Below are 107,669 nucleotides of genomic sequence, written 5' to 3'. Positions count from 1 at the left end.
ACTATAGACGCTAACTTCCTATCGTGCGTCGCCATGTATTCAAGGATGCTGACTGTCGCCCGCGCCCAGCGCGCGCTGCATGAGGTGGGTGTCGCGCCATTCCCCCAGTTTGAACCCCACGGCCTTTAACGTCCCGACGCTGGTAAAGCCGAGCGACTGGTGCAGCGCCAGCGAACCGCGGTTGGCGGCGGAATCGCCGACGATCGCCAGCATCTGGCGCCAGGGGCCTTGCTCGCAGCGGGCGATAAGCTTGCTCAGCAGCGCCTTGCCGACGCCTTTACCCTGTTGCCCCTCGGCGATATACACCGAGTCTTCCACGGTAAAACGATAGGCCGGCCGGGGCCGATACGGCGTGGCGTAGCAGTAGCCCACAATATGGCCTTCGCTTTTCGCCACCAGCCAGGGCAGCCCGGCTTCTTGCACCTTGCTCAGCCGCAGCTGCATTTCCGCCAGGGGCGGCGGCTGTTCTTCAAACGAGGCTGCACCGTACAGCACGTGGTGAGTGTAAATTTGCAGCACGGCGGCCATATCGTCCGGCGTGGCATCGAGGAGGCTGAGTACGGGAGCGGAGAGCGTCATGGTAATGCCTGTTTACCTTGGAAATCAGCGGATAAACGCCATTATGCGCGCCGCTCGCCGCCGGGGTAAATCGGGTTTTCTTATGGTGAGATAAGAAAAGGCGATGATGATGTGGCAGGGGCTCTTTGGGGAGAGCCCCTGTGGCGCTGTGCCTGGAATTACCAGCCTTTCACCGCGCCGCCGTTGAAGATTTTCTCGGCGGCCTTGGCCACTTCGTCCGACTCATAGGCCTTGATGAAGTTCTGCACGTTCGGCGCGTCCTTGTTGTCTTCGCGGGCGACGATGATGTTGGTGTACGGCGAGTCTTTATCCTCGATGAAGATGCCGTCTTTGGTCGGCGACAGGCCGGTCTGATTGATGTAGGTGGTGCTGATGACGGCGACGGTGACCTTTGGATCGTCCAGCACGTGCGGCAGCTGCGCGCCTTCCAGCTCCATGATTTGGTAACGGTGCGGGTTGGCGCTGATGTCCAGGGCGGTGGGCAACAACCCCTTGCCTTGTTTCAGCGTAATCAATCCGGTTTTTTCCAGCAGCAGCAGGGCGCGCCCCAGGTTGGTCGGATCGAGCGGGATGGCGATCACCGCGCCGTCCGGCAGCTCTTTGAGCGATTTTATCTTTTTGGAGTAGCCGGCCATCGGGAAGACAAAGGTATTGCCGACCGCCACCAGCTTATAGCCGTGATCTTTGTTTTGCTGTTCGAGGAACGGGCGGTGCTGGAACACGTTGGCGTCCAGTTCGCCCTTGTCGGTGGCGTCGTTCGGCAGCAGCGAACCGCTGAAGCCGACCAGCTCGACGTCCAGCCCGTATTTCTCTTTCGCCACTTGCCTGGCGACTTCCGCCACGTCCTGTTCCGCGCCGTTGATGACGCCGACCTTGATATGGTTCCGATCGGTTTTTTGATCGCAGCCCTGAAGTGCCAAAACGGCGGCAAAGGCCGCCGCCAGAGGGGTGATACGCCAGCGTAAGGTCATCGAGGTCTCCCTGAAAAGAACAATAAAATCAGTTGGTTTTTGTTCTTACAGCTAAGCTTGAACCGCCGATGAAGTCAAACGCTCGCTCAGCATAAACGGCTATAGCTTATAGCCGTTATGCGGCGGGGGATTATCGGCTGAGCGAACGCAGCACCACGATGCCCGGCGTGGCCATCACGTAATCCATAAAGGGCGAATCGACCACCCGCATGTTGGCCTTGCGCGATGAGGCGTTGCGCAGCACCGGGCCGTTGTCGGTCATCACGAAGATGCCGGTGTGGGTCACGTCCAGCCCGTCCAGGTTGGTGTAAATGCCGATGTAATCGCCGGTGCGCAGCTGGGCCAGCACCTTGTCGTCGATGCGGTCGCTGGGGATATAGGTCACGCTGCGTTGTACGTCGGGCAAGCCGGGCAGGTAGCTGCCGCCATCCGCTTTGCGGTTGAGGGTTTTCACGAGGGTGACGGCGTGCGGGCTGAGCCGCGCGGTGATGTCTTCAGCCACTTTTTTCGGCCGCTGCGCCCAATCGGTGAAGAAGTGTTTGCGCTGCGGGAAGGCGATTTTGCCGTCGACGTAGCGAATGTCTACCAGACGCTGTACGAACTCGCCCTCGCTGCGGGCGGTGCTGAGCGCTTCCACATAATCGATGTAGGTGAAGCAATCCAGCCCGCGGAAGTCGATCACCAGCTGCTTGGGCGTGCTCTGCGAACCGATCAGGCGGTTGGCGAGATAGGGCGTGCCGAGAAACTCGCGCGAAATCAAATCGACGGTGCGGCCATGCGGCTGCGTGGCGGGCCAACCGGCGCGCAGCGCGAGGATCTCATGCAGCTTGCTGCGGGTGCTGGCGTCCATCTGCGGTTGCACAGCCGGCGGCGAAACGGTGACGTCGGTCGGCGGCGTTGCGGGGGAGACGGCGGTGGGGCGCTCGGCGCATCCGCTCATGGCGATAGCTAACATCAGTAAAACAACCTTGTTCTGGTTCATACGGCCCTCCCTGGGTGTCGCTGGCTTATCAGAGTCAGTGATAACAGTTCTCATCCGATGGTAGGGGTTAAAAAGTAAACATAGCCTCAATGGCGGCCGATAAATCAGTAACCGATTTCGCTATTGAACGGCAAATACCAGAACAGCGCGATTTCGTGATCGGCGATCTCCGGCTCGGCGCGGTACAGCAAACGGTCGATGCCGCCGAGAATAAACCCGTAATGCTGGTAGCAGCGACAGGCGGCCAGATTGTTGTTCTGCGTTTCGAGCATCATACCCGAGGTTTCCTGCTGCCGCGCCCACTGTTTGGCGCAGTCCAGCAGCGCCCCGGCGATGCCCTGACGGCGCGCGTGAGCGCTGACCGCGATCTCGTCGATCAGGGTGTAACCGTTCCAGTTTTTGCTCAGCGTGATGTGGCCAACGGCTTGGTCCTGGCGATACGCCAGGAAAGTTGCGCTGTCTTCGTTGGCGAACGGCGCCAGGGGATACTGTTTGCGAAACGGCGCCACCGGGCGGGTTGGCCAGCTGTCGACCGGGGTGTCGAACTGCGGCAGGGCGTAACAGCGGATGGTAAAGCCGAAATCGCAGCGCGTCAGGTAATCATCGGGCAGCGCCTCAATGGCCGCAATGCGGATGGCTGCGGTCATTACGGTAGCTCTCGCAGCAGGCGCGCCGGGTTGCCGGCATAAATCCCCTTGCGGGTGATGTCGCGGGTCACGACCGCCCCGGCGCCGATCACCGCGTCGCTGCAGATCTCCACCGCCAGGATGGTGGCGCCGGAGCCGATGGACACCCGATCGCCGACGCGCGTGCGCCCCCAGCTGGCTGGATCTGCATTGGGCGCGCCGTCTTTGAACAGATCGTTGGCGAAGGTGACGCCGTGGCCGACAAAGCACGCTTCGCCGAGGGTAACGTATTCGCAGATAAAGCTGTGCGACTGAATTTTACTGCGTGCGCCGATGCTGACGTGGCGCTGGATCTCCACGAACGGGCCGACGAAGACATCGTCGCCGAGCCGGCAGCCGTACAGATTGCAGGGCTCGACAACGGTGACGTTGCGCCCGGCGTCGACGATCCCCGCCTGGCGGGTGGTGATAACGGATGACATGACCTTCCTCGCAGCCTGGTTTTTATGGTGGGAGTATAAGACAAAGCGCCGCAGCGTTGCGCTTTCCGCACGTTTTTTCGCCGAAAGACTATAATGAGTACAGGGGAGAGAGCCCCGTGGCCGCAATCCTCGCACGGGTAGCAGTCCGTCGGAGGTGTGAAATTCGTTCGCCGATCGCGGCCTACGGCGAGATAGGAGGTGTCTCATGGTCAGTCATGTTTGGGGACTTCTGGCGCATCCCAGCGCCGAGTTCGAACAGATCAAAAACGAGAATGAAAGCGTCTCGCACCTATACACCCATCACGTGTTGCTCTTGGCAGCAATCCCGGTGGTCTGCGCTTTTATCGGCACCACCCAGCTGGGCTGGCTCTCCGGCGAGGGACATGCCATCAGGCTCGACATGTTTACCGCGCTTTATACCGCCGTGGCGTTTTACCTGCTGATGCTGGCGGGCGTAGCGGCCATGGGGAAAGTCATTCACTGGATGGCGCGGCGCTATGAATCGCGCCCCAGCCTGCACCGCTGCATGGTGTTCGCCGGCTACGTGGCGACCCCGATGTTCCTCAGCGGGATTGTGGCGCTCTATCCGGTCGTCTGGCTGTGTCTGTTTGTCGGCATTATCGGCCTGTGCTATTCCGGCTATCTGCTGAATCTGGGGATCCCGCACTTCCTGAATATCGACAGTAAGGAAGGGTTCATCTTCTCCAGCTCGACCTTCGCCATCGGCATTCTGTTGCTCGAGCTGCTGCTTGGGGTGACGGTGCTGCTGTGGGGGTACGGTTCCTGGTTATTCTGAGTTAACGGCTGTTGTTGTCGCCCCCGCGCCGGTGGAACGGCGCGGGGGCTTTTGCTTTTATGCGCGGCGGAAAACCAGCATCACGCCGAGCACGATGCCCGCCATGCCCAGCAGGCTCAGCGCCGCCAGCGCGTGGCCGAGCAGCAGGTAGTCCAGCAGGGCGGTGACCGCCGGGATCAGATAGAACAGGCTGGTGACCTGCACCAGGTTGCCGCGCTGGATCAGGCGATACAGCAAGAAGGTCGCCAGCACCGAGATCACCACCGCCATCCACAGCAGCGGCAGCACGAACGCCGGCCGCCATTCGACCCGCAGCGGCTCAAACGGCAGCGCCAGCGTACACATCAGCAACCCGACGGCATACTGCAGCGGCAAGACCGCCAGCGGCGGCTGCGTCATGCCTTTTTGCAGCAGGGTGCCGGCGGTCATGCAGCTCAGCGCGATAAAGGCGAACAGCATGCCGCTCAGCGAGAAGTGGGCCACCATCAGGCTTTGGTACACCACCAGCGTCAGCCCGGCCATCGCCAGCGCCAGGCCGAGCGCCCGCAGCCCAGTGCAGCGCCGTTCAGTGATGAACTGGGTGAGGATCGGCTGTACGCCGAGCAACGTGGCCAGCACGCCGGGCGTAATACCCTGTTCCAACGCCAGCAGATAGCAGATTTGATAGCTGCCGATCATCAGCACGCCAATCAGCGCGACGCGCCGGCGGGTGCCGGGGGCGGGCAGGCACTGGCGCTGCCACAGGCCGATGGCCAACAGCACCGCCAGCGCGATGGCGCAGCGGAAGAACAGGAAAGCGAAGGCGGAGGCGTGCTCCAGCCCCCAGCGGGAGAAGATCGCGCCGCTGCTCCAAAGCAGGACGAACAGCGTAGCCAGGCCGGCATTGGCCCAGAGAGAAGGTAATCGCATGTCAATTTCACCTGTCGTGAAAATTACAGGCTCCGGCGTGCGTAGCGGTCTACGCCTGAACGCAACAGATCAATAAGCCGGAGGTAAAAAGTCGGTTTGGCTTAGCGCACGACCACAATGCGTGGCGGGTAAGCGGCAACCGCTGAAACGACAGAGGAAACGGCGGGTGGAGCGGAAGAAGCACACAGCAAAACGGCGGCCGGAACGGTCGCGTTTGTCGGATCTGTGCTGTGCGCCAGGTAGGCCATGTGAGTTCCTGAAAACCGGGAATGAAACTAATCGCTCAAACATAACTAAGTTCAGCGGGGCGTGCAATCGGAAATCGCAGTGATTTAAATGATAATGAAAATCATTATCATTTATTGAGAGGTATGTTATGTTGCTTTGGCCGCGCAGTTTTGACGCAGAGGGCGCGGCTTGCTCTTGCCTCGGTTCACGCAATGCGTGCGACGAAAGACGCTGCGATTCGCTTTTGCAGAAGGCGCGTAATCGTGGTAAAAATATTGATATGTTATAATATAACAATTTACGCATAATGAATTCAGTTCACGACATCCTCCACGTTGATGGGATTAGCCTGACCGCCCACGGCGGGGCATTGATACTCGACAACATCCATTTCGCGCTGCGCGCCGGTGAGAAGCTGGCGGTGATCGGCCCTAACGGCAGCGGCAAGTCCAGCCTGTTGCGTGCCCTGATCGGTGAAACGCGGCCGGACAGCGGCGGCATTTACTGGCGAGGGCGCGCCTTGTCCGCGTGGCCGGCGGCGGAGCGCGCCAGAAGCATCGCCTTTCTGGCGCAAAACGATTCGCCGGATTTGCGGCTGTTGGTTGAGGACTACGTGGCGTTGGGCCGTTTGCCGCATGGCGCATGTTCTGCGACGGGAAAGCGCATCGTTGATGAAGCCATCGGGGAAACCGGGTTGGTGCCGCTCAGGCGCCATCCGTTGGGGCGGCTCTCGGGCGGCCAGCGCCAGCGTGCCGCGCTGGCTCGGGCGTTGGCGCAGTCTCCCGATCTGCTGTTGCTGGATGAACCGACCAATCACCTCGATCCGCCCGGGCGCTCGGCGCTGCTGTCGTTAGTGAAAAATAAAGACATCGCCGTGATTGCGGTCTTGCACGATCTGCCCGTGGCAGAGGCGTTTGCCGATCGGATCCTGGTGCTCAACGAAAGCCGTCAGGTGGCCTGTGGTACGCCCGAGGCGGTGTTGCAAACTCCGGTGATTTTGCCGGTGTTCGGCATGAACAGTTTCAAGGTGGCGCATCCCGTCAGCGGGAAAACGCTGCGCATTTTTGACGTTCCCCATTGCGCTTGATCAACCAGAGAGAAACATGAACGCACGCGTATTCATTCTGCTTCTGCTGCTGGCCGCCAGGTCGGCGGCGGCCGAACATTTTCCCGTCACCGTAGAAAGCTGCGGTGTGCCGGTCACCTTCAACCAGGCGCCGCAGCGCGCCGTCATCAACGACATCAACATGGCCGAGATGGCCTTTGCACTGCATCTGCAGGATCGCATTGTCGGGCTGACCGGCATCACCGGCTGGTACAAACTGACGCCCGAATTCAAGGCCGCGATGGGCACCATTCCCGAGCTGGCGCCGAAATATCCCGCTTTGGAAACGCTGCTGGCGGCACAGCCGGATTTCTTCTTCGCCGGCTGGAATTACGGCATGAAGATCGGCGGCGACGTCACGCCGGAGAAGCTCGCCCCGTTCGGCATCAAAACGCTGGTGCTGAGCGAGAGCTGCGTACAGGCCGGCGGGCGGCCGCAGAAGGCCGATATGAACCTGCTGTATGACGATGAGCTGAAGCTCGGCAAGATTTTCGGCAAGCAGCAAGAGGCCACCGCGCTGGTTGAGGGCTGGCAGCGCCGGTTGGCTACGCTTCCCGCCAGGCCGGCGGGCCAGCCGCCGCTCAAGGTGTTCGTCTATGACTCGGGGGAGGAGAAGCCTTTCACCAGCGGCAAATACGCGATGCCGACGGCGATCATCGAAGCGGCGGGCGGCCGCAACGTGATGGACGGTTTGCCGGCGAGCTGGACGACGGCGTCCTGGGAGGCGGTAGCGGCGGCCGAGCCCGACTTCATTATTCTGCTGGATTACCAGACCGGTTCGGGCGCCGATGCGCTGCGGCGCTTCCTCGAGTCTCACCCGTTGATGAAATTGACGCCTGCCGTACGGCACCACCGCTATCTGAAACTGCAGTATGCGGAGCTGACGCCGGGGCCGGCCAACATCGGCGCAGTGGAAAAGCTGGCGCGGGCGCTGTACGCGCCGGAGGCTGAATGAACTCGCCGACTCGGCGCTTTATGCTGCTCGCACCGCTGGCGCTGTCGGTATTGTGCGGGCTAATGATCTGGAGCCTGCAGCTGGGGAGCGTCGCGCTGTCATGGCGGCAGGCGTTTGCGGCGTTAGGGCTCGGTTCGGCGCCGCTTTCCGGCATGCTGGACACCATCGTCGTGCAGCTGCGGGTGCCCAGGGCTTTGTTGGCGGCGTTAACCGGCGCCGGACTGGCGATGACCGGCGCGCTGCTGCAGACCACCACCCGCAATGAGCTGGCCGATCCTTTTTTGTTTGGGCTCTCTTCCGGTGCCTCCGCCGGCGCGGTGCTGGTCATCACGCGCTTCGGCGATGCGCTGGGCGTACTGACGTTGCCGCTGTCCGCTTTCGTCGGCGGCGTTTTGTCCGCATTGGCGGTGATGATCCTGTTTCGCGTCAGCCGGGTCAGGCGCGCCGAGCAGCTGATCGTCTGTGGCCTGGCGGTCTCATTTTTGTTTAGCGCGCTCACCAGCTACCTGGTGTTTTCCGGCGATCAGCGGGCGGCCGGTTCGGTGTTGTTCTGGTCGCTCGGTGGGCTGGGGCTGGCGCGTTGGGATAATCTGTTCATTCCGCTGGTGAGTTTCGTGCTGCTGGCCGGGTTTACGGCGCTGCGTTGGAGGGCGCTGGACGCGCTGCTGGCGGGCGAGCAAACCGCCCATTCGATGGGGGTCAACGTGGCGCGGCTGCGCACCGAGACCTTTCTGTGCTGCGCACTGTCCACGGCGTTTCTCGTTTCGCTGACGGGCGTGATCGGCTTTGTCGGGCTGATGGTGCCTTATCTGGCCCGGCGCCTGGTGGGCGTGCGCCACCGATTGTCCGTGCCGATGTGCGGCATGCTGGGGGCGATGCTGCTGACCGGCGGCGACATGCTCAGCCGCAGCCTGATCCCCAATCAGGAACTGCCCATCGGCATCATTACGGCGGGGCTGGGGGGCGCGTTCATCGTGTCCTTGCTGCTGCGCGCGGAGCGGTGAACGCCGCCCTGTCTCAATAGAGCTCCAGATGCAGGCGCTGCTGCTCAATCAGCGTCTGCCACAGGTTTTCCGCCCCGCAGGCTTGCTCCAGCGCCGTCGCCACGGCATGTTCCAGATACTGACGATTGCCGCACAGGTAGACATGCGCGCCCCGCCGCAGCAGGCCGCTGACGACACCGGCGTGATCGTCGATGGCGTGTTGCACGTAATACTTGTCGGCGGTGTCGCGCGAGAAGGCGGTGATGAGCCGCGTGAGTACGCCCGCCGCGTTCAGCGTGACCAACTCCTCGCCATACAGGAAGTCTTCATCGCGCCTTTTCTCACCGAAGATCAGCACGGTTTCACGCCGTTCGCCCTGGGCGGCCATTTCGCGCAGTAAGCCAATCAACGGTGCGATGCCGGTACCGGTGCCGATAAGCAGCACCGGTACGGTGGTATCGCGCGGCAGGTAAAAGCCGGGGTTGGCGCGGCAGAAGAGGCGGAAAGGGCCGGGTTGGCTGAGCAGCCAGCCGGTCGCCGTGCCGCGCCGGGTGCGGCCGTCGCGTTCATATCGTACGTCGCGCACGCACAGGTCGAGGCTCTCTACCCGCGTTACTGAAGCGATGGAGTAGGCGCGCGGCAGGCAAACGGGCAGCAGCGCCAACAGGTTCTCCAGCGTGACCGTCTGCGGCGGGCAAAAATCGTGCAGCACGTCCAGCAGATCGGCGCCGTACAGATAGCTCTCCAGGGCTTTGCGCTGGCGGATCTTGAGCAAGCCTTTGAGCTCTTCGCTGTCGGCCAACTGCGCCAGTTCGCGCAGCGTCGTTTTGCTGAGCTGGCGCAGTTCCCGGCGGCGCAGCGCGTCAGCGGCCTCCGGCCTGCCGAGCCAGTCAGCCAGCCGGGTCAATAATCCTTCGTCGTTCTCCGGCAACAGATAGACGGTATCCCCAGCCCGGTAAACGATGCCGCTGCCGGCGATATTCAACCGCAGGTGCCAGGCCTGCGGCGTGCGTGCGCTGAGCGGCCGCCGTTCCAGGAGGGCGGCGCTGAACGCATGGTCTTCGCCGTAGGCGGTCACGCGCAGATGCAAATCGCGGCCGGCCTGGGCATCACCGGCCAGCACCTTCTCCAGCGTCGTCAGCCAGGTTGCGAAGAACGGTTCGAAGTTAACGTCAGCGTCGACGCGATTGATGATGGCGCGGGCGCCGTATTGCGTCAGACGTGCATCCAGCGCCTGCGTGAAGCCGCAGAAATGCGGGTACGCGGTGTCGCCGAGACCGAAGATGGCGTAGCGCAACCGGTGGCGATCCGGCCATTGCGCCAGCGCGTCGGAAAAACGCTCGGCGTTGGCGGGCGGTTCGCCGTCGCCAAATGAGCTGGAGACGATCAGCAGGGCGTCACGTTCGCCCACATCGGCGGGCTGGATGGCGTTGAGTTCTTTCACGACGGGGCGGTAGGGTTGCAGGCTGCTTTGTTCACCCAGGCGCATCGCCAGCGCCCGGGCGTTGCCCGACTCCGAACCGTAACCAATCAGGATGCGTTCGATAAGGTCGGCCATGGCGGTTACTTGTCGTAGTGGTTGTCGAACTGTTCTTTGGCGAATTCCACCGATTCGAAGTCGGTCATCAGATCGTTGATCACGCGGCGGATGCTGATATAGGCCGCGATATTGCCCTGGGCGTCATACAGCGGTTGCACTGTGGTGTCGACCACGTACAGCACGCCGCCTTTGCCGACGTTCGGAATGATGCCGGTCCAGATGCCGCCCGCCTTGATGGTGTCCCACATCGCTTTGTAAACCGCTTTCGGCACGGAAGGGTGGCGCACGATGCTATGGGGCTGGCCCACCAGCTCTTCCCGGGAAAAGCCGGTCAGTTGGCAAAACAGATCGTTGACGTAGGTGATGGTGCCCTGCAGATCGGTGGTGGAGATCACCATCACTTTATCGAGCGCGGCTAACAGCTGGGCGGAATCGAGGGTCTGACTCATGGTAGGTTCCTTCTCATTAACAACTTCGCGGTGATTGCCACGGCGGATGCCATGTATCCGTCATGACAGTTTTGTAATTGATTCTCATTTGCGATGAATGGTAATCGGGAAATTTATAAGTTGCAATAAAAATGCATCTTTAAGGGCGCAGAAAGATCACGATGAGGCAGGCAGGGGAGAGTAGGCCCGCGCCGGGTGCGGCGGCGGGCCAATCGGGCGGTCTTAGCGGGGGCCTTCGGCCCAGCCTTTGCGTTTACTGGTTTTGCCGATGCCGGGGTTGAAGCTGTTGGTCGGATCGGCGGCGCGGTAGAACGCCTGCAGATCCGGTTTGGCGTGATACAGGTGGCCGACGTTATGCTCCGCCGGGTACTCGGCGCCGCGCCGGTTGAGGATCTCGAGCATCTTTTCTTTCAGCGCGTGGCTGTCGACGCCTTTTTTCACCACGTAGTCCTGATGGAAGACGTGGCACATAAAGTGGCCGTAATACAGCTTATGCACCAGCTGGCTGTCGATTTCCGGCGGCAGCGTTTCAAACCAGTCGGTGTCGTTGCGGCGCAGGGCGATATCCAGCGCCAGAATATCCTCCACCTTGTCGGCGTGCACCGCATGGTAGCGCACGGCGGCGCCGGCGGCGGCGAAGCGGTGCAGGAAGGCCTTTTTGCCTTCGTCAGGTGTGCAGGCGAAGAAAGCGCCTTCGGCCTGGGCGAAGTACTCGGTCAGGTAGCGCTGCGCTTCGTCTACGCCGGGGCCGGCCATCTTCAGCAGCAGGTGATGTTCGAAACGTTCGCGGTAGTCCTTCATGCGCTTCGGCAGGTGGCTCGGCGCCAGATGGCTCAGGCCCTGCATCAGCCGGTCGGTCAGGTTGTGCGGCAGCAGCGGCAGCTTGTTGAGGCTGGCGTCCATACGGCCTTTCAGGGTGAAGAAGCGCGGCATCTGATCGGTGCCGAGCTTGTCGATCATCATGAAGGTGTCTTTGCCGTAGACCTCGGCGATGTCGAAGATATCGCGGTGCATGTACTCACCGGCCACCGGCAGATTGTCGAACTGGCTCAGCATGTGGCGGCGCAGCTCGGTCAGCACCGCTGTGTCGTTGGTGCCGATATAGAATACCTGCTCTTTGCCTTCTTTCTCGAAGGTGTCGAGCCGCACCGCGAACACCGCCAGCTTGCCGGCGCAGCCGGAGGCCTCGAACAGGCGGCGTTTGTCGGCGTTAAAGCGGGAAGGGGTATCGGCATCGACGTCGCGCACCCGGCTGGCGTACTCGTTATCCGAGGCGCGCAGCTCGCCGTATTCGACGTCGGTCGGGCGATAGTCGCCTTTTTCCAGCCGGGTGAGGATCTCTTCCGGCGTGTCGCCGAGGCGGATGCCCAGATGGTTCACCAGGCGCAGCTGGCCGTCTTCCCCTAGCTGGGCGTACAGCGCCATTTCGGTATAGGCCGGGCCGCGTTTCACCAGCGAGCCGCCGGAGTTGTTGCACACGCCGCCGATCACCGAGGCGCCGATACAGGAGGAACCGATCACCGAATGCGGTTCGCGGCCGTAGGGTTTGAGCAATTTCTCGAGGTGGTGCAGGGTGCTGCCGGGGAAGCCGACCACCTGCTTGCCGTTGTCCAGCACCTGAATATGGTCGAGGCGCAGGGTGCTGACGATGACGATGTCGCGATCATAGTCGTTGCCGCTGGGGGTCGATCCTTCGGTCAGGCCGGTATTGGCGGCCTGCATGATGACGATTTTGTCGGCGGCCACGCAGGCCTGCAAAATGCGCCACAGCTGCAACAGGCTGGTGGGAAACACCACCGCCAGCGCCTGGCCTTCGCCGGAGCGGAACCCCTTGCGATACCGCTCGGTGTTGCGATCGCCGGTCAACAGCTGCGGGCCGCCGACGATGTCCTTGAGCTGATTGATAAACGCCTGATTGCCTGACTGCATGCTGTCTGTCTCCCTGTCATCCCCGTCACTTTAACCGCGGCGCCGGAGTGCCGCATATAAGCTAAGAGGTTATCAATTAAATAACTTATTAAGCTATCAGCTTGCCAGGCTAATGGCTTGCGGGTTTAGTACCGCTCGGCGTAGCCGGCCCGGCGCTCTTCGTCGCGCAGCGTCAGGATCTCCACGCCGTCGGCGGTGACCGCCACGGTGTGTTCCCACTGCGCCGACAGTTTTTTGTCGCGCGTCACCACCGTCCAGCCGTCTTTCTTCTGCTTGATACGGCGGTCGCCCTGGTTGATCATCGGCTCGATGGTGAACACCATGCCTTCCTGCAGCACCAGACCGCTGCCGGGTTGGCCGTAGTGCAGCACCGCCGGTTCTTCATGCATATCGCGGCCGATGCCGTGGCCGCAATACTCCCGCACGATGCTGTAGCCGGCCTGCTCGGCGTGCCGCTGGACGGCATGGCCGATATCGCCGAGGGTGGCGCCCGGTTTCACCGCGCGAATGCCCTGCCACATCGATTCATAGACGTTGTTCACCAGCCGTTTGGCCAGCGGCGTCACCTGGCCGATGCAGTACATTTTGCTGGAGTCGGCGATGTAGCCGCCGTTTTCCAGCGTGATGTCCACGTTGACGATCATGCCGGAACGCAGGATTTTGCTGGCCGACGGCACCCCGTGGCACACCACGTCGTCGATTGAGGTGTTGAGCACATAAGGGAAATCATACTGCCCCTTGCTGGCCGGGCGCGACTTCAGCTCTTCGACGATAAACGCCTCGGCGCGGTCGTTGATCTCCATGGTGGAGATGCCTTCGACGATGACCTCATCGAGCATAGCAAACACTTTCGCCAGCAGGGCGCCGGAATGGCGCATTTTGGCAATCTCTTCCGGCGTTTTAATCACAATCTGTTTCACCCGACAATCTCCTTCAGCGTCAGCGCGTTATCTTTCATCATTTTTTTTACCAGCTGCGGGTAGGTCAGTTCCGGATGGAACTCCGCCAGCATGCCGATCTTGATCCAGTACTCGGCCTGCGCGTTGATCGAACGCGTCATGGTCAGGCTGGCGAGGCGCAGATCGTCATGCAGCGCGTCTGAAATTTTTACGATGCCCATCGGCGTCTCCCTAAGTGAACGATATACGAAGTGTATACGTTTAGGATGGTCGCGATGTGGCATTCTGTGGCGTAAGAAGATTCTGGCAACAACGATTGCCGCCGCCAGGCAATGCGTTTATTGTGATAAACGACTTTTTTGCCATGATTTTTCAGAAGGATTTAAGGCGTGACTAAACTACGTGTTGGGGTGATTTTTGGCGGTAAATCGGCGGAGCATGAGGTGTCGCTGCAGTCGGCCAAAAACATTGTGGATGCAATCGACAAAGAGAAGTTTGACGTCACGCTGCTGGGGATCGACAAACAGGGGCAGTGGCACATCAACGACGCCTCCAACTACCTGCTCAACGCCGAGAACCCGGCGCTGATCGCGCTGAACCGCTCGAACAAGAACGTGGCGCTGATCCCGGGCCAGGAAAAACAGCAGCTGATCGAAGCGGGCAGCGCCAGCGCGTTGGGCCAACTCGACGTCATCTTCCCGATCGTGCACGGCACGCTGGGGGAGGACGGCTCGCTGCAGGGGCTGCTGCGCATGGCCAATATGCCGTTCGTCGGCGCCGGCGTGCTCGGCTCGGCGGTCAGCATGGATAAAGACGTGACCAAGCGCCTGCTGCGCGACGCCGGGCTGGCGGTGGCGCCGTTCGTCACCCTGACCCGCGCCAACCGCGCCGGATTCACGTTTGAGCAACTGAGCGAGCGCCTCGGCCTGCCGCTGTTCGTCAAGCCGGCCAACCAGGGCTCGTCGGTCGGGGTCAGCAAGGTGGAAAACCGCGCCGAGTTCGACGCGGCGGTATCGCTGGCCTTCAGCTTCGATCACAAGGTGCTGGTGGAGTCGGCGATCGTCGGCCGCGAGATCGAGTGCGCGGTGCTGGGCAACGACGATCCGCAGGCCAGCGTGTGCGGCGAGATCGTGCTGAGCGACGCCTTCTATGCTTACGACACCAAATACATCAATGAGCAGGGCGCTCAGGTGGTGGTGCCGGCGGCAATCGCGCCGGAAGTGAGCGACCACATCCGCGAGGTGGCGCTGAAGGCGTTCCGCGCGCTGGAGTGCTTCGGCCTGGCGCGGGTGGATGTGTTCCTGACGCCGGACAACCAGGTGGTGATCAACGAGATCAACACGCTGCCGGGCTTCACCAACATCAGCATGTATCCCAAGCTGTGGGCCGCCAGCGGCGTCAGCTACCAGGCGCTGATCACGCGCCTGATCGAATTGGCGCTGGAGCGCCACCAGCAGGATCGCGCGCTGAACAGTTCGGTGTTCGATCGCTAAACGCGGCAGGGGGCGGCGGTGCCGCCCCCGTCCATCACTTCACCGTCACGTCGATATCGCCGAAATACTTCTTCGACAGCGTCGTCACCGTGCCTTGCTGTTTCACTTTGGCGATGGCGGCATCCAGTTTCTTCTTCAGCGCCTCATCCCCTTTACGCAGGCCGAAGGCGATGCCTTCACCGAGGATCTTGTCGTCGCGCACCGCCTCGCCGACGAAGGCGAAGCCTTTGCCGTCCGGCTGCGACAGGAAGCCGCTTTGCCCCGAGGGCGCCATCACCAGCGTGGCGTCGAGCCGACCGGCCGCCAGATCGAGATAAACCTGATTCTGATCCTGGTAAGACACCACGTCCACGCCCGCCGGCGCCCAATGGGTTTTGGCGTAAATCTCCTGAATCGAGCCTTGCAGCACGCCCACGTGTTTGCCCGCCAGCGCTTTGGCGTCCGGCAGCAGGCCGCTGCCGGCCTTGGCGATCAGGCGGTTCGGCACCTGATAGATGGCGTCGGTAAAGGCGATCGCCTGGCGCCGCTGTTCGGTCACGTTCATCGCCGAGTTGATGGCGTCGAACTTGCGCGCCTGCAGCGCCGGGATCAGGCTGTCGAACGAGGTTTCCACCCAGCTGCATTGCAACTGCGCGGCGGCGCACACCGCGTCGCCCAGTTCGATGTCGAACCCTTCCAGTTTGCCGCTGGCGGATTTGGATTCGAACGGCGGATACAGCGCTTCCAGGCCGAAGCGCAGGCTGTTTTCCGCCGCCAGCGAAGCGCCGGCGGCCAGCAGGCATCCGGCGGCGAACAGCGTTTTCAATGCTTTCATAGGCAGTGCCCCTTTCCCATGGTTGGACAAAAAATCACACCTGGCTCAGGCGGCGCGCGCCTTCCAGCAGGGTCTCGTTATCTTTGGAAAAACTCAGCCGGATAATGCCGGTATCGGTGCCGTCACTGTAGAACGCCGACAGCGGGATCGTCGCCACCTTCGCTTCGCGGATCAAGCGCACGGCGAAATCATTGTCGCTTTCGTGACTGAAGCCGCTAAAGCGGGCCAGCATGAAGAAGCTGCCGCGGCTGGGCAGCAGCTCAAAGCGCGAATCCTGCAGGGCGCTGGCCAGCAGATCGCGCTTTTGTTGATAAAACGCCGCCAGCCCCAGGTAGCTCTGCGGGTTGGCGAGCGCGGTGGCGAAGGCGTGCTGCATCGGCGTATCGGCGGAGAACACCATAAACTGGTGCACCTTGCGGATCTCGTCCATCAGCGCCGCCGGCGCCAGGCAGTAGCCGACGCGCCAGCCGGTGACGTGGTAGGTTTTACCGAACGACGACACGATCACGCTGCGTTCCGCCAGCTGCGGGTAGCGCGCCATGCTGTGGTGAATATCGCCGTCGAACACCACGTGCTCGTAGACCTCGTCGGACAGGATCACGATGTCGGTGTCACGGGTCAGGGCGGTCAGACGTTCGATGTCGTGCGCGTCAAACACCGCGCCGGTCGGGTTGTGCGGCGTGTTGACGATGATCATGCGCGTTTTGCCGTTGATGGCGGCGGCCACTTCGTCCCAGTCGACGCGAAAATCCTGCAACGACAGCTTGATCGCCACCGGCGTGGCGCCCTGCAGGCGCACGATCGGCGCATAGCTGTCGAACGCCGGTTCGAAATAGATCACCTCGTCGCCGGGATGCACCAGCGCGCTGATCGCCGAGTACAGCCCTTCGCTGGCGCTGGCGATCACCGTGATTTCTTCGTCGGCGTCATAGCGTGCGCCATACAATCGTTCAGCTTTTTCCGCCAGAGCAGCACGTAACGCCGCCACGCCGCTCATCGGCGCGTATTGGTTATGACCTGCGCGCATGGCTTGCGCCGTCGCCTCGATCAGCTGCGGGTCACCGGCGAAGTTGGGCGCGCCCTGCGACAGATTGAGGGCCTGATGTTCGGCGCTGAGTTGGCCAATGACGGTGAAAATGGTGGTGCCGACGTCCGGCAGCTTCGAGCGGGATGAGCAGGCGCTCTGCATGATGGGCTCCAGGCAAACAGGGAAGTGTTGAGCGATTAAGCATCAGGCGGCGTAGGCGGACAAGGGAAAGTTTGTCATACTTGTCATGCACTACGATCATACCTAATCGAGGCCCGCTATGCCGATATCCCTGCCGTCGCTCGACGTGTTGAAAACCTTCGTGGTGGTGGCGCAACGCCTCAACTTTACCCATGCCGCCCGGCAGCTGCACCTGACGCAGGGGGCGGTCAGCCGGCAAATCCTCGGGCTGGAACAGCGCCTGGGCTATCCGCTGTTCAGCCGCCAGGCGCGCGGTTTGGCGCTGACGCCGCAGGGCGCGCAGCTGTTGGCGCCGGTGCAGCAGGCGCTGGGGCAGTTGGACGAGGCGCTGACGCGGGCCGCCGCCCCGCCGGGGGCGCTGCGCATCAAATGCCCGACCTGCGCCATGCGCTGGGTGCTGCCGCGCATCATTCGCCTGCAGAATGAACGGCCGGACATGCATATTGAGCTGACTGCTTCGGTGTCGCACGGTCTGGATTTCAGCACCGAGCAGTTTGACGCCGCGGTGGTATTCGGCCGGCCGCCGGGCAAAAAGCTGAGCGCGCACCTGCTGTTCGACGAAATCCTCACGCCGGTCTGCACGCCGACGTTCCTGCCGCCAACGCCCCGGCTGGCGGACTTGACGGACAAAACCCTGCTGCACCCGACGCGCGATCGGCGCGACTGGCTGCGCTGGCTGAAGGCGGCGGGGGCCGATGCGCTGCCGTCCGGCAAGGCTCAGCATTTCGATACCCTCGATCTGGCGATGAGCGCCGCACTGCAAGGGTTTGGCATCGCCATCGGCGATCTGTGCCTGCTGGAGGAGGATATTCAGGCGCGGCGTATCGTCACGCCGTTCCCGCTCTGCGTCAGCAGCGGCGCGGCCTATTATTTGGTCTATCCTGAACGCGGGGCGCCATCGCCGGCGCTGGCGCAGTTTATCGATTTCCTGACGGCGGAGGCCGCCGACAGCCGCGCCCGGCTGCAGAATTACCTGCCGATAACCTGTAATGCTTTGTAAACATTAACGATGCGAATTACCTTGGCGATGAAACAGAGTGTGGCAAACTGTTTCTTCACTCCGATTAAACTCCGCGGCGTTGGCGGCGGAAACACGCCTGAGATAAAACAAGATGAAATGGCTTTGTGTGGTGAGTATGTTGTCCGGTCTGGCCCTCAGCCCGGCTTTTGCGCAGGAAACGCCGATAACGCAGGGCATGCACGCCCAGCAGCGCGAGGCCTTCGTGTCCAATTTGATGAAGCAGATGACGCTGGAAGAGAAGATCGGCCAGCTGCGGCTGATCAGCGTCGGGCCGGATAACCCGAAAGAAGCGATCCGCGAGGGCATCCGCAAAGGGCAGATCGGCGCCATCTTCAATACCGTTACCCGGCCGGATATCCGGGTGATGCAGGATCAGGCGATGCAGCTCAGCCGCCTCAAAATCCCGTTGTTCTTCGCTTATGACGTGGTGCACGGTCAGCGCACCGTGTTCCCGATCAGCCTGGGGCTGGCGGCCAGCTTCGATCTGGAAGCCATCGCGCTCAGCGCCCGGGTGGCGGCGCAGGAGGCCAGCGACGACGGCCTGAACATGACCTTTGCGCCGATGGTCGATATCACCCGCGATCCGCGCTGGGGGCGGGTCTCCGAAGGCTTCGGCGAAGACACCTGGCTGGTGTCGAAAATCGCCAAGGTGATGGTCGACGGTTTCCAGAACGGCGACCCGGCCAAACCCGGTTCGGTGATGGCCAGCGTCAAGCACTTTGCGCTGTACGGCGCCGTCGAAGGCGGCCGCGATTACAACACTGTCGACATGAGCCCGCTGCGCATGCATCAGGACTATTTGCCGCCTTATAAAGCGGCGGTGGATGCCGGCAGCGGCGGGGTGATGGTGTCGCTCAACGCGATCAACGGCGTGCCGGCCACCGCCAACCCGTGGCTGCTGAAAGATCTGCTGCGCGACCAGTGGGGCTTTAAAGGCATCACCATCAGCGACCACGGCGCAATTAAAGAACTGATTAAACACGGCGTGGCCGCCGACGCGCGCGACGCGGTGCGGCTGGCGATCACCTCCGGCGTCGACATGAGCATGAGCGACGAGTTCTACGACAAATACCTGCCGGGCCTGGTGAAAGACGGGCTGGTGGCTGAAAGCGATATCGACCGCGCCTGCCGCGACGTGCTGAACACCAAGTACGACATGGGGCTGTTCACCGATCCGTATGTGCATCTGGGGCCGGCGGGGGCCGATCCGCAGGACACCAACGCCGAAAGCCGCCTGCACCGCGCCGAGGCGCGGGTGGTGGCACGCAAAACGATGGTGCTGCTGAAGAACGATAAGCAGACGCTGCCGCTGAGCAAACAGGCGACCATCGCGCTGGTCGGGCCGATGGCCGACAGCCAGCGCGACGTGATGGGCAGCTGGTCCGCCGCCGGGGTGGTCAAGCAGTCGGTGACCCTGCGCGAAGGGCTGGAGCGGGCGGTGGGCGACAAGGCGCGCATTCTTTACGCCAAGGGCGCCAACGTCACGCAGGATAAGGGCATTATCGACTACCTGAACGAGTATGAGCCGGCGGTGGCGTTCGATACCCGTTCGCCGCAGCAGATGATCGACGAAGCGGTACAGGCGGCGAACAAGGCCGACGTGGTGGTGGCGGTGGTGGGGGAATCGCAGGGCATGGCGCATGAGGCCTCCAGCCGCGCCGACATCACGATCCCGCAGAGCCAGCGCGATCTGATCGCCGCGCTGAAAGCCACCGGCAAGCCGCTGGTGCTGGTGCTGATGAACGGCCGGCCGCTGGCGCTGAGCTGGGAGAGCGAGCAGGCGGACGCGATGCTGGAAACCTGGTACAGCGGCACCGAGGGCGGCAACGCGGTGGCGGACGTGCTGTTCGGCGACTACAACCCGTCGGGCAAGCTGCCGATGACCTTCCCGCGCTCGGTCGGCCAGATCCCGATGTACTACAACCACCTGAACACCGGCCGCCCGTTCGGCAAGGAGAATCCGGGCAAGTACACCTCGCGCTACTTCGATTCGCCGAACGGCCCGCTGTATCCGTTCGGTTACGGCCTGAGCTACACCACTTTCAGCCTGTCGGACCTGACATTGTCCAGCCCGACGATGGCGCGCAACGGCAAGCTAACCGCCAGCGTCACGCTGAAAAATACCGGCAAGTACGACGGCGCCACGGTGGTGCAGCTGTATCTGCAGGACGTGACCGCCTCGGTCAGCCGGCCGGTGAAAGAGCTGCGCAACTTCAAGAAAGTGACGCTGAAGGCCGGCCAGTCGCAGCAGGTTGAGCTGCCGATTAGCGAAGACGATCTGAAGTTCTACAACGCCAGCCTGAAATGGGGGGCGGAGCCGGGCAAATTCAACGTGTTCGTCGGCCTGGACTCCGACAACGTGCAGGCGCAAAGCTTTACGCTGAAGTAACCCTGTCCCCCTCGTTCGCCGCGCTGAGCGAGGGGGCATCTATTCATTCCCGCTAACGTCATCGGAGCTTGCCTCATGAAACGCTATCTGGACTGCAGCGCCAGCGATCTGGCCGATATCGGCAAAGCCGATCTGCTCTATGCCATCCGCGCCAGCGAAGGGCGCATCTTGGTCAGCGAAACCATCGCGGTCACTCAGCCGCTGCTCAATAACGTCACCAACGCCGAGCTGGCGGCCAGCCAGGGCGCCGACCTGCTGCTGCTGAACCTGTTCGACGTCGACCAGCCGCACATCGCGGGGCTGCCCGCCGACGTGCCGCCGCAGGAGGCGCTGCGCACGCTGCAGCGCCTGACCGGGCGGGTGATCGGGGTGAACCTGGAGGCGGTCGATCCGGCCTTCGCCACCGAACATAACGATTTCTGGCAGATGACGGCGGGGCGTGCCGCCACCGCCGAGAATGCGCGCAAGCTGTATCAACTCGGCGCGCGCATGCTGGTGCTGACCGGCAACCCGAACAACGGCGTCAGCAATCAGGCGATCGCCGCCGCGCTGAAAGCGATCCGTGATGAGGTGGGCGACGAGATGGTGCTGGTGACCGGCAAGATGCACGGGGCAGGTATCGTGCGCGAAAGCGGCAGCCAGCTGATCGGCGAGCAGGACATCGCGCTGTTCGTGGAGAACGGCGCGGACATCGTGCTGTTGCCGGCGCCCGGCACCATTCCCGGCATGTCGCAGGAGAAAGTGGCGGCGCTGATCGCTTATGCGCAGCGGCAGGGCGCGCTGGCAATGACGGCGATCGGCACCTCGCAAGAGGGGGCCGACGTGCAGACCGTGCGGCAGATTGCGCTGATGAGCAAAATGGCCGGGGCGGACCTGCACCATATCGGCGATACCGGCTATCTGGGGCTGGCGCTGCCGGAAAACATCTTCGCTTACAGCGTGGCGATTCGCGGCGTGCGCCACACCTACAGCCGCATGGCGCGCTCGGTGAACCGCTAAGCCCGGGGTTTTTGCGCCGTCACGATGCTGAAATAGCCGAGCGACGGCAGCACTTGAGCAGGCCCGACGTCGCGCAGCTGGTCGCCGATTTCCCTGCCGGAGTATTGGCGGCCCTGCGTCCATCCCATCATCATCAGGCCGTATCCCGCGGCGGCAGACCGAACACGATGCCCGTCAGCGCGCCGGCCAAACGCTGCTGATCAAATCCCAGAAATAACGCGGTGTTTTTAACAAAAAGGGTTCCGCTTCCGGCGTAAGATGAAATGTTTCGCCGTCTCTGGCGATCAATTTCAATGCTAATAGCGCCATGATCAACGTTTCCGCCGGGCGTCTTTCCACATTGGCCTGAGCGCATATATCGGTCAGGTTGCGGGGGGCAGAGCAATAAACTCAAAGATGCCCAGGCGATGCGCGATAAGCACCGCTGGATAGAGATATAAATTCATCGTGATATCGAGAAGGGTTTTTCGTCGCATTGTGGCGGCCGGAGGGCATGGTTCATGTGAATCCCCTCCCACTAAGGCATGACGCGTCTTAACAGGCTATGCCACGCCGGTGGTTTTGGCAAAGGGGGCGCGCAATTGACCGCAGGCCAACGCTTATTTTGTAAATAATTCCTGGTCGAGATTATTTTTACTATGAATTGAGCGCGGCCAATGCCGAACGTGAAAAAATGACAGCGGGCGGAGATTATTACCCCAGTATGCGTTTTTATTTTATTGAGGCTTAACTTAATCACCGCTATTAATACATTAGGGTTGTGTTAATCTAGGCCGCCGTTATACCGTAACGATATTCACACTGTATTTGTGAATGATTAAAAATTAAATAATTCATTATTAAAACGAGTTAACAATGAAAAAAAGCATTCTGACCGGCATGATTGCCGCGACTCTGGGCCTGTTCAACACCGCTAACGCTGAAGGGATGGATCCTGCCGCATTGAAAAACGTCTATGACATCACGCGCAATACCGCCGGGTTGATGTCCTACTGCGTCGATAAAGGCTTCCTGAAAGCCGACAGCATCGACAACGCCAAGAAAATGGTGGCCTACGTGGCGGCTATTCCCGGCGGCGTCGACACCCGCGACGGCGACAAGCGCGAAGCGATGGGCCGCGAAGGCAATGTGCTGAACGACGACGGCAAAGTGGTCGCGTTGGAAAAAGAAGCGCCGCAGGGGCTGCAGGCATGGTGCCAGCAGGCTGACGAAGGGATCCGCCAGGGGCTGACGTCTATCGGTCAGTAAGTCTTCTTCACGCGCCCTTACAGGGCCGATGGGATCCGTCGCCACACCGGCGGATCCGCTTCCAGGATCGCATTCACGCCTCGTTTTACCTCCCGAGTACCCGCATCCGGTTTGATCCCGCTGATTGTTTCGCCATGCACATCGCTATATTATTTGCTATACAACGATAACCAATCGGTCACTGCCATGTTTAACTTTCTCCCGCGCCTGCTGTTGGCGCTTGTTTTGTTTTCCACCGCCGCCCAGGCGGATCGCCAGGTCACCGATCAGCTCAATCGCCAGGTCACGCTGCCCGATCGCATCACCCGCGCGGTGGTGCTGCAACACCAGACGTTGAACCTGTTGGTGCAGCTTGATGCGATGCCTCAGGTGGTCGGTGTGCTCAGCAGTTGGAAAAAGCAGCTGGGGCCAAACTACCTGCGGCTGGCGCCGACGTTGGCAACCCTGCCGATGCCGGGCGATCTGACTTCGGTGAATATCGAGAGCCTGCTCGGCCTGCATCCGCAGGTGGTGTTCGTGGCCAACTATGCGCCGCCGGAGATGATTGCGCAGATCGAACGAGTGGGCATTCCGGTGGTGGCTATCTCGCTGCGCCGCGAGGCGGCCGATCAGGCGGGTAAAATGAATCCGCAGCTGAGTGATGAGGATCGGGCCTATACGCTGGGGCTGCAGGACGGCATTCGCCTGATCGGCGAAGTGATGTCGCGTCAGCCTCAGGCCGAAGCGTTGATTAAGGACGTCATTCAGCAGCGCGCGTTGGTCGCCGAACGGCTGCGCGATCTGCCGGAAAATCAGCGGGTGCGGGTATATATGGCCAACCCCGATCTCACCACTTACGGCGCCGGCAAGTATACCGGGTTGATGATGCGGCACGCCGGTGCGCTCAACGTGGCGGCGAAGGAAATTCAGGGGTTTAAACAGGTTTCTATCGAGGATGTCCTGAAGTGGGATCCGGCGGTGATTTTCGTGCAGGAGCGCTACCCGGACGTGGTGCAACAGATCCTGACGTCACCGCAGTGGCAGCCGATCGACGCGGTGAAGAATAAGCGGGTCTACCTGATGCCGGAGTATGCCAAGGCCTGGGGGTATCCGATGCCGGAGGCGATGGCGTTGGGTGAGTTGTGGATGGCGAAAAAACTTTACCCGCAGCGTTTTGCCGATATCAATCTGCAGCAGCGGGTCGACGCTTACTATCAACGTTATTACCGCGCCACCTGCTGCCAGAGCGGGCAATGAGGCCGGGCTGGCTGGCGTTGTTGACGCTGTGCTGCGCGCTGTTTTCGCTCGGCGTTGGCCGCTTTCAGGTGCCGATGACGCACAGCCTGATGATTTTGCTGGAGCCGTTCACCGGGCAGCATTATGCCGGCATCGATGCTATCCAACGCCAGGTGATCCTGGGCGTGCGCGTGCCGCGAGTGCTGTTGGCGATGGGCGCCGGCGCGGCGCTGGCCCTGTGCGGCGCGGCTTTGCAAGGCGTCTTTCGCAACCCGCTGGTCGACCCGCATATCGTCGGCGTGTCGTCCGGCGCGGCCTTTGGCGGCACGCTGGCTATCCTGCTCAGCCTGCCGTTGGCGGCACTGCTGCTGTCGGCTTTTGTTTTCGGCATGGCGGCGCTGCTGCTGATTTTCACTCTCACCAGCGCCATTGCGCGGCGCAATATTCTCTCTTTGGTACTGGCGGGGGTGATCCTCAGCGGCTTCTTCTCAGCCTGCGTCAGCCTGATGCAATATCTGGCGGATACCGAAGAGAAACTGCCGAGCATCGTGTTTTGGCTGCTCGGCAGCTTTGCCACCGCCGATCGGCAAAAGCTGCTGATGCTGTTTGTGCCTTTGCTGTTGGCCGGCGGCTTGCTGTTGGCGCTGCGCTGGCGCATCAATCTGCTGTCGTTGGGCGATGAGGATGCCGGTGCATTGGGCATCAACGTTGAGCGCACCCGCTGGCTGATTTTGACGCTGTGCGCCGCCATCGTGGCCGCCCAGGTGGCGGTCAGCGGCAGCATCGGTTGGGTCGGCTTGGTGATCCCGCACGTGGCGAGGCGGCTGGTGGGGCCGGATCACCGGCGCCTGTTGCCGGCTTCACTTTGCCTGGGGGCCCTGTACATGCTGGTGATCGACGATTTGGCGCGCACGCTGAGCAGCAGCGAAATCCCGCTGGGCATTCTGACCGCGCTGATTGGCGCGCCGCTGTTCGCGCTGCTGCTGCGCCGCGCGCAAGTGAGAGGCTGGCATGACTGACACCTTATTGGCCGCCAGGGGCGTGAGGTTCGCCTGGCCGGGCGGGGCACCGCTGTTCCAGCATCTGGACATTCAGCTGCGGCGCGGCGAAGTGCTGGCGGTATTGGGCCCGAATGGGCGTGGCAAGAGCACGCTGCTGCAGCTGCTGTTAGGCAGCCTGACGCCGCAATCCGGCGAGATTGAGCGCCACGGTGAGATGGGCTTTGTCCCGCAACACTTTGCGCCGCCGTTCGCCTACCGGGTGCTGGATATCGTATTGATGGGTCGGGCGCGCCATGTCGGCCTGTTTCGTTCACCGTCAGCCGAGGATCATCGGCTGGCGAGAGAAGCGTTGCAGTCGTTGGATTTGCAGCACCTGGCAGAGCGCGAGTTTGGCAGCCTATCCGGCGGTCAACGTCAATTAGTGATGATCGCCCGCGCGTTGGCGATGCGCTGCGAGGTGTTGATCCTGGATGAACCGACTTCGGCGCTGGATCTGCATTATCAGGATCGGGTGTTGAGCCTGATGGCGAGCCTGGCGCGGGAGCAGCAGTTGGCGGTGGTGTTCTCTACGCATCAACCCAATCATGCTCACGCGGTGGCCGATCGGGCTTTGCTGTTGGGCAAGGAAGGGCGCAGCCGGCTCGGTGCCTGCCGCGAGGTGTTAACGGCGCAATCCCTGTCACCCCTGTTCGAGCTGGCGATCGAACGGGTGCCGCTGACGGTGGCGGGCCGCCGTTACGCGACGCTGGTGCCGCTGTATCGCAGCCAACTGGAGCGACATGATGAGTGATATCCTGCTGTTTGCCGCCGGCAGCCTGCGGCTGGCGTTTGTGCCGCTGCTGTCGGCGTTTCAGCGGCGCGCCGGGCAAAAAGTCACGGCGGAATTCGGCCCGGCGGGGTTGTTGCGCCAGCGGATAGAGAATGGCAAGCGGCCACAGCTGTTCGCCTCGGCCAACGTGGCGCACCCGCAAAGGTTGGTGGATCTTGGGATAGCGGGGGCGGTGCAGATTTTTGCGCGCAATCGGCTCTGTGTGACGGTACGCAACGTGCCGGCATTAACCGAACGTCCGCTGCCGCAGGTGCTGTTCGATCCCCACTGGCGCCTTGCTACCTCGACACCGGAGGCAGATCCTTCCGGCGATTATGCGCTGCAGCTTTTCGAACGCTGTGAGCAATACTGGCCGGGGCAAGGGGAAGCGTTGCGCCGCCGGGCGCTGCCGTTGGTTGGCGGCAGGGATTCTGCCCCGGTGCCGGCGGGCCGATTGGCAGCGGAATATCTGATCGCCGGCGGGCAGGCGGATATTTTTCTCGGCTACGCCAGCTATGCTCCGGCCTTAGCCGCCTACCCGACGTTGGCGGTGCGGCCGTTGGCGCCGCCGCTGGACATCGAGGCGGATTACGGTTTATGCCTGTTGGATGACGGCGCGCAGCGGTTAGCCGCATTTATCTTGAGCGAACAGGGGCAGGAAATCCTGAGCCGACACGGGTTTATGCGGCGCGCGGAATGACTCGCCGGGCCTGGCGGCCCGGAGAATGTTACCAGAACAGCGGGGTGGTGTTTTCAGCCAGAAACGCCAGCAGGGTTTCGTTGACCGCCGTCGGGTTTTCCTTGTTGCTGATATGCCCGGCGTTGGGGATCAGCACATGTTGACAGCCGAGAAGATCCGCCATGCGCTGGCCTTCCGCCGGCGGGCGCGGCTTATCCTGGGCGCCGGTGATGACGATGCTGGCGGCGGTGATGTTTTCCAGCAGCGCCAGCTTGTCGGGGCGACCGAAGATCATCCGGCCCAGCGGTACGATGCTCTCGCGCAGGCGATCGGCGGGCAGGCTCTGGAGCTGACACAACAGCGATTGCAATAAGGCGTCGGGGACGTCATCGGAATAAAACAGCGACGCGACATGTTCCAGCAGCGGCGAAGTGATGGCGCCGGCTTGCTCCACGGCGGCCAGCATGCCCATATAACGCTGCCGCGCCTCCGGCGTTTCGTCGCCCAGATAGCTGTCCATCAGCGCCAGCACCTTGACCCGTTCCGGCGCCAGCGCCGCCAGTTCGGCGCCCCACATGCCGCCGACGGACAGGCCGACGATGCCGAACTCTTCAATATCCAAGCGATCCATCAGCGCCAAATGATCGGCGGCGATATCCGACAGGCTGTTTCGCCCGGTCGGCAGCGCCGGTGAGTCGCCGTGGCCCCAGAGATCCGGCACGATCAGGCGGTAGCGTTTCGCCAGCGCTTCAAACTGCGGCGCCCACATGTTCAGATCGAACAGATAGCTGTGGCCCAGCAGCAACGGAAAGCCTGAGCCCACGTCGAGATAATGCAGGGAGTTGCCCATCGTTGGCATCTTATCGGTTCCTTATATAAAGAGAGTCCGGCTGCTTATATCACACTCATATTCTAACTGCGGTATTAATTTACCTTAAATTACTTAGGTAAACCCTTATTTTTAATTTTCCTTGATAACAAGATGTCAATGAAAGATGACGCTAAGGATAATATTCTGGTGACGATAAGCGCCTTGGTTTATGCTGGCGCTCCTTTCAAGATGGAATAGCTAAACAGGGAGTCACGATGAAAAGACTTTTCAGACTATTAATTATTTTGCTTGTCATTTTGCTACTGGCGGCGGTGCTGTGGTGGTTCTTTGGGCGCGGCAATCCGAATGCGCTGTGGCAAATCGTCAGCCAACAGTGCGTGCCCAATCAGCAGCAGAACGACGATCCGGCGCCCTGCTTAAAGGTTGATTTAACACAGGGTTATGTGCTGTTTAAGGACAGCAAAGGCCCCTATCACGATCTGGTGATGCCAACCGAAAAGGTCAGCGGCATCGAGAGCCCGGCATTGCAGACGGAGCACGCGCCGCCTTATTTCGCCCAGGCCTGGAATAACCGCGAACATATATCCGGCGAGTTGGGTAAGCCGTTAAAAGATGCGTGGCTTTCGCTGGCGGTCAATTCGAAATATGGCCGTTCTCAGGATCAGCTGCATATTCACGTTGCCTGCCTGCGTCAGGATGTCTATAACGCGCTGGGGCAACAGGCGGAGCAATTAGATCAGCAGTGGCGCCCGCTGGCGGTGAAATTGGTCGGCCACCAATATCTGGCCAGAAAATTGGCGGGCACCGATTTAACCCAGGAAGATCCTTTCCGTTTGCTGCACAACTATGTGGTCGAGCAGGGCGACAGCATCGGCAATTATGGCCTGGCGCTGGCGGTCAGCCCGCAGGGTGAGATGCTGCTGTTGGCCAACCGTTTGAAGTTGACCGACCTGAACCTGGGCTCGGCCGGCGAAATTCAGGACTACCACTGCGCGGTGGCGGGGAACTGAGTTTTTCTTATCGCTCCCCGCGTTGTCGGGGAGCAAATCTGTAAAAATGCGATATATCGCTCTGTATTAACTGGATTTTATTTTATTCCGCGACATCTGCTTGATCCTGTCATAACGTCCGATCTATTATTTGTTTGCACAAGCAAATAAATAATCGAGAGCAATCCGGTATGTCACAACCACGCAAACTTCCTGCTGCGCTGGGCATCCATCTGGATGTGACCAATCGCCTGTGGCGCACGGCGATGGACCAGTCGGTAAAAATGACCAATCTGACGCGCCCGCACTGGCTGGCGCTGAGTGCGATTGCCGATTTGGGTGATGGCTGCACCCTGAAAGACGTTTCCCAGCATTTGAACGCCGAAGTCTCGACGATGTCGCGTGCGTTGCTGTTTTTGGAAAAAAATCGGCTGATCGCTCGCGATGCCCTGTCTGAGGATAAGCGCGCTAAAGGCGTGAGAATGACCGCGGCCGGGCAGGAGATGCTGGCGCAGTTGGATCACTCCAGCCAACAGGCACGGCAAAAGCTGCTCAACGGCATTTCGGCCGGCGATCTGGAGGCTTTTTACCGCGTATTGTTTGGCATCAAACATAACGCGATAGCGATGCTCGAACAGGAAAATCTATTGCCGGACGAGTTTGCGCTGTTAGCGGAGGAGCGAGCAGGTGCGATGAAGCCGGAAGGTGAAGCGTGAACGGCCGCTGGCGGAGAGCACAACAGCTGTGCGTTATCGCGTTGGGGATCTTCTCCTGCCCGGTCTTCGCCAGCCAGAATGACCAACAGGTCATCGCACGCGGAAAATACCTGGCGATCGCCGCAGATTGCGCGGCTTGTCACCGCGGCAGCGCCCAACAGGACGCCCCCTACGTCGGCGGTTATGCCATCGCTTCGCCGATGGGCAATATCATCGCCAGCAATATCACGCCCGCCAAAGGAACCGGCATTGGCGACTACAGTGAGCCAGAGTTTCGCCGCGCGTTAACGCAGGGCATCCGGCGAGACGGCCAACCCTTGTATCCCGCCATGCCCTATACCGCTTATCGGGGGCTGAGCGATGACGATCTGCACGCGCTGTATCGTTATTTTATGGCCGGCGTCGCCCCGGTCGATCGCGCGGTGCCTGAGACCCAACTGGCGTTCCCTTTTTCCTGGCGTTATGCGATCCACGGCTGGAACTGGCTGTTTCTGAAAAAAACGCCCGTCGATGAAGACGTGAAAAAAGCGCGGGGTCGCTATCTGGTGGATGTTTTGGGGCATTGCTCGGCGTGCCACAGCCCGCGCAACGCGATGATGGCCGAACGCGACGATCGCTATCTGGCGGGCGGGGAGGCCGGCGGTTGGATCGCGCCGAATATCACCTCGGATCCCGTCAGCGGCATCGGCGGCTGGAGCAGGGAAGAGTTGGTGCAGTATTTGCGTACCGGGCGCAATGACAAAGCCCAAGCGGCCGGCGGCATGGCGGAGGTGGTGGAGCACAGCCTGCGTTTCCTGAGCGACGACGATCTCGACGCCATCGCCGACTGGCTTAAACAGACGCCGCCGATCGCCACCGCGCATGGAACGAAAGAGGCCTATGGCTATCAGGGAGGCGGTGAAGGCCGTGCCGCCGGGCAGGCGCTGTATGCCGCTGCCTGCGCCAGTTGCCATCGCCTGGGCGGCGAAGGCGCCTACGACGGCTATTTCCCTTCTTTGACACACAATTCCACCGTAGGCAGCGAGCAGGCCAATAACCTGATCATGGTGATGCTGCATGGCGTGCAGCGCCAGGGAGAGACGCTGCAAACCTGGATGCCGGGATTCGCCGACAGCCTGGATGACCGGCAACTGGCCGAGCTGGGCAATTACGTATTGCAGCAATTCGGCAATCCGGCGGTCAGGATAACGCCGGAGCAAGTGGCTCAGCTGCGGGCTGGCGGTGAGAAACCGTGGTTGATCGCGTCACTGCCTTATGTGTTTTGGGGCGGGGTATTGCTGGCATTGATCGTCATCGGGGCGTGGGTGAAACGTCGGGTGAAGCGTTGAGCGAGGAGAGAGTGGCATGAAGTTCAATCTGAACGGCCAGGCGGTCGAATTTAACGGCGAGCCGGATACGCCGCTGCTGTGGGTGATCCGGGAACATTTTAAGTTAACCGGCACCAAGTTCGGCTGCGGTATCGGCGCCTGCGGCGCCTGTACGGTACATGTCGACGGTAAGGCAGTGCGTTCATGTTGCTATCCGCTGCAATTGGTACGCGATCGGCAGGTGACCACCATCGAAGGATTGTCCACCGATCGCAGTCATCCGGTGCAGCAGGCCTGGATTGCAGAGGATGTGCCGCAGTGCGGCTACTGCCAATCGGGCATGATCATGGCGGTCAGCGCGTTGCTGGCGGAGCACCCGAAGCCGGACGATCGGCAGATAGATACCGGCCTGACCAATCTGTGCCGCTGCGCCACTTATCACCGTATCCGTGCGGCTGTGCACCGCGCCACCGACAAGGGAGAACCCTAAGCATGGCGATCACCCGCAGAACCTTGCTAAAAGGCAGCGCGTTGGCGGTGGCCGCCATGCTGCTGCCGATATCGACGCGCAGCCTGGCGGCCGTGGTTTCGCAGGATGCGGCGCCGCCCGACGGTCAGTATGAATTGAACGATTGGATCTGGATCGATAGCGGCGGCCGCATCGTCATCGGCGTGTCGCAATGTGAGGTCGGGCAGGGGATTTACACCGGCCTGGCCGAAGTGGTGGCGGCGGAAATGGATGCCGATTGGGCGCAGGTGACGGTGAAGTTCGTCACCGGCCGCGATGCCTACCGCCAGGTTGCCGGGGGCGAGGCTTTCGCGCAGTTTGTCGCCGCTTCAACCTCCATGACCAAATTTTATCAGCGCACCCGGCTGGCCGGCGCGCAGGCGAGAGACTTTTTTCTGCGGGCCGGTGCGCGACATCTCGCGCTTTCACCGCGGCAGTGCCGTACGGAGAAAGGTTGGGTGATTGAGGAGGGCGGGCAGCGCAAGGTCGCCTATGGCGATCTGGTGCGCTATGCCGCCGAGTTGCCGTTGGATCCGCAGCCTGCTTTAAAGAGCGAAGCGCAAGAGCAAGAGAGTTTCATCGGCAAGCCGCTGTTGCGGGTCGATACGCCGGAGAAAGTGGACGGCAGCGCAATTTACGGTATCGATATCGACCTGCCGGAGATGCTGATCGGCGTCCCCTGGATGGTGCCCGATCTCAGCGGAAAGCTGGTCGCCGTGCGTAATGAACGGCAGATCCGGGCCATGCCGGGCGTAGTGGATCTGGTGCTGACCCGGCAGTGGTCGATGAACAACATGGTCGGATTGGATCACGATATGTCGCTCAATACGGTGATCGTGGTGGCGGCGAGCTACTGGCAGGCCAAAAAGGCGGCGGATTTGCTGGAGGTCGACTGGCTGCCGGGCGCAGGGCAAGCGCTGTCCGGTAGCGCGATTGCGGCGGAGAATCTGGCGATGCTGGACGGCGATACCTTGGTGCCGGCGGTCAATCGCGGTGAGGCGTCGGCGTTGATCCATGACGCTGAGCAGGGTTCGCGCCTGCATGAGGCGCGTTACGGCGCGCCTTATGTGGCGCATGCCACCCTGGAGCCTTGCAACGCCACCAGCCATTATGAAGAGGGCCGTATCGAAACCTGGGGCCCTTTCCAGGGGCAGGACATGGTGCGCAACGTTCTGGCGAAAATGTTCGGGCTGAAGCCGGCGGATGTGGTGGTGAATACGACCTACCTGGGGGGCAGCTTTGGGCGCAAATATCTGCCGGATGCCGTAATGCATGCTACCGCCGCCTCCCGGGCGGTGGGGAAACCGGTCAAGGTGATCTATCCGCGCGAGATCGACATGCGGCATGAATATTATCGTCCGGCCTGCATCAGCCATTATCGGGCGCTGCTGGATGAAAACGGCTACCCGCAGGCGCTGTGGGCGCGCTATGCCGGGCAGTCGCTATTCTGGCAAATGCGGCGCGAAACGGTACACGAGGCCGGGGGATGGGATGAAAGTATGGTGGAGTGCGTTTACAGCACGCCGTATCGCATCCCTCATCTGAAGGTGGAGGCCGGCATCGTCGAACAGCCGATTTCCCTGAGCTATCTGCGCGGCGTCGGCAGCGTCGCCAGCCTGTTCTTTTTGGAAAGCTTTATCAGCGAACTCAGCCATAAGGCCAAGCGGGACGAGTATCAGTATCGGCGGTATCTGCTGCAGGGCAACCCAGAGGCGTTGCGCGTACTGGAGGCTACCGCGGCGGCGGCGGGTTGGCAGCGCGAACCGTCGCCGGGTGTTTATCGCGGGATGTCGTGCAATATTTGGCTCGGCCGCAATAACGCTTTCACCACTTACGTCGGTTTGGTGGTTGAAATCGCCATTCAGGAAGGGCGGCTGCGGGTGCTGCGCGCGGTATGTGCGATTGACTGCGGCAAGGTGATAAACCCGAACCTGGTGCGCGCCAACGTAGAGGGCGGCATCGGCTTTGCGCTGACCACCTGTCTGCACAGCGAACTGCACTTTGAACGGGGCGGTGTGGTGGAAGGGAATTTCGATCGTTATCCGCTGCTCGCGATCGCCGAAATGCCCAAGGTGGAAGTGGTGGTGCTCGACAGCGCGCGTGCGCCGCAGGGATGCGGAGAAGTGTCGACTGCGGTGGTCGCTCCGGCGATAGCCAGCGCGCTGCATAAGGCCACCGGCAAAACCTATCGTACGATGCCGTTCCCACGCGAGTTCTCCTCGGTGTAACGGCCCGCCGGCTGCCGCGCGCTCAGAGCTTCTTCAGCAGCGCCAGCAGCTGCGCTTCGCTTTTCTCCGCCAGCCCGTCGATGGCCAGCTTGATGATGTCGGAGCGGGTAATGCGCACGATGCCGCTGCGCGCCGCCTGCACGATCACTTCATCGATGGCTTCAATGTGGCTGTCCGTCAGGCTGACGGAAATCGCCTTATAGGTGCGCTTGCGGCCGGCCGGTTTGGCTTCCGGCGCGGGCGCCGCGACCGGCAGCGTGTGCGAGGTGGCGCTGTTGATGAATTCGTCTTCCGACATGCGGTGGGTGGGGGTGCGCTTCTTCACAGGATCACCTCTTTCACCAGGCATTCAATTTCGCTCTGCGCCTTTTCGTTGTTCGCCTCATGCACGGTGATGGCTTCGCCCCAGGCGTCACGGTAAATCTTGCGGTCGCACAGGCGGTGGCTCACCAGGGTGAACTCCGGATATTCGCTCAGCACCTGCGCCGCTTCGTTGGCTTCATTGATGAAGATGTTGGTCGGGCACATGTTCAGCACGATGTAGCCTTTGACCTTCTCGTTGTATTCCTGCGCGGTGGAGAACATCTCCGACAGATAGCCGATGGTGTCGAGATCCATCTGCGAAGGGCGCAGCGGCGAGAGGAACAGATCGGCGGCCAGCAGCCCGGAGCGCAGTTCGGCGCTGTCGCGGCCGGCGGTGTCGACGATTACGTAGTCGTAATGGCGATCCAGTTCCAACAGCGTTTCCTTGATTTTGCCCGACGCGGCCACCACCGGAATGTGCGGCAGCCCCTCGACGTTCTGACGGTCGTTGTACCAGGTCATGATCGATTTCTGGTCGTCGGCATCGACGATGATCGCCGTCTTGCCTTGCTTAAGAATCAGATACCCGGCGATATTCACCGCTTTCGTCGATTTGCCGACGCCGCCTTTTTGCGAGCCAATCAGAACAATCATGCTGCCATCTCTCAAGTTATTAAGCTGATAACTTATTAAGTTAATGTGCTTATTAGGTTGATAATCAAACAGGTTAACAAGAACAACTCGCGAACAATATGCACCAACTGCGGCGGCTTGCCAAGCCAGTATGTCGTTAACTGCGCAGCTTATTTTGCGCTGGATGGCCCGGATGGGTAAGTAGGAATTCTCTGGGAAGTGGCGGAACGGAAGAGGGAGTTGTTAATTTAACAGCTTAATAAGTTAGTGGCTCATTAAGCTGTCGGTGGCGTTACTTCTTCATCATCGCCTTCAGGTTGGCGAACGGGTTATGGGTGGCGACGCCGACATCTTTCTGCGCGTCTTCACCGGCCACCACCGTCGAACCGTATTGATCGGCCTCGGTGTATTTCGAGTGCTCGTGGTCGTGGCAGTACAGGCACAGCATTTCCCAATTGCTGCCGTCTTCGGGGTTGTTGCTGTGATCGTGATCGATGTGGTGCACCGTCAGTTCGCGCAGGTTGGAATAAACGAACTCGCGCGAGCAGCGCCCGCATACCCAGGGGAACAGTTTCAGCGCTTTTTCGCGATAGCCGGTTTCCAGCTTCGCATAGTTTTTGGGGATATAGGCCATGGTGGTCGTCCGTCGTGAATCACTATGCGGCAAATAATACCACACTGCGTGCGGCGACAACGTGCGGCTCATCCTGTCGCTAGCGAAATGTCTCCACCGCCCAGTCGATAAACGCCCGCAGCTTGCCGCTGAGGTGGCGATTGGACGGGTACACCACGTACATCTGCTCCGGCGGCGGCTGCCAGTCGTGCAGCAGGCTGACCAGCTCGCCGCGCTCGAGGTGCGGCTGCGCCATAAACCGATAGATCTGGATGATGCCCAATCCGGCCAGGCTCGCCGCCAGCAGCGCGTTGCCTTCGTTAATGCTGACCGGGTAGCGCTGTTGAATGGCGATCTCTTTGCCGCGTTCGACATAGCGTTGCGGATGGATGCGGTCGTTGACCGGATGGCGGTAGTGCACCATCGGAAAACCCTGTTCCAGATCGCACGGGTGGCGTGGGGCGCCGTGGCGCGCCAGATAAGCCGGGGTGGCGCAGCTGACCCAGTCCAGATCGAACAGACGCCGGGCGATCAGGCTGGAGTCGGCCAACGGGCCGCTGCGAATCACGCAGTCCGCGCTGTCGCTGATCAGATCGATAACGCGATCGCCGATGCTGAGATCGATCTGGATTTGCGGGTAGCGTTCCAAAAAGCCGGGCAGCGCCGGCAACAGCAGCTGGCGGGCGGTGCCGCTGCCGGTATCGATGCGCAGCACGCCCTGCGGAGAATTCTGTGACTCGGTCAGACAGCCCTCCATCTGCTCCAAATCCGCCAGCCATTTCACCGTATTCTGGTAATAGCATTCGCCTTCGCGGGTGACCGACACGCTGCGGGTGGTGCGCTGGAACAGCTTGGTCTGCAGGTGATCCTCCAGATTCTGGATCAGCTTGGTGACCGTCGCTTTCGGCATGCCCAGCGAATCGGCGGCGCGGGTAAAACCGCCGGTTTCCACCACGCGGTTAAATACCCGGATAGCGAGCAAATGATGATCCATAGGTTCCCAACGTCATGCCCCGGCAGTGGCCGGGGCATGTTTCTGCAGATAAATAATGATTAACACTGTTTAGCGCCAATCGCGCCGGAGCGCAAGCTGAGGCCGAACACCAGCGTGGCGGAGAGGATCAGCGCGCCGCCGAACAGCATGGCGCTGCTGACGCCCTGCCAGTCCACCACCTCGCCGCCCAGCAGTGCGCCGGAGGCCAGTGCGATCTGGATGACGCACACCAGCAGCGCCTGGCCGGCTTCCGGCGCCTGCGGCACCGCGGCGAACATCCAGTTGGTGGCGCAGACCGGCACGGCACCGAACGCCAGCCCCCAGACCAACACCATCAGCGTGGCGCCGGCGAGGCCGCTGAGCAGCGGCGAAACGATCAGAATGCCCGCCAGCATGGCGGCGATCAGGATAAAGGTGGCGCGCAGGCTGTGTTCCGCCAGGCGCTCGCCGAGGAAGGTGCCCAGCAGGCCGATGGCGCCATAGGCCAGCAGCTGCAGCGAGATCGCCGATGGGCTGAGCACGAACACCTGTTGCAGCAGAGGGCGCAGATAGGTATAGGCGGCGAAGTGGCCGATGAACAGCAGCACGATGGCGATCAGGCCGATGCGCGCCATCGGCAGGCGCAGCGGCAGCACCAGATCGCGCGGCGTAACCGGCCGGGAAGGCGGTACCGACGTGAGTAAACGCAGCTGCGCCAACAGTACACCGACCGCCAGCGCCGCACCGCCGAAGAAGGCGGCGCGCCAGCCGAACAGATCGCCGATCAGCGCCCCCGCCGGCACGCCGCACACCGCGCCGACCGAGATGCCGCTGAGGATCAGCGCGGTGGCGCGGCCCTGGCTGGCTTCCGGCACCAGATGGCGGCCGTAGTTGGCGGCGAACGACCAAAAGCCGCCGACGCAGACGCCCAGCAGCACGCGGCCCAACAGCATCATCGGGAAGTTGACCGCCAGCGCCGCCACCAGGTTGGACACCATCAGCAGCAACGACAGTCCCAGCATTAGCAGGCGTCTGTCCAGCCGGCCGGAAGCCAGGCTCAACACCGGTGCGGCCACCGCCGCCACGATGCCGGGCATGGTGACCATCAGCCCGGCGGTGCCGGTGCTGACGCCGAGCGAAGGGGCGATGTTGGTCAGCAGGCCGATCGGCAGAAACTCGGTGGTGACCATGACAAAACAGGCGACCGTCAGCGAGAAGATCGCCGGCCACGGGGATGATGCAGGTTTATCTTTATTATTCAGCATAATGCCGCTCGTCTTGGGTGAATGCGCAGGCCGCGCTCGGGGCGCGGTGTGACCGAAGTCACAATCTACGGCAGGCCGAAGCCGCGGATAAATCCGTTTGCGGTGGTTACACTGTTTCTGAGGGGAAACAATCGCCGGCGGCGAGTGAAAACGCGGCTTGCGCCGCGCTGCGGGGGAAAGGAATAAAACGGCATAAGGTTATGACCGAATGCCGCTTGCGTTTAAAGCCCCGGCGCTTTCCACAGCGAGGTGGTCAGGCCGTTATCCACCAGCGTCAGCTGATCGGCGTAAACCTGCCGCCAGGTTTCTTTCTGTTCCTGATACAACGCATGGTGGGTCATGTCGGGTTGATGCTCGCGCTCCCAGCGCACCAAGCGTTCGCCGGTTTCGGCCAGCGACTCGAACAGCCCGGCGCCGACGCCGGCGGCGATCGCGCAGCCCAGCGCGGTGGCTTCTTTCACCACCGGCACCCGCACCGTCAACCCGGTGACGTCGCTGAGGATCTGGCTCCACAGCTTGCCCTTGGCGCCGCCGCCGGCGAACACCAGCGAGCGCGCCTGCACGCCGGAGAAGGCGGCGATCTGTTCCAGGTTGCAGGCGGAGACGATGGCGGCGTTCTCCTCCAGCGCGCGGAACAGCGTCTGTTTATTGCAGCGCTCCGGGTCGATCGACATATTGATGAACGACGGCGCCGCGTGATACCAGGTTTTGAAATGCATGGCGTCGGAGAAAATCGGCATCACGCCGTAGGCGCCCGGTGGCACCCTGGCCGCCATCTCTTCCAGCAGGCTGTAGGCATCGACCCCCAGCCGCTCCGCCAGCAATTTTTCCTCCGCGCAGAAGGCGTCGCGGAACCAGCGCATGGTCAGGCCGGTAAAGAAGCTGATGGATTCCGCCTGCGCCATGCCGGGAATGACGTGGGGGTTGATGCGGATGTTCATCTCCGGATCGATGGCCGGCTCCGGCAGGTTGACGATCTGCTGCCAGAAGGTGCCGCCGAGCACCGCCGTCTGCCCGGCGCGCACGATGCCAAGCCCCAGGCTGCCGAGCTGCACGTCGCCGCCGCCCATCACCACCGGGGTGCCGCGCAGCAGCCCGCTCTCCTGCGCCGCCTGTTCGGTGACGCGCCCCAGCACGCTGCCGGTCTCTTTCACCGGCGACAAAATATCGGCGCGCAGCCCGGCCATGTCGAGCAGCGCCGGCCGCCAGTCGCGGCTGGTCAGATCCAGCATGCCGGTGGTGCCGGCGTTGGAAGGATCGACCGCCAGCTCGCCGCTGAGCATGTTGGCCAGCCAGTCGCTGATCATGGTCAGCGTCGCCGCCTGGCGGTAGATGTCCGGCCGATGGTGCGCCAGCCACAGCAGACGCGGCATGGCACTCAGCGCCAGCGTCTGGCCGGAGTATTGATACACCTCGCGTTCGAAGCCGTGGTTATGCAACTCTTTCAGCTCGCTGACTTCGTGGCTGGCGCGCGCGTCGACGTTGGCGCAGGCCCAGATCGGCACGCCGTTGCGGTCGTACAGAACGATGCCTTCACGCATCGAGCAGCAGGCCACCGCGCGTATCGCCTGCGCCGTCAGCCCGGCGCGCTGTAAGGCCTGGCGAATGCACTGGCAGGCCAGCTGCCAGTTGCGGCTGAGGTCAAACTCCATCGAGCCGGGCACGCCCGGCACCGCCAGGTGTTGCCACTCCGCCTGGCCGTGCGCGATCTGATTGCCCGCCAGATCGAAGATCACCGCGCGAATACTGCCCGTTCCTGCGTCCAGCGCCATCAAGTAGTTATCCATAGCCTATGCTCTCAGGGGGAGGAGTGTTAACTATAGATGCCGCCGCCTTACCCCGCCGGGGGAGGAGTGGGCGTCGCCGATGCGATTTGTGAGCCAGGCGGCAAAATTGCCGTTGCGGCAGGGCAATCGACGGGAATAAACCTATGGTTGGAAAGCGCCATGCTACGGCGCGCCGTTCAAACAAGGAGCTGTCATGCACGTCACATTGGTTGAGATCAACGTTAAACAAGACAAAATCGACGAATTTATCGATGTTTTCCGCGCCAATCACCTGGGTGCAATCGAAGAGCCGGGCAACCTGCGCTTCGACGTGCTGCAGGACGAACAGATTCCGACGCGGTTTTACATCTACGAAGCCTATCGCGACGAGCAGGCGGTGGCGGCGCACAAGCAGACCCCGCACTACCTGCAGTGCGTGGAGAAGCTGGAAGCGCTGATGACCGGCCCGCGCAAGAAGACCACCTTTATCGGCCTGATGCCGGAATAATCGCCGGCGTTTGCCGGTGTCCATACGCCCGGTTTGGTTGTAACCTGCAAGCTAAAGCGAATTTTCAATGGGATAAGCGGGGCGAGGATGACATTGCGCGATCGGCTGTTGGCGCTGTTGGTGGTGGTGATCTGGGGCGTGAATTTCGTCGTGATCAAGTTCGGTTTACAGGGCATGCCGCCGTTTCTGCTGGCCGGGATGCGTTTTTTGCTGGTGGCGTTGCCGGCGATCTTCTTTATCCCGCGCCCGACGATCCCGTGGAAATGGCTGCTGCTGTACGGCATGACCATGAGCTTCGCGCAGTTTGCCTTCCTGTTTGTCGCCATCAAGGTGGGCATGCCGGCGGGGCTGGCTTCGCTGGTGCTGCAGGCGCAGGTGTTCTTCACCCTGCTGTTGGGTGTCGTGCTGATGGGCGAAAAGCTGCGCGTCAACCATTTCGTCGGCATCGCTATCGCCAGCGGCGGCATGCTGGTGCTGGCGCAGGCCAGCCTGCATAAGCCGGGCAGCGGCGCGGTCCCCCTGGCGGGCCTGCTGCTGACGCTGGCGGCGGCGTTTTCCTGGGCGCTGGGCAACCTGACCAACAAGAAGATCCTGGCCGGTTTCCCGCAGCGCAACATTTTGTCGCTGGTGGTGTGGAGCGCGCCGATCCCGGTCGTGCCGTTCCTGGCCTGCAGCTGGCTGTTCGACGGCCCGCAGGCGGTGCTGAGCAGCCTGGGCCATGTGCAGGTCGGCACCTGGCTGGCGGTTGCCTACCTGGCGTTTGCCGCCACGCTGTTCGGTTATTCGGTGTGGGGCAGCCTGCTGGGGCGCTATGAAACCTGGCGCGTTGCGCCGCTGACGCTGCTGGTGCCGCTGGTCGGGCTGTTCGCCGCCTGGCTGCTGCTGGATGAAGCGCTGTCGCCGGCGCAGTTCGGCGGCGCATTGCTGGTGCTGGGCGGCATGGCGGTCAACACCTTCGGGCTGCCGCGCCGCCGGGCGGCGATCGCGCGTTAAACCGAACAGGGCAATTCTGTTCAATACCTTGCCGACGGCGGTCGGCATTCTGGCGCCTGTGAATACTTTCTCAGGTGACCATCATGAATATCTACCTTTCCATGGCCGCGTTTGCGCTGGCGGCCTCCATCACCCCCGGCCCGGTCAACATCGTCGCATTGAGTGCCGGGGCGCAATTCGGCTTTGGCGCGGCCCAGCGCCACGTGTTCGGCGCCACGCTGGGGTTTACCCTGTTGCTGGTGCTGCTGGGATTGGGCATGCACCAGCTGCTGATCCTGTGGCCGGCGCTGACCCGCTTGATTCAGTGGGCCGGCGTGGCTTTCCTGCTGTTTATGGCCTATCGGTTGGCGGTTGACGACGGCAGGTTGGGCAGCGGCGCGGCGCGGGCGCCTTCCTGCCGCTACGGCGCGCTGATGCAATGGCTGAACCCCAAGGCGTGGCTGGCGTCGGTGGCCAGCCTCGGCGCCTTTGTCGGCGACGGCGACATCCGGCTGCTGTGGCAGTTCGCCGGGCTCTACTTCGTGATTTGCTATGCCTCGGTGGCCTGCTGGGCCTATGTCGGCGCGATGCTGCGCGGCCTGCTCAGGCAGGCGCGCAACGTGCGGCGTTTCAACCGCGCGATGGCGCTGCTGTTGGCGGCCAGCGCCTGCTATCTGCTGGCGGAGGTTTTTTGATACTGCCCCGGCGTGGCGGCCAGCAGCTGCTTGAAGGTGCGCTGGAAGTGCGCCTGATCGGCAAAGCCGCTTTCGCTGGCGGCCGCGGCGATCGGCAGGCCGCTTTTCAACAGCCGATGGCCGTGCTGCACGCGGCGGTTAACCAGATAGGCGTGCGGCGTCATGCCGTAACGCTGGCGGAAGGCGCGGATCAGGTAAGAAGGGGACAGCGCGGCGGCGCGGCAAATGTCGTCCAGCGTCAGCGGCCGGGTGCAGTGCGCGTCGATAAACGCCGCCGCCGCTTCCAGTCGGGTATGCGGCGGTGTCTCCGGTTGGCGGGCATCGCCCAGCCCGAGCTGCAGGGCGCTGAAATACTCCACCATGGCGATCTGTTTTTCCAGCGCGCTGCACAGCGGATCCGTCAGCAGCGCATAAAGCCGGTTCAGGCCGTGGAACAGCGCCGGATCGCGGCTCAGCGGCTGGCTGAACGGAACAAAACGGTCGCCGTCGCCGCCGAGCAGCTCCTGCTGCAGCGCGCCGAGCCAGGCGAGATCGAGATAGAACATGATGTATGACCAACGGCGGTCGGCGATGGGGTTGCAGGCATGCGCCTGCTGCGGGTTGATGACAACCAAATCGCCGGCGCCGACCTGCATGCGCTGCTCGCCGTTGACATAGGTGCTGACGCCGCCGGTGATGGCGCCGATGGAAAAGAATTCGTGGCTGTGCAGGCTGTAGCACACCTGGCGGCCATCCGCGATGGCGCGGGCTTCGACGAACGGCAACTGCGGATCGCGCCAGAACTGCGGCGTTTTTTCACTCATACGCTTTCCTTTTCACTGCGGCGGCATCACAGTGTTATAGCCTGAAAGCGACGAGAGGGGGAATGGCGGATGATGATTTTTAACGTATTCGGCCGTCTGCTGGGCGTGAAGCGCATCGGGGACGAATGGCGGCTGTTCCGCGTGACGCTGCCGGAGCGCAAGTATGCCCCCAGCTACGATATCGTGCTGCCGGCCGACCTGCGCGAAGAGGAGATCGCCGGCTATCTGGGGGATATTTATCACGAGGCGGCGACGCTGCAGCGGCCGGAGGTGTTTCGCGTCGAATAGCGCGGCGCGTTACTCTTCCGCGTTGCGCGCCATCATGCGGCGTTGATGCTCCTCGCCGGCGGCCTGGATCTCTTCCAGCACCGAGCCGACGTCGGCGCGTTTCAGGGTTTCGCTGAACCGGCCGCTGAGGACGCTGTCCGGCGTCAGGTTGCCTTCCTGATACAGCGCCCAAATCTCTTTGGCGTATTGGCTATCGCGCAGCTCCGGCGCGAACTGGCCGTAATACTCCGCCAGATTGCCGATATCGCGCTCGAACATGCTTTTGGCGTGGTTGTTGGCGGCGGCGTCCACCACCTGCGGCAGGTCGATGATCACCGGCCCGTCTTTATCCATCAGCACGTTGAATTCCGACAGGTCGCCGTGGACCAGGCCGGCGCACAGCATGCGCACCGCGTAGTTCATCATTAGGGCGTGATCGGCGCGCGCCTGTTCCGGCGTCAGGATGACATCGCTCAGGCGCGGCGCCACCAGGCCTTCTTCGTCGGTGATCAGCTCCATCAGCAGCACGCCGTCCAGGCAGATATCCGGCTGCGGCACCCGCACCCCGGCCTTGGCCAGCAGATACAGCGCGTCCACTTCGGTGTTTTGCCAGGCTTCTTCCTGCTGCTGGCGGCCGAATTTGGAGCCTTTGCTCATGGCGCGCGCGTCGCGGCTGTTGCGCACCTTGCGCCCTTCCTGATAGTGAACGGCCTGCTTGAAGTTGCGCTTCTCGGCCTCTTTGTACACTTTGGCGCAGCGGATCTCATCGCCGCAGCGCACGATAAACACGTCGGCTTCTTTGCCGCTTTTCAACCGGCGGATGACGTCGTCGATTAATCCGTCATCAACCAGCGGCTGGAGTCGTTTTGGAATTTTCATGCAGCCTTGTACCCTATTTAGGCTCCGGTGTGAATGGCTTGCGCAGTTGATAGCGTAAGTTAGACCCGAAAGGCAAACATTAGTTTTGCCGCCGCTGCATCATTGCGCGGCGGCGGGCGCTTACAGGCTGGCGGCCGGCACCCAGACGCTGACGCTGCCGGCGTTGACCGGGAAATGGGCGCTGCCCTGGTCGTCGGTGGTGATTTCCTCCTGACGGTTGCCGAGGAAATCGCGCCAGGCGGTGTGCGCCAGATCGGCGCCCAGCGCGACCGTCTTGCCGCTTTCGCCGCCGTTGGTCAGCACCACCACGCAGCCGGGGGCCTCGGCGGTGCCGGCGCGGCTGAAGGCCACGCAGTGGCTGTCGTCGAAGTAGTCGGTTTGCGGGCCGTTGGCGAAACGCTGGCGGGCGGCGATCAGCTTCTCCAGCTCCGGGATCGCCGGCATATCAATCTGGTACTCGCCGCCGTCGCGCCCCTTGTCGCGGTAGCTGGCGCCATACAGGTCGGGGTAAAACACGCAGGGTACGCCCTGTTCGCGCAGCAGGATCAGCGCGTAGGCCAGCGGTTTGAACCAGGGTTCCACCGGCGCTTCCAGCGACTGCAGCGGCTGGGTGTCGTGGTTGGCGACCAGCGTCACCGCGTGGGCCGGATCGGCGGCGGTCAGGGTATCGGTGAAGATTTGCGCCATGTCGAAGCCGTCGCCCTGTTTCGACGCCTGATGAAACTTCAGGTGCAGCGCCACGTCGAACAGCATCACCTTGCCGTCCACCAACTCGATGTATTGTTGCAGCGCGCTCAGATCGTGCGACCAGTATTCGGCAACGATCAGCAGGTCGCGCTGCGCGCTGTCGCGCACGTGATCCGCCCACTCTTTGAAGAACCAGGCGGGAATGTGTTTGGCGGCGTCCAGGCGGAAGCCGTCGCACGGCAGGCTTTCCAACAGCCAGCGCGCCCAGTATTTGAGTTCCTCCGTCACGGCGGTATTGCGGAACTCCACGTCGGCGCCCATCAGATAGTCGTAGTTGCCCTTTTCGTCGTCGACCTGATCGTTCCAGCCGTCGTCGCCATAGTCGTTGGCGATTTTGAACACCCCTTTGTCGTCCGGCTGCTCAACGTAGTCGACGCCGCTGAAGCATTTGTAATCCCAGATAAACTCGGAATGCACGCCCTGGCGGCCGGGAAAGGTGAAGCGGGTGTAGGCCAGCGCGTCGAAGCCCTGGTCGTCGATGTCGTTGCGGTTGTTGGCGTCCACCTTGAACACGTGTACCTGTTCTTTCTCGTCCGCGCCGAGCTTGTGGTTGAACACCACGTCGTAGAGCACCCCCACGCCGTGTTCGCGCAGCGTATTGGCGGCGTGTTCGAGCGCCGCCTTGTCGCCGTATTTGGTGGCCACGCTGCCTTTCTGGTCAAACTCGCCGAGATCAAACAGATCGTAAGTATCGTAGCCGACGGAGTAGCCGCCGGAAGCGCCCTTGCAGGCGGGCGGCAGCCACAGATCGGTGATGCCCAGTTCGGCGAGGTGCGGCGCGCGCTCGGCGGCCTCCTGCCACAGTTTGCCGCCGTCGGGGTAGTACCAGTGGAAGAATTGCAGCAGGGTGGTTTTTTTCGTCATGAGCCAGCGTCCCGGTTAGCCAGAAGGAGAGGAGCAGTTGCCGTTAAAGCATGGGCTACTTTTGGCAAAAGGGACAAGTTTGGCATAGGCGGCCCGAGAAGGCCGCCCGAGAGACGGCTTAACGCTGGCTGGCGTAATGAGGTGAGCGTGGGCCATAAAGAATGGCGCCGTTCTGACCTGTCGCCGATAGCAGGCGGGTATTGGCGATGGCGCCAACATCAAATCCTTTGTCGCTGATGGTATCGGCGATTTGCGAAATCGCGGCGCTGATCACCATGCCCAGCAGGCCACCGGAGTTGTTGTTGCCTTCGTTGCTGGATGCGGTGGCGGTGCCGGCCCACAGCTGTTTGCCGTTGCGCAGATCGACCAGGCGAGCGGCTACGGTAACGCGGGTTTCGCTGCTGATCACCATGTAGCTGGTACCGTATTGCGTGACATCCAGGTACAGCACGGTGTCGGCGCCGAAAATCTGGTGCAGTTTTTTCGGACTGACGGCGCGGATGTCGTTGGCGTTGGTTAGGCCGTTTTGCAGGAAGGTTTCCTCCACTACAGCGACCGGCAACACATAGTAACCGGCCTCGGCTAGCGGCAAGGTGGCGCTGGCGAGCACGCTGTGGCTGGCTTTGACGTCCGGCGACTGGTTAACCGGCGGCAAGACCAGGATCGACTTCGGCTTGCTCTCATGGAACGCCGCATAATCATAAGGCGTCTGCTTGGCACAGCCGCTTAGCAACAGGGTGGCGGCAACGGCTAGGAAAGTGAGTACACGTTTCATTTAAAGCTCCCTTTATCCCTGGCCATCAGGAAATTCATAAACGGCGCCGACTCCGGGAACAGCGTTTTTTCCGTGTTGAATTCATTCATGGCTTGTCCGTCGTTGCCGATTTTGCTGTACAGCAGCCCCAGCTGCGCATGCAGACCTGGCGGTACGGCTTTATCCTTGGCGCGGGATTTCTCGACGATCTCTTTCAGCGTGGCGATCTGCTGCTCAGGGCTTTGCCCCTCCTGCTGGTAGTATTGATAGAGAGAAGTCTGGTAGCCATCCCAATTGTAAAGCGTTTTCGGCGCGGCGCAGCCGGCCAGCAGGGTCGCTGCAAACAGCGCCCCGCCCATTCTTTTAGTTATCATCTTTCTGCTTCTATTCCGTTAGTTAGCAGGGCGCCATGCGCCGTTTTCGATACCGGTGACCAGGTTATTGACGGCTTCACGCACGGCCAGATCCAGCACCTTGCCGTTGAGGGTGGAGTCGTAGCTGGCGGTGCCCCCGAAACCGATGATTTCGCGATTGGACAGTTCGTATTCACCGGCGCCCTGAGCGGAATAGACGACTTCTGAGGTCTGTACGTTTACGACGTTCAGATTGACTTTGGCGTAAGCGACCTGTGATTTACCACGGCCCAAAATCCCCCACAGCTGATGATCGCCGACTTCTTTACGGCCGAATTCGGTGACATCGCCGGTAATCACATAGTTGGCGCCTTTCAGCGTTTGCGCCTTCCCTTTAATGCCGGCTTCAGTTTTCAACTCTTCCATGTTGGCGCGATCCAGCACGTTGAAACGGCCAGTCTGCTGCAAATGCGTGATCAGGATAGTCTTGGACTGATTGCCCAGCCGATCGACGCCATCGGAGAAGATGCCGTTCATGTAGCTGGATCGGTTGTCGAATTTGCCGACGGCGATAGGGCTGCGTGGGCCCTGATAAGTGGTGTTGTAGGAAGCCACTTTCGGCACTTCCAAAGAGCGGGAGGATTCGGTCGCGCAGCCCGCCAGCAAAGTGACGGAAAGGGCAACGGAACAGACGGCGAGTGATTTTTTCATTGGCATGCGATCTCTCCATGAGCATAAAACAGCGCGGGAGCAACCCGCGCCCGACGTTGACATAACGAACGTTGTCGCCGTTATGGAAACGCCGCGATCCTGCCATGAATATGTAACAAATTACAACAAGATATCGGCATTAATGTCGCTATTAACATTGTTGTAACCTATTGGAATGCAATGAATTAGTATCGATTTTCTCTTGTCATCACAGCGTTTTCCACGATTGTGCATTTTTTGTCTGGGTTATTGTCTTTTTAATCGCAAACATATGGCCATTAATCCTGAAATATTTTAACTAATCAGTTTGTTGTATTGAGTAATGTTACGTTTTGCATCAACTCCTGTGTTATGCCGGGGTTCATGGCGGCTTGATGATCCGTTAAGGTAGTGAAAATTAGGTAACACTATCAACCAAGTGTCATTTTTCATCGGTAGCTAATCGGGGATATCAATTGTGAACATCAGGGATTTCAGAGCATTGGCGCGTAGTTTGGTCAGAGAATTCGGTATGTTGAACAAGCAGAGCAACGGCTCGCGCTTTTCGCCGCTGCAGATCCATCTGATGATCGAAGTCAGCGAGCAGCCGCTGGGCGTCACCGAGCTGGCGGCCCGGCTTTGCATCGACAAGGCCAGCGCCAGCCGGGCGCTGCGCAGCCTGGTGGCCGCCGGCGTGATAGAAACGGTGGATCATCCGGATGACAAGCGGCACAACCTGCATCGGCTGAGTAAAAAGGGCGGCAAGGCGCTGGCCGGCATCGAGAGCGACGCCGACGGTTTTATGCAGGCGGCGCTGGCGCAGTTGGACGACGATGAGCTGGCGAGCACCACGGCGGCGATGAAAAAGATGACCGCGGCGCTGCGCAGCGCGCGCAAACAGCGCGACGCCAACCTGCGGGTGCGGCCGATCGCCGCGCGCGACGATGCGGCGATGGCGGCGATCATTCGCGACGTGTTTCGCGAGTACGGTATGGACAAGATGGAAGGCGTCAGCCTGCACGATCCGGATCTCGATCGGCTGACCGGCCTGTATCGCGACAACGGCGGCCACTACTGGGTGCTGGAGCGGGAAGGGCAGGTGGTGGGGGGCGTCGGCATGGCGCCGCTGGCGGGCGAAGAGCCCGGCTATTGCGAGCTGCAGAAACTGTTCTTCAAGCCCGGCGCGCGCGGGCTGGGCATGGCGCGCTATATGGTGGTGCAGGCGCTGAAGGCGGCGCGGGCGGCGGGGTATCGCTACTGCTACCTGGAAACCACCGAACAGTTGAAAGAGGCGATCGGGCTGTACTACGCGCTGGGGTTCACGCTGTTGACGGAACGGCGCGGCAACACCGGCCATCACGGCTGCAACGTGTGCATGCTGAAAAATCTGCAGAACGACGATATGTGAGCGGTTTCAAGGTTAGCGCCCGCGCCTTGTGCCACCCTGTTAACCGTTTGATAACAATCACAACGTTTTATCAGGGAGGAAACTATGTTGGGGGATCCGATGGCGCTGTCCGCGCTGGTCACGCTGGTGGTCATCGCGCTATGGGCCAGCGCCCGCTTACCGGAGTATCTGGTCGCGCTGCTGTTCTTCGCGGCGGTGATGGTGTTGCAGCTGGCGCCCGCCGCAGTGACCTTTTCCGGTTTCGCGTCTTCCGCATTCTGGCTGGTGCTCAGCGGTTTCGTGCTGGGCACCGCCATCCGCAGCACCGGCTTGGCGGATCGCCTGGCCAACCGGCTCTTGCCGCACCTGGCCGGCTCCTGGCCCCGCCTGGTGGGCGGGGTGGTGGCGATAAGCTACGCGCTGGCGTTTGTCATGCCTTCCAACATGGGGCGCATTACGCTGCTGATGCCGATCGTCATGGCGTTGGCCGATCGCGCCGGTCTGGCTGAGGGCACGCGCGGCCACATCGGTTTGGCGCTGGCGGTGGGGTTCGGCACCTTCCAGCTCTCCGCCAGCATCCTGCCGGCCAATGTGCCCAACCTGGTGATGAGCGGCGCGGCGGAAAGCGCCTACGGCAGCCACTTCGCTTATCTCTCTTACCTGCTGTTGCACGCCCCGGTGCTCGGGATCGCCAAAGGCGCACTGCTGACGCTGTGCATCTGCGGCCTGTTCCGTGCGCGGCCGCAGCCGGTGGCGGCCGAGGCGGCGCAAACCCCGCTCAGCGCCGCCGAATGGCGGCTGATCGCGCTGTTGGGCGCCACGGTGTTGCTGTGGATGACCGACAGCTGGCACGGCATCGCTCCCGCCTGGATCGGGTTGGCGGCGGCCTGCTTGTGCCTGTTGCCGCGTATCGGGTTTCTCAACGGCGAGCAGTTCGCCGCCGGGGTTAACGTGCGCACCTGCATCTACGTGGCGGGGATCCTGGGGCTGACGGCGCTGGTCAGCCACTCGGGGCTTGGCGATCGGCTGGGCGGTGCGCTGCTGGCGATGATGCCGGATCTGCACGGCAAACCGTTCACCGCATTCGGTTCGCTGGTGGGGATCACCGCGTTGCTGAATTTCGTGGTGACCGCCAACGGCGTACCGGCGCTGTTTACCCCGCTGGCGCAGGCGCTGTCTGCGGGCAGCGGCCTGCCGCTGCTGACGGTGCTGATGACCCAGGTGATCGGTTACGCCACGCCGCTGCTGCCGTATCAGGCTTCGCCGATCGTGGTGGCGATGGGGATGGGCAAAGTGCCGGCGCGCGAAGGGCTGAAGCTGTGCCTGCTGTTGGCCGCGCTCAGCTTTGCGCTGCTGGTGCCGTTGGACTATCTGTGGTTCAGGCTGCTGGGGTGGATCCCGTAAACAGCCCCGCGCCGCCGGCAAAACAATCTTCGTCCAGCGTCAGGGTGGCGATTTTATGCACCGGTCCGCGCATGCTGACCTGAAAATCGCCGCTGAAGGCGATCTGCAGTTCGCCGCCCGGCATCCGCACGCTAACCCGATCGCCGACTCGTCCCAACTTGCGCATCACGCTGGCGGCGGCGCAGCTGCTGCTGCCGGAGGCGAGGGTAAAACCGGCGCCGCGCTCCCAGATGCCGATGCGCAGCGTCTGGCGATCGACCACTTCCACCAGTTGTACATTGGTGCGTTTCGGGAACAGCGGATGGCGTTCAATCTGCGGTCCGAGCCGATGCACCTGCGCCAGATCAAGTTTCTCCACCGGCACCACGCAGTGCGGGTTGCCCATCGACACCAGCGAAACGCTTAACGTCTCCTCCCTCAGGGGCAGGGGATAGTTCAGCGCCTCCGGCAGATCGATCAAGGCCGGCAGCGCCGCCGGGCTGAAATTGGCGCGCCCCATCTCCACGGTTATCTGATGCGCGTCTTCCGCCACTTGGCAACGCACGTCGCCGCCGGCGGTGTGCACCAGAAACGGCTGATGCCCCACGCGCTCGCTGTCGAACAGATACCGCGCGTAGATACGCAGGCCGTTGCCGCTTTTCTCCGCTTCGGAGCCGTCCGGGTTGATGATGCGCAGGGTGGGATTGACGGCGTCGCCGCTGTCGATCAGCAGGCCGTCGGAACCGATGCCGTAATGCGGGTGGCACAGCAGGCGGATCTGTTCCTGGCTCAGACGATCGGCGACCGAACGGTGGCATACCAGGTAGTCGTTGCCCAGGCCGTGATATTTGTGAAACAGCAGGGGAGTCATGTCGTTGCTCGGCTCAGCAAAAAAAGGTTGCTACAGCTTACAACAGAACGTTGGCGTCAAAACAAACAAAAGGCGGCCTGAGCCGCCCTTTTGCACGATTACCTATCTGGCAATTAATTGTAGATGATCGCGGTACCGTGCAGTTTGTTGTCGCCGGTGGTGGCGATGATCTGGAAGGATTTGGCGCCGGCAGCGTCGGCTTTGGCCGCCAGTTTGTTTTCCAGGCTGCTCAGGTCGGAAGCACCGCTGACGGTAACGACGCCGGCTTTTTGCAGATCTGCCGGTTGAGCGTTGACCAGTTCGGCGGCGGAGCTGCCGAAGGAGACGGAGGCCAGTGCGATGGCGGCGATGGTCATTTTCAGGTTTTTCATGGTCTTATTTCCTATCTATGTTCTTTACGATGTTTGTTTTGTAAGGTCGTTAAATTAATTAACGATCGATAATTTAATGTTAGATGCCGGTTTGACGGATTGCAAGTATTTTTTTAATGCTCGTTAATTAATTTTTTTTGATGCCCTGGCGTCGGGAGCAGAATTTCTCGCGATCCGCTGGTTTAATGTCTTGTTATTGATAGATTTCTGCGGTTCCATGCAGCTGGTTGTTACCACCGGCGCCGATGATGCGGAAGGATTTGGCACCCGCCTGATCGGCTTTGGCGGCCAGGCTGCTTTCCAGCGAGGTCAGATCGGACGCGCCGCTGACGGTGATGACGCCCACTTTCTGCTGGTCTGCCGGTTGGTTCTGGACTAAATCGGCGGCGAAGCTGCCGAAGGAAACGCTGGCCAGAGTGAGAGCTGCTAAGGTTAATTTTAAGTTTTTCATAATGTTAATTCCTTTCCGATAACGGTGAATAGAGGGTTTTAATCCGCTTCGCTAAATTATCTTAACGATCGATAACTAAATGCTAATCGGTTCTCGACGAAGGCGCAATATTTTTTTATAATGATCGTTAATTTATTTGTGCTAACCCTGCCGTGGAGCGGGATAGGAGAGGAACGATGAGCATCAATGAAGAGGTTTGCGGCAAGAAAAGCCGCGGCAGACCGAAACAATTTGATCGCGACCGGGCGCTGGAAAGCGCGCTCGATCTGTTCTGGCGGCACGGTTATGAAGCCACCTCGCTGGCCGATCTGGTGGAAGTGACCGGCGCCAAGGCGCCGACGCTGTATGCGGAATTCGGCAACAAGGAAGGAATGTTCCGCGCGGCGGTGGAACGCTATCTGCAAAAATACACCACCTGCACCAACCAACTGTTGGAGCAGGATCTGCCGGTGGCCGAGATCGTCGAGGCCTACGTACGCTCTTCCGTCGAAGTGTTTACCGACCCCGATACGCCGTCAGGCTGCTTTATGGTGTGCGCCTCGGCCGCGCTGTCGTCTGCGTCCGACGACGTCGCCCAGATGCTGCGCAGGAAACATCATGCGCAGGAAGCGGCGCTGAAGGCCTGCTTCGATCGCAAGGTGCAGCAGGGCGAACTGCTGGCGAAAACCGACACCACGCTGCTGGCGAAATACGTGATTTGCACCATTGAAGGCATGTCGGTGCAGGCGCGCGAAGGGGCAAGCCGGAGCGATCTGCTGCGGTTGCTGGAGGCGTTGATGCTGGTGTGGCCGCGGCTCAGCCAGATCGGCAATAAGGTGTAACAACCGGCCCGGCTTTTACCGGGCCGTGTAACCGATTATTGATTGACCGGGATCACCGCGCCCTGATATTTCTCGCGGATAAAGTCCTGAATCGGTTTGGAGTGCAGCACCTTCACCAGCGCCACGATCTCCGGCTTGTTCACGTCGGCCTGGTGCACGGTGATGATGTTGGCGTACGGGTTGTTTTCGCCGCTTTCGACCGCGATCGGATCTTTGGTCGGGTTCAGCCCGGCGTCGATGGCGTAGTTGGCGTTGATCACCACCGCGTCGCCTTCGTCGTTGTTGTACATCTGCGGCAGCAGCGCGCCCTCAACGTTGGCCTGGAATTTCAGGTGTTTCGGGTTTTCCACCACGTCGGTGATGCGCGCGTCCACCTTGCTTACCCCCGGCTTCAGCTTGATCACGCCTTCCCGCTCAAAAATAGACAGGATGCGGCCTTCTTCCGCCACCGCGTCGCGCATGATGATTTTGCCGTTTTCCGGCAGATCTTTCAGGCTCTTGTACTTCTTCGAGTAGATGCCGATAGGCTCAATATGGATCGCGCCGGCGCTGACGAAGTCGTAGCTCTTGTCGTCGGCGTGGTCTTTCAGCACCGAGTTCAGATAAGGCACGTGCTGGAAGTAGTTGGCGTCGATGTCGCGGCTGGCCAAGGCGGTGTTCGGCAGAATGTAGTCCTGGAAGCGCTTGATCTGCAGGTCGATGCCTTCCTTCGCCAGTATCGGCTTGGCCTGTTCGAGGATCTCGGCGTGCGGCACGTTGGAGGCGCCGACCACCAGCTTGGTCGCCGCGGCGGCGCCGTAAGAGGCGAGGGTGGCGACGGAGGCGAAAGCCAACATCAGTAGGTGCTTTTTCATCATCGTTTTCCTTGGTTAATTAACGTTTATCGAGCGTTCTTGTCAGGGTGTCGCCGATGAACTGAATGACGAAAACGATCAGCAGAATCGTCAGCGTCGCCACCAGCGTCACGTCACTGTGGTTGCGTTGGAACCCTTCCAGATAGGCCAGGTTGCCCAGGCCACCGGCGCCGATCACTCCGGCCATCGCGGTGTAGCTCACCAGCGCGATCAGGGTGACGGTGATGCCGGAAACCAGCGCCGGCGAGCTTTCCGGCAGCAATACGCGGAAAATCAGGGTGCGGTTTTTGGCGCCCATCGAGCGCGCCGCTTCGATCACCCCTTTGTCGACCTCGCGCAGCGCGATCTCCACCAGCCGGGCGTAGAACGGCGCCGCGCCGACGATCAGCGCCGGCAGGGCCGCGTCCGCGCCGAGAATGGTGCCGATCAGCGATTTGGTGAACGGGATCAGCAGCACGATCAGAATGATGAACGGAATGGAGCGGAAGACGTTGACCAGTACGGAGATCAGCGAGTAGACCGCCCGGTTCTGCCACAGCTGGCCTTTCGAGGTTAAAAACAGCAGCACGCCGAGCACGATGCCCAGCACCAGCGTGGCCAAACCGGCGATGCCGGTCATGTACAGCGTTTCCCAGGTGGCGTCCCACAGTGAGTCCAGACGCAGGTGGGGGAACAGGGACTCAATCATGTTGGATAACCTCGACGGCGATATCTCTTTCGTGCAGCAGGCTGAGCATGTCGGCGACTTGTTGTTCGTTGCCTTCGGCGTGAATGTACAGTTCGCCGAACGAACCGTTGAGGGTGTGGCTGATCTTGCCGTGCAGAATGTTGACGGTCAGGGCATAGCGCCGGATCACTTCAGAGATCACCGCCTGATGGGTTTGCACGCCCACGAAAGTCAGCTTGAAAATCGCCCCCGGCAGATGGGCGGTGAGCAGCGGGTTGAAGCTCTCTTCGGTATCCGCATACTGCGACACCTGTTTGACGAACTGCCGGGTGATCGGCTGCTGTGGCCGGGTGAACACGTCGAGTACCGGGCCTTCTTCGACGATGCGGCCGTTTTCCATCACCGCCACGCGGTGGCAGATTTTGCGCACCACGTGCATCTCGTGGGTGATCAGCACGATGGTCAATTTCAGCTGGCGGTTGATATCCAGCAGCAGGTCGAGAATGGCGTCGGTGGTCTGCGGGTCGAGCGCCGAGGTGGCCTCGTCGCACAGCAGCACGCTCGGGTTATTGGCCAGCGCGCGAGCGATGCCGACGCGCTGTTTCTGGCCGCCGCTGAGCTGCGAAGGGTAGGCGTCTTCACGCCCCTGCAGGCCGACCAGCGCGATCAGTTCCGCCACGCGCGGCGCAATCTGCGCCTTGGGCACGCCGGCGATCTGCATGGAAAATGCGATGTTTTGGCTGACGGTGCGCGACCACAGCAGGTTGAAGTGCTGAAACACCATGCTGATTTTCAGGCGCGCCTGGCGCAGATGGCTGCCTTTGGCGCGGGCGATATCGAAGCCGCCTACGTCAATGCGGCCGCTGGTGGGCGTTTCCAGGCCGTTAAGCAGGCGGATGAGCGTGCTTTTGCCGGCGCCGCTGTAGCCGATGATGCCGTAAATTTGCCCGGCCTCTACTGCCAGACTGACGTTGTCTACCGCCACGACGCGGCCCTGTGTGCTGTCAAAAGTTTTGCAAACGTTCGAAAGAACGATCATAGCGAAGCGGATCCTTATCGATACATCACAGCATTCCGTCCAGAGCGCGGTGCGCCGGACAGGGATCGTTCGGCTTTTCGGCGGGCACAACCCGGCGGGGAGTGGCGGACGGAACCTCTGTTGCGGGTGAATACCGGGCAATCCTACCGAGGGTTTATAGTGACAGGAAGAATGTAAATTCTATTACTTATTCTGATTTGATATATAAAGCGGCGGGTGAAACAGGGGGGAGAAAACCGGCCGCAGGGCGGCCGGCGGGAGGGCTAGCGTTTGTCCAGCTTCATGTGCAGCAGCGGGAACGGGTTGCCCTGGCCGTCGAGCGGCGAGCGGCCGGTGATGACAAACCCGTAGTGGCGGTAGAAGCCGCTGGCCTGCGGATTTTGCTCGTTCACGTCCAGCTGCAGCTCATCGTGCAGCGTTTCCGCGTGGGTCAGCAGCGCTTTGCCCACCCCTTTGCCGCGCTGATCGGCGTCGATAAACAGCATCTCCACCTTGTTGCCGTTCAGGCCGATAAAGCCGCAGGGGTGCCCCGGCCGCTCTTCGGCCACCCAGACGTTAACCGCCGGCAGGTAGTCGTTCAGCACCAGCGGGAACAGCTGCGCGATGTTGTCTTCGGTTAAAAAATGGTGAGTGGCGCGCACCGAACGCAGCCAGATATCTGCCAATTGCGCGTTGTCTTCCGCCGCGCGTGCTCTGATGGTAATCATCGAACTCTCTGCTATCTAAGTTGGAGGAAAAAAACTAGATAGAGGTTTTGTGGGGTTAGTGCCGAATTAACGTGGGTTAACGCCCTGCAAAGCGCCTCTGCAGTGGATCGAATAGGCCCGCCTTTCTGCCAGCGGTATAATAACTGTAATTCAGTAAGTTAATGCTTTCAACCGCCGCAGGGCGTAATGGGGCGCCCGCCGCGTGATACACTGGCCGCTGAATGAGCGAGAGGGCAGCAGGATGGAAGCGGTACGCGCAGCGATAGAAAAACAGGTGCTCAGCCTGACCGGGCTGGCGCTCGGCGGCGTCGATTTTGAGAACCCGCCGGGCGATCCGGGCTTGTTCGGCCCGCAGTCGGTCATCTGGCAGGTACACCGCGATTTCACCCCGATGCTGTGCGGCGGCGTCAGCGCCTTGCTGCTGCAGATGCTGCACCCGCTGGCGCTGGCCGGGGTGTGGGATCACTCCAACTTCCGCGACGATATGATTGGCCGCCTGCGCCGCACCAGCCAGTTCGTGTCGGTCACCACCTTCGGCCCGACCGCCGAGGCGGAGCGGCTGATCGCCAAAGTCAAAGCCATCCATCTGCGGGTGACCGGCGTCGGCAGCGACGGCACGTCTTATGCCGCCAGCGATCCGGCGCTGCTGACCTGGGTGCACGTCGCGGAGAGCAGCCGTTTTCTGGCCAGCCACCTGCGCTACCGCAACCCCCATCTTTCCCGCGATTTGCAGGATCAATACTACCGCGAAGCGGCGCGCGTGGCCGCCGCGCTGGGGGCGACCGCCATCCCTCAGTCCTGCGCGGAGGTCGAAGAGTACCTGCAGGCGATGCGGCCGCAGCTGGTCTGCGATGAACGCACGCAAGAGGTGGCGCGCATTCTGCTGAAGGCGCCGGCGCCGAGCGCATTGGCGCGCCCGCTCGGCGGGGTGGTGATGCAGGCGGGCATCGATCTGTTGCCCGAATGGGCGCAGCGGCAGTTCGGTTTTCATCCGGGCGCGCTGCGGCGGCGGCTGGTGCGAACGGGCGCCGCAGGCCTCGGCAAGGTGCTGGGCGCGTCGATGCGCAACGGCTCCTATCAGCGCGCGGTGCGGCGCATCACTCAGCCGTCATGAGCCACAGCCGCTATAATTAGTCTTTGTTTATCTTCGTTTACGGCCGCTTTTGAGACTTTTACGGGTGATCCGGCCAGTAATGCGTTTTACACTTGGGGGCAAAACCACATTCCATTTTTAGCGCGCAGCCGATTCTGCCGCGCCCTGACCCTATTGAGGTGATATGAACGAGTCATACGTACTTGCTGAAGTCAGCAATGAGAACCAGACGCTGGTTGCGGTGGTTCAGCAAGGGAGCAGGGCAGCCTATTTTTATATCTATCCCGCCGAAGCCTACAGCGATCGCTATCAGGTGCGCGCCTGCTGGCTGCGCAACCTGGCCGCCGCGCCGCTGCAGGAAGATCGCGCCGCGCTGGAACAAGGGCAGCCGCCGATGCTGGCGGCGGAGTATTGCCGCAACCTGGAAGGCGAAGCGCCGCTGAACCCGGAAGGGCTGATGGTGGTGTGGAGCGAAAGCGACGACGGCGCGGCCCTGTGGTATTACGGCCAACTGCTGGCGGTGATCCCCGGTTGGAGCCTGTATATCGACCATTCGGTGTGCTATTCCGCCAGCTGCATCAAGGAGAGCCCGCTGGCCTATCCGCTCGGCTCGGCCTCGACCAACACCCAGTATGCGCAGGCGGAGAGCACCCGCCAGTTCTGGCGCAGCTGGCAGCGTGAAGAGGGCAACCCGTGGCCGAAGATGCAGCGCGATTTTCAGGCGCGCTATGAGCCGCATTTCGGCCCTTCGGTGAAGTACTACGCCATCGATCAGGGCAAGTGGCCGCCGATGGCCATCACCCAGCACGAGCGCGACGGCATCTATTACTTCCTCACCATGGGGGTCAGCATCCGGCCGATGCCGTGGGTGGAGATCCTGTTCAACGACGAGGCTTCGCGCTATCGCCGTATGGAGATGGCGATCGCCATCGACAGCCAATACATGACCGAAGACAACGCGGTGCAGATGGCCAGCGCGCTGGCCGGTTTCGCGCATGCGCCGTGGGCGCGGCTGACCTGGATCGGCGAAGGGCATACGCTGGAGTCGGACGTGGCGCCGCTGGGCTACGAGGGCTATATTTTATCGTCGTCCTTCTACCCGCATAACGCGCATCTGGCTCTGCCGCAGCAGTACGGCGATCCGGTGAACCTGTTTTGGGCCAGCCCGGTGTTTACCGCCGAGCGGCAGCTGGCGCACGCCACGCCGAACGGCGGGCACGATCTGGTGAACCGGCTGCGCGAGCAGGGCGTCGACCATATTTTCCGCCCGCGCCAGCCGGTGTGCTGACGCCACTTATCTTCTCTTCGGGAGCCGCCATGACCAGCGCGCTGTTGATTATCGATGTGCAGGAAGGATTGTTTACGCCGCCGCCGGCGGATGCCGCGGGCACCGTTGCGCGTATCAACCAACTGAGCGAGCGCGCCCGCCGGGCGGGCGTGCCGGTTGTCGTGATTCAGCACCACACGCCGGACGACGAACTGCCGCACGGCAGCGCCGCCTGGCAAGTGCTTGCGGCGCTGAAGGTGGCGCCGGGCGATCATCGGGTGGATAAAACCACGCCGGACTCGTTCCTGCGCACCTCACTGGGTGCGTTACTGATTGCCAACGGCGTATCGCAGCTGGTGGTTTGCGGCTACTCCACGCCGTTTTGCATCGATACCACGGTGCGCAGCGCGGCGGCGCACGGCTATCCGGTGACGCTGGCGGCTGATGCCCACACCTGCCACGACAAACCCTATGCCGACGGTCTGCTGATCCGCACCCACCATAACGAGACGCTGTCGAATATCGACAGCTTCGGCGTGCCGATCCGTGCCGTGCCCACGGCGGACATCGTGTTCTGAGAACGGAAAAATGGGGGCTAACGCCCCCGTTCGTTATTTCAGGCCCGCCCGCCGCGCCGCCACCTTGGCCAGCGCCGCCCAGTCCAGATCCGCATCCCCCTGCGCCATCGCGTCGAGGAAGTTGTCTTTCAGCACCCCGGCGAACGGCATCGGCGTATGGCTGTCGGCGCCGGCGGCCAGCGCCAGCCCGACGTCCTTCAGCCCCAGCGCCAGCCGGAACCCGGCGGGGGAATACTTCTCGGCGGCGATCAGCGCGCCATAGCCCTGATAGGCCGGGGCGGCGAAGACGGTGCCGCCCAGCATCTGCAGGTAGTCGGCGCCGGACACGCCGTAGTTGCGCACCAGCGCGCTGCCTTCCGCCATCGCTTCAATGGCGCTGGCCAGCGTAAAGTTGGTGGCGATTTTGACCACGTTGGCCTGCGCCGGATCGGCGCCGAAGTGCCAGGTTTTCTGGCCGAGGGCATCGAACAGCGGCTGCGCTTGCTTCAGCCGCTCGCTATCGCCGGCCGCCAGAATATTCAGCTTGCCGGCGGCGGCCACGTCGACCCGCCCCAGCACCGGCGCGGCGAGATAGCCGATGCCGTGTTCCGCATGCAGCGCCGTCAAACGCTTGGCGAGTTCGACCGAGATGGTCGCCATATTGATATGCAGCGCGCCCGGTTTCATCCGTTGCAGCAACCCGCTGTCGACCACCACCTGTTGCGTGGCGGCATCGTCTGCCAGCATGGTGATCAGCACGTCGGCATCGGCCAGCTGTTCCGGCCGTTCTGCCTGCTGCGCGCCGGCGCTCACCAGCGGCTGCGCCGCCTGCGGCGAGCGGTTCCATACCGTTAAGGTGAAGCCCGCCTGCAACAGGTTGGCCGCCATGGCGCTGCCCATCCCACCCAGTCCGGCAAATCCGATCTTCATCATGCGCTCCTTTTTCAGGTTGAAGGTTTTACCCTAGCGCGCCAGGGCAGGAACGCAAATGCCGGAGTGTAACGCCGTCTTACGCGCTATTGACGCGTTGCCGCTGCGGGTATACCTTGATGCCATGAATATATCGATGCACTCCACCCACAATCAGTCATGGTGGCGCCTCTTCTGAGGCGGCACGAGTATTCACATCTCTTATTAATGCCGCCGGTTTGGCGGCATTATTTTTTGTGGCGTTGATCCGGCGGTCCAAGGACTTCAGGAGCACTGTCATGAGCTACACCATTCTTACCGGCGATCGCGCCACCGGCCCACTGCATTTAGGCCACTTCGTCGGCTCGCTGCGCCAGCGCGTGGAACTGCAGCACCAGCATAACCAAACGGTGATGGTGGCGGATCTGCAAGGTCTGACCGACAACGGTAACAACCCGCAAAAAATCAGCGCCAACGTGCTCAACGTGGTGGCCGACTATCTGGCGGTGGGCATCGATCCGCATAAGACCACGATCTGCCTGCAGTCGGCGCTGCCGGCGTTGGCCGAGCTGACGATGTACTACCTTAATCTGGTCAGCGTGGCGCGGCTGGAGCGCAACCCGACGGTGAAAAACGAAATCGCCGAGAAGGATTTCGCCCGCAGTTTGCCGGCCGGTTTTTTGATCTATCCGGTCAGCCAGGCGGCGGACATCACCGCCTTTGGCGCCACCCACGTGCCGGTCGGTGAGGATCAGCTGCCGATGCTGGAGCAAACCAATGAGATCGTGCGGCGTTTCAACCACATCGTCGGCCAACCGATATTAACGGAGTGCCAGCCGCTGTTGAGCAACGTCGGGCGTCTGCCGGGGCTGGACGGGCAGGGCAAGATGTCGAAATCGCGCGGCAACGCCATCCAGCTTGGCGCCGGCGCCGACGAGGTGCACAAGGCGGTGATGAGCATGTTCACCGACCCCGGCCATCTCAACGTCAGCGATCCCGGCCGGGTGGAGGGCAACATGGTGTTCACCTACCTGGACGCCTTCTGCGAAGACGCCGCGCTGGTGGCGGATCTGAAGGCGCATTACCGCCGCGGCGGGTTGGGGGACGTGAAAATCAAACGGCTGCTGGAGGATTGCCTGCAGAGCCTGCTTGAGCCGATCCGCACCCGCCGCGCCGAATTCATCGCCGATAAAGGCGAGCTGACGCGCATCCTGCAGCACGGCACCCGCCGCGCGCATCAGGTCAGCCAGCAGACGCTGCAACAGGTCAAGAAGGCGCTGGGGCTGGACTTCTTCACCCTGGCGTGAGGCGAACGCCGGGGCGGCACGCGTCACGCCCCGGCCATAAAACCATCATCCCACTGTCATAAACTTATCCGTTAATAGGTGCCCATAATGATTAGCCACTGAAACCAGAGAAATCATATGGCTCAGGCACTGTTAAAATTGGCACAGCACGACTTTCCAGGGCAGCACGCCGCCGCATCCCGCAAAGTATTATCGGTAAAGGGACTCGGCAAGGCCTACAAAGCGCAGCAGCGCGTGCTGGATGACATCAATTTCGATCTGCACGCCGGCGAATTCGTGGCGGTGATCGGCCGCTCCGGCGCGGGCAAGTCCACGCTGCTGCACACCCTGAACGGCACCATTCCTTCCAGCTGCGGTGAGATGCTGCACTTCGAAGACGATGGCGCGGCGCAGGATATCGCCCAGTTGGCCGGCCGCCAGATGCGCCAGTGGCGCGCGCGCTGCGGCATGATCTTCCAGGACTTCTGCCTGGTGCCGCGGCTGGACGTGATGACCAACGTGCTGCTGGGCCGCCTGAGCCACACTTCCACTCTGAAATCCTTCTTCAAACTGTTCGATGACGCCGACCGCGCTCGCGCCATCGAGCTGTTGCAGTGGCTCAACATGCTGCCGCATGCGCTGCAGCGCGCCGAGCACCTCTCCGGCGGCCAAATGCAGCGCGTCGCCATCTGCCGCGCGCTGATGCAAAACCCGCAAATCCTGCTGGCCGATGAGCCGGTGGCGTCGCTCGATCCGAAAAACACCCGCCGCATCATGGACGCGCTGCAAAAAATCAGCGAAGACGGCATCGCGGTGATGGTGAACCTGCACTCGGTCGAACTGGTGAAAGAGTATTGCTCGCGGGTGATCGGCATCGCCCACGGGAAGATCGTGTTTGACGGGCATCCTTCGCAACTGAACGAACGGATCCTGCACCAGCTGTATGGCGAAGAAGCCAATCAGATCCATTGAAGCACTTTTGACCTTTACCCTTTACACACAAGGCACACCTAATGAAAAAAGTATTGAGTCTGACCACCCTGATGGCCGGCGCGATGATGGTATTTAATGCTGCCGCAGCGGATGCGCCGAAAGAGCTGAACCTGGGCATTCTCGGCGGCCAGAACGCCACCCAGCAGATCGGCGATAACCAGTGCGTGAAGCAGTTCCTGGACAAAGAGCTGAACGTCGATACCAAGCTGCGCAACTCGTCCGACTATTCCGGCGTGATCCAGGGCCTGCTGGGCGGCAAGATTGACCTGGTGCTGAGCATGTCGCCGTCGTCGTTCGCCTCGGTCTACATCAAGGATCCGAAAGCGGTGGACATCGTCGGCATCGCGGTCGACGACGTCGACCAGTCGCGCGGCTACCACTCGGTGGTGGTGGTGAAGGCCGGCAGCCCCTACCAGAAACTGGAAGATCTGAAGGGCAAGGCCATCGGCTTCGCCGATCCGGATTCCACCTCCGGCTTCCTGATCCCGAACCAGGCGTTTAAAAAGCTGTTCGGCGGCACGGTTGACAACAAATACAACAACACCTTCTCCAGCGTCACCTTCTCCGGCGGCCACGAGCAGGACATCCTCGGCGTGCTGAACGGCCAGTTCGAAGGCGCGGTGACCTGGGCGTCGATGATCGGCGACTACAACACCGGCTACACCAGCGGCGCGTTCACCCGCATGATCCGCATGGATCATCCGGACCTGATGAAGCAGATCCGCATCATCTGGCAGTCGCCGCTGATCCCGAACGGCCCGATCCTGGTGAGCAACTCGCTGCCGGCCGACTTCAAGGCCAAAGTGGTCACCGCCATCAAGAAGCTGGATAAAGACGATCACCAGTGCTTTATCAAAGCGATGGGCGGCAAGCAGCACATCGGCGACACCACCCTGGCGGAATACCAGACCATCATCGATATGAAGCGCGAGCTGACCAAAGGCGACCGTTAATTCCCGGCTGCCCTGGCCGTTCGAATGAAGGGGTTCAGCGTGCTGAGCCCCTTGTTCCATAAAGATGGAAGACCTCTTTTGAATACCGATTTCGCACATTATTACCAACGGATCCGCAGCAAGCAAAAGCGCGAAGCGCTGCTGTGGTCGCTCGGGCTGGTGGCGCTGTACCTGGGCGCCGGCAACCTCGCCGAGTTCAATCTGCACACCGTTTGGGTGTCTATTCCGCACTTCTTCGACTACCTGGCCGAAACCATTCCGACGCTGCACTGGCCTCTGCTGTTCGCCGACGGGCGCACCGAGGGCTCGCTGGCCTACTGGGGTTACCGCCTGAATATCCAGCTGCCGCTGATCTGGGAGACCCTGCAGCTGGCGCTGGCGGCGACCATTTTCTCGGTGCTGGTGGCGACCGTGCTGGCGTTTCTGGCGGCCGGCAACACCTATACCCCGGCTTCGGTGCGGCTGGCGATCCGCACGCTGGTGGCGTTTTTGCGCACCATGCCGGAGCTGGCGTGGGCGGTGATGTTCGTGATGGCGTTCGGCATCGGCGCCATTCCCGGCTTCCTGGCGCTGGCGCTGCACACTATCGGCAGCCTGACCAAGCTGTTCTACGAATCGATCGAAACCGCCTCCAACAAACCGGTGCGCGGGCTGGCGGCCTGCGGCGCCACGCCGCTGCAGCGCATGCGTTTCGGCCTGTGGCCGCAGGTGAAACCGGTGTTTCTTTCCTACAGCTTCATGCGGCTGGAGATCAACTTCCGCCAGTCGACCATTTTGGGGCTGGTGGGGGCGGGCGGCATCGGCCAGGAGCTGATGACCAACATTAAACTCGACCGCTACGATCAGGTCAGCATGACGCTGCTGTTGATTATCGTGGTGGTTTCCGTGCTCGACTACGTGTCGGGCGAGCTGCGCAAGCGCGTGGTGGAGGGGGCAAAATGATAGCGGGCACTCCGGCGTCGGCGGAAACGCTGCGCCAGTTGAAACAGCAGCATCCGGCGATCTTCGCGCAGCAGGGGCGCTACCTGCGCACCGTCGGCCTGATAGCATTGGCGATCGTGCTGTACTACGTGTTCTTCTTCCTGGTGTTCGGCATTACCTGGCCGCAGTTTATCAACGGCTGCCAGCAGCTGGGGCGCTATTTCCTGCGCATGTTCGTCTGGCACGACTTCGTCAACTGGCCGTTCATGTACTACTTCCAGCAGATCGGCATCACCATCGCCATCGTGTTCGCCGGCACCATTACCGCGTCGCTGATCGCGCTGCCGCTGTCGTTCTTCGCCGCGCGCAACGTGATGTCGACGCCGCTGCTGCGGCCGATCTCCGTGCTGGTGCGCCGCTTGCTGGACGTGCTGCGCGGCATCGACATGGCGATCTGGGGACTTATCTTCGTGCGCGCCGTCGGCATGGGGCCGCTGGCCGGGGTGTTGGCGATCGTGATGCAGGACGTCGGGCTGCTGGGCAAACTGTACGCCGAAGGGCACGAGGCGGTGGACAAGTCCCCCAGCCGTGGCCTGACGGCGGTAGGCGCCAACGGGTTGCAGAAGCACCGCTACGGCATCTTCACTCAATCGTTCCCCACCTTCCTGGCGCTCAGCCTGTACCAGATCGAGTCCAACACCCGCTCTGCGGCGGTGCTGGGCTTCGTCGGCGCCGGCGGCATCGGCCTGGTGTACGCGGAGAACATGCGGCTGTGGAACTGGGACGTGGTGATGTTCATCACCCTGATCCTGGTGGTGGTGGTGATGATCATGGATAAGGTCTCGTCGATGCTGCGCAACAAGTACATCATCGGCGAAGACATCCCGCTGTATCAGCAAAAAAGCCAAATCGATTGAGAAACCCCTTGCCGATCCCTATACTGCCGCACATTCAAGGTGTGTGGCAGTCATTTCGTTTCGCAATGTGCGCACGTCCCCGTTAGACAAATAAGGCAATGCAATCCCATGATGAACAACGACGTGCTGCGCAGCGTGCGCTATATGCTGAGCATTAACAACGCCAAAATGGTCGAGATTATCAAACTGGACGATTTCGAGGTGGCGGTGTCGGCGATGGACGCTTACGTGATCAAAGAAGGCGAGCCGGGCTACGAGAAGTGCCCGGACGAAGTGATGGCGCACTTCCTCAACGGCCTGGTGTTCTTCAAGCGCGGCAAGGACGACAAGTTCCCTGCGCCGGCGGTTGAGCTGCCGATCACCAATAACCTGGTGCTGAAAAAGCTGCGCGTGGCGTTTGAGCTGAAAGACACCGATATGCACCAGATCTTCACCGCGGTGGACTTCCGTATCTCCAAGCCGGAGCTGAGCGCGCTGTTCCGCAAAGAAGGCACCAAGAACTACCGCCCGTGCGGCGATCAGATGCTGCGCTACTTCCTCAAAGGGCTGGCACAGCGCGTTCGCGGCGAGTAACGCGCAGCGTTCACCGAACATCGGGCGCAATCGCAAGGTTGCGCTTTTTTTTTTGCCGCTCTCCCGCCCGCCGTTGTTGTACTGGCTCTCAGCCATCCGCCATCGATGGTGGACGGGCCGCCCCTCCGGTTACTTTCTCATGGTCAATTCAATCCCCCAAACCATGAGGAAAGCAGGATGCCAACCATCACGAAAACCCAATCACTTTACACGTTGACCCGGCCGGTCTGGCTGGATGCGGCAGGCATGAGCAAGGGCATCGACCACGATCGTCAGCACCTGGGCATCATTCTCGCCGCCGGGCAGGTGCTGCGAGTGCGGCAGACCAACGCGGCGTTTACCGGCAAGCTCACGCTGCGCTTGCTGAATGACGACAGCAAAACGGAGGCTGAATTCAGCGTCGGCGCGAGCTGGGTCGAGGCCCAGGTCAATGCCGTCTCGGTGCCGTTCATCGATACGCCGTACGGGCAGGGCGAACCGGCGCTGGAGTTCGAATATCCGGACACGGCGAAAGCGCTGCCGGTTTATCGCCGCGGCGAAAACGAAGCCGCATTTTTCGCCCGCTGGGACGATCGGGACGCCGAGTTTGCGCTGGTCGATGCGGAATACGCGGTATTGCTGGTGCCGAAAATCAGTAAACCGGCGCTGAAGTCGCTGGGCGAAGCGAAAAACATCGACGGGCTGATCGCCTACTATGACCGCATTTTCACCTTCTACAATGCGCTGACCGGCGTCTCGTTCGAGGCCGAACACGAATCCGATCGCAATATTCGCAACCGCTACTTTATGAAGGCCGATAAACACGGCGCCGGCGCCGCGTATTACGGCGGGCGCTGGACGGCGGAAACCAGCAACTCGGTCAGCAGCTTCTGGCTGACGCCGAAAGACAGCAACTGGGGCAGCCTGCATGAGATTGCGCACGGCTATCAGGGGCACTTTATGGGCGACAAATATTTCTCCACCGGTGAGATGTGGAACAATATTTACGCCGCTTGCTATCAGGACGTGATGCTGGGAGAGCGCAAATACCAGGAAGGGTGGCTGTATAACTACGGCAACGCGGCCGGCGTCGAGAAGAAAATCGTCGATCTGATCGCTCAGGGCACGCCGCTCAACCAGTGGGATCTGCGCTCCAAGCTGTTCTTCGCGATGCTGATGGTCGACAAGGCAGGCAAGAACGCCTTCACGCACTTTAACCAGCAGTATCGCCAAAGCTGCAATACGCCGGGCTTCGTGCCGTCCGAACATGCCTTGCTGGATCTGCTGTCGGCAAGCTTCGCTGCGGCCGGCGAGCAAATCGACGTGACGCCGTTCGTCGAGCTGACCGGCGGCGTGATCACCCAAACGCAGCGCGATCTCAACGCGTTCAGCCACGCCAAGGCGGTGTACCCACTCTATCAACTGGTGGATGCGCAGAGTTTGCCGGCGGTGCAGGCACAGCTGAAGCTGGATTCCTCCCTGCGCCTGGTCGATTCCTCTCAGCTCAAGGCGAGCGGCCTGAAAGGCGATGTCGCCCTGAGTCTGGATATCGATGACTTTGCGCAGATCTACGGTGAGGATCTGGTGCTGATGGAAGGGGCGCGCTATGCCCACAAGGTCCGTATCGACGCGCCGACCCTGGCCCTGAATGCGTTGCCGATCGGCGTGTACACCCTGCGGTTACCGACCGGCAAGGATCGCAAATATCGGCCAACGGCGGGTTACCTGACGGTGAAGCAGGGGAAAAACGCGGTAACGCTTCGCTTCGAACGCAAAGCCGCTTCGCCGATCGTTTCACAGGAGATCGCTCTGTTGGGCCTGAGCGATGCGGTCTTCGCCACCGTGGTCGTCGATCGCGCCAAGGGCGCAGTGGTGGTTGACGTGACCAGTACCACGCCGCATTCCTACTTCCCCGGTGAAACCTATGCCCGGGTGACGCTGCGCGATCGGCAGGGCGCGGTGCGCTTCACTAAGGAGATTCAGGGCACTCAGGCTACGTTAAGTCATGACGAGCTGCCGTTTGCCGAGGGCGATGACATCGAGATTTACCATGTGGAGCCGAGCCGGGTGCGCTTGAATCCGGCGGCGGCCGGCGTCATCGACAACAAAAACAAAACCAACGTGCTGCGTATCGAAAAAAGCGGGCTGAAAAATCCGGCGTTGCCCGGCGATCCCGAGCAAGCGCTGCTGGCGCGCCTGGAACAGGCGGCGCAGCGTTTGCGCCGCCTGCTGCCGGCCTACTACGCGCCGTCGTCGTCGTTCAAGGACGATATTTATCTGGCGATCGGCGCCTTCGCCGAGCCGCAGCGCGAGTCGCTGTTGGCGACCTACCGGGATTGCCTGCCCGCCGACAATACGCCGCCGGACGCTAACGTCGGCAATGCGTTTACCGTGGTTTGCAAAGGGATCGGCGATCGCCAGTTTCTGACCGGCGCCGTCGATCTGGTGAAGAAAACCGTGACCGTGACGCTGGCGGCGGGGATTGCCCACCACTACTTTTCCGACAGCTACGCCTTCCTCAGCGTGACGGATGCGGACGGTAACACCTTGCTCAGCTACGACGTCATCGGCAGCCAAAATCAGCCGGCTAAAACCTGGGTGCTGCCGCTGTCGGGGTACGGCGGTGAGGTGATCCACCTGCGGCATGAAGAGCCGGACAACCGTCTGGCGATCGTCAACGAGATGCAGCACGTGCGGTTGGCGGAGAAGGGCAAGCAACAGACCTACTGCATTACCTCGATCGGTTTGAAACGTATCAACGACTGATCCACATCCCCCTCCCGGGGCGGCGAGCGTCGTCGCCCCGGTTTTCCTCTGCATCATCCCCTTATTGCACTCTTTTTGTTCTCCCGCTGCGCGCCATTGGTGCAGCCCATTCGCCGCCGTCGTCATAAGTTTTAATTATAATTTATTGAAATCATGAGATTAAAAATTGGCACGCCGGTTGCTCTGTTGAATCCCATCTTGTGTACCAGATGGAATTCAGCCGATGAGCGACCCTGTTGAAACGTGCGGTTTTACCCTCAGTGAATGGCAGCACCATTATCAAACCCGTCCGGCGGGCGAGCGCCTCGCCTGCGTCAGCGCCACGATCGAAGCGCTGGTCGCCGATTTGGATTCAGACGACAACGCCTGGCTGTATCTCGCCACCCCGGCGCAGCGCGAGCGGCAGTATCGGCAACTGGCACAGAGGCTCGAAGCAGTCGCCGGCGATCTCAGCCGCCTGCCGCTGTTCGGCGTGCCCTTCGCCATCAAAGACAATATCGACGTCGGCGGCTGGCCGACCAGCGCCGCCTGCCCGGCGTTCACCTATCAGGCCGCGGCGGACGCCACCGTGGTCGCCAACCTGCGCGCCGCCGGGGCGATCGCCCTCGGTAAAACCAATCTCGACCAGTTCGCTACCGGGTTGGTGGGCACCCGCTCACCCTATGGCGCAGTGGTCAACAGCTTCGACAGCCGCTACGTCAGCGGCGGCTCCAGTTCCGGCTCCGCTTCGGTGGTGGCGCGCGGCCTGGTGCCGTTCGCGCTGGGCACCGACACCGCCGGTTCGGGGCGCGTGCCCGCCGGGTTCAACAACATCGTCGGGCTGAAGCCGACCAAAGGGCGGTTGTCCAACCGCGGCGTGGTGCCGGCCTGCCGGTTGAACGATACGGTGTCGGTCTTCGCGCTGACGGTGGCCGATGCCGCGCAGGTGGCGGAACTGGCGAGCGGCTTTGACCCGGCAGACCCGTATTCCCGCCCAGATCCGCATACCGCGCCGGCGGATATCCCCGCCGCGCCGCGTTTTGCCGTTCCCGCCCAGCTGGAGTTTTTCGGTGACGTGCAGGCCGAGCGGGCGTTTCACCGCGCATTGGCGCAGCTGCAGGCGGGCGGAGCCACGCTGGAGCCCCTCGATTTCGCGCCGTTTCGCACCCTGGCGGAGCAGCTGTATTACGGCCCCTGGGTGGCGGAGCGCACCGTGGCGATTGAGCAGGTGCTGGAAGCGAACCCGCAGGCTATCGACCCGGTGGTGCGCGGCATCGTCGGCAACGGCCTGGGCTACAGCGCCTGCGACGCCTACAAGGCGGAATACCTGCGTGCCGAATTGGCGCGGCAGATCGCTCAGCGGCTGGCGCCGTTCGACGCGCTGGTGGTGCCGACCGCGCCCACTATTCGCACCCTGGCGGAGATGGCGCAGGAGCCGGTGCTGTTCAATTCGCAGTTCGGCACTTACACCAATTTCACCAACCTGGCCGATCTGAGCGCGCTGGCGCTGCCGGGGCCGCTGCGCGAAGACGGGCTGCCGGCGGGCATCACCCTGATTGCGCCCGCCTGGCATGACCGGGCGCTGGCGGCGTTTGGCCTGCGCTGGCAACGGCAAAGCGCCTTGCCGCTCGGCGCAACCGGCCGGGCATTGCCGCCGCAGCCCGCGCCGGCGCCGTCTTCGGGACACGTGCGTCTGGCGGTAGTGGGCGCTCACCTCAGCGGTATGCCGCTCAACGTCCAGCTGACGCAGCGCGACGCGGTGCGGGTGGAGCAAACCGTCACCGCCCCCTGTTACCGCCTGTACGCGCTGGCCGATACCGAGCCGCCGAAGCCGGGGCTGGCGCGCGCGGCGCAGGGAGCGGCGATCCGTCTTGAGCTGTGGGACATTCCGCTGGCCCGTTTCGGCGAGTTTGTGGCGGAAATTCCGGCGCCCTTGGGTATCGGCACGCTGCTGCTGGCGGACGGCCGGCGGGTGAAGGGGTTTATCTGCGAAGCCTGGGCGCTGGAAGGCGCCACGGATATTACCGAGTTTGGCGGCTGGCGCGACTATCTCGCCGGCGTTAAGGGGGCATGAACATGTTTACTACCGTACTGATCGCTAACCGCGGCGAAATAGCCTGCCGCGCCATTCGCACCCTGAAACGCCTGGGCGTCACCAGCGTGGCGGTTTATTCCGACGCCGACCGCAATGCGCCGCACGTCACCGAAGCCGACAGGGCGGTGGCGCTCGGCGGCGACAAGGCCGCCGACAGCTACCTGAGCATCGACAAGATCCTTGCGGCGGCGGCAGCCACCGGCGCGCAGGCAATCTACCCCGGCTACGGCTTTTTGTCCGAGAGCGCCGAGTTTGCCGACGCCTGCGAGGCGGCGGGCATCGCCTTTATCGGCCCGACGGCGGCGCAGATGCGCGAGTTCGGTCTCAAGCACCGGGCGCGCGAGCTGGCGGCGTTGGCCGGGGTGCCGATGACGCCGGGCACCGGCTTGCTGGAGAGCGTGGAGCAGGCGGTTGCCGCCGCCGCGCGCATCGGCTACCCGGTGATGCTGAAAAGCACCGCCGGCGGCGGCGGCATCGGCCTGACGCGCTGTGACGACGAGGCGGCGCTGCGCGAGGCGTACGACAGCGTCAAACGGCTGGGAGAGCAGTTCTTCCGCGACGCCGGCGCGTTTATCGAACGCTTCGTCGATCGGGCGCGTCACGTCGAGGTGCAGATTTTCGGCGACGGCCAGGGGCGGGTGGCGGCGCTCGGCGAGCGCGACTGCTCGCTGCAGCGCCGCAACCAAAAAGTGGTGGAGGAAACCCCGGCGCCACACCTGCCGGCGGCGACCCGCCAGGCGCTGCATCGGGCGGCGGTGGCGCTGGGCGAATCGGTGAATTACCGCAGCACCGGCACCGTGGAATTTATTTACGACGCCGCGCGCGACGAGTTTTACTTCCTCGAAGTGAACACCCGCTTACAGGTCGAGCACCCGGTCACCGAGATGGTCACCGGCCTGGATCTGATCGAATGCATGCTGCAGGTGGCGGCGGGCGATGCGCTGGATTGGGCGGCGTTGCAACGCGCGCCGCAGGGCGCGGCGATCGAAGTGCGTCTCTACGCCGAAGATCCGCTGAAAAACTTCCAGCCCAGCCCCGGCGTGCTGACCGAGGTGCATTTCCCCGCCGACGTGCGCCTCGACGGTTGGGTGGCGACCGGCAGCGAAGTCTCGGCGTTTTACGACCCGATGATCGCCAAGCTGATCGTACACGGCGCTGACCGCGCGCAGGCGCTGGAAAAACTGCGCGTGGCGCTGGCGGCGACCCGTTTGCACGGCATCGCCACCAACCTCGATTATCTGCGGCAGGTGATCGCCACGCCGCAATTTCAGCGCGGCGACGTTTGGACGCGCCTGCTGGACGATTTGCATTACCAGCCGCACTGCCTCGAAGTGCTGCAACCCGGCACCTACAGCAGCGTGCAGGACTATCCCGGCCGCCTCGGCTATTGGGACATCGGCGTGCCGCCGTCCGGCCCGATGGACGACTTCGCGTTCCGGCTGGCCAACCGCATCGTCGGCAACCACCCGGCGGCCGCCGGGCTGGAGTTCACCCTGCAGGGGCCGACGCTGCGCTTTCACTGCGACGCCACCATCGCGCTGACGGGTGCCAGCTGCCCGGCCGATCTGGACGGCGAAGCGGTCGCCTACTGGCGGCCGATCGCGGTGCGGGCCGGGCAGGTGCTGACGCTGGGGCGCGCCACGCACGGTTGCCGCACCTATCTGGCGGTACGCAACGGCTTCGACGTGCCGGTGTATCTCGGCAGCCGTTCCACCTTCGCGCTCGGCCAGTTCGGCGGCCACGCCGGGCGCACCTTGCGCGTGGCGGACATGCTGGCGATCGCTCAACCGGAATTGGCCGCCAGCACCACGCCGGCGCCGATCGCCGCGCCGCAGGCGATGGACGACAGCCTGATCCCGCACTACGGCGACCAGTGGCACATCGGCGTGCTGTACGGGCCGCACGGCGCGCCGGACTTTTTCACCGCCGAATCGATAGACGCCTTCTTCGCCACCGACTGGCAGGTGCATTACAACTCCAATCGCCTCGGCGTGCGCCTGGCGGGGCCGAAGCCCGAGTGGGCGAGAGAAGACGGCGGCGAAGCCGGTTTGCATCCTTCCAACGTGCACGACTGCGAGTACGCCATCGGCGCGATCAATTTCACCGGCGACTTCCCGGTGATCCTGACCCGCGACGGGCCGAGCCTTGGCGGCTTCGTCTGCCCGGTGACCATCGCCAAGGCCGAGCTGTGGAAAGTGGGGCAGGTGAAGCCGGGCGACCGCATCCGGTTCCATCCGATCGGTTTTCGCCAGGCGCAGTCGCTGGAACAGGCGCAGCTCGGCAGCATCGAAGCGCTGGCGGCGGTGAAGGCCATCGCCCTGCCGCCGCCGGATCTGGCCCCGGCGGATACCGTTTCCGCCGCGGTGCTGGCGGCGCTGCCGGCGGCGGAAGGGCGCCCGGCGGTGGCGTATCGCCAGGCGGGAGACGGCTACATCCTGATGGAGTACGGCGACAACGTGCTCGATCTGGCGCTGCGGCTGCGCATTCATCTGCTGATGCAGTCGCTGCGCCAGGAGGCGATACCGGGCGTGGCGGAGCTGGCGCCGGGCGTGCGTTCGCTGCAGATCCGCTACGACAGCCGGCTGATAAGCCAGGCCGATCTGCTGCAGCGCCTGCTGGCGCGCGAACGGGCGCTGGGGGACGTCAGCCGCCTGAAGGTGCCGACGCGCACCGTCTGGCTGCCGATGGCGTTCGAGGATTCGGCCACGCTGGGGGCGGTCGATCGCTATCAGCAGACGGTGCGCGCCTCGGCGCCCTGGCTGCCGAACAACGTCGATTTCATTCAGCGCATCAACGGCCTGAGCCGACGCGAGCAGGTGCGCGACATCCTGTTCGACGCCAGCTACCTGATCCTCGGATTGGGAGACGTTTACCTCGGCGCACCCTGCGCGGTGCCGCTCGATCCGCGCCATCGCCTGCTGAGCTCCAAATACAACCCGGCGCGCACCCACACCGCCGAAGGGACGGTCGGCATCGGCGGCATGTACATGTGCATTTACGGCATGGATTCGCCGGGTGGTTACCAGCTGGTGGGGCGCACGCTGCCGATCTGGAACAAATTCCTCAAAAACCCGCAGTTCACCGCCGGTGAACCCTGGCTGCTGCGCTTCTTCGATCAGGTGCGCTTCTACCCGGTCAGCGAGCAAGAACTGGACGAGCAGCGCGAAGCGTTCCGCGAAGGGCGCATGCAGGTGCGCATCGAAGAGAGCGAATTCGACTTCGCCGCCTACACCGATTTCCTGGCCGACAACGCCGAGGCGATCGCCGACTTCCAGCATCGCCAGCAGCAGGCGTTCAGCGCCGAAGTGGCGCGCTGGCGCAGCGATGACGACGAGGCCGAGGCGCAGCTGTTGCCGCCGGAGGAAGAAGACGCGATCGACGGCGATCTGGTCAGCGCCGATCTGAACGGCAGCGTGTGGAAGATCCTGGTGGAGCCGGGGCAGGCGGTGGCGGCCGGGCAGCCGCTGATCGTGGTCGAGGCGATGAAGATGGAATTGGCGGTCACCGCGCCGCGCGCCGGGATCGTCAAACGCATCAGCTGTCGGCAGGGGCGGCCGGTCGGGCCGGGCGACGCCCTGCTGTGGCTGGAAAAAGCGATCTGAACGGAGGGGCGAGGATGCAAATCACCAACGGAGAGCACAAGGCGCGGCCGGAGGGGCTGGCGGAGCGCATTTATCTGCAGCTCAAGGCCGACATCTTCGAGTTTCGCCTGCTGCCGGGCGATCGCTTCAGCGAAAGCGACGTGGCGCAGCGCATGGCGGCCAGCCGCACGCCGGTGCGTCAGGCGCTGTTTCGACTCGAGCGCGAAGGCTATGTCGAGGTGCTGTTTCGCAGCGGTTGGCAGGTGCGGCCGTTCGATTTCGCCTACTTCGAAGAGCTGTACGACCTGCGCATCGTGCTGGAACAAGAGGCGGTGAAACGGCTGTGCGAATGGCCGGCCGGGGAAACGCCGGCCGCGCTGGCGGCGCTGAACCGTTTTTGGACCGAAGCGCCGCGTCTGGCGGACGGCCAGGTGGTGTCGCAGCACGACGAGCAGTTTCATCAGGCGTTGGTGGCCGCGGCGGGCAACGGCGAAATGGCGCGCATCCACCGCGAGCTGACCGAAAAGATCCGCATCATTCGCCGACTGGATTTCACCCAGCAGGCGCGGGTGGACGCCACCTACCGCGAACACGCCGCCATTTTGCAGGCGATCCTGCAGCGGCAAAGCGGGGTGGCGCAAGCGCTGCTCGGCGAGCATATCGCCGTCAGCAAGGCAGAGGTACGAAAAATAACGCTGCACATGTTGCACCAGGCGCGGGCCCAGCAGCCGGCGCGCTCGGCGTAACGATTTTGATTTCACACACATCAGGAGTTTGAACTATGCAACGTCGTCGTTTTATCAAAGCTTTTGCGCTGTCCGCCGCCGCTGTCGGCCTGGGTCTGGCCTGGAGCGTGCAGGCCGCCGACACCATCAAGGTCGGCATTCTGAGTTCGCTCTCCGGCACCATGGCGATTTCCGAAACGCCGCTGAAGGATGTGGCGCTGATGACCATCGACGAGATCAACGCCAAAGGCGGGGTGCTCGGCAAAAAGCTGGAGCCGGTGGTGGTGGATCCGGCCTCCAACTGGCCGCTGTTCGCCGAAAAGGCGCGCCAGCTGCTGAGCCAGGACAAGGTGGCGGCGGTGTTCGGCTGCTGGACTTCGGTGTCGCGCAAGTCGGTGCTGCCGGTGTTTGAGGAGCTGAACGGGCTGCTGTTCTACCCGGTGCAATACGAGGGCGAAGAGATGTCGCCGAACGTGTTCTATACCGGCGCGGCGCCGAACCAGCAGGCGATCCCGGCGGTGGAATACCTGCTGAGCGAGGACGGCGGCGGCGCCAAGCGCTTCTTCCTGCTGGGCACCGATTACGTCTATCCGCGCACCACCAACAAGATCCTGCGCGCCTTCCTGCACAGCAAAGGCGTACAGGACAAGGATATCGAAGAGGTCTACACGCCGTTCGGCTACAGCGATTACCAGACCATCGTCGCCAACATCAAAAAATTCGCCGCCGGCGGCAATACGGCGGTGATCTCCACCATCAACGGCGACTCCAACGTGCCGTTCTACAAAGAACTGGCCAACCAGGGCGTCAAGGCCACCGACGTGCCGGTGATCGCCTTCTCGGTCGGCGAGGAAGAGCTGCGCGGCATCGACACCAAGCCGCTGGTGGGCAACCTGGCGGCCTGGAACTACTTCGAATCGCTGGATAACCCGACCAACAAGCGGTTTGTCAGCCAGTGGAAAGCCTACGCCAAGGCGCACAACCTGCCGAATTACGCCACCGCGGTGACCAACGATCCGATGGAGGCCACCTACGTCGGCCTCCACATGTGGGCGCAGGCGGTGGAAAAGGCCGGCACCACCGACGTCGATAAGGTGCGCGCGGCGATGGCCGGGCAAACCTTCGCCGCGCCGTCGGGCTTCACGCTGACCATGGACCAGACCAATCACCACCTGCACAAGCCGGTGATGATCGGCGAGATCGAGGGCAACGGCCAGTTCAACGTGGTGTGGCAGACCGAGGCACCGGTGCGCGCGCAGCCGTGGAGCCCGTATATCGCCGGCAACGACAAAAAACCGGATTACCCGGTGAAGGGCGGCAAGTAACGTCACTCAGCGCCGGCGCGGCCCAGCGCCCGCCGGCCCAACAGAAGAGGCAGCTGATGCAATCTCCGTTTTTATCCTCTCTGCGCGTCGGGCTGTGGCTGCTGTGCGCCTGGCCCCTGCTGGCGCAGGCCGGGCCGGCCGATGAGTTTGCGGCGGCCAACCGTGCGCAGCAGGCCAAGTTGCTGCAGGCCTGGGCGGCCGAGCCGGATGCCGCGCGCCTGCCGCTGCTGCAGGGGCTGCAGCAGGAAACCGTGGCGATCGACGGGGCGAAGCGCGCCTTTATCCGCCAGGGCGATCGCTATCTGCCGCTCGAGGGCGAGGCGGCCCCGGTTGGCGAACCGAAGAAGGTGTGGCTGAACAACCGGCTGCGCATTCTGATCGCCAACGCGTTGTCGGCGCAGCGGCTGGTCAGCGCGGACGCGGCGGTGCGGCTGCAGGCGGCGACCGCGCTGCAGCGCGAAGCGCAGGGCGAGCAGTTGCCGCTGTTGACCCGGCGGTTGGCGCAGGAGAAAGACCCGCAGGTACGCGACGCGCTGAGCATTGCGCTGGCGAACCTGCAATTGACCGACGCCAGCCCGCAGGTGCGTTTCAATGCGGTGCGGCTGCTGGGGGAATCGGGCGAGCCGGAAACCCGCGCGCGGCTGCAGGCGTTGACCGACGCCGCTCACGAGCCGGACGCCGCGGTGCGCGCCGAGGCGCAACGCAGCCTGCAGCGGGTGCAGCATCGCCTGATGATCGGCGATCTGCTCGGCCAGGCGTTCAGCGGCCTGTCGCTCGGCTCGATCCTGCTGCTGGCGGCGCTCGGGCTGGCGATCACCTACGGCCTGCTCGGCGTCATCAATATGGCGCACGGCGAAATGCTGATGCTCGGTGCCTATTCCGCTTACCTGGTGCAGGGGCTGTTTCAGCAGTTTGCGCCGCACTGGCTGGCGCTCTACCCGCTGGCGGCGCTGCCGGTGGCGTTCGCCATCACCGCCGGGATCGGCATGCTGCTGGAGCGCACGGTGATCCGCCACCTGTACGGCCGGCCGCTGGAAACCCTGCTGGCCACCTGGGGCATCAGCCTGGTGCTGATCCAGCTGGTGCGGGTGCTGTTCGGGGCGCAGAACGTCGAGGTCGCCAACCCGGCGTGGCTGTCGGGCGGCGTGCAGCTGCTGCCGAACCTGGTGCTGCCGTGGAACCGCATCGCGGTGATCGCGTTCGTGCTGTTGGTGCTGGCGCTGACCTGGCTGCTGCTGAACAAGACCCGGCTCGGCATGAACGTGCGCGCGGTGACGCAAAACCGCGCGATGGCGGCCTGCTGCGGCGTGCCCACCGGGCGGGTGGACATGCTGGCCTTCGGGTTGGGATCCGGCATCGCCGGGCTCGGCGGGGTGGCGCTGTCGCAGTTGGGCAACGTCGGGCCGGAGCTGGGGCAAGGTTACATCATCGATTCGTTCCTGGTGGTGGTGCTCGGCGGCGTCGGCCAGCTGGCGGGGACGGTGGCGGCGGCCTTCGGCCTCGGCATCGTCAACAAGATCCTCGAGCCGCAGATCGGCGCCGTGTTGGGCAAGATCCTGATCCTGGTACTGATCGTTCTGTTTATTCAAAAGCGTCCGCAGGGGCTGTTCGCCCTCAAGGGCAGGGTGATTGACTGATGAGCCAACCATTGACCGTAACCGGCGTGCAGAAAGCGCCCCGGCTGGCGTTGAGCATCGGCGCGCTGGCGTTGCTGGTGCTGCTGGTGATGCCGTTCTTGACGCTGTTGCCGGCGGATCATCCGCTGGCGGTGTCCACCTATACCCTGACGCTGGCGGGCAAGATCCTGTGCTACGCGGTGGTGGCGGTGGCGCTCGATCTGGTGTGGGGCTATGCCGGGCTGCTGTCGCTCGGCCACGGGCTGTTCTTCGCGCTCGGCGGCTACGCCATGGGCATGTACCTGATGCGGCAGGCGGCGGGCGACGGGCTGCCGGCGTTTATGGCGTTCCTCTCCTGGAATGAGCTGCCGTGGTTCTGGAGCGGCACCCAGCATTTCGCCTGGGCGCTGTGCCTGATCGTGCTGGTGCCGGGCCTGCTGGCTTTCCTGTTCGGCTACTTCGCCTTCCGCTCAAAAATCAAAGGGGTGTATTTCTCGATCATGACCCAGGCGCTGACCTATGCCGGCATGCTGCTGTTCTTTCGCAACGAGACCGGCTTCGGCGGCAATAACGGCTTTACCGGTTTTACCACGCTGCTCAGCTTTCCCATCACCGCCCCCGGCACGCGGGTGGCGCTGTTTCTGGCGACGGTGCTGCTGCTGGCCGCCAGCCTGGCCATCGGCTTTGCGCTGGCGCGCAGCAAGTTCGGCCGGGTGCTGACCGCGGTGCGCGATGCGGAAAACCGGCTGACCTTCTGCGGCTACGACCCGAAGGGCTTCAAGCTGTTCGTCTGGACGCTGTCGGCGGTGCTGTGCGGGCTGGCCGGCGCGCTCTATGTGCCGCAGGTCGGCATCATCAACCCCGGCGAAATGTCGCCGACCAACTCGATCGAGGCCGCCATCTGGGTGGCGCTCGGCGGGCGCGGCACGCTGGTGGGGCCGCTGCTCGGCGCCGGCATCGTCAACGGCGCCAAGAGCTGGTTCACCATGGCCATTCCCGAATACTGGCAGTTCTTCCTCGGCCTGATGTTTATCGTCGTCACGCTGTTTCTGCCCAAAGGGGTGATCGGCCTGCTGCGCCGGAGGAAAACCTCATGAAAGCGATGCAAGTGACCGACGAGCTGTTTACCCACCCGCTGCCGGCGGATAAATACCGGCAGCAAACCGATCCGGTGCTGCAGCTCGACAACGTCAACGTCAGCTTCGACGGTTTTCGCGCGCTGACCGATCTGTCGCTGCACATTGGCGTCGGCGAACTGCGCTGCGTGATCGGCCCCAACGGCGCCGGCAAGACCACGCTGATGGATGTGATCACTGGCAAGACCCGGCCGGACAGCGGCAAGGTGTTTTACGATCAGACCGTCGATCTGACCCGGCTGGCGCCGATGCAGATCGCCCACGCCGGCATCGGCCGCAAGTTTCAAAAACCGACGGTGTTCGAGGCGCTGACGGTGTTCGAAAATCTGGAGATCGCGCAGAAAACCCGCAAGTCGGTGTGGGCCTGCCTGCGCGCCCGCCTGAGCAGCGAACAGCGCGACCGCATCGACGAGATGCTGAAGACCCTGCGGCTGGGGCATGAACGCCACCGGCCCGCCGGGCTGCTGTCCCACGGGCAAAAACAGTTTCTCGAGATCGGCATGCTGCTGGTGCAGGAGCCGCACCTGCTGCTGCTCGACGAGCCGGCGGCCGGCATGACTGACGCCGAAACCGACTACACCGCCGAACTGTTCCGCGAGCTGGCGGGCAAGCATTCGCTGATGGTGGTGGAGCACGATATGGGGTTTGTGGAAACCATCGCCGATCGCGTGACGGTGCTGCACCAGGGGCAGGTGCTGGCGGAAGGATCGCTGGCGCAGGTGCAGGCCGACGAACGGGTGATTGAGGTATATCTGGGGCGCTGAGGAGGCGTAATCATGCTGCAGGTAGAAGAATTGAATCAATATTACGGCGGCAGCCACATTCTGCGCGGCCTGTCGTTCGAGGCGCGCATTGGCGAGGTGACCTGCCTGCTGGGGCGCAACGGCGTGGGCAAGACCACGCTGCTGAAATGCCTGATGGGGCTGGTCCCGGCGCGCAGCGGCAGCGTCCGTTGGCAGGGCGAAACCATCACCGGTAAAAAGCCGCATCAGCGGGTGCGGGCGGGCATCGCCTATGTGCCGCAGGGGCGGGAGATTTTCCCGCGCCTGACGGTCGAGGAAAATTTGCTGATGGGGCTGGCGCGCTTTTCCGGCGCCGCCGCGCGCACGGTGCCGGATCCGATCTATGAACTGTTTCCGGTGCTGCGGCAAATGAAGGATCGGCGCGGCGGCGATCTCTCCGGCGGGCAGCAGCAGCAGCTGGCGATCGGCCGGGCGCTGGCCTGCCGGCCGCAGCTGCTGATCCTCGACGAGCCGACGGAAGGGATCCAGCCTTCGGTGATCAAGGAGATCGGCGCGGTGATCAAACAGCTGGCGACGCGCGGCGATATGGCGATCCTGCTGGTGGAACAGTTCTATGACTTTGCCGCCGACCTGGCGGACAGCTATCTGGTGATGTCGCGCGGCAGCATCGTGCAGCGCGGCGCCGGCAGCAATATGGAACAGGACGGCGTACGCGGGCTGGTGGCGATTTGACGTTGGATCAGCTGAAAAAGGATCGGCTGAGCGGATCTCGGGAATGATGCAGCACTCTGATGATATTCACCTCCCGCCTGTGCTGACGAAAATAAATCAGGTGGTTGGCGACGGGCAATACCCATAGGCCGGGGCCGATTGCATCGATGTTTCTGCCGAGTTGGTGGTGGCTAAGGTTATCGAAAGCCTGTGCAGGTGGCGCAGATAATCTTCGGCCACCTGTAAGCCAAAGTGCGCCAATCCGTAAAAATAGATCTCTTCCATATCGTCCAAGGCTTTTGGGCGGACGGTTACTTTCCTGCGCATCCTTTTGCTTTGCTCCGTATTCTTTCCATAAACACATCACGATCCCATTCGACGGCTTCGCCGCTGTTCTCTCCTTCGGCAATCAGGCGCCTAAGCTCTTCCAGTTTTGAGGCGGCGGTACGTTCGCGCAAAGTGCGCACGGATTCGCGGATGACTTCGCTGGGCGTGCGGTAATCGCCGCTGGCCACCAGGTCTTCGACGAAGCTACGCAGTTCGTCACCCAGATCTACCGTTAATGTTCTGCCCATTATTCCTCCTCACTTTCGGCTATGCTGCGTCATTGTAAGATTAGTTCTTACATTGTGCACGTCAAACTCTCAGGATCTCGACTGCGGCACCGCCATGATGGTGGAAGCCGCAAGTTTATTAATTAAGGATAACCCATGAACGAAATCACTGTGTCACGCCTCGGCTGCATCGTACTGTCCCTGTTTCCGGCCCTGTGGGGGCTGTTCAGCCTGTTGAACAATACGGCGGATTTCGCCGGCACCGCGCGCAACGCGGTGGGTCCGCTGCTCGCCATGCAGGATACCTATCAGACGCCGGGGCTGATGTGGCGCGCGATCGGCGCCGACTGGGCCTGCATGTTGGGGTTGGCTGTCATCACCACGCTGGAAACGCTGGCCGGCCTATTCGCGGCCACAGGCGTGGTGCTGATGATCGGGCGATTTAAAGGCCCTTACGCCGCCTTCGCCAAGGGCAAAATCTGGGCGATGCTGGGGGCGCTTTGCGCGATCGCGGTGTGGGGCGTCGGCTTTATGGTGGTCGCCGGCGACTGGTTTATGGCCTGGCAGGCCAAGCAGGATCCGCTGGCGGTGCAGCTGGGGGCACTGATCTACCTGGCGCCCAATGCGTTTGCCTTGCTGTTCCTGATGCTGCAGCGGGAGCCGCGCTAAACGAAGGCGGAGCGGGGCGCGGTTACAGCGCCTTGCTCATATACCAGATGCCTATCGAGCCCTGGGCGCTGGTGTAGCAGGTCTCGCCACAAATGCTCAATCCCTGGCGCTGATAAAAGCGTTGGGCGCCGGTGTTGCGTTGCAGCACCTCCAGCCACAGCGTCTTCTGCCGGCGCTCGATGGCCCGCTGCTGCACCTGTTCGAACAGGCGCTGGCCATAGCCGTTGCCGGCATGGCCCGGCAGGAAATAGATTTTCTGCAGCTCTGCGCCGCGGGTTTGCGTTGGCGCCAGCAAGCTGTCGACGTTGAGCCGCGCATAGCCGACCAGGGCGTCATCCTCATAGGCCAACAGCCAGCACACGTCGGGATCGCGCAGCGTCCGTTCCAGCGCGGAGACGGCAAAATCCTCGGCCAGAAAGGCCTCCAGCTCGTGCGGGTAGCGCCACAGCTCACCGAAGTGCGCGCGATAGGTGCGGATGCCGATATCGCGCACCTGAGTTAAATCTTCCAGCAATGCCTGACGGACGGTGAACATCAGTGCCCCTTTGAGTAAGAAAAGTTACAGCCGTTGTTCCAGATGCCGGTGGGGTACCATCGCCTGATGCAAAATGGCAAGAACGGTGATGCCGGCAGGGCGGCTGCGGTAGTAGATCCTATGGCTGGCGTAAGGAAAACTGCGTATCTCTTCGCCCAGATCGTGAAAGTGGGCTTTACCCGCTTCCGGCATGTCCGCCAGATGATGCATGATCTCTCTCAACTGCTCAAGATAGCGGCGAGATTGCGTTTGGCCCCAGTGCTCGACGGTGAAATGGCGAATAGCCAGCAGATCTTGTTGGGCTTGCGGGGTGAGGCGAAACGCGGGCATATCAGTCGGTTTCATCGGTGAGCAGACGGTTGAAGAAGGCATCGCCGTCTACCGCCTTACCGGCGTCTTCCTCGGCGGTAGCCTGCGCGATTTTTTGCTGCAGCGCGCGTAGTTTGAGATCTTCCAGCGCCTGGTAGTTTTCTACCGACATGACGACGGCGACCGGTTTGCCGTTGCGATTGATTTGCACCGGTTCGCGCTGCGCCTTGAGCAGCAAATCGCCGAATTGGGTTTTGGCCTCGTTCGCGCTGAGTGCGTACATTTAATCGCTCCAGTTAATTAAATCGTTCGATTTAACCATTATACGGTGCGATGAAAAAAGCACCAATGTTATTCCGGCGGGCAGGTTTCGTTGGACAGATGCCGCGGCGTTTCGCGGCGAAAACCCAGGCCGATGATGCGGCCGAACAGGCGCGGCAGCCAGCGGCTGTTGCCGACGCGGGCGATCAGGCGCGATCCGCCCGCCGCGCGGCGTTCGCCCGGCTTGCGCTGGCTCATTTTGATCTGCAAAAACTGGATGGCCCGGGTGGGGAATTCGCGCCGGCGCTGCACGCTCAGCAAATGCTTCAGCTGCAGCCGATGCTGGCGCAGCGGCGGGATCAGGGCGTTGGCGGCGGCCACCGCGTCCTGAATCGCCAGGTTGACGCCCACGCCGCCGATCGGCGACATGGCGTGCGCGGCGTCACCGATGCACAGCACCCCCGGTTTGGCCCAGCGATCCAGACGATCGATGCGGATGCTCAGCAGCTTCACCTGATCCCACTCGACGATCTCCTGCAGGCGATCGTCCTGGAATGGCGCCACCTCGGCGAGGTGCAGCAAAAATTTCTCCAGGCCGCTGCGGCGGATCGCGTCGAAGCTGCCTTTATCGATCGAGTAGCCGCACTGCCAGTAGTCGCCGCGATCGATCATGATGAAGTTCTGCTTCGGCCCGGTATGGCCCATCGACCAGGCCGGATCGCCCGGCTGCTTGCTGAGCTTCATCCACAATACGTCGCGCGGGGTGCCGAAGGAGCGGCTGCTGAGCGCCGCCTGCTCGCGTACCACCGAGTTGCGGCCGTCGGTGCCGATCACCAGCTGGCTGCGCACGCGGATCGGGCCTTCCGGCGTGTCGGCCAGCACGCCGCATACCTGGCCGCGGTCGTAGAGCAGCTTATGAACCTGCGTCGAGGTGAGCAGCCTGAAATGGGGGAATGCGGCGGCCTGCTGTGCCAAAAAGTTGAGGAACTCCCACTGCGGCATAAAGGCGATAAATTTGCAGCGCGTCGGCAGGCGGGTGAAATCCGCCAGCTTGATGTCGCGCCCGGCGACTTCGGCGTGCAGGGATTCCGCACGCTGGTGTGGCAGCGTCAGCAGTTCGTCGAGCAGGCCCAGCTGGTGCATGACTTCCAGCGTCGACGGGTGAATGGTGTCACCGCGAAAATCGCGCAGGAAGTCGGCGTGCTTCTCCAGCACCGTCACGTCGATCCCCGCCCGCGCCAGCAGATAACCGAGCATCAGCCCGGCGGGGCCGCCCCCCACGATGCAGCAGGTGGTGGCGTACGGTGTGATCGGTGATGACGGCATGGCGGTTGACCCCGGAGAGCGGCCCGCATCCCGCGAGCCGCAAGTGAATGTTTAGTGTTGATAATGATTATCAATATCAAGTTTGGCTGTCAACCCGCGGCGCAGTGTGGTCAAAGGGGGCGGACAAATGGCCGACGCGGAACAGCTGGCCGTTTTGCGGCTGTGCCTGCGGCGGTTCACGCCATAAATCCAGCCGCACTAACCGCCACTTGGCGGGCTGCGTGTATCGCGAGCATAAGGATTCTCCGCAAAGACGTTGACCGGGAGAGCGTGACACGCCATCTTTATCAGTAAAATCGGTATTATTTTTATCGATGGTTCAGAAAATCAGGATGGTCAGCATGAGGCGAATAACGTTCGATCTCGAGGATTTGCGCAGCTTCGTCACCGGCGTCGAGCTGGGCAGCTTCGCCAAGGCGGCTGGACGGCTGGGGCGTTCGACGTCGGCGGTCAGCGCTCACCTGAAAAAGCTGGAACAGCAGGTCGGCGCGCCGATCCTGCGCAAGGCCGGGCGCGGCATGGTGATGACCGAGGCGGGGGAAACGCTGCTCGGTTACGCGCGCCGCCTGCTGGAGCTCAATGACGAAGCCGCCGCCGCGGTGCGCGGGTTGGATTTGCAGGGCACGGTGCGGCTGGGGCTGCAGGAGGATTTCGGCGAGACGTTTCTGCCGCAGGTGTTGGGCAGCTTCGCGCGCGCCAATCCGAAGGTGCGCATCGAGGCGCGCATCGCGCGCAATGCCGAGCTGATCGACTGGGTGTTGAAAGGCCAACTGGATCTGTCGCTGGCGTGGGATGGCGGTTTGAGCACGCCGTTTCATCTGGCGCTGGGGCAGCGGCAGCTGCACTGGATCGCCTCGCCCGGCTTCGCGCTGGCGCCCTGGCGAGAAGGGGATGAGCCGTTGCCGTTGGTGATGTTCGACGCGCCTTGCCTGATGCGCAGCGCGGCGACGCAGGCGCTGGATCGTGCCGGCATACCCTGGCGCATCGCCTTTACCAGCCGCAGCCTGAACGGCGTGTGGGCGGCGGTGAGCGCTGGATTGGGCGTCACGGTGCGCACGGCGGCGGGTTTGCCGCCCGGCCTGGCGCCGCTGGCCCCCGATATGCTGCCCGCTCTCGGCCAGCTCGGCGTGGTGCTGCACCGCGCCGAGGATCAGCCTTCGGCCGCCGTGCAGCGGCTGGCGCAGATCGTGGTCGAGCGGATCGAAACTTAATCTTGGGCGATCGGCTGCTTGCCGCTCAGCTGGCCCCATTCGCTCCAGGCGCCGTCATACAGCTTGACCTGCGGCGCGCCGAGCGACAGCAGGCCGAACGCCAGCACCGCCGCCGTCACGCCGGAGCCGCAGCTGGTGATGATCGGGCCGTTGATATCCACCCCCTTGTCGTTGAAGGTTTGGCGCAGCGCCTCCAGCGATTTGAAGCGGCCGTTTTCCAGCAGCTCGCCGTACGGAATGTTGATGCTGCCGGGAATATGGCCGCGGTGCAGGCCGGGGCGCGGCTCCGGCGCTTCGGCATAAAAGCGCGGCGCGGCGCGCGCGTCGAGAATTTGCACCGGCGTGCCTAACGCCTGCTCCACTTGCCGCATATCCACCACCGCGTCGGCGTTGAACCGGGCGTTGAACGTCTGCGGGGCAGGCTGCGCCGGGCCGGTTGCCAGCGCCTGGCCCTGCGCGATCCAGCCGTTCAGCCCTTCGTCCAGCACGTAAACGCGCTCGGCGCCGAAATTGCGGAAAGTCCACCAGCCGCGCGGCGCGGAGAACTGGTTGCCCTCGTCGTAAATCACCAGGGTATCGCGTTCGCTGATGCCCAATTGGCCCGCCGACGCGGCGAATTCCGCCGCCGTCGGCAGCATATGCGGCAGCGCGGTGCTTTTGTCCGCCACCTCGTCGATATCGAAATAGACCGCGCCGGGGATATGGCCGCGTTCGAACTCGGCAAGCATATCTTTCTTCGGCGTCAGCCCCACCGGCGACATCCGGACGTCGATCACCACCAGATTTTCATCGTTGATATGTTGCGCAAGCCATTGAGGGGTCACCAGAAACGGAGAATTCATCGTATTGTTCGCCTGTTGTGAAACGGATTTTCACTATACACCAGGCCGCGCCGGGATGGAGTATGATGTTCAGGCAACGGTATGGGCGGGAGACGGAAAACATGACGGATCGGGCGTTTGGCGGGGCCAAGATCGCGCTGCTGTGCGACGGCCGCCTGCTGGTTTACCAACGGGACGACAAGCCGGGCATTCCGTGGCCCGGGATGTGGGATCTGCCCGGCGGCGGGCGGGAAAACGGCGAGACGCCGCTGCAGTGCGTGCTGCGGGAAACGCAGGAAGAGTTTGGGGTGTTGCTCGCCGAACGCCAGGTTGTCTGGCAGCGGCGTTACGACGGTATTCAGCCCGGCTACCCGCCGACCTGGTTTATGGCCGGGGTGATCACCCCGGCGCAGATCGCCGCCATTCGCTTTGGCGATGAAGGGCAGCGCTGGCGAATGATGCCGGTAGAGCAGTTTATTCATCACCCGCAGGGCATCGGTCATCTGCGCCGCCGGGTGGCGGAGTATTGGCTTCAGTCCGCCTGAGGTTGCAGCACGCCGCTCGGCATCAGTGCCTGGATGGTGGCGCCGACCCGCTGCACCGCCTGTTCGATCTCCGCCGTCAGCTTCGGCGCATAGTTGATGCGCAGGCAGTTGCGGTATTTGCCGGCGGCGGAAAAGATGCTGCCGACGGCGATCTGCACGCCCTGCTGCTCGAGATGGCGGTTCAGCCGCAGGGTGTCGAACGCCTCGTCCAGTTCGATCCACAGCATAAAGCCGCCGCGCGGCCGGCTGACGCGGGTGCCGGCCGGGAAGTGTTTCAGGATAAGGTCGGTCATGCGATCGCGGTTCTGCTGGTAGCGGGCGCGCATGCGCCGCAGGTGCTGCAGATAGTACCCGCCGCGGATGAATTCGGCGATCGCCAGCTGCGGCTGGGTGGCGGTGGCGCCGGAGCCGATGAACTTCATGTGCAGCACCCGTTCCAGGTAGCGGCCGGGCGCGATCCAGCCCACCCGCAGCCCCGGCGCCAGCGTTTTGGAAAACGAGCTGCACAGCAGCACGCGGCCGTCTTCGTCGAACGACTTGATGGTGCGCGGCCGCGGGTAGTGATAGGCGATGTCGCCGTAGACGTCGTCCTCGATGATCGCCGCGTCGTGGCGCTGCGCCAGCGTCAGCAACCGCTGTTTGTGGGCGTCGGGCATGATGTAGCCCAGCGGATTGTTGCAGTTGGGCGTCAGCAGAATCGCTTTGATCGGCCACTGTTCCAGCGCCATCTCCAGCGCCGCCAGGCTGACGCCGGTGAGCGGATCGGTGGGGATTTCCAGCGCCTTGATGCCCAGGCCCTTCAGCGTCTGCATGGTGCCGTGGAAGCAGGGCGAATCGACCGCCACGATGTCGCCGGGTTGGCAAACGGCGCGCAGCCCGGCGGAGATCGCTTCCTGGCAGCCGGTGGTGATCAGCAACTGATCGGGGCCGATTTGGCAGCCGGAATCCAGCAGCAGGCGGGCGACCTGCTCGCGCAGCGCGGCCACGCCCTGAATGCTGTCGTAATACAGGCTGCGCAGATCGCCGTGGCGGGCGGCGTTGCGCAGGGCGACGATCAGCGGTTTCATCGTCGGCTCGGCGATATCCGGCATGCCGCGCCCCAGCTGGATCAGGCCCTCGCGCGGCCGGCTGCGCACCAGCTCCAGCACCTGCTCCCATTGCGAAATGTCCACCGGCCGCTGCACCGGCGCCGTCATGGCGGGCAGCTCGGCCTGCGCGCGCCGCGTATGCACGAAGTAGCCCGACTTCGGCCGCGCCTCCACCAGGCGCTGTTCCTCGAGCAGCCGGTAGGCTTGCTGCACCGTGCTGATGCTGACGCCGTGCTCCTGGCTCAGCGCGCGCACCGAAGGCAGGCGATGGCCGGCGGGATACAGCCCTTGCTGAATGCGTTGGCTGAGAATGGCGGCCAGAGTGGCGTAGCGTGTCATACAGAGGCCTCTTATCGGGATGCAGGATTAAAAAACCGGTACAGATGCTTTCAAAGTAAACCATTCAGCGGTTTTTTTGGCGCAGCTGTATGAAAAAAATAGCGCCAGCGTGAATCTGTATTGTTTTTCTCCCGGCGAGCATGATGACTGCAACGCAAAAACAGCAGGGAGAATAACAACATGGCACTGTTTGATGGCATGACGACGTGGCGACGGGTAGGCTGGTCACGCTGGCGTTGGTATTTGTTGCGCCGCAGTACGCGCAGAGAGTTACTGCTGCTGAACGACAGGCAACTGGCGGATATCGGCCTGACGCGGGCGGATGCGCGGCGCGAAGGCGATAAACCGTTCTGGAGAGGGTAAGGAAAGCGAATGCTGAAATTATTGGGCAAAGCCTCATCGATCAACGTGCGCAAGGTATTGTGGACCTGCCAGGAGCTGGGGTTGCCGCTGGCGCGGGAGGACTGGGGCAGCGGCTTTCGCTCCACGCAGGAGCCGGCGTTTCTGGCGCTGAATCCCAACGGCCTGGTGCCGGTGCTGATCGACGGCGAGCGGGTGCTGTGGGAGTCGAACACCATCTGCCGCTACCTGGCCGGACGGGAAGGGCGCCGCGATCTGCTGCCGCAGGAACCCGGCGCGCGCGCGGCGGTGGAGATGTGGATGGACTGGCAGGCCACCGATCTGAACGGCGCCTGGCGCTATGTGTTCATGTCGCGGGTGCGCGGGCATGCGGATTATCAGGATGCCGCCAGCCTGGCCGCCGCCGAGCGTGAGTGGAATCGGCTGATGGGGCTGCTGGACAAGCATTTGGCGCAGCACGGCCCTTATGCCGCCGGCGCGGCCTTCACGCTGGCGGACGTGGTGCTGGGGCTGTCGCTGAATCGCTGGCTGATGACGCCGTTCGAGCGGCCGAATTATGCGGCGCTGGCGGCCTATCAGCAGCGCCTGCTGCAACGCCCTGGCTACGTGCAGCATGGCGCCAACGGTTTACCTTGATATGAAATAAACGGTTCATTTTATCTCGTCCGGATACGGCAAGCCGTATCCGGGCTTTCCCCGTTGCATCATCCCGTCAATGTTTCATGAACGGCATCACGAATGTGAACTTTATTTTCCTTTTTTCTTGTTGTTGAAATTTAAATTCCATATAAACCTGTTATCAGCCAGCGCGTTTCATTGAGCTGCGCCTGGTTCTACACAGGATTTCGATCACGGGAGAAAATGATGAAACAGGTACGCGTTGGGTTAATCGGCACCGGTTATATCGGGCGTTGTCATGCCATCGCCTATGCGCAGGCCGCCACGGTCTTTCCTCTGAAAGGGGAGCTGGTGCTGGAGATGCTGGCGGAAGTGACGCCCGAGCTGGCGGCGCAGCGCGCAACCGAGTTCGGCTTTGCGCGCTCGACCGGCGATTGGCGGCAGCTGGTGGCCGATCCGGCGATCGACGTGGTGGACATCTGCGCGCCCAACTTCTTGCACAAAGAGATGGCGCTGGAAGCGATCCGCCACGGCAAGCACGTGTATTCGGAAAAGCCGCTGGCGCTGGACGCCGCCGACGCGGCGGAGATGGTGCAGGCCGCCCGCGCCAAGGGCGTGAAAACGCTGGTCGGTTTCAACTACATGAAGAACCCGACCAGCCAGCTGGCGCGCGAGATCATCGCCAACGGCGAAATCGGCGAAGTGGTGCATTTTTACGGCACCCACAATGAGGATTATCTGGCCGATCCGCGCACGCCGCTCGACTGGCACTGCCGCCGCGCCAGCGCCGGGCTGGGCGCGCTGGGGGATCTGGCGGCGCACATCGTCAATATGGCGCACTACCTGGTGGGCGACATCGTGGCGGTCTGTGGCGATATGCAAACCGTGATCAAACAGCGCCCGGACCCGCAAGACCCGGCGCGCCTGCTGCCGGTGGAAAACGAAGATCAGGCCGGCGCGCTGCTGCGCTTCGCCGGCGGGGCGATGGGCACTCTTGAAACCTCGCGCATCGCCTGCGGGCGCAAGATGGGGCTGACCTATGTGGTCACCGGCACCAAGGGCACGCTGAGCTATACCCAGGAACGGATGGCGGAGCTGAAGCTGTATCGGCACGATGAGCCGGCGGAGCGGCAAGGGTTCAAAACGCTGTTGGTAGGGCCGAAGCACCCGGACTACGCGGCGTTCTGCATCAGCGCCGGGCACGGCATCGGCTTTAACGATCAGAAGACGGTGGAGATCCGCGATCTGGTCAACGGCATCGCCGCGGGCGATCGCATGTGGCCGGACTTTGAAGAAGGCTGGAAGGTGTCTTGCGTGCTGGATGCGATAGCCGCCTCTGCCGAGCAGCGGCGCTGGCTGGAGATCAACCGCGATTGAAAATGAAATGGCGCTCTCCCGTGGGCAGCGCCATTAATTTGTTGTGTTGATAGCTTAATATCTTATTAAGCTAGTTGCATAATAAGTTGCTTGCCTGGCAACTTAGAACGAGAAGCATGAACAGCCGAACGCGCCCCAGAAGGCGTTTTCATCCGACACCGGGATGCTGGAGCGGCGCGCGATGTCATGCTGGTGCGCGTGTACGCCGCACGGGCCGCAGCATTGGTGCGCCTGGCTCAGCACGCCGACTTTGGCCGCCGCCGACGGCGGCGCGGAGCGGTAGTGGCCCGGCACCTGGGTGACCGGCGACCACTCCGGCAGCACCGGCAGCGGCGGCGGCGCCAGCGGCGAGAAGCTGCCGGCGGCGTAGACCACCCTGCCATCCACCACCGTCATTACCGACTCAATGCCTTTGATCTGCTCTTCCGGCACGCTGAAATAGTCCTGCGACAGCACCGCCACATCCGCCAGTTGGCCGACCTTGATCTGGCCTTTCTTGCCTTGCTCGGTGGAGAACCAGGCGCTGCCTTGCGTCCACAGCATCAGCGCCGTTTCGCGATCCAGCCGGGCGCTGTCGTCGTACATCGCCATGCCGCCGACGGTGCGGCCGGAGACCAGCCAGTACAGCGCTGTCCACGGGTTGTAGCTGGCGACGCGGGTGGCGTCGGTGCCCAGCCCGACCGGCAGCTCGGCCGCCAGCATTTTCGCCACCGGCGGCGTATGTTTGGTGGCTTCGATGCCGTAGCGCTCGGCGAAATATTCGCCCTGGAATGCCATGCGGTGCTGCACCGCAATACCGCCGCCCAATGCCTTGACCCGTTCGATATTGCGTTCGGTAATGGTTTCGGCGTGGTCGAACAGCCAGTGCAGCCCGTTGAACGGAATGTCGCGGTTCACCTTCTCGAACACGTCCAGCATGCGGCTGATGGATTCGTCATAGGTGGCGTGCAGGCGGAACGGCCAGCGGTGCTCGACCAGATGGCGCACCACCCGCTCCAGCTCGTCCTCGGTGCCCGGCGGCAGATCCGGGCGCGGCTGCAGGAAGTCTTCGAAGTCGGCGGCGGAGAACACCAGCATCTCGCCGGCGCCGTTGTGGCGATAAAAGTCGGTGCCCTGGCCCGGCTTGAGCATGTCGGTCCACAGCTCGAAGTCTTCCAGCTCCTGCTTCGGCCGCTGGGTGAACAGGTTATAGGCAATGCGAATGGTCAGCTGCTTTTTCTCGTGCAGCTCGGCGATCACCTGATAATCCTCCGGGTAGTTCTGGAAACCGCCGCCGGCGTCGATGGCGCTGGTGAGGCCCAGACGGTTCAGCTCGCGCATAAACTGGCGAGTGGAGTTGACCTGCTGCTCCAGCGGCAGCTTCGGCCCTTTCGCCAGCGTAGCGTACAGGATCATGGCGTTGGGCTTGGCGATCAGCATGCCGGTCGGGTTGCCGTTGGCGTCGCGCTGGATTTCGCCGCCCGGCGGGTTCGGCGTGTCTTTGGTGTAGCCGACCACCTTCAGCGCCGCGCGGTTGAGCAGCGCGCGATCGTAGAGGTGCAGAATGAACACCGGCGTGTCCGGCGCCGCTTGGTTGATTTCGTCGAGCGTCGGCATGCGGCGCTCGGCGAACTGGAATTCGGTCCAGCCGCCGACCACCCGCACCCACTGCGGGTTCGGCGTGCGCAGTGCCTGTTCTTTCAACATGCGCAGCGCGTCGGCCAGCGAAGGCACGCCTTCCCAGCGCAGCTCCAGGTTATAGTTCAGGCCACCGCGGATCAGGTGCAGGTGCGAGTCGTTCAGGCCCGGAATGGCGGTGTGGCCGTGCAGATCGATCACCTGGGTTTCCGGCCCGGCGTGCTGCATGACTTCGCTTTCGCTGCCGACCGCCAGAAACTTGCCGTCGCGGATGGCGACCGCCTGCGCGGTGGGATTTTGGCGATCGACGGTGTGAAACTTGCCGTTGGTGATAATCAATGAAGCGTGGTGGTTCATAACATTCTCCCGGCGAACCGCCTAGCGGCGGGTCAGCCATTGATGAAAAACGCGGGTCACGATAGGCATCCACAGGTACACCACCAGGGCGACCACGGTGGCGTCATTGAGAAAATGGCCGAGCAGCGTGCCGTTCAGCTGCGGCAGCGTCAGCCCCCAAAACCAGGGCACCAGATTGGTGGAAGGGAAGATCACCAGCAGGGTGATGATGAACTGCTTCCACTGGGGCGGCTGGCGCACGCCGGGGCTGGGCGGGGTAAACCAGAACTCCGCGCCGGGGCGGATCTCGATATGGTCGCTCTCCAGCAACAGCGGGGTGACTTCTTCGATGTATTGCTTGCGCAGCGGCGAGTGGATCCAGCGGTACAGATTGTCGAGGTTGTCGAAGCGGACCAGCACCGTATAGGCCTGCTCGTCGCCGGAAGGGCGAATCACGTTGACGCCCAAATGGCCGGTGAAGCCCGCGGCGTCCGGGATGATGCGGTTCAGCCAGGCCTCATAGGCCTGCTCGTTCCCCGGCGCCAAACGGTGGGTGATCACCAGCGTGACATGCTGCGGATGGGCCATAAAACCGACTCCTGAAAATACCCCGGCGCGGAGCCGGGGCAAGGGGAATTATTTCAGCGTGCGGGCCGGTGCGTGGTGCACCATGGTGTAAGCGTAGTCGACGCCCATGCCGTACGCGCCGCTGTGCTCGCGCACCAGCGCCATCACCGCGTCGTAGGTGTCTTTGCGCGCCCAGTCGCGCTGGTACTCCAGCAGCACCTGCTGCCAGGTCACCGGCACGGCGCCGGCCTGCACCATGCGATCGATCGAACGCTCATGCGCATCGACGGAGGTGCCGCCGGAGGTGTCGGTCACCACATACACTTCATAGCCGGCTTCCAGCGCCATCAGCGCCGGGAAGGTCAGGCACACTTCGGTCCACAGCGCGGAGATCACCAGCTTTTTGCGGCCGGTGGCTTCCACGGCTTTAACGAAGGCCGCGTCTTCCCAGGAGTTCATCGAGGTGCGTTCAATCGGGGTGATTTCAGGGTGTACCGCCAGCAGTTCCGGCCAGATATAGCCGCTGAAGCTTTCGGTTTCTACCGAGGTGAAAAGGGTTGGCACGTTGAAAATCTTGCCCGCCTTCGCCAAACCAACAACGTTGTTTTTCAGTTGCTGACGATCAATATTAGCCACGCCGAAGGCCATTTGCGGTTGATGGTCGATAAAAATCAGTGCGGAGTTGTCTTTATCAAGCAGTTGAAACTTGGACATAATTTACCTTCCCAGTGATATTTCGGTTGAACATCTGATGAGTGTAACGCCGATAAAACGCATGGTAGGCAGAGGGCGATTTCAAAGATACCGCAGAATTTTTGCCGACTTGTTGAGTTTTTTTATACACGGGAGAAAGCATGAGATTAAACCTGGAAGCGCTGCTGATTTTGGACGCGCTGGACCGGCACGGATCTTTCGCCGCCGCGGCCGCCGCACTGTTTAAAACCCCTTCGGCACTCAGCTATATGGTGCAGAAGCTGGAAAACGATCTCGACATCACCCTGCTGGACCGCTCCGGCCACCGGGCGAAGTTCACCGATACTGGCAAGCTGATGCTGGAAAAAGGGCGGGTGTTGCTGCGGGCGGCGCAGGATCTGGAGCAGCAGGCGCGCTACGTGGAGAACGGCTGGGAAAGCGAGATCACGCTCGGGATCGACGCCTCCTTCCCGTTTGCCCGCCTGTTGCCGCTGATCGACGAGTTCTATCTGCAGCATCATCATACCCGGCTGCGTTTCAGCCACGAGGTGCTGGCCGGCTCCTGGGAATCGCTGGTTTACGGCTGCGCCGACATTATCATCGGCGCCATCTGCGAGCCGCCGTCGCGGGTGGGTTATGCGTTCAGCCGCCTGGGGCAGTTGGATTACGTGTTCGCCGTCGCGCCACAGCATCCGCTGGCGGCGCTGCCGGAACCGTTGCCGAAGGATGAAATTCGTCAGCACCGGGCGGTGGTGGTGCGCGATACCTCGCGGGTCAACGCGCCGCAGAGCCTGAACCTGCTGGAAGAACAGGATACGCTGACGGTCTTCGGCTTCGACGCCAAGCTGCAGGCGCAGTTGGCCGGGCTGGGCTGCGGCTATCTGCCGCGTTCTCTGGCGGAACCTTACCTGAACAGCGGCGAACTGGTGGCGAAACGCGTGGAATCTGAGCGCTGCAGCGACGTTGCCTATTTCGGCTGGCGGGAAAGTGCCAGCGGTCTGGCGGCCAAGTGGTGGCGCGAGCGGCTGCAGCGTTACGCGGATGACGGCGAGGCTTACCCGGCGGCGCAGTGAGGGCCGCGCAATAAGGATAAATCCCCCCAATAAGGACATCGGGAATGAAAAAGACGCTAAGCCTGTTGGCGCTGTTGCTGCTGAGCGGCTGCGGCGCCGGGCATCAGGCCGGCATCCCGTTGCCGGAGCCGCAGGCTGAGACGCAGGCCACGGCGCCGCTCAGCTATCCGGTGCGGGTGCATAACGCGGTGAGCCGCGAGCTGCGTTTGCCTGAACGCGCGCGCGGCCAACGCTGCACCATCAGCATTCGGCTGCTGCCGGACGGCAAGCTGGCGAGCAGCAAGATCGTAAGAGGCGACGCGCCACTGTGCGCAGCGGCGAGCGCGGCGGTGCAGCGCGCGCAGTTTCCGCCGATGGCCAACGCCACCGAGTATGCGCTGTTCAACGCCGTGGTGCTCGATTTCGTTCCCTGAAGATGTGACCGACGGGCCGCCTGCGCGGCCCGTTTTTTCGCTTTTACGCGTACGCAACCCGCTGAATTTTCACTTAGCTTTGCCATTTTCGTTATTTTGAATGCCGCTACGGCTCACGGATACTGGGAGAAAATCTCTTACCGCGAGCCGCAGCATGTCCCACGCCCACTATTTGCACCCCGAACAGCGCGAACGAATCAGGCAGCTTTATCGGCGCCGGCATTGGCGGCTGGAGCTGCCCACCTGGGGGATCATGGCGGCGGTGTATGGCGGCTGGTTCGGCGTGGCGCTGGGCTGGCAAACGCTGGGCCCGTGGCTTGGCGCGCCGCTGCTGATCCTGCTGACCACCTGGTACATGTCGTTACAGCACGAGCTGATCCACGGCCATCCGACGCGCTGGCCGCGCGTCAATCAGCTGTTCGGCCTGTTGCCGCTGGCGGTGTGGTATCCCTACGGGCTGTATCGCGATTCGCATCTGCGCCACCACCGCAACGACCACCTGACCGATCCGCACGAAGATCCCGAAAGCTATTACTTCAGCGCCGCGCAGTGGCGGCGCTATCCCCGGCTGCTGCCGCTGCTGGCCGCCGTGCGCAATACGCTGATCGGCCGGGTGCTCCTCGGCCCGGCGCTGGATATCGCCGCGACCCTGGTCGGGGCGGTGAAAGCGCTTGCCGCCGGGGAGTGGCGCGTCTGGGCGAGGTGGTTGGTGCACCTGTCGCTGTTGGCGATGCTGCTCGACTGGCTGCAGGCGCAGGGTATCGGCGCGGCGTTTTACCTGCTGGCCATCAGCTACCCGGCGCTGGCGCTGACCAAGGTAAGATCGTTTTTTGAGCATCGCGCCGTGGACGCACCGCAGGCACGTTCTATTATTAATGAGGCGGGTTGGCCGTGGCGGCTGCTGTTTCTCAATCTGAACTACCATTTAGTGCATCACGATCTGCCCGGCCTGCCCTGGTATGGTTTGCGCGAAGTCTATCTGGCGGAGCGCGAGGCGTACCAGCGCCGCAGCCAGGGATTTGTCGCGCAAGGCTACGCCGAGTGGCTGCGTGATTACGCCCTGACGCCGATCGACGTCGGCGTGCATCCGTTGCGCGCCGGTGAACCGCAGGGGGAGGGCGATGCCCTGCCGACGGAAAAATTTATTGCGCGCTGGAAGCGCGTTTCTCAGGATTTTCCAACCTAACCGGCCCATGAGCCGGAAAACGTATAACCAGAGGAAAAGTATGGCAATCACCTTATCACGCGGACGTTCCTTTGCCGTCGCGCTGGCCCTGCTGGCCACCGGCGGTCTGGCGCAGGCGGCCGACTCGGTGCGCGTCGGCTCAAAGATCGATACCGAAGGTTCGCTGCTCGGCAACATCATCGTGCAGGTGCTGGAAGCCAACGGCATCCAGACCACCAACAAGCTGCAGCTCGGCACCACCAAGGTGCTGCGCGGCGCCATCACGTCCGGCGAGATCGACATCTACCCGGAATACACCGGCAACGGCGCGTTTTTCTTCTCCGATGAGAAAGATCCGGCGTGGAAGAACGCCCAGGCCGGCTTCGAGAAGGTGAAGCAACTCGACTACGACAAAAACAAAATCGTCTGGTTGGACGCGGCGCCGGCCAACAACACCTGGACCATCGCCATTCGCCAGGACGTGGCGGAGGCCAATCACCTGAAGACGCTGTCGGATCTCGGCAAGTGGATCAACGGCGGCGGCAAGTTCAAGCTGGCGGCCTCGGCGGAATTTATCGAGCGGCCGGATGCGCTGCCGGCGTTCCAGAATGCCTACGGCTTCAAGCTGAATCAGGATCAGCTGCTGTCCCTGGCCGGCGGCGATACGGCGGTGACCATCAAGGCGGCGGCGGAGCAGACCTCCGGCGTCAACGCGGCGATGGCCTACGGCACCGATGGCCCGGTGGCGGCGCTGGGGCTGCAGACGCTGGCGGATCCGAAAGGCGTACAGCCGATCTACGCGCCGGCGCCGATCGTGCGCGAAGCGGCCCTGAAGGCGCACGCCAATCTGCCTGAGCTGCTGAAGCCGGTGTTCGCCTCGCTGGACGGGCCGACGCTGCAAAAACTCAACGCGCAGATCGCCGTGGAAGGCCAGGACGCCAAACAGGTGGCGGCCGCTTACCTGAAAGAGAAAGGGTTTGTTAAGGGATAATGCCGAGGTGCCCCCTCTGCCGTCGGGAGAGGGGGTAAACCGAGGGAACCGGAGCGTTTCTTTGACTATCGCCGTAAAACATCGCGTCTTGTTGACGCTGTTCATGCTGTTGCTGCTGGCGGCGTTCGGCCTGCCGTTCCTCAGTTATGCCCCCAATCGCCTGTTGTCGGGCAAAAGCCTCTCCTTGTTCTCCCTGCTGCACGGCCCGGCGCTGTGGCTGCTGTTGCCGCTGGCGGCATTGGCGATCCTCAGCCTGTTGCCGCCGACGCGGGGACGGGCGCTGCTGGCGGCGCTGGCCGCCTGCGGGGTGCTGACGCTGGCCTTCTGGATCAGCGGGCAGGCCGCCGGGCGTCTGGCGCAGGAGGGATCGCGCCTGGCGCGCACCTCCTGGGGCAGCGGATGCTGGCTGACGATGGCGCTGAGCCTGCTGATCGCCGCCGACGCCATGGCGCGCATCACCGCGTCGCACCTGTGGCGCATGCTGGGCAACGCGCTGGTGCTGGTGCCGCCGGCGCTGCTGCTGTTCGGGCATCAGCTCGATCAGCTGTCGCTGCTGAAGGAGTACCACAATCGCCAGGAGGTGTTTGACGCCGCGCTGCTGCAGCACCTGACCATTCTGCTGGCGACGATGGCGCCGGCGCTGGCGATCGGCGTGCCGCTCGGGGTGCTGTGTTTTCGCTCCGAGCGCTGGCAGCGGCCGATTTTCTCCGCGCTGAACATTATCCAGACCGTGCCGTCCATTGCGCTGTTCGGCCTGCTGATCGCGCCGTTGGCGGGGCTGGCGACGGCGGTACCCTGGCTGGCGGAACACGGCGTCAGCGGCATCGGCATGGCGCCGGCGATCGTGGCGCTGGTGCTGTACGCGCTGTTGCCGCTGGTGCGCAGCGTGGTGGCGGGGCTGCAAAGCGTGCCGGCGGGGGTGATCGAATCCGCCACCGGCATGGGGCTGACGCGCGGGCAGATCTTCCTGCGCGTGCAGCTGCCGTTGGCGCTGCCGCTGTTCCTGACCGGCGTGCGCATTCTGGCGGTGCAAACCGTCGGCATGGCGGTGGTGGCGGCGCTGATCGGCGCCGGCGGCTTTGGCGCCATCGTCTTTCAGGGGCTGCTCAGCAGCGCGCTGGATCTGGTTCTGCTGGGGGTGATCCCGGTGGTCATGATGGCGGTCATCGTCGATTCGCTGTTTAAATTTTGGGTTTCAATCCTGGACGTATCGCGCCGATGATTCACTTTGAGCAAGTCAGCAAAATTTTTCAGGGCAAGCCGGCGGTAGACGATCTCACGCTGCACATCGCCGAGGGCGAATTCACCGTGTTGATCGGCACCTCGGGTTCCGGCAAGTCCACGACGTTAAAAATGATCAATCGCCTGATCGAGCACGATCGGGGCAAGATTCTCTTTGCCGGCGAAGAGATCCAGTCGTTCAAACCGCAGGATCTGCGGCGGCGCATGGGCTATGCGATCCAATCGATCGGCCTGTTTCCGCACTGGACGGTGGAGGAAAACATCGCCACCGTGCCGCAGCTGCTGAAATGGCCGCGCGCGCGCATTCGCGATCGGGTAACCGAACTGCTGGAGCTGTTGCATCTGGAGCCGGATCTGTTTCGCCGTCGCTATCCGCACCAGCTGTCCGGCGGGCAGCAGCAGCGGGTAGGGGTAGCGCGCGCGCTGGCCGCCGATCCCGAGGTGTTGCTGATGGACGAACCGTTCGGCGCGCTGGATCCGGTCACCCGCGCGGCGTTGCAGGCGGAGATCGCGCGCATCCATCAGCTCTCCGGCCGCACTATCGTGTTGGTGACGCACGACATCGACGAGGCGCTGGGCTTGGCGGATCGCCTGGTGCTGCTCGATCAGGGGCGGGTGGTGCAACAGGGCACGCCGCTGGCGCTGCTGACCGCGCCGGCCAATGACTTCGTGCGGGACTTCTTCGGGCGCAGCGATCGCGGCATCAAGCTGCTGTCGCTGGGAACGGTGGCGGAGCGAGTGCGGCCCGGCGCCGCCGAGGGCGAGCCGATCGCCGCCGCCATGAGCCTGCGGGAGGCGCTGTCGGTGTTTGTGGCGCGCGGCAGCGACTGCCTGCCGGTGGTGGATGAACGGGGCGAAGCGTTGGGGGTGTTGCACTTCAACGATCTGATCGCCGGGCAGGCGCTGTCATGAGCGGGCGCATCTGGCGCCTGCTGCGCGATCCGCTGCCCTGGACGCTGGCGCTGCTGTTGGCGCTGGTGTTCGGCATGGATCATCTGCGCGGCCTGTTCGCCGCCTGGTTCCCCGATCTGGAGCGGCCCATTTATCAGCAGGACAGCTTTATTGCGCTGGTGGGGGCGCACCTGTCGCTGGTGGCGATCTCCAGCCTGATCGCGGTGGCTCTCGGTGTGGCGGCCGGCGTGGCGGTAACCCGGCGCAGCGGCCGGGAGTTTCGTTCGCTGGTGGAAACGGTGGTGGCGGTGGGGCAGACCTTCCCGCCGGTAGCGGTGCTGGCGGTAGCGGTGCCGGTGATGGGCTTCAGCGAACAGCCGGCGATCATTGCGCTGGTGCTGTACGGCCTGCTGCCGATCCTGCAGGGCACGCTGGCGGGCATCGAATCGGTGCCGCCCGCCACGCGCGAGATTGCCCGCGGCGTGGGGATGAGCGCCTGGCAAATTCTGTGCCGGGTCGAATTGCCGCTGGCGGCGCCGGTGATCGTCGCCGGGATCCGCACGTCGGTGATCATTAACATCGGCACGGCGGCCATCGCTTCCACCGTCGGCACCAAGACCCTCGGCTCGCCGATCATCATAGGTCTGAGCGGCTTTAACACCGCCTATGTGATCCAGGGCGCGGCGGTGGTGGCATTGTTGGCTATTATCACCGATATGCTGTTCGAACGTTGGGTGCGTTATCTCACCGCCTGGCGTCAGCAGACGCTGGCGACCACTCCGGCGGGGTAAGGGGGAAATGATGCAGGTGTCTCTACCGATGTACGGCGTTGGCCGGGAGCAGGCCGAATCTTTCTGGCAGGTATTGCGCGACAAGCTGCTGCGCCTGGGGCTGCCGGCGGCGCCGGAGCGGCTCAGTTGGCCGGACGATTTGGCGCAGCACTGGCGGCGCGACGATCTGCTGCTCAGCCAAACCTGCGGTTATCCGTTGGTCAGCACTCTGCCGCAGGTGCAGCTGATCGGCACCTACCATTATCGGGTTGAGGGGTGCGACGGGCCGAATTACCGCAGCTGGCTGGTGGTGCGCGCGGGCGACCCCGGCGAACGGTTGGCGGATTTTCGCGGCCGGACGGTGGCCTATAACAGCACCGATTCCCAGTCCGGCTACAACGGCCTGCGCGCGCTGATCGCGCCGCTGGCGCAGGACGGGAAATTCTTTGGTGCGGCGATTGCCTCCGGCGCGCATTATCAGTCGCTGAAGCTGATCCGCAGCGGGCAGGCGGATATCGCCGCCATCGATTCAATCAGCATGGAACTGCTGCGCCGGGCGCAGCCGCAGGCACTGGAGGGGCTGAAAATCATCGGCCGCACGGCGGCGGTGCCCGGTCTGCCGCTGATCACCGCGGCGGGTACGCCGCCGGAACAGGTGGAAATCCTGCGCGCCGGCGCCCGGGCGATGCTGGATGAGGCGGTCAGCGACCGCCTGCTGATCGGCGATTTCAGCCTGGTGCCGCGTTCGGCCTACCAGATTATCACCGTGCTGGAACAGCAGGCCGCCGCGCAGGGCGTGACGGCGCTCTAGCCGCCGTTACAACAGGCCGCCGCCGTCGATGTCGATCGCGCTGCCGGTGACGAAGCCGTTCTCCAGCGCCAGCAGGTAACCCGCCGCGCGTCGGCCTGCATCAGGCGCAGCGCGTCGTTTTTCTCCCCGGCGTGGGGAAGGCGGCTATGGCGCGGTGAGGAACTGCTCGAAGTGCCTGGTCTGCCCGCATTGCTCGCAGGTGTCGGAAAGCGTCAGGCGGCTGCAGCGCTTTTTACAGCTGCGCTGCCAGCGCTGGCTGGACGATCACTTGGCCTGAAGGGTTTCGGTTTGCGCCGGCGTGGCGGCGGCATCCCCGGCAGGCGCGCTTTCTTCGTGCGGGGTGGTGGAACGGGTGTAGATGTTCAGCCCGGCGAGGAATACGCCGCCCAAAGAACCGAAGGCGCACAGGGCGATGACGATGACGAACGCTTTTTTCAGCATAGGAATAATTTCGCAGGTTGCTTGGAACAGCGGGAATTATAGCCCCTTCGCCGGGTGAAACAAGAATCGTTTTTAACGGCGGCCCGCAGACCGCCCTTTGCGATCGCTACCGTTCGCTGTCGATGGCCTGCACGCGGGCCGGGCGGGCGAACAGGTATTTTCCCAGCGTCACCAGCACCACCGCCGCCACGATGATCACCAGCGCCAGCCACTCGCGCGGCGCCAGCGATTCGCCGGCAAAGCCGATGCCGAGCAGCACCGCCACCACCGGGTTGACGTAGGCGTAGCTGGTGGCGACCGCCGGGCGCACGTTCTTCAACAAGAACATATAGGCGCTGATCGCCAGCATCGAGCCGAAGACGATCAGATAGCCCAGCGCCAGAAAGCCGCCGGTGCTCGGCATCTGAGTCAGACGCTCGCCGCTCAGCTGACTGGCTGCCAATAACACCACGCCGGCGACCAGCATTTCCGCCGCGCCGGCCATCGGCCCGGCCGGCAGCGAGATGCGCGATCCCAGTACCGACCCGAAGGCCCAGTTGGCCGACGCCAGCAAAATCAGCAGCGCGCCGGTCGGGTTGCCCACCAGGTTGTTGCCGGTGTTGAGCAGCACGATGCCCACCAGACCGAGCGCGATGCCGGCCCATTCCAGTTTGGTGTTGCGCATCCCCCACAGCAGGCTGAAGCAGAGGGTGAACAGCGGCACCGTCGCCACCATCACCGCGGCGATGCCGGACGGCACGTGTTGGTGCTCCGCCACCGTCACCAGGCCGTTGCCCACAGCCAGCAGCAGAATGCCGATGGCGCCGGCGGCCAGCCACTGCTTCGGCGTCGGCAGCGCATGGCCGCGCCAGGCCAGGAAACTGAACAGCAGGATACCGGCGATCAGGAAGCGAATGCCGGCCATCATCAGCGGCGGCCACTGCGCGACGCCGAGGCGAATGACGAAATAGGTGGAACCCCAAACGATATATAACGTGAACAACGCCCCGATCAACGGCAGGACGCTACGGCTTTGTTGGCTAAGCATAGGGATATGTTTTTGCAGGGGTGATTATTATTAGAGCGCTCAGTAAACCCGATCGGGCAACCGATAAGCAATGGCTTTCGGCATTATTTTTCCCGGCCGCCGCCCGCCGTTCAGCTGTCCCGCCGCTTCCACTGCAGCCAGCTGACGGCCGGCAGGTAAATCGACCAGCCGACGGCCAGCAGCAGCAGCATGAACTCCGGCGGCACGCCGGGCAGCAAGGCGTCCAGCTTCCAGGACACGGCGTAGGCGAAGGGGCCGACGGCGGCGCCCAGCACCGCCAGCGGCCAGGGGGCCGCTCTGACCACGTCCAGCAGCCAATACCACCAGCAGCCGAAGCCGATCCACAGCGCGATGGTCCAGAGCGGCAGGCCGTGTTGCCCGCTGTAGTGCAGCACGCCGCTGTAGCTCCACAACCCATCCATGCCGATACCGCCCAGGGCGGCCAGGGCCGCGCCTTTACGGCGGGCGGCCGGGGTAAAGATCAGCGCCAGCGCCGCGCCGGCCAGCAGGATGCCGTTGAGCCGATCGCGAGTCAGCAGCGCCAGCAGCCAGCAGACGCCCAGTCCCAGCGTCGCCAGCCAGAATCCGGCATGCGGCTTCTTCATCGTTCAACTCCCGTGGGGTTACTCTGCCGCTGCGCGCCAGGCGCCGACGGATTTGCCAGAGCGAGCGCGAGGCCCGCTGTTGGTCTGAATATGCGTTAATTCAACCTTAGAAGGGAAGGTGCGGGATGCACAAGCAGAATAATCTGTACCGGTTGAAAACGTGGGCAAAAACCGGCGTTACAGGAGCGAAATCCGGTAGGCGCAGCGGCGCGAGCCGGCCAGAATGTGTTCGGCGCGCTCCACCTGCGCCTGCAGCACTTCGGTGAAGATGCTCAGCTCCGCCCGGCAGAAGCCCTGGCAGACGGTGGCGGCGGCGCAGATCGGGCAGTGGTTTTCCACCAGCAGATAGGAACCGTCCTCCTCCTGACGCCATTCGGCCATATAGCCTTCGCGGCAGCGGATTTCGGTCAGGCGCGCCACGCGCTCCTGCAGATCGGCGGCGCCGATCATCGCCTGCTTGTAGTTGATGCGGTTTTCCTGCTCGCGGGTCTCGATCAGCACGTCGAGCGCCTGTTCGCCCAGCTTGTCGCGCACGGTGCGCAGCAGCTGCACCGTCAGATCCGCATGGGTGTCGGGAAAGCGCGCGTTGCCGGCCGAGGTCAAATGCCACAGCTGCACCGGGCGGCCTACGCCGCGCGTTTCCGCCACCGCTTCGACCAGTCCCTCTTTCGCCAGCTTGACGAACTGCTGGCGGGCCGCCTCACCGGTGGTGCCGAGCACCTTTCCTGCGTCAGAAGCTTGCTGCGGGCCGCGGGTTTTCAATAGCGTCAGCAAGCGGTCACTGACCGATTGTGCGGTGCCGCCGCTATTTTCCAAGTTTATTCTTGACATATTTCTCCGCCTCGCCCTAACTTATTCCAAGATAACTCTTGTTAAATTTAACGCAATCTTATGACCAACTCAATGCCATTCCTCTGAAAACAGGACGACAACCGTGATAACCCATGACGATAGCCGCTGGAGCGACCTTTTCTCCGGCAAAAATGCGGCCAGTGCGATCGCGCTTTCGCTCGGCGTGGCGCTGCATGCCATCAATATTCTGGTCGCCACCACCATTCTGCCCTCGGTGGTGCAGGATATCGGCGGTCTGGATCTCTACGCCTGGAACACCACGCTGTTCGTGGTGGCGTCGATCCTCGGTTCCGCGCTGTCGGCCCGGCTGCTCAGCGGCTACGGCGCGCGCAGCGCCTATCTGGTGGCTTCGCTGTTCTTCATCGCCGGGGCGGCGCTATGCGCGCTGGCGCCGAGCATGCCGGTGATGCTGATCGGCCGTACGGTGCAGGGCTTCGGCGGCGGGCTGATCTTTGCGCTCTCCTACGCGATGATCAACCTGGTGTTCGAGCAGCGATTGTGGCCGCGCGCCATGGCGCTCATCTCGGCGATGTGGGGCATCGCCACCCTGGTGGGGCCGGCGGTGGGCGGCATTTTCGCCGAGCTGAACGCCTGGCGTTGGGCCTTCGGCATTCTGCTGCCGATCATGGCGCTGTACGCCGCATTTACCTTCCTGATCCTGCCCAAGGGTAAAGCGCAGCAGGCGGCCGCGCCGTTGCCGACTGCGCAGCTGCTGTTGCTGACCGTGGCGGTGCTGGCGGTGTCCGCCGGCAGTCTGGCGCACAGCGCCTGGATCAACCTGGCGGGCATCGCGCTCTCGCTGGTGCTGATGGCCTGGCTGCTGAAGCGCGAAGCGCACTCGCGCGCCCGCCTGTTGCCGCACGGCGCGCTGCGGCGCGGCTCATCGCTGGCGGCGCTCTACATCACGACCGCGTTGCTGGTGATCGGCATGACCAGCGAGATCTTCGTGCCCTATTTTCTGCAGCTGCTGCACGGCCAGTCGCCGCTGATCTCCGGCTATATTGCCGCCGCCATGGCCGCCGGCTGGACGTTGTCCGAGATCCTCAGCTCCGGTTGGCGCGGGGCGGGCATTCGCCGGGCGATCGTCAGCGGGCCGCTGTTTGTGTTGGTGGGGCTGCTGGCGCTGGCGATCCTGATGCCGGTGCCGTCCGGCGGCCACTGGCAGGCGCTGGCGCCAATCGTCATTGCGCTGTTGCTGGTGGGGTTCGGCATCGGCTTCGGCTGGCCGCACCTGTTGACGCGCATTTTGCAGGTGGCGCCCGAAGCGGACAAAGATATCGCCGGCGCTTCGATTACCACGGTGCAGCTGTTCGCCACCGCATTCGGTGCGGCGCTGGCCGGGATGATCGCCAATCTGGCGGGACTGAACGATCCGGGTGGCGCGGCGGGCGCGGCGTCGGCGGCGCGTTGGCTGTTCCTGGCGTTCGCGCTGGCGCCGCTGCTGGCGGTATTCAGCGCCTGGCGCTGCGCGGCGATCGCGCCGCCGGGCGCCGAGACGGGCAATCTTGTACAAAACCCGCCCTCGCGCGAGTGCTAGAACGCTCCTCCTTCTTCGATGGTGTTTGCGGTGATAGTGGCGTTCTTGCTGCGCAGTATGCTGGCGGTGGTGTTGCTGAGCATGCTGATATTCATCGCGCTGCGCGGCATTTTTTAAAATCCGCTTGCCATATCTCTAATTTGAGATTATTTCTCTTATATGGGATTTCAAGGCGGAGTGTGAGCGATGGATAACGGTTTGGAGACTGCCGACCTGAGGTTGGCGCAGCGGCTGGCGGATTTGCGCCAGCAGCAGGGATGGTCGCTGGAAGAGTTGGCGCAGCGCACCGGCCTCAGCCGGGCGACGCTCTCGCGGGTGGAGCGCGCCGAAACCAGCCCGACGGCGTCGCTGCTGAACCGGCTGTGCGCCGCCTACGGGTTGACCATGTCGCGCCTGTTGAGCGAAATCGAAGACGAACCGCCGGAGCTGTTGCGGCCGCCGCAACAGCCGGTATGGGTCGATCGCGCCAGCGGTTTCCACCGTCGCTCCGTTTCTCCTCCCGCCGCGCTGTATAAGGCCGAGTTTATCGAAGCCCGGCTCGATGCCGGCGCGCAGATTGATTACGACCTGCCGTCGATACCGGCGCTGGAGCATCACCTCTGGTTGCTGTCCGGGCAGCTGGAATTGACGCTGGAAGGGCGCGTTTTCCGGCTGTCGCCTGGCGACTGCCTGCGCTACCGCCTGTTCGGCGCGTCCCGTTTCCATGTCCCCGGCGATGAGTCGGCTCATTACACGCTCGTTATCTGCAGGCCATAGCCATGATTGAATTGCAACAGTGGGGCGCCGACGCGGCGCAAAGCGCCGTGGCCGACTTGGCCGAGATGCTGCACGCCAGCGTGGCGCACGGCGCCAGCATCGGTTTTGTCATGCCGTTTACAGTGGAGCAGGCGCGGGCGTTTTGGCAGGGGTTGCTGCCGGCCCTGGCGCGGGGAGAGCGTGCGATGCTGGTGGCGCTGGCGAACGGTCGGCCGGTCGGCACCGTGCAGCTGTTGCTGGCGATGCCGGACAACGGCCGCCACCGGGCGGAAGTGGTCAAACTGATGGTGCACCCGCAGGCGCGGCGGCAGGGCGTCGCGCGGCTGTTGATGCAGGAAGTGCAGGCGCTGGCGGCGCGTCATCGCCGCAGCCTGTTGGTGCTGGATACCCTGAGCGGCAGCGCGGCGCAGGGGTTGTACCGCCAATTGGGGTTCGAGGCGGCGGGCGACATTCCGCATTACGCCCGCGCCAGCGACGGCGGGGCGTTGGAAGCCACCTGCTATATGTACAAACTGCTGTGAGGCTTAGCGCCCGCGCCAGGCTTTGATCGCCTGTTGGCGCACCTGCAGCTTCTGCTGCGGCGTCAGCTTGTTGTAGTCGCGGGCCAGTCCGCTTTCCCAATCGCCGTACAGCGGGTTGGGCAGCACGATGAATTCAGTGCCGAACTTGTTCTGGTTCTCGCTGACGAACGCCCGGCGCTGCGCGTTGTCCTGGTGGTAAGTCGCGGCGCCGAAGTCGTTCAGGTTGTCGCCCGCGTACACCACGATGTCGTAGCCGGCTTGTTTGATGGCGTCGAAGCGCGCCTGCTTATTGGAGGTATCGGTGCTGAGCAGCACGGTCTTTTCCGACATGCCGGTGAAACCGAGCTTCTGCATGTTGGCCACCGTGGCGGCGTATTCGCTCTGCTTGCGGTTCGACACGTAGAACATCGTCCCCTGATGGGCGTTGACGTAGCGGGCGAACGACACCGCGCCCGGCACCGCGCCGGCCTGTTCGGCCTGCGTCCATTTGGCCCAGGTGGCGCCGTCGTATGGCTGGCCCTGCTGCGCCTGCCAGCCGGAGTAGGCGCTGTTGTCCAGCATGGTTTCATCCAGATCGACCACCACCGCCTTTTTACGGCCCGGCGCGGCCCTGGCCTGATCGAAGGCGCGCTGCGCGCTGTTGAACGCCTGATGCGCCAGCGCGCGGTATTCGCCGGACTGTTGGAACCAGTTCACCGCCAGCACCGACTGATCCGCCAGCCGCTGCTGGGCCTGCGCGTCGGTGTGCGGCGGCTGCGCGCAACCGGCCAACGTCAGCAGCGCGACGCCAATCGCCGCGCCGAGGGTGAGTGTCCTTGCCTGTTTTCCTGCCATTGTTATCTCTCTCGGTTTTATTCTTGTGGGCTGTCCAGCAGCATATCCATCTCGAACTGGCGCAGGGGATCCTGCCGCCAGCCAAGATGCGTAAAGAAGGGGGCGGCCACCTCGGGCACAACGACGTTGGCAGTCAGCGGCAAAGGGGCGAACCTTGTTTGCAGGGCGGCCAGCAAGGCGCGCGCATGCCCCTGGCCGCGGTGCTGCGGCGGCACGTAGATCAGGCGCAGCCAGCAGTGCTCGGCGCCGGGCATCACCACGGCGTAGGCCTGACGATTGAGCGTATAGGCTTGCGGTTTGCCCGGCAGCTTGAACAGCGATTCGGGGGCGATCAGCCAGGGCAGATCGGTGGCGCCTTCCGCCGTCAGGCGATGGCTGACGGTCAGCGGATCGACCGCCTGCAGTTCTGCCGTGCCTGGCGGCGCTTCCGCCGGCGCCTGATGGCCGGTCAGGGTGCGCACGATGCGCAGCCCGGCGCGGTGGTACAGCGCCAGCGCGGCGTCGTTGCCTTCGATCACTTCCAGCGACAGCCGCCGGTCGCCGCGGTGGCGGGCGTCTGCCACCAGCCGCTGCATCAGCGTCTTGCCCAGGCCCTGGCCGCGCATCTCCGGGCGCACGGAAAAGGCCGCGACCCGGCTGTGCCGGCCGCGGCGGGCGATCAGCGCCACCGCCACCGGTTCATGGCGGTGGGTGACGATCAGGCTGTCGTTCAGGCTGAGATCTTCGGCGCCGAAACGGGCGGCGAAGGTCGGCCCGTCGACAACAAAGCGCACGATGTAGTTTTCAAAGCAGTGGCTGAGGATGTTCGCCAGTTCGTCGCTGCTGTAGCGCAGGGCGTTGTGGAAGTCGAAGCGTCCGTCGTTATGCATGGCTGATTTCGCTCGGGGAGAAAGCTATACATGTAGACCCGTTTTTTTTGCAAGGCAAGCGGGGGGATTGGACAGGGGGAAAATAAAAACAAAAAAGCCGGACGCAGCCGCCCGGCGAAATAAAACTCTGGGTATCAAGTGACGCTAAAGTTTGCAGTGGTGGTTATTCATTCATCACATCAGAACTGGTAGGTCAGGGCGACAACAACCACGTCGTCGTTTTTCAGACCCAGCTTGTTGTCGTCATCGAGCTGGTTGATTTTATATTCGACATAAGTGGACATGTTTTTGTTGAAGTAATAGGTTGCCGCTACGTCGAAATATTTCACCAGATCGACGTCGCCGATGCCTTCAATATCTTTGCCTTTCTGCTGAACGTAACCCAGCGATGGGCGCAGACCGAAGTCGAACTGATATTGCGCGACCAATTCAATCCCTTCCGCTTTATTGGCGAAGCCGCTAACGGAAGTGGCATTGTTATTGATGGTGGCGGTGCCGGAAATAGGCGCGATATTGCGGCTCTGCGAATAAGTCGCGGCCAGGTAGACGTTGTTGTTGTCGTATTTCAGACCACCGGCCCAGATATCGGCCTTGTCGCCTTTACCGAAGGTGCCCGCTTTTTGCGTGGTGGTGCGGTTGGAAGAGGCATAGGCGGCGCCCACGCTCAGGCCGTCGATGATTTCGTAGCTGGAGGAGAGGCCCCAGCCGTCGCCGTTCGCCTTGCTGGCGGAGCGGCCGTCGTTTTCGTTCTTGCCCTGGTACTGCACGGCAAATTTCAGGCCGTCGACCAGTCCGAAGAAGTTGTTATTGCGGTAGGTGGCGACGCCGTTGGTACGGCCGTTCATAAAGTTGTCGGTCTTGATATAAGCATCGTCGCCGAATTCAGGGATCATATCCGTCCAGGCGCCGACGTCGTAAATGATGCCGTAGTTGCGGCCGTAGTCGAAGGAACCGAGATCCTTATATTTCAGACCGG

The 107,669-nt window shown here is 62.6% G+C and carries 115 protein-coding genes and 2 pseudogenes (1 of these 117 cut by a window edge); 60 read left to right on the top strand and 57 right to left on the bottom strand.

All coding sequences use genetic code 11. The features are described 5' to 3' along the window. Positions 1–39: 39 nt before the first annotated feature. The 5 genes from ACJ8MK_RS04495 to ACJ8MK_RS04475 all read right to left on the bottom strand — a co-directional run bounded on the left by ACJ8MK_RS04495 (position 40) and on the right by ACJ8MK_RS04475 (position 3,640). Complete coding sequence (locus tag ACJ8MK_RS04495; RefSeq protein WP_033653482.1) at positions 40–579, bottom strand: GNAT family N-acetyltransferase; 540 nt, start codon at positions 577–579, stop codon at positions 40–42. A gap of 158 nt (positions 580–737) precedes the next feature. Then, positions 738–1,550, bottom strand: a complete 813-nt coding sequence (locus ACJ8MK_RS04490; protein WP_060428949.1) for a MetQ/NlpA family lipoprotein — start codon at positions 1,548–1,550, stop codon at positions 738–740. Between the two features lie 130 nt (positions 1,551–1,680). Further along, on the bottom strand, positions 1,681–2,532 hold the full coding sequence (locus ACJ8MK_RS04485; protein WP_442517538.1) for a DUF1460 domain-containing protein: 852 nt from the start codon (positions 2,530–2,532) through the stop codon (positions 1,681–1,683). A gap of 104 nt (positions 2,533–2,636) precedes the next feature. Next, on the bottom strand, positions 2,637–3,179 hold the full coding sequence (locus tag ACJ8MK_RS04480) for a GNAT family N-acetyltransferase (protein ID WP_442517537.1): 543 nt from the start codon (positions 3,177–3,179) through the stop codon (positions 2,637–2,639). Continuing rightward, positions 3,179–3,640 carry an acyltransferase gene (locus ACJ8MK_RS04475; protein ID WP_442517536.1) on the bottom strand — a complete coding sequence of 154 codons (462 nt, stop codon included), beginning with the start codon at positions 3,638–3,640 and terminating at the stop codon, positions 3,179–3,181. The genes ACJ8MK_RS04480 and ACJ8MK_RS04475 overlap by 1 nt, the downstream gene beginning before the upstream one ends. Before the next feature lie 205 nt (positions 3,641–3,845). Between ACJ8MK_RS04475 and ACJ8MK_RS04470 the strand changes: the two genes are divergently transcribed. Further along, the gene (locus ACJ8MK_RS04470; RefSeq protein WP_033637547.1) at positions 3,846–4,436 is read left to right on the top strand and encodes a Yip1 family protein; all 591 of its coding nucleotides are present in this window, start codon (positions 3,846–3,848) and stop codon (positions 4,434–4,436) included. 57 nt (positions 4,437–4,493) lie between these two features. On the opposite strand, the gene ACJ8MK_RS04465 is transcribed toward ACJ8MK_RS04470, so the two are convergent. Further along, positions 4,494–5,345, bottom strand: a complete 852-nt coding sequence (locus ACJ8MK_RS04465) for an EamA family transporter (RefSeq protein WP_197807141.1) — start codon at positions 5,343–5,345, stop codon at positions 4,494–4,496. Between the two features lie 598 nt (positions 5,346–5,943). Between ACJ8MK_RS04465 and ACJ8MK_RS04460 the strand changes: the two genes are divergently transcribed. Genes ACJ8MK_RS04460 through ACJ8MK_RS04450 form a run of 3 tightly spaced genes read left to right on the top strand, consistent with a single transcriptional unit; the run spans position 5,944 to position 8,637 of the window. Continuing rightward, positions 5,944–6,660, top strand: coding sequence for an ABC transporter ATP-binding protein (locus ACJ8MK_RS04460; RefSeq protein WP_033653477.1), 717 nt, complete (start codon positions 5,944–5,946; stop codon positions 6,658–6,660). Between the two features lie 16 nt (positions 6,661–6,676). Continuing rightward, positions 6,677–7,633, top strand: a complete 957-nt coding sequence (locus tag ACJ8MK_RS04455; protein WP_049212819.1) for an ABC transporter substrate-binding protein — start codon at positions 6,677–6,679, stop codon at positions 7,631–7,633. Continuing rightward, positions 7,630–8,637: a FecCD family ABC transporter permease gene (locus tag ACJ8MK_RS04450; protein ID WP_033647054.1), complete on the top strand. Its 1,008-nt coding sequence runs from the start codon at positions 7,630–7,632 to the stop codon at positions 8,635–8,637. The genes ACJ8MK_RS04455 and ACJ8MK_RS04450 overlap by 4 nt, the downstream gene beginning before the upstream one ends. Before the next feature lie 13 nt (positions 8,638–8,650). On the opposite strand, the gene ACJ8MK_RS04445 is transcribed toward ACJ8MK_RS04450, so the two are convergent. The 5 genes from ACJ8MK_RS04445 to ACJ8MK_RS04425 all read right to left on the bottom strand — a co-directional run bounded on the left by ACJ8MK_RS04445 (position 8,651) and on the right by ACJ8MK_RS04425 (position 13,654). After that, positions 8,651–10,174: a flavodoxin domain-containing protein gene (locus ACJ8MK_RS04445; RefSeq protein ID WP_442517535.1), complete on the bottom strand. Its 1,524-nt coding sequence runs from the start codon at positions 10,172–10,174 to the stop codon at positions 8,651–8,653. 5 nt (positions 10,175–10,179) lie between these two features. Beyond that, the gene (locus ACJ8MK_RS04440) at positions 10,180–10,605 is read right to left on the bottom strand and encodes a PAS domain-containing protein (protein ID WP_033647052.1); all 426 of its coding nucleotides are present in this window, start codon (positions 10,603–10,605) and stop codon (positions 10,180–10,182) included. Positions 10,606–10,827: 222 nt separating this feature from the next. Continuing rightward, the gene (dld, locus tag ACJ8MK_RS04435; protein WP_197840686.1) at positions 10,828–12,534 is read right to left on the bottom strand and encodes a D-lactate dehydrogenase; all 1,707 of its coding nucleotides are present in this window, start codon (positions 12,532–12,534) and stop codon (positions 10,828–10,830) included. 125 nt (positions 12,535–12,659) lie between these two features. Then, complete coding sequence (gene map, locus ACJ8MK_RS04430; protein ID WP_047568762.1) at positions 12,660–13,454, bottom strand: type I methionyl aminopeptidase; 795 nt, start codon at positions 13,452–13,454, stop codon at positions 12,660–12,662. After that, positions 13,451–13,654 (bottom strand): ParD-like family protein, encoded by a 204-nt coding sequence (locus ACJ8MK_RS04425; protein WP_006324220.1) that lies wholly within the window; start codon positions 13,652–13,654, stop codon positions 13,451–13,453. The genes map and ACJ8MK_RS04425 overlap by 4 nt, the downstream gene beginning before the upstream one ends. 168 nt (positions 13,655–13,822) lie before the next feature. Here ACJ8MK_RS04425 and ddlA point away from each other — a divergent pair, with 168 nt between their 5' ends. Further along, entirely contained in the window at positions 13,823–14,926 is a 1,104-nt protein-coding gene (gene ddlA, locus ACJ8MK_RS04420; RefSeq protein WP_442517534.1) for a D-alanine--D-alanine ligase, read from the top strand. Positions 14,927–14,960: 34 nt separating this feature from the next. Here the strand turns inward: ddlA and ACJ8MK_RS04415 are convergent, their stop codons facing one another. Both ACJ8MK_RS04415 and ACJ8MK_RS04410 read right to left on the bottom strand, forming a co-directional pair. After that, the gene (locus tag ACJ8MK_RS04415; protein WP_442517533.1) at positions 14,961–15,740 is read right to left on the bottom strand and encodes an ABC transporter substrate-binding protein; all 780 of its coding nucleotides are present in this window, start codon (positions 15,738–15,740) and stop codon (positions 14,961–14,963) included. Positions 15,741–15,774: 34 nt separating this feature from the next. After that, positions 15,775–16,929: a pyridoxal phosphate-dependent aminotransferase gene (locus ACJ8MK_RS04410; RefSeq protein WP_442517532.1), complete on the bottom strand. Its 1,155-nt coding sequence runs from the start codon at positions 16,927–16,929 to the stop codon at positions 15,775–15,777. 118 nt (positions 16,930–17,047) lie between these two features. Here ACJ8MK_RS04410 and ACJ8MK_RS04405 point away from each other — a divergent pair, with 118 nt between their 5' ends. From ACJ8MK_RS04405 to ACJ8MK_RS04395, 3 genes are all read left to right on the top strand, one after another. Beyond that, positions 17,048–17,968 carry a LysR substrate-binding domain-containing protein gene (locus tag ACJ8MK_RS04405; protein WP_033653469.1) on the top strand — a complete coding sequence of 307 codons (921 nt, stop codon included), beginning with the start codon at positions 17,048–17,050 and terminating at the stop codon, positions 17,966–17,968. Between the two features lie 112 nt (positions 17,969–18,080). Continuing rightward, positions 18,081–20,378 carry a beta-glucosidase BglX gene (gene bglX / locus ACJ8MK_RS04400; RefSeq protein ID WP_041033989.1) on the top strand — a complete coding sequence of 766 codons (2,298 nt, stop codon included), beginning with the start codon at positions 18,081–18,083 and terminating at the stop codon, positions 20,376–20,378. Positions 20,379–20,453: 75 nt separating this feature from the next. Beyond that, on the top strand, positions 20,454–21,377 hold the full coding sequence (locus tag ACJ8MK_RS04395) for a DUF7916 family protein (RefSeq protein WP_041033990.1): 924 nt from the start codon (positions 20,454–20,456) through the stop codon (positions 21,375–21,377). Here ACJ8MK_RS04395 and ACJ8MK_RS04390 read toward each other — a convergent pair. After that, positions 21,374–21,511 (bottom strand): hypothetical protein, encoded by a 138-nt coding sequence (locus ACJ8MK_RS04390; protein WP_223182132.1) that lies wholly within the window; start codon positions 21,509–21,511, stop codon positions 21,374–21,376. The two genes, ACJ8MK_RS04395 and ACJ8MK_RS04390, sit on opposite strands and share 4 nt — an antisense overlap. A gap of 40 nt (positions 21,512–21,551) precedes the next feature. Further along, positions 21,552–21,686: a hypothetical protein gene (locus ACJ8MK_RS04385; protein ID WP_262926962.1), complete on the bottom strand. Its 135-nt coding sequence runs from the start codon at positions 21,684–21,686 to the stop codon at positions 21,552–21,554. 546 nt (positions 21,687–22,232) lie between these two features. Here ACJ8MK_RS04385 and ACJ8MK_RS04380 point away from each other — a divergent pair. The 5 genes from ACJ8MK_RS04380 (at position 22,233) to ACJ8MK_RS04360 (ending at position 26,349) form a co-directional block, all read left to right on the top strand. Then, a complete protein-coding gene (locus tag ACJ8MK_RS04380) occupies positions 22,233–22,625 on the top strand; it encodes a hypothetical protein (protein ID WP_038879962.1) in 393 nt (130 codons plus the stop codon). Between the two features lie 186 nt (positions 22,626–22,811). After that, positions 22,812–23,861, top strand: a complete 1,050-nt coding sequence (locus ACJ8MK_RS04375) for an ABC transporter substrate-binding protein (protein ID WP_126191858.1) — start codon at positions 22,812–22,814, stop codon at positions 23,859–23,861. Continuing rightward, positions 23,858–24,859 carry a FecCD family ABC transporter permease gene (locus ACJ8MK_RS04370; protein WP_049195866.1) on the top strand — a complete coding sequence of 334 codons (1,002 nt, stop codon included), beginning with the start codon at positions 23,858–23,860 and terminating at the stop codon, positions 24,857–24,859. Before ACJ8MK_RS04375 ends, ACJ8MK_RS04370 begins: the two co-directional genes overlap by 4 nt. Then, positions 24,852–25,631 carry an ABC transporter ATP-binding protein gene (locus ACJ8MK_RS04365; protein ID WP_060418324.1) on the top strand — a complete coding sequence of 260 codons (780 nt, stop codon included), beginning with the start codon at positions 24,852–24,854 and terminating at the stop codon, positions 25,629–25,631. Before ACJ8MK_RS04370 ends, ACJ8MK_RS04365 begins: the two co-directional genes overlap by 8 nt. Continuing rightward, positions 25,624–26,349, top strand: coding sequence for a substrate-binding domain-containing protein (locus ACJ8MK_RS04360; RefSeq protein ID WP_197838946.1), 726 nt, complete (start codon positions 25,624–25,626; stop codon positions 26,347–26,349). The genes ACJ8MK_RS04365 and ACJ8MK_RS04360 overlap by 8 nt, the downstream gene beginning before the upstream one ends. A gap of 28 nt (positions 26,350–26,377) precedes the next feature. Here ACJ8MK_RS04360 and ACJ8MK_RS04355 read toward each other — a convergent pair whose 3' ends face one another. Then, the gene (locus ACJ8MK_RS04355; RefSeq protein ID WP_077791438.1) at positions 26,378–27,178 is read right to left on the bottom strand and encodes an alpha/beta fold hydrolase; all 801 of its coding nucleotides are present in this window, start codon (positions 27,176–27,178) and stop codon (positions 26,378–26,380) included. Between the two features lie 236 nt (positions 27,179–27,414). Here ACJ8MK_RS04355 and ACJ8MK_RS04350 point away from each other — a divergent pair, with 236 nt between their 5' ends. The 5 genes from ACJ8MK_RS04350 (at position 27,415) to ACJ8MK_RS04330 (ending at position 32,908) form a co-directional block, all read left to right on the top strand. Further along, positions 27,415–28,170 carry a CDP-diacylglycerol diphosphatase gene (locus ACJ8MK_RS04350; protein WP_165790342.1) on the top strand — a complete coding sequence of 252 codons (756 nt, stop codon included), beginning with the start codon at positions 27,415–27,417 and terminating at the stop codon, positions 28,168–28,170. A 170-nt stretch (positions 28,171–28,340) separates the two neighbouring features. Continuing rightward, positions 28,341–28,865 carry a MarR family winged helix-turn-helix transcriptional regulator gene (locus tag ACJ8MK_RS04345; protein WP_049212833.1) on the top strand — a complete coding sequence of 175 codons (525 nt, stop codon included), beginning with the start codon at positions 28,341–28,343 and terminating at the stop codon, positions 28,863–28,865. Then, positions 28,862–30,193: a c-type cytochrome gene (locus ACJ8MK_RS04340; protein ID WP_442517531.1), complete on the top strand. Its 1,332-nt coding sequence runs from the start codon at positions 28,862–28,864 to the stop codon at positions 30,191–30,193. Before ACJ8MK_RS04345 ends, ACJ8MK_RS04340 begins: the two co-directional genes overlap by 4 nt. Before the next feature lie 16 nt (positions 30,194–30,209). Beyond that, positions 30,210–30,662 carry a (2Fe-2S)-binding protein gene (locus ACJ8MK_RS04335; RefSeq protein WP_060438970.1) on the top strand — a complete coding sequence of 151 codons (453 nt, stop codon included), beginning with the start codon at positions 30,210–30,212 and terminating at the stop codon, positions 30,660–30,662. A gap of 2 nt (positions 30,663–30,664) precedes the next feature. Beyond that, the gene (locus tag ACJ8MK_RS04330; RefSeq protein WP_442517530.1) at positions 30,665–32,908 is read left to right on the top strand and encodes a molybdopterin cofactor-binding domain-containing protein; all 2,244 of its coding nucleotides are present in this window, start codon (positions 30,665–30,667) and stop codon (positions 32,906–32,908) included. A 22-nt stretch (positions 32,909–32,930) separates the two neighbouring features. Here the strand turns inward: ACJ8MK_RS04330 and ACJ8MK_RS04325 are convergent, their stop codons facing one another. The 6 genes from ACJ8MK_RS04325 to lsrK form a co-directional block, all read right to left on the bottom strand. Then, on the bottom strand, positions 32,931–33,233 hold the full coding sequence (locus tag ACJ8MK_RS04325) for a hypothetical protein (protein WP_033637563.1): 303 nt from the start codon (positions 33,231–33,233) through the stop codon (positions 32,931–32,933). Then, positions 33,230–33,865, bottom strand: a complete 636-nt coding sequence (locus ACJ8MK_RS04320; protein WP_033637564.1) for an AAA family ATPase — start codon at positions 33,863–33,865, stop codon at positions 33,230–33,232. The genes ACJ8MK_RS04325 and ACJ8MK_RS04320 overlap by 4 nt, the downstream gene beginning before the upstream one ends. A gap of 271 nt (positions 33,866–34,136) precedes the next feature. Further along, a complete protein-coding gene (gene yajD / locus ACJ8MK_RS04315; RefSeq protein WP_016928619.1) occupies positions 34,137–34,478 on the bottom strand; it encodes an HNH nuclease YajD in 342 nt (113 codons plus the stop codon). A 79-nt stretch (positions 34,479–34,557) separates the two neighbouring features. After that, positions 34,558–35,451, bottom strand: a complete 894-nt coding sequence (locus tag ACJ8MK_RS04310) for a LysR family transcriptional regulator (RefSeq protein ID WP_033637565.1) — start codon at positions 35,449–35,451, stop codon at positions 34,558–34,560. 59 nt (positions 35,452–35,510) lie between these two features. After that, complete coding sequence (locus ACJ8MK_RS04305) at positions 35,511–36,695, bottom strand: MFS transporter (RefSeq protein WP_033637566.1); 1,185 nt, start codon at positions 36,693–36,695, stop codon at positions 35,511–35,513. A 221-nt stretch (positions 36,696–36,916) separates the two neighbouring features. Then, entirely contained in the window at positions 36,917–38,482 is a 1,566-nt protein-coding gene (lsrK, locus tag ACJ8MK_RS04300) for an autoinducer-2 kinase (RefSeq protein WP_033637567.1), read from the bottom strand. Between the two features lie 193 nt (positions 38,483–38,675). On the opposite strand from lsrK, the gene lsrG reads away from it, so the two are divergent. From lsrG to ACJ8MK_RS04285, 3 genes are all read left to right on the top strand, one after another. Further along, positions 38,676–38,969, top strand: a complete 294-nt coding sequence (gene lsrG, locus ACJ8MK_RS04295) for a (4S)-4-hydroxy-5-phosphonooxypentane-2,3-dione isomerase (protein ID WP_004939559.1) — start codon at positions 38,676–38,678, stop codon at positions 38,967–38,969. 87 nt (positions 38,970–39,056) lie between these two features. Beyond that, a complete protein-coding gene (locus ACJ8MK_RS04290) occupies positions 39,057–39,962 on the top strand; it encodes an EamA family transporter (RefSeq protein ID WP_033647025.1) in 906 nt (301 codons plus the stop codon). Between the two features lie 83 nt (positions 39,963–40,045). Next, positions 40,046–40,636: a LysE family translocator gene (locus ACJ8MK_RS04285; protein ID WP_442517529.1), complete on the top strand. Its 591-nt coding sequence runs from the start codon at positions 40,046–40,048 to the stop codon at positions 40,634–40,636. Here the strand turns inward: ACJ8MK_RS04285 and ACJ8MK_RS04280 are convergent. Beyond that, entirely contained in the window at positions 40,612–41,439 is an 828-nt protein-coding gene (locus ACJ8MK_RS04280; protein ID WP_442517528.1) for a helix-turn-helix domain-containing protein, read from the bottom strand. The two genes, ACJ8MK_RS04285 and ACJ8MK_RS04280, sit on opposite strands and share 25 nt — an antisense overlap. 69 nt (positions 41,440–41,508) lie before the next feature. Between ACJ8MK_RS04280 and ACJ8MK_RS04275 the strand changes: the two genes are divergently transcribed. Further along, positions 41,509–41,727 (top strand): DUF7661 family protein, encoded by a 219-nt coding sequence (locus ACJ8MK_RS04275; RefSeq protein WP_033647021.1) that lies wholly within the window; start codon positions 41,509–41,511, stop codon positions 41,725–41,727. 9 nt (positions 41,728–41,736) lie between these two features. Here ACJ8MK_RS04275 and ACJ8MK_RS04270 read toward each other — a convergent pair whose 3' ends face one another. The 5 genes from ACJ8MK_RS04270 to ACJ8MK_RS04250 form a co-directional block, all read right to left on the bottom strand. Further along, the gene (locus ACJ8MK_RS04270) at positions 41,737–42,585 is read right to left on the bottom strand and encodes a PA4780 family RIO1-like protein kinase (protein WP_033637570.1); all 849 of its coding nucleotides are present in this window, start codon (positions 42,583–42,585) and stop codon (positions 41,737–41,739) included. A gap of 120 nt (positions 42,586–42,705) precedes the next feature. Next, entirely contained in the window at positions 42,706–44,196 is a 1,491-nt protein-coding gene (gene amyA / locus ACJ8MK_RS04265) for an alpha-amylase (RefSeq protein WP_033647018.1), read from the bottom strand. Positions 44,197–44,314: 118 nt separating this feature from the next. After that, on the bottom strand, positions 44,315–44,971 hold the full coding sequence (locus ACJ8MK_RS04260) for a DUF799 domain-containing protein (RefSeq protein WP_033647017.1): 657 nt from the start codon (positions 44,969–44,971) through the stop codon (positions 44,315–44,317). Then, positions 44,968–45,324, bottom strand: coding sequence for a DUF4810 domain-containing protein (locus ACJ8MK_RS04255; RefSeq protein ID WP_103798818.1), 357 nt, complete (start codon positions 45,322–45,324; stop codon positions 44,968–44,970). Before ACJ8MK_RS04255 ends, ACJ8MK_RS04260 begins: the two co-directional genes overlap by 4 nt. 18 nt (positions 45,325–45,342) lie before the next feature. Next, complete coding sequence (locus tag ACJ8MK_RS04250) at positions 45,343–46,014, bottom strand: CsgG/HfaB family protein (protein WP_033647014.1); 672 nt, start codon at positions 46,012–46,014, stop codon at positions 45,343–45,345. 481 nt (positions 46,015–46,495) lie between these two features. Between ACJ8MK_RS04250 and ACJ8MK_RS04245 the strand changes: the two genes are divergently transcribed. Both ACJ8MK_RS04245 and ACJ8MK_RS04240 read left to right on the top strand, forming a co-directional pair. Then, positions 46,496–47,401 carry a bifunctional helix-turn-helix transcriptional regulator/GNAT family N-acetyltransferase gene (locus ACJ8MK_RS04245; protein ID WP_103773781.1) on the top strand — a complete coding sequence of 302 codons (906 nt, stop codon included), beginning with the start codon at positions 46,496–46,498 and terminating at the stop codon, positions 47,399–47,401. Positions 47,402–47,485: 84 nt separating this feature from the next. Further along, the gene (locus tag ACJ8MK_RS04240) at positions 47,486–48,784 is read left to right on the top strand and encodes an SLC13 family permease (protein ID WP_442517527.1); all 1,299 of its coding nucleotides are present in this window, start codon (positions 47,486–47,488) and stop codon (positions 48,782–48,784) included. Here ACJ8MK_RS04240 and dapF read toward each other — a convergent pair. From dapF to bhsA (ACJ8MK_RS04225), 3 genes are all read right to left on the bottom strand, one after another. Then, positions 48,759–49,634 carry a diaminopimelate epimerase gene (gene dapF / locus ACJ8MK_RS04235; RefSeq protein ID WP_033647009.1) on the bottom strand — a complete coding sequence of 292 codons (876 nt, stop codon included), beginning with the start codon at positions 49,632–49,634 and terminating at the stop codon, positions 48,759–48,761. The two genes, ACJ8MK_RS04240 and dapF, sit on opposite strands and share 26 nt — an antisense overlap. 113 nt (positions 49,635–49,747) lie before the next feature. After that, positions 49,748–50,005 (bottom strand): multiple stress resistance protein BhsA, encoded by a 258-nt coding sequence (gene bhsA, locus ACJ8MK_RS04230; protein ID WP_060451404.1) that lies wholly within the window; start codon positions 50,003–50,005, stop codon positions 49,748–49,750. A gap of 193 nt (positions 50,006–50,198) precedes the next feature. Beyond that, complete coding sequence (bhsA, locus tag ACJ8MK_RS04225; RefSeq protein ID WP_033637578.1) at positions 50,199–50,456, bottom strand: multiple stress resistance protein BhsA; 258 nt, start codon at positions 50,454–50,456, stop codon at positions 50,199–50,201. 176 nt (positions 50,457–50,632) lie between these two features. Here bhsA (ACJ8MK_RS04225) and ACJ8MK_RS04220 point away from each other — a divergent pair, with 176 nt between their 5' ends. Further along, positions 50,633–51,277, top strand: a complete 645-nt coding sequence (locus ACJ8MK_RS04220; protein WP_033637579.1) for a TetR/AcrR family transcriptional regulator — start codon at positions 50,633–50,635, stop codon at positions 51,275–51,277. 35 nt (positions 51,278–51,312) lie between these two features. On the opposite strand, the gene ACJ8MK_RS04215 is transcribed toward ACJ8MK_RS04220, so the two are convergent. The 4 genes from ACJ8MK_RS04215 to ACJ8MK_RS04200 all read right to left on the bottom strand — a co-directional run bounded on the left by ACJ8MK_RS04215 (position 51,313) and on the right by ACJ8MK_RS04200 (position 54,544). Continuing rightward, positions 51,313–52,131, bottom strand: a complete 819-nt coding sequence (locus ACJ8MK_RS04215; protein ID WP_033653453.1) for a MetQ/NlpA family ABC transporter substrate-binding protein — start codon at positions 52,129–52,131, stop codon at positions 51,313–51,315. 19 nt (positions 52,132–52,150) lie between these two features. Further along, positions 52,151–52,819 (bottom strand): methionine ABC transporter permease, encoded by a 669-nt coding sequence (locus ACJ8MK_RS04210; RefSeq protein ID WP_033653452.1) that lies wholly within the window; start codon positions 52,817–52,819, stop codon positions 52,151–52,153. Next, positions 52,812–53,837, bottom strand: coding sequence for a methionine ABC transporter ATP-binding protein (locus tag ACJ8MK_RS04205; protein WP_048233037.1), 1,026 nt, complete (start codon positions 53,835–53,837; stop codon positions 52,812–52,814). Before ACJ8MK_RS04205 ends, ACJ8MK_RS04210 begins: the two co-directional genes overlap by 8 nt. A gap of 263 nt (positions 53,838–54,100) precedes the next feature. After that, entirely contained in the window at positions 54,101–54,544 is a 444-nt protein-coding gene (locus tag ACJ8MK_RS04200) for an acetyltransferase (protein ID WP_015377088.1), read from the bottom strand. Positions 54,545–54,785: 241 nt separating this feature from the next. On the opposite strand from ACJ8MK_RS04200, the gene ACJ8MK_RS04195 reads away from it, so the two are divergent. From ACJ8MK_RS04195 to ACJ8MK_RS04185, 3 genes are all read left to right on the top strand, one after another. Beyond that, positions 54,786–55,658, top strand: a complete 873-nt coding sequence (locus ACJ8MK_RS04195; protein ID WP_442517526.1) for an oxygenase MpaB family protein — start codon at positions 54,786–54,788, stop codon at positions 55,656–55,658. 163 nt (positions 55,659–55,821) lie between these two features. Continuing rightward, positions 55,822–56,925, top strand: coding sequence for a suppressor of fused domain protein (locus ACJ8MK_RS04190; RefSeq protein ID WP_308333083.1), 1,104 nt, complete (start codon positions 55,822–55,824; stop codon positions 56,923–56,925). Between the two features lie 29 nt (positions 56,926–56,954). Then, a complete protein-coding gene (locus ACJ8MK_RS04185; protein WP_060426465.1) occupies positions 56,955–57,482 on the top strand; it encodes a cysteine hydrolase family protein in 528 nt (175 codons plus the stop codon). A gap of 33 nt (positions 57,483–57,515) precedes the next feature. Here ACJ8MK_RS04185 and ACJ8MK_RS04180 read toward each other — a convergent pair whose 3' ends face one another. After that, positions 57,516–58,391 (bottom strand): NAD(P)-dependent oxidoreductase, encoded by an 876-nt coding sequence (locus tag ACJ8MK_RS04180; RefSeq protein WP_033653447.1) that lies wholly within the window; start codon positions 58,389–58,391, stop codon positions 57,516–57,518. Positions 58,392–58,669: 278 nt separating this feature from the next. On the opposite strand from ACJ8MK_RS04180, the gene trpS reads away from it, so the two are divergent. The 15 genes from trpS (at position 58,670) to urtE (ending at position 78,690) form a co-directional block, all read left to right on the top strand. Beyond that, entirely contained in the window at positions 58,670–59,677 is a 1,008-nt protein-coding gene (trpS, locus tag ACJ8MK_RS04175; RefSeq protein WP_442517525.1) for a tryptophan--tRNA ligase, read from the top strand. A gap of 117 nt (positions 59,678–59,794) precedes the next feature. After that, positions 59,795–60,628: a phosphonate ABC transporter ATP-binding protein gene (phnC, locus tag ACJ8MK_RS04170; RefSeq protein ID WP_033642325.1), complete on the top strand. Its 834-nt coding sequence runs from the start codon at positions 59,795–59,797 to the stop codon at positions 60,626–60,628. Between the two features lie 41 nt (positions 60,629–60,669). Further along, positions 60,670–61,602, top strand: coding sequence for a phosphonate ABC transporter substrate-binding protein (phnD, locus tag ACJ8MK_RS04165; protein WP_025302014.1), 933 nt, complete (start codon positions 60,670–60,672; stop codon positions 61,600–61,602). A gap of 78 nt (positions 61,603–61,680) precedes the next feature. Further along, positions 61,681–62,544: a phosphonate ABC transporter, permease protein PhnE gene (phnE, locus tag ACJ8MK_RS04160; protein WP_033637590.1), complete on the top strand. Its 864-nt coding sequence runs from the start codon at positions 61,681–61,683 to the stop codon at positions 62,542–62,544. Continuing rightward, complete coding sequence (gene phnE / locus ACJ8MK_RS04155; RefSeq protein ID WP_033637591.1) at positions 62,541–63,440, top strand: phosphonate ABC transporter, permease protein PhnE; 900 nt, start codon at positions 62,541–62,543, stop codon at positions 63,438–63,440. The genes phnE (ACJ8MK_RS04160) and phnE (ACJ8MK_RS04155) overlap by 4 nt, the downstream gene beginning before the upstream one ends. A 108-nt stretch (positions 63,441–63,548) precedes the next feature. Next, on the top strand, positions 63,549–64,013 hold the full coding sequence (locus ACJ8MK_RS04150) for a DUF1456 family protein (protein ID WP_004939471.1): 465 nt from the start codon (positions 63,549–63,551) through the stop codon (positions 64,011–64,013). A 177-nt stretch (positions 64,014–64,190) separates the two neighbouring features. Beyond that, positions 64,191–66,758 carry a putative mucin/carbohydrate-binding domain-containing protein gene (locus ACJ8MK_RS04145; protein WP_442517524.1) on the top strand — a complete coding sequence of 856 codons (2,568 nt, stop codon included), beginning with the start codon at positions 64,191–64,193 and terminating at the stop codon, positions 66,756–66,758. 223 nt (positions 66,759–66,981) lie between these two features. After that, on the top strand, positions 66,982–68,811 hold the full coding sequence (gene atzF / locus ACJ8MK_RS04140) for an allophanate hydrolase (RefSeq protein ID WP_033653444.1): 1,830 nt from the start codon (positions 66,982–66,984) through the stop codon (positions 68,809–68,811). A 2-nt stretch (positions 68,812–68,813) separates the two neighbouring features. Continuing rightward, positions 68,814–72,434 (top strand): urea carboxylase, encoded by a 3,621-nt coding sequence (gene uca / locus ACJ8MK_RS04135; RefSeq protein WP_442517523.1) that lies wholly within the window; start codon positions 68,814–68,816, stop codon positions 72,432–72,434. Positions 72,435–72,448: 14 nt separating this feature from the next. Then, positions 72,449–73,159: a GntR family transcriptional regulator gene (locus ACJ8MK_RS04130; protein WP_033646979.1), complete on the top strand. Its 711-nt coding sequence runs from the start codon at positions 72,449–72,451 to the stop codon at positions 73,157–73,159. Positions 73,160–73,194: 35 nt separating this feature from the next. Next, positions 73,195–74,463: an urea ABC transporter substrate-binding protein gene (gene urtA / locus ACJ8MK_RS04125; RefSeq protein WP_342098096.1), complete on the top strand. Its 1,269-nt coding sequence runs from the start codon at positions 73,195–73,197 to the stop codon at positions 74,461–74,463. A gap of 56 nt (positions 74,464–74,519) precedes the next feature. Beyond that, the gene (gene urtB / locus ACJ8MK_RS04120; protein WP_047568689.1) at positions 74,520–76,100 is read left to right on the top strand and encodes an urea ABC transporter permease subunit UrtB; all 1,581 of its coding nucleotides are present in this window, start codon (positions 74,520–74,522) and stop codon (positions 76,098–76,100) included. Beyond that, positions 76,100–77,176: an urea ABC transporter permease subunit UrtC gene (gene urtC / locus ACJ8MK_RS04115; protein ID WP_049195078.1), complete on the top strand. Its 1,077-nt coding sequence runs from the start codon at positions 76,100–76,102 to the stop codon at positions 77,174–77,176. The genes urtB and urtC overlap by 1 nt, the downstream gene beginning before the upstream one ends. After that, positions 77,173–77,979, top strand: a complete 807-nt coding sequence (urtD, locus tag ACJ8MK_RS04110; RefSeq protein WP_442517522.1) for an urea ABC transporter ATP-binding protein UrtD — start codon at positions 77,173–77,175, stop codon at positions 77,977–77,979. The genes urtC and urtD overlap by 4 nt, the downstream gene beginning before the upstream one ends. A 12-nt stretch (positions 77,980–77,991) precedes the next feature. Beyond that, positions 77,992–78,690, top strand: a complete 699-nt coding sequence (gene urtE / locus ACJ8MK_RS04105; RefSeq protein WP_060420005.1) for an urea ABC transporter ATP-binding subunit UrtE — start codon at positions 77,992–77,994, stop codon at positions 78,688–78,690. 7 nt (positions 78,691–78,697) lie between these two features. On the opposite strand, the gene ACJ8MK_RS04100 is transcribed toward urtE, so the two are convergent. From ACJ8MK_RS04100 to ACJ8MK_RS04090, 3 genes are read right to left on the bottom strand one after another with little or no spacing between them, the layout of a single operon-like run. Further along, on the bottom strand, positions 78,698–78,829 hold the full coding sequence (locus tag ACJ8MK_RS04100; protein ID WP_229601694.1) for a type II toxin-antitoxin system RelE/ParE family toxin: 132 nt from the start codon (positions 78,827–78,829) through the stop codon (positions 78,698–78,700). Then, the gene (locus tag ACJ8MK_RS04095) at positions 78,787–78,996 is read right to left on the bottom strand and encodes a hypothetical protein (RefSeq protein WP_229601695.1); all 210 of its coding nucleotides are present in this window, start codon (positions 78,994–78,996) and stop codon (positions 78,787–78,789) included. Before ACJ8MK_RS04095 ends, ACJ8MK_RS04100 begins: the two co-directional genes overlap by 43 nt. Further along, positions 78,981–79,244, bottom strand: coding sequence for a type II toxin-antitoxin system ParD family antitoxin (locus tag ACJ8MK_RS04090; RefSeq protein ID WP_049195072.1), 264 nt, complete (start codon positions 79,242–79,244; stop codon positions 78,981–78,983). The genes ACJ8MK_RS04095 and ACJ8MK_RS04090 overlap by 16 nt, the downstream gene beginning before the upstream one ends. Before the next feature lie 135 nt (positions 79,245–79,379). Between ACJ8MK_RS04090 and ACJ8MK_RS04085 the strand changes: the two genes are divergently transcribed. Then, the gene (locus tag ACJ8MK_RS04085) at positions 79,380–79,892 is read left to right on the top strand and encodes a DUF2165 family protein (protein ID WP_060421367.1); all 513 of its coding nucleotides are present in this window, start codon (positions 79,380–79,382) and stop codon (positions 79,890–79,892) included. Between the two features lie 22 nt (positions 79,893–79,914). Here ACJ8MK_RS04085 and ACJ8MK_RS04080 read toward each other — a convergent pair whose 3' ends face one another. From ACJ8MK_RS04080 to ACJ8MK_RS04060, 5 genes and pseudogenes are all read right to left on the bottom strand, one after another. Next, positions 79,915–80,427: a GNAT family N-acetyltransferase gene (locus ACJ8MK_RS04080; protein WP_043146939.1), complete on the bottom strand. Its 513-nt coding sequence runs from the start codon at positions 80,425–80,427 to the stop codon at positions 79,915–79,917. Positions 80,428–80,451: 24 nt separating this feature from the next. Beyond that, positions 80,452–80,757, bottom strand: coding sequence for a type II toxin-antitoxin system RelE/ParE family toxin (locus ACJ8MK_RS04075; RefSeq protein ID WP_033637605.1), 306 nt, complete (start codon positions 80,755–80,757; stop codon positions 80,452–80,454). Between the two features lies 1 nt (position 80,758). After that, a complete protein-coding gene (locus tag ACJ8MK_RS04070; protein WP_060428990.1) occupies positions 80,759–81,019 on the bottom strand; it encodes a type II toxin-antitoxin system Phd/YefM family antitoxin in 261 nt (86 codons plus the stop codon). A gap of 68 nt (positions 81,020–81,087) precedes the next feature. Further along, the gene (locus ACJ8MK_RS04065; RefSeq protein WP_442517521.1) at positions 81,088–82,323 is read right to left on the bottom strand and encodes an FAD-dependent oxidoreductase; all 1,236 of its coding nucleotides are present in this window, start codon (positions 82,321–82,323) and stop codon (positions 81,088–81,090) included. A 76-nt stretch (positions 82,324–82,399) separates the two neighbouring features. Next, positions 82,400–82,540 (bottom strand): annotated as a pseudogene (locus ACJ8MK_RS04060) (DUF4865 family protein); the annotation flags it as partial. Between the two features lie 124 nt (positions 82,541–82,664). Here ACJ8MK_RS04060 and ACJ8MK_RS04055 point away from each other — a divergent pair. Further along, positions 82,665–83,534 (top strand): LysR substrate-binding domain-containing protein, encoded by an 870-nt coding sequence (locus tag ACJ8MK_RS04055; RefSeq protein ID WP_442517520.1) that lies wholly within the window; start codon positions 82,665–82,667, stop codon positions 83,532–83,534. On the opposite strand, the gene sseA is transcribed toward ACJ8MK_RS04055, so the two are convergent. Further along, on the bottom strand, positions 83,531–84,376 hold the full coding sequence (gene sseA, locus ACJ8MK_RS04050) for a 3-mercaptopyruvate sulfurtransferase (RefSeq protein WP_442517519.1): 846 nt from the start codon (positions 84,374–84,376) through the stop codon (positions 83,531–83,533). The genes ACJ8MK_RS04055 and sseA overlap by 4 nt on opposite strands. Positions 84,377–84,477: 101 nt before the next feature. Between sseA and ACJ8MK_RS04045 the strand changes: the two genes are divergently transcribed. Further along, a complete protein-coding gene (locus ACJ8MK_RS04045; RefSeq protein ID WP_033646950.1) occupies positions 84,478–84,900 on the top strand; it encodes an NUDIX hydrolase in 423 nt (140 codons plus the stop codon). Here the strand turns inward: ACJ8MK_RS04045 and ACJ8MK_RS04040 are convergent. Continuing rightward, on the bottom strand, positions 84,888–86,327 hold the full coding sequence (locus tag ACJ8MK_RS04040; RefSeq protein WP_103798808.1) for an aminotransferase-like domain-containing protein: 1,440 nt from the start codon (positions 86,325–86,327) through the stop codon (positions 84,888–84,890). The genes ACJ8MK_RS04045 and ACJ8MK_RS04040 overlap by 13 nt on opposite strands. 180 nt (positions 86,328–86,507) lie before the next feature. Between ACJ8MK_RS04040 and ACJ8MK_RS04035 the strand changes: the two genes are divergently transcribed. From ACJ8MK_RS04035 to ACJ8MK_RS04025, 3 genes are all read left to right on the top strand, one after another. Then, positions 86,508–86,690 carry a DUF1127 domain-containing protein gene (locus tag ACJ8MK_RS04035; RefSeq protein WP_033637613.1) on the top strand — a complete coding sequence of 61 codons (183 nt, stop codon included), beginning with the start codon at positions 86,508–86,510 and terminating at the stop codon, positions 86,688–86,690. 9 nt (positions 86,691–86,699) lie between these two features. Next, on the top strand, positions 86,700–87,323 hold the full coding sequence (locus ACJ8MK_RS04030; RefSeq protein ID WP_033646945.1) for a glutathione S-transferase family protein: 624 nt from the start codon (positions 86,700–86,702) through the stop codon (positions 87,321–87,323). 228 nt (positions 87,324–87,551) lie between these two features. Then, a complete protein-coding gene (locus tag ACJ8MK_RS04025; RefSeq protein WP_060421385.1) occupies positions 87,552–88,682 on the top strand; it encodes a Gfo/Idh/MocA family protein in 1,131 nt (376 codons plus the stop codon). Between the two features lie 102 nt (positions 88,683–88,784). On the opposite strand, the gene ACJ8MK_RS04020 is transcribed toward ACJ8MK_RS04025, so the two are convergent. From ACJ8MK_RS04020 to ACJ8MK_RS04010, 3 genes are read right to left on the bottom strand one after another with little or no spacing between them, the layout of a single operon-like run. Next, positions 88,785–90,656, bottom strand: a complete 1,872-nt coding sequence (locus ACJ8MK_RS04020; RefSeq protein WP_442517518.1) for an amidohydrolase — start codon at positions 90,654–90,656, stop codon at positions 88,785–88,787. 21 nt (positions 90,657–90,677) lie between these two features. Further along, the gene (locus ACJ8MK_RS04015) at positions 90,678–91,223 is read right to left on the bottom strand and encodes an antibiotic biosynthesis monooxygenase (RefSeq protein ID WP_442517517.1); all 546 of its coding nucleotides are present in this window, start codon (positions 91,221–91,223) and stop codon (positions 90,678–90,680) included. A 48-nt stretch (positions 91,224–91,271) separates the two neighbouring features. After that, a complete protein-coding gene (locus ACJ8MK_RS04010) occupies positions 91,272–91,916 on the bottom strand; it encodes a hydrolase (RefSeq protein WP_033637618.1) in 645 nt (214 codons plus the stop codon). A gap of 140 nt (positions 91,917–92,056) precedes the next feature. Here ACJ8MK_RS04010 and ACJ8MK_RS04005 point away from each other — a divergent pair, with 140 nt between their 5' ends. The 8 genes from ACJ8MK_RS04005 (at position 92,057) to ACJ8MK_RS03970 (ending at position 99,251) form a co-directional block, all read left to right on the top strand. After that, positions 92,057–92,968, top strand: a complete 912-nt coding sequence (locus ACJ8MK_RS04005) for a LysR substrate-binding domain-containing protein (protein ID WP_041034072.1) — start codon at positions 92,057–92,059, stop codon at positions 92,966–92,968. Between the two features lie 44 nt (positions 92,969–93,012). After that, positions 93,013–93,381, top strand: coding sequence for a cell envelope integrity protein TolA (locus ACJ8MK_RS04000; protein WP_442517516.1), 369 nt, complete (start codon positions 93,013–93,015; stop codon positions 93,379–93,381). A gap of 154 nt (positions 93,382–93,535) precedes the next feature. Then, the gene (locus ACJ8MK_RS03995) at positions 93,536–94,567 is read left to right on the top strand and encodes a fatty acid desaturase (RefSeq protein WP_060428992.1); all 1,032 of its coding nucleotides are present in this window, start codon (positions 93,536–93,538) and stop codon (positions 94,565–94,567) included. Positions 94,568–94,607: 40 nt separating this feature from the next. Then, complete coding sequence (gene osmF / locus ACJ8MK_RS03990; protein WP_033637621.1) at positions 94,608–95,537, top strand: glycine betaine ABC transporter substrate-binding protein OsmF; 930 nt, start codon at positions 94,608–94,610, stop codon at positions 95,535–95,537. Positions 95,538–95,598: 61 nt separating this feature from the next. Continuing rightward, positions 95,599–96,759, top strand: coding sequence for an ABC transporter permease (locus ACJ8MK_RS03985; protein WP_033637622.1), 1,161 nt, complete (start codon positions 95,599–95,601; stop codon positions 96,757–96,759). Then, complete coding sequence (locus ACJ8MK_RS03980) at positions 96,756–97,691, top strand: ABC transporter ATP-binding protein (RefSeq protein ID WP_033637623.1); 936 nt, start codon at positions 96,756–96,758, stop codon at positions 97,689–97,691. The genes ACJ8MK_RS03985 and ACJ8MK_RS03980 overlap by 4 nt, the downstream gene beginning before the upstream one ends. Continuing rightward, positions 97,688–98,461 carry an ABC transporter permease gene (locus tag ACJ8MK_RS03975; RefSeq protein ID WP_197772022.1) on the top strand — a complete coding sequence of 258 codons (774 nt, stop codon included), beginning with the start codon at positions 97,688–97,690 and terminating at the stop codon, positions 98,459–98,461. Before ACJ8MK_RS03980 ends, ACJ8MK_RS03975 begins: the two co-directional genes overlap by 4 nt. Before the next feature lie 28 nt (positions 98,462–98,489). Continuing rightward, the gene (locus ACJ8MK_RS03970) at positions 98,490–99,251 is read left to right on the top strand and encodes a phosphate/phosphite/phosphonate ABC transporter substrate-binding protein (RefSeq protein WP_103772519.1); all 762 of its coding nucleotides are present in this window, start codon (positions 98,490–98,492) and stop codon (positions 99,249–99,251) included. A gap of 6 nt (positions 99,252–99,257) precedes the next feature. On the opposite strand, the pseudogene ACJ8MK_RS03965 reads toward ACJ8MK_RS03970, so the two are convergent. From ACJ8MK_RS03965 to ACJ8MK_RS03945, 5 genes and pseudogenes are all read right to left on the bottom strand, one after another. Then, a pseudogene (locus ACJ8MK_RS03965) lies at positions 99,258–99,338 on the bottom strand (SDR family oxidoreductase); the annotation flags it as partial. A 177-nt stretch (positions 99,339–99,515) separates the two neighbouring features. Then, positions 99,516–99,692: a hypothetical protein gene (locus ACJ8MK_RS03960; protein WP_016928550.1), complete on the bottom strand. Its 177-nt coding sequence runs from the start codon at positions 99,690–99,692 to the stop codon at positions 99,516–99,518. A gap of 106 nt (positions 99,693–99,798) precedes the next feature. After that, on the bottom strand, positions 99,799–100,719 hold the full coding sequence (gene yedA / locus ACJ8MK_RS03955) for a drug/metabolite exporter YedA (protein WP_442517515.1): 921 nt from the start codon (positions 100,717–100,719) through the stop codon (positions 99,799–99,801). A gap of 110 nt (positions 100,720–100,829) precedes the next feature. After that, on the bottom strand, positions 100,830–101,324 hold the full coding sequence (locus tag ACJ8MK_RS03950; protein WP_033637629.1) for a DUF2878 domain-containing protein: 495 nt from the start codon (positions 101,322–101,324) through the stop codon (positions 100,830–100,832). A 177-nt stretch (positions 101,325–101,501) separates the two neighbouring features. After that, a complete protein-coding gene (locus ACJ8MK_RS03945) occupies positions 101,502–102,155 on the bottom strand; it encodes a helix-turn-helix transcriptional regulator (RefSeq protein ID WP_033637630.1) in 654 nt (217 codons plus the stop codon). A gap of 103 nt (positions 102,156–102,258) precedes the next feature. On the opposite strand from ACJ8MK_RS03945, the gene ACJ8MK_RS03940 reads away from it, so the two are divergent. From ACJ8MK_RS03940 to ACJ8MK_RS03930, 3 genes are all read left to right on the top strand, one after another. Further along, a complete protein-coding gene (locus ACJ8MK_RS03940) occupies positions 102,259–103,713 on the top strand; it encodes an MFS transporter (RefSeq protein ID WP_033646916.1) in 1,455 nt (484 codons plus the stop codon). A 186-nt stretch (positions 103,714–103,899) separates the two neighbouring features. Further along, positions 103,900–104,469, top strand: a complete 570-nt coding sequence (locus ACJ8MK_RS03935) for a helix-turn-helix domain-containing protein (protein WP_060429744.1) — start codon at positions 103,900–103,902, stop codon at positions 104,467–104,469. 2 nt (positions 104,470–104,471) lie between these two features. Continuing rightward, a complete protein-coding gene (locus ACJ8MK_RS03930; RefSeq protein ID WP_085286365.1) occupies positions 104,472–104,990 on the top strand; it encodes a GNAT family N-acetyltransferase in 519 nt (172 codons plus the stop codon). Between the two features lie 3 nt (positions 104,991–104,993). Here ACJ8MK_RS03930 and ACJ8MK_RS03925 read toward each other — a convergent pair whose 3' ends face one another. The 3 genes from ACJ8MK_RS03925 to ompC form a co-directional block, all read right to left on the bottom strand. Continuing rightward, positions 104,994–105,824, bottom strand: a complete 831-nt coding sequence (locus ACJ8MK_RS03925; protein ID WP_049233841.1) for a 5'-nucleotidase, lipoprotein e(P4) family — start codon at positions 105,822–105,824, stop codon at positions 104,994–104,996. Positions 105,825–105,841: 17 nt separating this feature from the next. Further along, positions 105,842–106,693: a GNAT family N-acetyltransferase gene (locus ACJ8MK_RS03920; protein WP_033653416.1), complete on the bottom strand. Its 852-nt coding sequence runs from the start codon at positions 106,691–106,693 to the stop codon at positions 105,842–105,844. A gap of 179 nt (positions 106,694–106,872) precedes the next feature. Beyond that, a protein-coding gene (ompC, locus tag ACJ8MK_RS03915; protein WP_033646909.1) for a porin OmpC crosses the window boundary here: on the bottom strand, positions 106,873–107,669 show its 3' portion. The gene runs 301 nt beyond the window's last position; the window shows 797 of its 1,098 coding nt (coding positions 302–1,098); the start codon falls outside the window, past its right edge — the gene reads right to left on this strand; it ends in the stop codon at positions 106,873–106,875.

Origin of the sequence: Serratia sp. CY38905 (assembly GCF_052168875.1) — a bacterium.
Classification (GTDB): Bacteria; Pseudomonadota; Gammaproteobacteria; order Enterobacterales; family Enterobacteriaceae; genus Serratia; species Serratia sarumanii.
This window is presented reverse-complemented; position numbering and strand designations above follow the sequence as displayed.

What these genes read in the sequence shown, in the direction of transcription:
- ACJ8MK_RS04330 (WP_442517530.1), top strand. Translation starts at nt 30,665, where the DNA reads ATGGCGATCACCCGCAGAACCTTGCTAAAAGGCAGCGCGTTGGCGGTG.
- ACJ8MK_RS04490 (WP_060428949.1), bottom strand. Translation starts at nt 1,550, where the DNA reads ATGACCTTACGCTGGCGTATCACCCCTCTGGCGGCGGCCTTTGCCGCC.
- ACJ8MK_RS04410 (WP_442517532.1), bottom strand. Translation starts at nt 16,929, where the DNA reads ATGCAGAGCGCCTGCTCATCCCGCTCGAAGCTGCCGGACGTCGGCACC.
- ACJ8MK_RS04145 (WP_442517524.1), top strand. Translation starts at nt 64,191, where the DNA reads ATGCCAACCATCACGAAAACCCAATCACTTTACACGTTGACCCGGCCG.
- yedA (WP_442517515.1), bottom strand. Translation starts at nt 100,719, where the DNA reads ATGCTTAGCCAACAAAGCCGTAGCGTCCTGCCGTTGATCGGGGCGTTG.
- trpS (WP_442517525.1), top strand. Translation starts at nt 58,670, where the DNA reads ATGAGCTACACCATTCTTACCGGCGATCGCGCCACCGGCCCACTGCAT.
- ACJ8MK_RS04320 (WP_033637564.1), bottom strand. Translation starts at nt 33,865, where the DNA reads ATGATTGTTCTGATTGGCTCGCAAAAAGGCGGCGTCGGCAAATCGACG.
- ACJ8MK_RS03945 (WP_033637630.1), bottom strand. Translation starts at nt 102,155, where the DNA reads ATGTCAAGAATAAACTTGGAAAATAGCGGCGGCACCGCACAATCGGTC.
- ACJ8MK_RS03935 (WP_060429744.1), top strand. Translation starts at nt 103,900, where the DNA reads ATGGATAACGGTTTGGAGACTGCCGACCTGAGGTTGGCGCAGCGGCTG.
- ACJ8MK_RS04270 (WP_033637570.1), bottom strand. Translation starts at nt 42,585, where the DNA reads ATGAAAATTCCAAAACGACTCCAGCCGCTGGTTGATGACGGATTAATC.
- ACJ8MK_RS04280 (WP_442517528.1), bottom strand. Translation starts at nt 41,439, where the DNA reads ATGAGTGAAAAAACGCCGCAGTTCTGGCGCGATCCGCAGTTGCCGTTC.
- ACJ8MK_RS04455 (WP_049212819.1), top strand. Translation starts at nt 6,677, where the DNA reads ATGAACGCACGCGTATTCATTCTGCTTCTGCTGCTGGCCGCCAGGTCG.
- yajD (WP_016928619.1), bottom strand. Translation starts at nt 34,478, where the DNA reads ATGGCCTATATCCCCAAAAACTATGCGAAGCTGGAAACCGGCTATCGC.
- osmF (WP_033637621.1), top strand. Translation starts at nt 94,608, where the DNA reads ATGGCAATCACCTTATCACGCGGACGTTCCTTTGCCGTCGCGCTGGCC.
- urtA (WP_342098096.1), top strand. Translation starts at nt 73,195, where the DNA reads ATGCAACGTCGTCGTTTTATCAAAGCTTTTGCGCTGTCCGCCGCCGCT.
- ACJ8MK_RS04480 (WP_442517537.1), bottom strand. Translation starts at nt 3,179, where the DNA reads ATGACCGCAGCCATCCGCATTGCGGCCATTGAGGCGCTGCCCGATGAT.
- ACJ8MK_RS04495 (WP_033653482.1), bottom strand. Translation starts at nt 579, where the DNA reads ATGACGCTCTCCGCTCCCGTACTCAGCCTCCTCGATGCCACGCCGGAC.
- ACJ8MK_RS03970 (WP_103772519.1), top strand. Translation starts at nt 98,490, where the DNA reads ATGTACGGCGTTGGCCGGGAGCAGGCCGAATCTTTCTGGCAGGTATTG.
- ACJ8MK_RS04365 (WP_060418324.1), top strand. Translation starts at nt 24,852, where the DNA reads ATGACTGACACCTTATTGGCCGCCAGGGGCGTGAGGTTCGCCTGGCCG.
- ACJ8MK_RS04360 (WP_197838946.1), top strand. Translation starts at nt 25,624, where the DNA reads ATGAGTGATATCCTGCTGTTTGCCGCCGGCAGCCTGCGGCTGGCGTTT.
- ACJ8MK_RS04475 (WP_442517536.1), bottom strand. Translation starts at nt 3,640, where the DNA reads ATGTCATCCGTTATCACCACCCGCCAGGCGGGGATCGTCGACGCCGGG.
- phnE (WP_033637591.1), top strand. Translation starts at nt 62,541, where the DNA reads ATGATAGCGGGCACTCCGGCGTCGGCGGAAACGCTGCGCCAGTTGAAA.
- ACJ8MK_RS04000 (WP_442517516.1), top strand. Translation starts at nt 93,013, where the DNA reads ATGAAAAAGACGCTAAGCCTGTTGGCGCTGTTGCTGCTGAGCGGCTGC.
- ACJ8MK_RS04025 (WP_060421385.1), top strand. Translation starts at nt 87,552, where the DNA reads ATGAAACAGGTACGCGTTGGGTTAATCGGCACCGGTTATATCGGGCGT.
- bhsA (WP_033637578.1), bottom strand. Translation starts at nt 50,456, where the DNA reads ATGAAAAACTTAAAATTAACCTTAGCAGCTCTCACTCTGGCCAGCGTT.
- ACJ8MK_RS04375 (WP_126191858.1), top strand. Translation starts at nt 22,812, where the DNA reads ATGTTTAACTTTCTCCCGCGCCTGCTGTTGGCGCTTGTTTTGTTTTCC.
- ACJ8MK_RS04450 (WP_033647054.1), top strand. Translation starts at nt 7,630, where the DNA reads ATGAACTCGCCGACTCGGCGCTTTATGCTGCTCGCACCGCTGGCGCTG.
- bhsA (WP_060451404.1), bottom strand. Translation starts at nt 50,005, where the DNA reads ATGAAAAACCTGAAAATGACCATCGCCGCCATCGCACTGGCCTCCGTC.
- ACJ8MK_RS04275 (WP_033647021.1), top strand. Translation starts at nt 41,509, where the DNA reads ATGATGATTTTTAACGTATTCGGCCGTCTGCTGGGCGTGAAGCGCATC.
- dld (WP_197840686.1), bottom strand. Translation starts at nt 12,534, where the DNA reads ATGCAGTCAGGCAATCAGGCGTTTATCAATCAGCTCAAGGACATCGTC.
- ACJ8MK_RS04010 (WP_033637618.1), bottom strand. Translation starts at nt 91,916, where the DNA reads ATGTCCAAGTTTCAACTGCTTGATAAAGACAACTCCGCACTGATTTTT.
- ACJ8MK_RS04250 (WP_033647014.1), bottom strand. Translation starts at nt 46,014, where the DNA reads ATGAAAAAATCACTCGCCGTCTGTTCCGTTGCCCTTTCCGTCACTTTG.
- ACJ8MK_RS04355 (WP_077791438.1), bottom strand. Translation starts at nt 27,178, where the DNA reads ATGGGCAACTCCCTGCATTATCTCGACGTGGGCTCAGGCTTTCCGTTG.
- ACJ8MK_RS04070 (WP_060428990.1), bottom strand. Translation starts at nt 81,019, where the DNA reads ATGTACGCACTCAGCGCGAACGAGGCCAAAACCCAATTCGGCGATTTG.
- ACJ8MK_RS04445 (WP_442517535.1), bottom strand. Translation starts at nt 10,174, where the DNA reads ATGGCCGACCTTATCGAACGCATCCTGATTGGTTACGGTTCGGAGTCG.
- ACJ8MK_RS03930 (WP_085286365.1), top strand. Translation starts at nt 104,472, where the DNA reads ATGATTGAATTGCAACAGTGGGGCGCCGACGCGGCGCAAAGCGCCGTG.
- ACJ8MK_RS04405 (WP_033653469.1), top strand. Translation starts at nt 17,048, where the DNA reads ATGCCGATATCCCTGCCGTCGCTCGACGTGTTGAAAACCTTCGTGGTG.
- atzF (WP_033653444.1), top strand. Translation starts at nt 66,982, where the DNA reads ATGAGCGACCCTGTTGAAACGTGCGGTTTTACCCTCAGTGAATGGCAG.
- ACJ8MK_RS04030 (WP_033646945.1), top strand. Translation starts at nt 86,700, where the DNA reads ATGCTGAAATTATTGGGCAAAGCCTCATCGATCAACGTGCGCAAGGTA.
- ACJ8MK_RS04210 (WP_033653452.1), bottom strand. Translation starts at nt 52,819, where the DNA reads ATGATTGAGTCCCTGTTCCCCCACCTGCGTCTGGACTCACTGTGGGAC.
- ACJ8MK_RS04130 (WP_033646979.1), top strand. Translation starts at nt 72,449, where the DNA reads ATGCAAATCACCAACGGAGAGCACAAGGCGCGGCCGGAGGGGCTGGCG.
- ACJ8MK_RS04080 (WP_043146939.1), bottom strand. Translation starts at nt 80,427, where the DNA reads ATGTTCACCGTCCGTCAGGCATTGCTGGAAGATTTAACTCAGGTGCGC.
- ACJ8MK_RS04380 (WP_038879962.1), top strand. Translation starts at nt 22,233, where the DNA reads ATGAAAAAAAGCATTCTGACCGGCATGATTGCCGCGACTCTGGGCCTG.
- ACJ8MK_RS04085 (WP_060421367.1), top strand. Translation starts at nt 79,380, where the DNA reads ATGAACGAAATCACTGTGTCACGCCTCGGCTGCATCGTACTGTCCCTG.
- ACJ8MK_RS04290 (WP_033647025.1), top strand. Translation starts at nt 39,057, where the DNA reads ATGACATTGCGCGATCGGCTGTTGGCGCTGTTGGTGGTGGTGATCTGG.
- ACJ8MK_RS04075 (WP_033637605.1), bottom strand. Translation starts at nt 80,757, where the DNA reads ATGCCCGCGTTTCGCCTCACCCCGCAAGCCCAACAAGATCTGCTGGCT.
- ACJ8MK_RS04370 (WP_049195866.1), top strand. Translation starts at nt 23,858, where the DNA reads ATGAGGCCGGGCTGGCTGGCGTTGTTGACGCTGTGCTGCGCGCTGTTT.
- lsrK (WP_033637567.1), bottom strand. Translation starts at nt 38,482, where the DNA reads ATGGATAACTACTTGATGGCGCTGGACGCAGGAACGGGCAGTATTCGC.
- ACJ8MK_RS04350 (WP_165790342.1), top strand. Translation starts at nt 27,415, where the DNA reads ATGAAAAGACTTTTCAGACTATTAATTATTTTGCTTGTCATTTTGCTA.
- urtC (WP_049195078.1), top strand. Translation starts at nt 76,100, where the DNA reads ATGAGCCAACCATTGACCGTAACCGGCGTGCAGAAAGCGCCCCGGCTG.
- ACJ8MK_RS04385 (WP_262926962.1), bottom strand. Translation starts at nt 21,686, where the DNA reads ATGGCGCTATTAGCATTGAAATTGATCGCCAGAGACGGCGAAACATTT.
- dapF (WP_033647009.1), bottom strand. Translation starts at nt 49,634, where the DNA reads ATGACTCCCCTGCTGTTTCACAAATATCACGGCCTGGGCAACGACTAC.
- ACJ8MK_RS04150 (WP_004939471.1), top strand. Translation starts at nt 63,549, where the DNA reads ATGATGAACAACGACGTGCTGCGCAGCGTGCGCTATATGCTGAGCATT.
- urtB (WP_047568689.1), top strand. Translation starts at nt 74,520, where the DNA reads ATGCAATCTCCGTTTTTATCCTCTCTGCGCGTCGGGCTGTGGCTGCTG.
- ACJ8MK_RS04020 (WP_442517518.1), bottom strand. Translation starts at nt 90,656, where the DNA reads ATGAACCACCACGCTTCATTGATTATCACCAACGGCAAGTTTCACACC.
- ACJ8MK_RS04395 (WP_041033990.1), top strand. Translation starts at nt 20,454, where the DNA reads ATGAAACGCTATCTGGACTGCAGCGCCAGCGATCTGGCCGATATCGGC.
- ACJ8MK_RS04465 (WP_197807141.1), bottom strand. Translation starts at nt 5,345, where the DNA reads ATGCGATTACCTTCTCTCTGGGCCAATGCCGGCCTGGCTACGCTGTTC.
- phnC (WP_033642325.1), top strand. Translation starts at nt 59,795, where the DNA reads ATGGCTCAGGCACTGTTAAAATTGGCACAGCACGACTTTCCAGGGCAG.
- ACJ8MK_RS04345 (WP_049212833.1), top strand. Translation starts at nt 28,341, where the DNA reads ATGTCACAACCACGCAAACTTCCTGCTGCGCTGGGCATCCATCTGGAT.
- ACJ8MK_RS04045 (WP_033646950.1), top strand. Translation starts at nt 84,478, where the DNA reads ATGACGGATCGGGCGTTTGGCGGGGCCAAGATCGCGCTGCTGTGCGAC.
- ACJ8MK_RS04390 (WP_223182132.1), bottom strand. Translation starts at nt 21,511, where the DNA reads ATGATGATGGGATGGACGCAGGGCCGCCAATACTCCGGCAGGGAAATC.
- ACJ8MK_RS04285 (WP_442517529.1), top strand. Translation starts at nt 40,046, where the DNA reads ATGAATATCTACCTTTCCATGGCCGCGTTTGCGCTGGCGGCCTCCATC.
- ACJ8MK_RS04220 (WP_033637579.1), top strand. Translation starts at nt 50,633, where the DNA reads ATGAGCATCAATGAAGAGGTTTGCGGCAAGAAAAGCCGCGGCAGACCG.
- ACJ8MK_RS04195 (WP_442517526.1), top strand. Translation starts at nt 54,786, where the DNA reads ATGGAAGCGGTACGCGCAGCGATAGAAAAACAGGTGCTCAGCCTGACC.
- ACJ8MK_RS04240 (WP_442517527.1), top strand. Translation starts at nt 47,486, where the DNA reads ATGTTGGGGGATCCGATGGCGCTGTCCGCGCTGGTCACGCTGGTGGTC.
- ACJ8MK_RS04180 (WP_033653447.1), bottom strand. Translation starts at nt 58,391, where the DNA reads ATGAAGATCGGATTTGCCGGACTGGGTGGGATGGGCAGCGCCATGGCG.
- ACJ8MK_RS04485 (WP_442517538.1), bottom strand. Translation starts at nt 2,532, where the DNA reads ATGAACCAGAACAAGGTTGTTTTACTGATGTTAGCTATCGCCATGAGC.
- ACJ8MK_RS03950 (WP_033637629.1), bottom strand. Translation starts at nt 101,324, where the DNA reads ATGAAGAAGCCGCATGCCGGATTCTGGCTGGCGACGCTGGGACTGGGC.
- ACJ8MK_RS03975 (WP_197772022.1), top strand. Translation starts at nt 97,688, where the DNA reads ATGAGCGGGCGCATCTGGCGCCTGCTGCGCGATCCGCTGCCCTGGACG.
- urtD (WP_442517522.1), top strand. Translation starts at nt 77,173, where the DNA reads ATGAAAGCGATGCAAGTGACCGACGAGCTGTTTACCCACCCGCTGCCG.
- ACJ8MK_RS03960 (WP_016928550.1), bottom strand. Translation starts at nt 99,692, where the DNA reads ATGCTGAAAAAAGCGTTCGTCATCGTCATCGCCCTGTGCGCCTTCGGT.
- amyA (WP_033647018.1), bottom strand. Translation starts at nt 44,196, where the DNA reads ATGACGAAAAAAACCACCCTGCTGCAATTCTTCCACTGGTACTACCCC.
- phnD (WP_025302014.1), top strand. Translation starts at nt 60,670, where the DNA reads ATGAAAAAAGTATTGAGTCTGACCACCCTGATGGCCGGCGCGATGATG.
- ACJ8MK_RS04335 (WP_060438970.1), top strand. Translation starts at nt 30,210, where the DNA reads ATGAAGTTCAATCTGAACGGCCAGGCGGTCGAATTTAACGGCGAGCCG.
- ACJ8MK_RS04415 (WP_442517533.1), bottom strand. Translation starts at nt 15,740, where the DNA reads ATGAAAGCATTGAAAACGCTGTTCGCCGCCGGATGCCTGCTGGCCGCC.
- ACJ8MK_RS04055 (WP_442517520.1), top strand. Translation starts at nt 82,665, where the DNA reads ATGAGGCGAATAACGTTCGATCTCGAGGATTTGCGCAGCTTCGTCACC.
- ACJ8MK_RS03980 (WP_033637623.1), top strand. Translation starts at nt 96,756, where the DNA reads ATGATTCACTTTGAGCAAGTCAGCAAAATTTTTCAGGGCAAGCCGGCG.
- uca (WP_442517523.1), top strand. Translation starts at nt 68,814, where the DNA reads ATGTTTACTACCGTACTGATCGCTAACCGCGGCGAAATAGCCTGCCGC.
- ACJ8MK_RS04205 (WP_048233037.1), bottom strand. Translation starts at nt 53,837, where the DNA reads ATGATCGTTCTTTCGAACGTTTGCAAAACTTTTGACAGCACACAGGGC.
- ACJ8MK_RS04200 (WP_015377088.1), bottom strand. Translation starts at nt 54,544, where the DNA reads ATGATTACCATCAGAGCACGCGCGGCGGAAGACAACGCGCAATTGGCA.
- sseA (WP_442517519.1), bottom strand. Translation starts at nt 84,376, where the DNA reads ATGAATTCTCCGTTTCTGGTGACCCCTCAATGGCTTGCGCAACATATC.
- bglX (WP_041033989.1), top strand. Translation starts at nt 18,081, where the DNA reads ATGAAATGGCTTTGTGTGGTGAGTATGTTGTCCGGTCTGGCCCTCAGC.
- ACJ8MK_RS04035 (WP_033637613.1), top strand. Translation starts at nt 86,508, where the DNA reads ATGGCACTGTTTGATGGCATGACGACGTGGCGACGGGTAGGCTGGTCA.
- ACJ8MK_RS04470 (WP_033637547.1), top strand. Translation starts at nt 3,846, where the DNA reads ATGGTCAGTCATGTTTGGGGACTTCTGGCGCATCCCAGCGCCGAGTTC.
- ACJ8MK_RS04065 (WP_442517521.1), bottom strand. Translation starts at nt 82,323, where the DNA reads ATGCCGTCATCACCGATCACACCGTACGCCACCACCTGCTGCATCGTG.
- urtE (WP_060420005.1), top strand. Translation starts at nt 77,992, where the DNA reads ATGCTGCAGGTAGAAGAATTGAATCAATATTACGGCGGCAGCCACATT.
- ACJ8MK_RS04040 (WP_103798808.1), bottom strand. Translation starts at nt 86,327, where the DNA reads ATGACACGCTACGCCACTCTGGCCGCCATTCTCAGCCAACGCATTCAG.
- ACJ8MK_RS04095 (WP_229601695.1), bottom strand. Translation starts at nt 78,996, where the DNA reads ATGCGCAGGAAAGTAACCGTCCGCCCAAAAGCCTTGGACGATATGGAA.
- ACJ8MK_RS04255 (WP_103798818.1), bottom strand. Translation starts at nt 45,324, where the DNA reads ATGATAACTAAAAGAATGGGCGGGGCGCTGTTTGCAGCGACCCTGCTG.
- ACJ8MK_RS04310 (WP_033637565.1), bottom strand. Translation starts at nt 35,451, where the DNA reads ATGGATCATCATTTGCTCGCTATCCGGGTATTTAACCGCGTGGTGGAA.
- ACJ8MK_RS04440 (WP_033647052.1), bottom strand. Translation starts at nt 10,605, where the DNA reads ATGAGTCAGACCCTCGATTCCGCCCAGCTGTTAGCCGCGCTCGATAAA.
- ACJ8MK_RS04090 (WP_049195072.1), bottom strand. Translation starts at nt 79,244, where the DNA reads ATGGGCAGAACATTAACGGTAGATCTGGGTGACGAACTGCGTAGCTTC.
- ACJ8MK_RS03920 (WP_033653416.1), bottom strand. Translation starts at nt 106,693, where the DNA reads ATGCATAACGACGGACGCTTCGACTTCCACAACGCCCTGCGCTACAGC.
- ACJ8MK_RS04260 (WP_033647017.1), bottom strand. Translation starts at nt 44,971, where the DNA reads ATGAAACGTGTACTCACTTTCCTAGCCGTTGCCGCCACCCTGTTGCTA.
- ACJ8MK_RS04185 (WP_060426465.1), top strand. Translation starts at nt 56,955, where the DNA reads ATGACCAGCGCGCTGTTGATTATCGATGTGCAGGAAGGATTGTTTACG.
- ACJ8MK_RS04190 (WP_308333083.1), top strand. Translation starts at nt 55,822, where the DNA reads ATGAACGAGTCATACGTACTTGCTGAAGTCAGCAATGAGAACCAGACG.
- ACJ8MK_RS04015 (WP_442517517.1), bottom strand. Translation starts at nt 91,223, where the DNA reads ATGGCCCATCCGCAGCATGTCACGCTGGTGATCACCCACCGTTTGGCG.
- ACJ8MK_RS03995 (WP_060428992.1), top strand. Translation starts at nt 93,536, where the DNA reads ATGTCCCACGCCCACTATTTGCACCCCGAACAGCGCGAACGAATCAGG.
- ACJ8MK_RS04425 (WP_006324220.1), bottom strand. Translation starts at nt 13,654, where the DNA reads ATGGGCATCGTAAAAATTTCAGACGCGCTGCATGACGATCTGCGCCTC.
- ACJ8MK_RS04005 (WP_041034072.1), top strand. Translation starts at nt 92,057, where the DNA reads ATGAGATTAAACCTGGAAGCGCTGCTGATTTTGGACGCGCTGGACCGG.
- ACJ8MK_RS04215 (WP_033653453.1), bottom strand. Translation starts at nt 52,131, where the DNA reads ATGAAAAAGCACCTACTGATGTTGGCTTTCGCCTCCGTCGCCACCCTC.
- ACJ8MK_RS03925 (WP_049233841.1), bottom strand. Translation starts at nt 105,824, where the DNA reads ATGGCAGGAAAACAGGCAAGGACACTCACCCTCGGCGCGGCGATTGGC.
- lsrG (WP_004939559.1), top strand. Translation starts at nt 38,676, where the DNA reads ATGCACGTCACATTGGTTGAGATCAACGTTAAACAAGACAAAATCGAC.
- ACJ8MK_RS04305 (WP_033637566.1), bottom strand. Translation starts at nt 36,695, where the DNA reads ATGCTGAATAATAAAGATAAACCTGCATCATCCCCGTGGCCGGCGATC.